This is a genomic window from Neobacillus kokaensis (assembly GCF_014656545.1).
Classification (GTDB): domain Bacteria; phylum Bacillota; class Bacilli; order Bacillales; family Cytobacillaceae; genus Neobacillus; species Neobacillus kokaensis.
Map to the genome: position 1 here is coordinate 97245 of NZ_BNDS01000004.1, position 111997 is coordinate 209241.

A 111997-nucleotide genomic window follows, 5' to 3' on the forward strand; every position below is an offset into this window, starting at 1 on the left:
TCATTCGGGCAATGGAACCCTAGTCCATTGACCGAAACACCAAAAAATCCGCTCACTCGGGCTATGAAACTCTCCCCCATTGACCGAAAACCTAAAAAGTGCGCTCTTTTGGGTAATGGAACCACTCCCCATTGACCGAAACATCAAAAAATCCGCTCATTCGGTCAATGGAACCCTCGTCCATTGACCGAAATACTAAAATATGCGCCCACTCGGGCAATGAAACCCTCCCCCATTGACCGAAAAACTAAAAAGTGCGCTCTTTTGGGCAATGGAACCACTCCCCATTGACCAAAAAACTAAAAAGTGCGCTCACTCGGGCTATCGGGGCTCTATTAAAATCCATATATTTCTTATTTTTCAAATTGAAGCTGAACTTTTTGATTTTTATTCATCGTCAATGAAATAAATCCATCAACAGGTTCTATTTTCCTTTCATCTTTTCCATCTTCCCGCACTACAGCAGTTTTGCTAGATTTTAAAATTATGACGTTTTCTGCATGGCAAATTACTTCCACTAAACTTACCTGCATCCCTTCCCAGGATACACTTAACTCAAACCCGCCGCGTACCTTGACACCGGATAATGTACCTTTTAACCAGGTGGACGGTAGAGCTGGCAAAAGTTCAACAAATCCTTTATGTGACTGAACAATCATCTCCACAACCCCAGCTGTATAACTGAAGTTCCCATCAATTTGGAAAGGCGGGTGAGCACCTAAGAGGTTCGGATACAATCCTCCCCCGACAAAAACTTCCCTTTGTGCTGAAACAATATTAAATAATTGATACAGCAGGGCATTCACTCTCTCCCCATCTTTGAGGCGAGCCCATAGACACATCTTCCAGCCAAGACTCCAGCCCGTTCCGGCATCTCCGCGTCTATTCAAGGTTTGCCGGACAGCCTCCAAAAACGGACCATCGACAATCTGTTCCCCAGGGTAGGCACCATATAAATGGGATACATGGCGGTGATGCGGTTCAACATCCTCAAAATCCATGAGCCATTCTTGTAATTGACCATACTTGCCTATCTGTAAAGGATGAAGCCGCTCTTTTGCTGAACCTACTTGATGAATCCATTCATCCTCAATTTCAAGTACCGCTGCGGCTGCCAAACAGTTTGAAAATAAATCCCAAATAATTTGCAGATCCATCGTTGAACCTTTCGTAACGGATCCTGCCTGTCCATCCGCAAAGTAAAAATGATGTTCCGGTGATGTAGACGGCGATGTAATCAAATAACCATTTTCATCTTCGATTAGCCACTCCAAACAAAATTGCGCTGAACCTTTCATGACCGGAAAAGCTTCTTCTGCAAGAAACACTTTATCCTGTGAATATAGGTAGTGCTCCCATAAATGACGGCACAGCCATGGACCCGACATTGGCCAAAAAGCCCAGCTTGGATCTCCGTGGCGCTCTCCACCAACAGGATCAGCATGTCTCCACAAATCAGTATTATGATGGGCAGTCCAGCCGTTTAACCCATACCGCTTCTTAACCATGTTCCCGCCTGTTACCGAAAGTTCCTTGACTGCCTGTAACAGCGGACGATGACATTCGGATAAATTTGTTACTTCCGCAGGCCAGTAATTCATTTCCGTGTTAATGTTCAGGGTATAATTGGATGACCATGGGGCGCGAGTTAAGTCATTCCATATCCCTTGTAAATTCGCAGGCTGCGCTCCCTCCCTTGAAGAGGCGATTAGCAAATAACGTCCATATTGGAATAATAGTTCGACCATTGCTAAATCATTCGCACCATTTTTTTGGACTCTTTCATCCGTATCAAGCGCCGCTTCAAGGTTTTCACTTCCCAAAGAAAAATCAACCCGGTTATAAAGTGCTTGATAGTCCCGAATATGTGCTTCTTTCAACTGCTCATAGGATATGCTCATTGCCTTTGAAAGAATGGCTGCATTTTTAAACGTTAACTCTTCGAAATCTGTTCCCGGAAGTTGATCAAACCCGTTAAAAGATGTCGCAACAGAAAAATATAAAACGGCTGTTGTTGCATGCTGGATCGTTAGATTCCCTTTTGATGATTCCACTTGCCCATCTTCAACAACAGCAGCCAGCCTTCCCTCAAAATGAATCGCTTTTGTTTCACCAAACTCACCGTAAATAACAGGCTGTTCGTTCTCATGAAAATAAACAGGATCACATCTTTCAGGACAAACCCCTTGTAAAACTAACCCGTCAGATATATCCGAAGTTTTATATTTTAATAAGCTATCCAATGAAATTATCAAGTTTAATTGTTTGGGAACAGAGCTGGTCAGCCGGACAGCTAATACTTCATGCGGATGTGAAATAAACGCTTCCCTTGTGTAGTCAATTTTTCCAATAGTATATTTGACATTGGAGATTGCCTCTTTAATATCAAGTGTCCGATGATAATTCTGTGCTGTGTCACCGTGCTGGTATTGAATGAATAAATTCCCCAAAGGCATATAGCTTTGTGTATACGGACCAAACATATTCTTTGTCTCGTCATTGGCCTCTTCGTATTTCTCTTCATCGAGCAGCTGCCTTACCCTTTTTAAAGATGCTTGATCGTTGTATTCTTTATTGCTTTGCGGCGGGCCAGACCACAATGTGTCCTCATTTAACTGAAATCGTTCTGTCTCCACCCCTCCGAAGTGCATTGCACCAATTCTGCCGTTTCCGAGCGGGAGAGCCTCTGTCCATCCCTTTGCCGCTTTCCTATAGGTTAAAAGATTCATTTAATAAATCTCCCATTTCTACTTTTTTATTAGTGTAAGGTAAATGAATATTGATAAGTATGATCAGAATATAAAGTGAATTCCGGATGGGTCTTTGCAGCCCAAGAATCATCTCCGCCAATCCCCATTTGCTTATGGTTTACGCGTAAATACGTTTTTGTTCTTTCAGGCAGCTGATACGTATGGGCTGCTTCCTGTAATTCTGTTGCCGAATAGGCACCTGCATTAATTTCTAATAATGAATCACTTGAAACACGGAGGATTATTCCACGGCCATCCCCAATTTCAAACGAGCGGACTCCGATTTTATTCCCATTTTCTTGTGGTTTTAGATATGGTGTAAACTCATTTTCCACTGTCGATACATAGCGGCCAATTTTTGCCCCCTTTTCACGGTCCCAATAATTTTCATGAGGACCTTTTCCGTACCAAGAAATAGCCTCAAACGATTTGACTAAAGGCAGGATCATCCCGATTTCAGGAATTTCCGGCAACCCATCACCAGGCTGAAGTTCAAACGCAACATGAATTTCTCCGTCTCCAGTTATTTCATAATCAATACTACAAACTGAAGCAGGTGAAGTTTGTAATTGAAGTACGGTTTTAATATGAACCGTTTTATCCATTTCCTCTACATCCATCTGTTGCAAAACGGCCGTTTTTCCCGCCTGTTCCCAAATTCCTGTACGCTCACCTAATTTATTCCCACGGTCATTATCGGTAAGAGCCCTCCAGAAATTCGGAACAATTGGCTCAGCTAAAATCTCTACACCCTGTTTTACGAAAGAAGTTATGAATCCTGATGTTTTACTTACAATAACGGAGAATGTTTCACCCTCAATTTTCAAATTATCGTTTGTCTTTTCAATACGTTTAATAGACATGCTCGGTACTCTCTGGGCAATGATTCGATTTGTTAGAACAAATTGATCAAAGGCTATTTCATAACCCTTTTGAGCCCAAAGGCTATCTTTAACAGTGTGAAAACTAATAGTTATAATATATTCATGATCATCCATTACATATTTTGACAATACATTTTTAAGATCTATCAATGTAGATGATAGCGGCTTACAGGAAATACTTATGCTTTCACTCGCAATCTCTTCCCCATCTTTAAGTATGGTCCACCTTGCCTCATATTCGTTTACGTCAGTGAATAAGTGCTTATTGATGACGGTAAATACATCATGCTCAATTCGGACATCAATTGGCTGATAGCATTTTTTTACTTCAAAGATTTTAGGTGTTAAAGACCCATCTGCAAATAACAGGCCATTGCCGCAAAAATTACCGTCGTTCGGCGATTCTCCAAAATCTCCCCCATAAGCTAAATACGGTGTTCCGGTTTCAGAGATGGTTTGAATGGCTTGATCTTTATAATCCCAAATAAAACCTCCCTGTAAAATTGGATACTTATTAAATAGATCAGTATATTGATAGAGATTTCCTACAGAATTCCCCATTGCATGTGCATACTCACAAATAATATATGGCTTCAGCGGCACTTCACTGCTTTCTGCACTTAGGGCATAGGCTTCGAGTTTTGAAGGATGTTCGTACATCATACTTTCAATTTCCGAAGCCTCACTTGAAGCACGATAATGGGCTACCCCTTCGTAGTGAACAAGGCGAGTTGGGTCCTCCTTTTTGATATGATCTTTCATTTTAATAAAATTGGTTCCGCCGAAAGATTCATTTCCGAGCGACCAAATTAGAATGCACGGATGATTCTTATCCCGATGCAGCATGGAATGACAGCGATCGATCACATTGGCTGTCCACTCTTCCTTATCTCCCGGAATGGCATTTTGAATTTGATTCTGACCATAAGACCATGTACCATGCGTTTCTAAATTAGTTTCATCGATTACATATAAACCATATTGATCACATAAATCATACCAATAGGGATGGTTTGGATAATGAGAAGTTCTCACAGCATTAATATTATGCTTTTTCATTTCGATGACATCATGAAGCATATCCTCTTTTGTGACAGAGCGACCGCGCAGATGAGAAAACTCATGACGATTTACACCGTTAAACAATATCCTTTTGCCATTAATCAGCATCAGGCCATCCTTTAATTCAAATTTACGAAAGCCCACTTTACAGCTTTGCGCTTCCAATATCGAACCATCTATAGTTTTCACGGTAATAACAAATGTATAAAGCATTGGCTGCTCCGCACTCCACAGGAGGGGAGAAGATATTTTTTTTAAAAAGCATAACTCATTTTCCTCTACTGTTTGTATATGTCGCTCTACCATAACCTCGCTAAATACTTTGTAGCCTGTATGATCAATTAAATGTGCTTCGATAGTAACAGGCTCCTCAAACATACTGCCATAATTCGATACTTTCATATTTACAACTAGTTCTGCATCTTTATAATTTTCATCTAGATCTGTACGTACAAAATAATCCGAAACATGTACTAGCGGTGTGGTATACAGATATACATCCCTGAAAATACCACTTAATCGCCAAAAATCCTGGTCCTCTAACCAACTGGCATCACTCCAGCGATAAACTTCTACCGCCAGTTTATTCGTTCCTTCTACTAAATAAGGAGTTAGATCAAACTCACTAGGAGTAAAACTATCTTCACTGTAACCAACTAAATCGCCATTTATCCACACGTAAAAAGCGGATTCCACCCCTGCAAAATGAATATATACCGGCTGATCTCCCCAATCCTTCGGGATATCAAAATATGTAATGTATTGACCTACGGGATTATATTTTGTCGGTGCAAAGGGAGGCTTTAAAACTTCTTGCTCTTCCCATGGATAACGGACATTCGTATACTGCGGATAATCATAGCCCTGAAATTGCCAATGGGAAGGAACTTGAATCGGTTTCATCTCACATTCATCAAATCCCATTTTAAAAAAATCAGGATTTCGATTTGCCGGATTCTCTGAAAATGAAAATTTCCATTCCCCATTCAAACATTTACAGAACGAAGACTCCAATCGATCTAATGTTATTGCATCTTTCACCGACAAAAACGGCATACTCGTAGCATGTGCAGGCAAACAATTGAGCTGGAAAATTTCCGGATTATTATTCCACTCCGGATACCCGTTTTTAGGTGGTGTATAAACAAATTTTTCTTTCACTTTTAACATATTGGACATCATCCCCCTTTTCAAAAGAAAAAAGAATACACGCCAGAATAAAACTTAAGTGTATTCTTTTTTTGTAATGTTCAAGTATTACTTTCCGACATCATACGCTTTTTGATAGATTTCTAGATAGCGGTCAACCTGTAATGCTTTAAAACCGTCAACGTACTTATCCCAGTCTTTATCGATGTTCTTTGAACCTGTCACGAATTGAACAAGATTTTCTTGGATGTATTTATTAATATTGATTTTTAACAGATTCACTTCGTCTGCTTTTTTAGGATCAACCCATGCCGCTTCAAAATTAAATTGTTCCTTCGGTTCAAATCCCTCATATTTTAGTGTTGCATTATATAATCTTCTTTCATAGCCCTTTGAGGACAGCTCATCTGTTTCTGCAGCAATGGAGTCCCTAAGTGTCCTAGTTAGTGCCAGAGGACCTCTTTCTCCCCAGCCATATTCTACCTTGTCTTCCTCTTTCTCGTTAGGGTCGCTAGGAATGATGGCATATTTTGCTTGTTTGCCAGTTAAATCAATATCATCCGGACCGCCCTTTTTCCAATGAACGCCTTCCTTACCTCTAGCTGTCATCATGGTTCCTTCTTCAGTATATAAGAAATCTGCTAACTTAATTAATGCTTCGGCTTTTTTCCCATTTGCTTTATTCGTAATGGCAAACGTGAAATTATTGATATTACCATAATCAGAAGGTGTAAATTGAGCACCTTCAGGACCTTTTAACGGTGGGACAACATCGAATGCTTTTGATTTGTCAGAAGCTATATCAGATATAATTGCTAAATGACTTGCTGCACCAGCACCAAGGACTTCATCCCCTTTAGGAGTACCTAACTGCTTATACGCCTCCGGGTTTTGGGTGAATGCTCCTTGATCGATTAACCCCTCTTTATAAAGAGAATGAATGTATTTCAACCCATCTTTCCAAGCTGGCTGCATCGGAGCTAACACTAATTTTCCATCCTGTACATTTATATAATCCTTACCATTATCTGGCAAAAATGCATTCATTAGGAAGATCGTTGGATCATCCCCTAACATGGTACTTTCTCCGCTTAATGGGATTTCATCCTTCTTGCCGTTTCCATTTGGATCATTATTTTTAAATGCTTCTAATACTGTTTTAAATTCTTCCGTTGTTTTAGGCATTTCTAAATTTAATTTTTTCAACCAGTCCGTATTTATCCACATCTTCCCATATCTTGAACAATGGAAACATTCATTGATTGGAGGAAGAGCATAAATATTACCATCCGGTGCAGTCATTCCTTTTTCCATATAAGGGACTTCTGTCATTAATTTTTGGAGATTTGGCGCATGTTTTTCTATTAAATTATTTAATGGCAGAAATACACCTTCTTTCCCATACTTTTGGGCTTCCACTTTAGAAATATTATCTAACCATGCAACAAGCAAATATGCATCTGGATAGTCTCCGCTGGCTAGAGACAATTGACGTTTTTCTTTTGCTGCATCCTGGTTTGCAAATTGCCAATTAATTTTGATATTAAATTTCTCTTCAACCATTTTTGTGAATTCATTTTTATCCCTGTCAAAAACTGGATCATACGATATACTCGGGGTGAAAATGGAAACTTCAATTGGTCCGTTTGGATCTGGACTTTCACTTTTTGAACCTTCGGATGAACTTTTCTTAGTAGGAACACATCCGGCGAAAAGCATCGTCATTAAAACTAAAAGCATGAAACTAGTTGATAACTTTTTCATTTGACCCTCTCCTTTGTTTGTTTAACGTTATATTATTTTTTCTAACGTCCTCTGGTATTAGCTGGATTGCTTCTTCTTCATCCTTTTACAGATCCAATTAACATGCCTTTTACAAAATGTTTTTGAACAAATGGATACAGCACCAAAACTGGTAAACTTGAAATAACAATCAATGAGTACTTCATTAATTCTTTCAATCCTTGCATTTTCAATATATCTTCAATATTTGCAGATGGGTCAGTATTCAAAATTAAGATGCTTCGTAAAATGAGCTGTAATGGATATAGCTCTTCGGATTTCAAATAAATCAATGCATCAAAGTACATATTCCATTTCATCACCGCATACATGAGGACAAGAACTGCAATAATCGGTTTGGACAACGGCAGGACAACTTTCAGGATGAATCCAATATCGCTGCAGCCATCCATTTCACTTGCTTCTACTAATTCATCCGGTATCGTAGATTGGAAGAATGTTCTAGCAATAATCACTTGGAAAACCGCTAATGCGGACGGGAGTAAAAGTGCCCATATTGTATCAATTAAATGCAAACTTTTTACAACCAAATACAACGGTATTAATCCCCCATCAAAAATCATCGTAAAAACCAGTAAAATCATGATCAATTTTCGCCCATAAAATGTTTTTCTTGAAAGCGGATAGGCAAGCATAATCGTGATACTTACACTAATAAAGGTTCCAACAACAGTGTAAAACAGCGAATTATAAAACCCTTGAAGAATTTGCGGATTCTTAAACACTGTCGTGTATCCTAATAGTGTTGGTTCTACCGGCCACAGCCAAACACTCCCGGATGTTACCGCAGATGCACTGCTAAATGAAGCGCTCACAATATAGATAAGCGGATATAAAACAGCTATTAAAATGAGAACTAAAAATACATAAATAGCTCCTATAAAAAGGCGATCAATTTTTGATTCTTTAATTCTTGTATTTCCTGTTTTCGTCATATCCTTCCCTCCTACCATAAGCTTGATGATGAGAATCGTTTAGATATTTTGTTAGCAGTAAAGATTAATATGAAGTTAACAATCGAGTTAAATAATCCAACTGCAGATGCAAAGCTAAAGTTTGCTCCAAGCAATCCGACTTTATAAACGTATGTCGAAATTACCTCAGAAGAATTCGTATTTAATGGATTTTGTAATAGATAGATTTTTTCAAACCCCAGCGACATGATGCTTCCTACATTAAGAATTAATAGGACAATGATAATAGGAAATATTCCTGGAAGGTCAACGTTCATAATCTTTTGAAAGCGATTTGCTCCATCAACCTTAGCCGCTTCATACAATTGTGTATCAATGCCAGCCAGAGCCGCTAAATAAATGATTGTCGCATATCCTGTGTTCTGCCACACATCTGACCAAACATAGATGGATTTGAAATAGATTGGATTTCCTAAAAAATTTATCGGCTCTATTCCAAATAAGCCTAAAATATTATTTACAAATCCTGCATTGGGCGATAAAAATAAAATAATGATTGATACCATAATGACAGTTGAGATGAAGTATGGTGCATATGTAACTGTTTGGACGAACTTTTTGAACCGGGCATTTTGGACTTCATTTAACGCTAATGCTAATATAATGGGACAAATAAACCCAACTATTAATCCGTAAATACTCAAGCCTAATGTATTCTTTAATAAGAGAGAAAAGTTCGGACTCTGAAAAAAGTCCTTGAAATACTTTAGTCCCACCCAGTCGCTGCCAAAAATTCCTTTTACCACACTATACTCTTTAAACGCAATGACGATCCCAGCCATCGGAACATACTTAAAGGTAATCAAAAAGGCTAGTGGGATGACAACTAAAAAATATAATTGCCAGTGCTTCTTAATTTTTTTCCATCTGGAATGCTTTGATACAGCTAGGGTTTTAATCCCTGCTTTCTCAATACCTTGCTGATTTATGACTTCTGTTTTCATATAACCCCCCCATTTTATTAAACGCTTACATCACAATAGTAAAATTTGAAACTTTAATGTTATCGCTATCATAAATGAATTTAGAAAAATTAAAAAGGTGCGATTTTATCCCGAAGTACAGCAAAAAAACCCTTTATTATCAAGGGTTTTTTCGGTACAAGTTAGGCAACCGTACACTAAAATAATAGGGTACAATTCATTGTAAGCTTATTTTAATCACGCTTCTTTTAACATTTTTCGAAATTCCGATGGGGATGAGCCGGTATTTCGTTTAAAGGCACGTCGAAAAGAGTGGGCACTGTTATACCCTGAAAGCAAAGCAATTTCCTCAATTGAATCCTGGGAATGAATTAATTTTGATTTGGCAAAGCTTATGCGTACATCCTCAATGAAATCGGATATATTCACTCCAACGTGTTCCTTAAAAATGGATGGAAGCATTTTTTCGGGAAGCCCAACCGCATCAGCAATCTTATACAAAGATAAATCTGGATCTTGGTAATTCTTTTTAATCCACTCTTTTATTCTATGAATGACCTGATGCCTACCTACGGCCTTACTCTCATAAATGGACTGGGAAACTTCTATCAAAATTTCTTTTATTCGCTTCAAATTTTCTCCAAAAGATCCCTTTATCGAATAGAGTTCTTCTAATCGGTTGCGAATTTTTTGGACTAATACTGGGTTCAATTGTGTATTTTTCAAATAAATTCTTATCACTGTTCCTTTCAAGGATGCAAATAATTGTTTACCTGTTTGATAAGATAATGCTCTGTTTTCAATATTTTCTATAAGAACTTTATCAAATATCTCTTTAACTTCATTTATTTCTCCGCTTTTAACAGCGTTAATAAGACGAAGTTCTAACTCTACAGGATAGTAATAATCGACAGTATCTTCCTTATATTTTTGCTTAAATCTATATAAAGAGCCTTTATGATGAATTGCTTGAATAAACGGCAAACTCCCCTTAGCTTCCTCAAAAGATTGATGAATATCCAAAACCTGTTCAAACTGGCTTCCTAGACCAATGTTGACTTTCAGGCTATATTTCTTTTCTAATTGATTAATTAATAAGTTAAGGGTCTCTTCTACATTTTTCGTTTCTTGTGGAGATATTTGTTTCTCAAAAGACAAAAGAAATAGAACTTGGTCTTTCTCAATATTTGAATGTAGAACGTCACCTAAAAATATATCTGTTAATTCATTTTGAATGTATATTTGAGCTACATTCATTTCATCTAACATATCCTTATCCAATTCATTCAAAAGATGAATAATTTGCACGATTCCAACATAACCGTAGTGCCCTTTTAATGGCATATTTGCCTGTTCAATTAATGCTTGGGCTTCTTTTGTAGAAGTTAACTCCCCAATAGCTAGTTTTCGAAGTACCGAATCTTGCATAATAGGAAGTTGGTTTTGAAGCTGCTCCTTGAGCGTATCATTTTTAGCAATGATATCCTCCACGTTGCTATGAATAAAATCATAAGGGTTTGTTACTTTTCTTGCATCTGTAATCTTCATCATTCCAAGAAGCCTGTTTAATGGAATACAATTTTTATATGAAAAAAGCAGTGCCATTAATAATCCGACAATAATGGTAATAATAGCGATAACAATACTAATGGTTTGCATAAAACTAATATCAGCTGATAGTTTCTTTTTGGAGAGGACTGCGACATATGTCCATTTATTATTGTTGGACTTGGTTTCAATATACATAAACTTCTTATCATGATTCTTCAATTTGATTTTACCATTCGATTTATCAAACATAATCATCTTATCATTTATGTTGTCGCCGATAATGAAATCCCCTTTTTCATTAACAATAAATGCTGCACCATCATATTGTGAAGAAATTCTATGTAGCATAGAAGTGATTTCCGCACCATTAATCATGACAACGATATTAGCTTTCGGGTTCCCTTTCTCACTAAACGGAAGTGATTGAACATATGTAATAATCGGTTTTGTTCCTTTTCCAATCTTCACCATTGTGGCTGGCATAAAATATCTTGAGAGATAGGTTTGATGAATGGTCTTTTTCCACTCATCATAACCTAGTCCCTCATAGACATGAGTATTATAAAAGTCTTTCGTTCGAACATATGATGATTTAGGAGATACAATTGTGTCAATTTGATTAAAATAAATATAAAAATTACTAAATAATTTGTTTGTATACAAATATGGTTGTAGGCTATTACGGACCTTGTAAGCCTCGTACCCAAAATTGATATCATTTTTCGATTTCCGATACATTAATTGATTAATATCAGGATTCAACGACATTTGAAATACAAACTTTTCAATCTCCTCATTTTTTTGATCAATAATGTCCTTTGTTTGATTCAATAAGTTTTTACTATTCTCCGTTGCGTAGTCTTTTAATTTATGAATACTTACTTTATAAACAATAACGCTTGCCAAAAGCGGAATGACGAGAATTAATATATATGATAATAAAAACTTTCTAAAAATGTTTATTTTTTCAAGCCTTGCAAACATTATTTCCCCTTCCTTCCGCTTTTGTTAGCATAATCGGTTTCTCAATAGTCTGCAAACAGTAAAGGTGATAATCATTACTGGAAGTTTCTTAAAATACTTTCCTCCATGACCAATTACTATTTGTAATGCTCACTTATTTCAAGGTGTTTTTGGTATTGCCCCTAAAACAGGAGTATCCACAAATGTTACACTCTGATGGTGTTTGTGCAATTCTAATAAAATGATTTCATTTTCACCTTCCTGTAAAAATGGTGCTGGAACATATAATGTTTGTTGCGGCCCAATTTCCCAGTAACGGCCAAGATGGTGTCCGTTTACAAAGACAACACCTTTCGTCCACTCTGACAAATCGATAAAGGTATCTGCCGCTTTATCTACTGTCAAAATTCCCTTGTGAAAATAAGGGAAATTCTCTTTTACTTCGTCTGCTGTAAACTCCAATGAGCTTAAATCCTTTAATGGTAATGGATATACTGTCCAATCGAATAAAAATTGGTTCCCTAATCTAACTCCTTCTGTAATGCCTTTATAATCTACCACGAAGGGGCCGTAATTGATCCTCCCCATATTCTCTACGATAATCTGAAGTTTAGATTCTTCCTCTGTGAGCTCCACCACTAATCGGGAACAGCCGCGATTTCGCTCTACTATTCCAACGTATTCACCATTTACATAAACTTGCCCACGATCATGAATATCCTGAACGGTTAGGGCCTGCTTACCATAAGCCCCTTTAATCGTTGTTTCATAGACAATAAATCCGTATGCCTGTCCATACTTTTCCATTGGTAACGGTGCTTCGCTTTTTTGTGGAGTAGAGATTCGATGTAATGAATCTAGCAACCCCGCATGTTCTGTAAACTTCACTTTTCCGAATAGTCGTTTTGGAATGGGAGCAGGTAAGTTCAGCTCAGGCAGATCAACATATTTTTCAAATACTTTCCGGACAGCATAAAATTTTTCAGTTACGTCCCCAGATTCAGTCAATAATCCATCATAATCATAGCTTGTAATGGTTGGCTGATAGTCTGTTTCATTATGGTTTGCCCCATTATAGAAGCCAAAATTCGTCCCCCCATGAGCCATATAAAAATTAACCGAACCGTTTTGCTTTAATATTTCTTCTAGTGTCTCAACAACACTTTCCGCCGATCTTGTATGGTGCTCTTCACCCCAATGATCAAACCAACCATGCCAAAATTCCATGCACATTAGAGGAGCATTCGGCTGATATTGCTTTAATTGGGCAAATGCCGATTCCGCACGGGAACCAAAATTGACAGTTTCAAAGATCCCTTCAATCATTCCGCCGGATAACATACTTGGTTCTGGCCCATCTGAGGTAAACAGCAGCTCATTACCGACCCGTTTTTTGATGCCATCCCGTAAATACTGCAAATACTTTTGGTCATTTCCAAAACTTCCGTACTCATTCTCAATTTGCAAAGCAATAATAGGACCGCCATTTGAACTTAATAGGGGGCGCAGCCTTTCAAAAAGAACATCAAAATAGGCATCGACTTTTTCTAAATATGGTTGGTTAAAGCAGCGTAATTTAATATTAGGTACAGTTAATAACCAATATGGAAAACCGCCAAATTCCCATTCGGCACAAATAAATGGACCTGGTCTTACAATAACATGCAGTCCCACTTTTTCCGCCGTCTTAATAAATCGAACAATGTCAGCGATGCCCTCGAAAACAAACTGCCCTTCCTCCGGTTCATGCAAATTCCAGGCAACGTAAGTCTCAACTGTATTAAAACCGCATGCTTTTAATTTCAATAGCCGATCTTCCCAATACTCCGGCACAGTTCTGAAATAATGCATCGCCCCGCTCAATAAGCGGATTTCTTTTCCGTCCAATAAAAATGAATCATCATACGTTAATTGTGACATATGTCTATTCCTCCTTAGGTGGGATATCCCGTAAATTATGTGTTATTCAAAATCATGAAAAGCAATTTTTCCCTTTCCAGCTGTTCCCGCCAAATTCAGCTGTCCACTTCCTGTAACTGCTTCATGGGTACCATCTTTTGCCGGGTCCACGTAACGATGAAACCACTGCTCTAACATGGCTTTCATTTCTGTACGCTGCTGATTTGCGGCGGGATCGTTTATGAGATTAATAGTCTCATTTGGGTCATCGACTAAATAATATAATTCGTGTGGACCGTATGGATATCGGTGAATATATTTCCATTCCTTCGTCCGAATCATACGGACAGGACCATATTCATCATAGATAACAATATGTGACTGCCCGCTCGTTTCCCTCCCCAATAATAGCGGTAAAAAGCTTGTCCCAGGGAGCTGATTTGCTTCCGAATAGGTTAAACCGACATAATCAAGAAGGGTCGGCATAAAATCGTAACCGCTAACCAATTCGTCACAAACCTTGCCTTTCGGTATGCTTCCTGGATGCGAGAAGATTGCCGGCACTTTAACGGAGGTATCATACATGTTCTGTGGAAAGGTTCCATTTCCTTTCCCCCATATCCCATGGTGGCCGCAATTAAAGCCATTATCACTTAAAAAGCAGATCAAGGTTTGTTCGCGAATGCCCATCTGTTCCAGCTTATCTATTATTCTTCCAATATTTTGGTCCATTGCTGTAACAGCAGCAAAATAGCCTTTTAAGTTTTCTCTGCTTCCGTCCGGGGCAGCTTTAATCAAATTTGGATGTTTTGGTTCTTGAGGGCAAGTTTCAAACGGACAATTATTATAAGAATCCACAATCTCCTGCGGATGACTGTTAATCCAAGGATCATGTGGTGCTGTATAATGTACGCTTAAGTAAAATGGCTGATTGCTGTCTTGTTTTTCCAAAAATGCTAAGGCATCATCTGTTATAACGTCGGTTAGGTAACCGCTCTCATTTACCAGCTCTCCGTTTCGGACCATCGGCGCATTATAATAATAACCGCCTCCTGATTGATGGACAAACCAATGAGAAAAACCTTTCTGCGGTGCTAGACTATCACCTAAATGCCATTTGCCGCTGATCCCGCACACATAACCACTTTCTGCCAGAATCTCTGTATAGGCAGTCTGCCCGCTTAAATATGCAATTCGATTGCTCCCTACATTTCCTTCGCGAATCCAGTCGTGTACACCATGCTGCGATGGAATTCTGCCAGTTAACAGGGAGGCCCTGGCCGGTGAACAGACAGGGGAGGTACAAAAAAAGTTAGAAAAACGTATCCCTTCAGATGCTAAACGGTCTAGATTAGGTGTACGAATTTCATGATTTCCAGCACATCCAAGTGCCCATGCCCCTTGGTCATCACTTAAGAAAAAAACGATGTTCGGTTTTTTCTGTTTTCGTTGACCCATATTTCATCGTGCCTCCTCATAATTGTTATCGATAACAATGTTAAAGATTTTCAAATAGTCTGTCAAATAATTTAATATATAATTTCATTATAAGATTGCCAACATAGTGTTATCGTTAACATTCTAACTTGATTAATAATATGCCGCTTATTACAATAAAGAAAGAAGTATTACTGCTAGGGGGAGCTCCAATTGGTAACAATTTATGATATCGCCAAAAAGGCCAACGTCTCAGCGATGACCGTTTCAAGGGTTATTAATAATTCCGATAAAATTAGCAAGCAAACACGGGAAAAAGTAGAGGCCATTATTAAAGAGTTGAATTATATCCCGAATAGCTCAGCGAGAAGCTTGATTTCTAAAAAAACGAATATTCTTTCCTTAATGATTACCGATATTGCTAACCCTTTTTTTACAAGCGTTGCCCGCGGTGCAGAAGATAAAGCTTTGCAAATGGGATATCAGCTGCTGCTGTGTAATAGTGATGAAAATATTGAGAAAGAATCTAAATATATCGACATGCTTATATCAACAGGGACTGATGGTGTACTAATTGCACCTGCCAGCGATTTATCTAAGAAGAATATTCATAAACTTACAAAATATAAAATACCTTTTGTTTTGATTGACCGATACATCAGTGATTTAAAATGTGACCAAGTGCTAAGCGATAATGAAACAACTACTCGTAAATTAATTGAGCATCTTATTGAGCTGGGGCATAAACGAATAGCCATCATCAATGGTCCGCTCGATATAGCCACATCAAGAGAGCGTCATCAAGCCTTTTGTGATACTCTTACCTTACATGGATTAGAAGTCAATAAAAATTGGATTCATCAAAGTGAATTATTCAGGGACAGCGATGTTACGGATATCGTTAGCAACCTGCTTGAGCTGCCAGCAGAAAAGCGGCCGACAGCCATTTTCGCTACAAATAATTTTTTAGGCTTAAATACTGTGAAAGCATTAAAAAAACACAAAATAAACATCCCTGAAGATATTGCCGTTGTTTGTTATGATGGGGTGCCTAATTATACAGAAAATGAGCCTTTTTTAACAGCTGCTGAACAGCCATCCTATAATTTCGGATATTTGGGGGCTCAAATGCTTATTGAACGGATTGAAAATACATGTCCGGAGGTACCAAGAAAAATTGTCCTCCCTGCCGAACTTTATATAAGAGAATCCTCTAATTATACGATTAAGGATTTAAAAAGGTAGAACTTTTGAAGTTCTACCTTTTTTCAATTCTTATTTATTCACCGACATGATGGAACGATATGTTTTTAATGGCAGGAGTCCCATTACTTTCGATAATTTCAAGGATCACCCCGCGCACTTTTACAGCTGGAAACCGAACAATTGCCTTATGCCCAATATTTTTACCTTCATAGATGGTCAATAGCTGCTGGGATTTGGCCGTAATAATGCTGATCTTGAATTGTGATACACTCTCTCCCTTAGCCAAATCCTCTTGGATTACCACATGATCAAGGAGTTGCGCTCCCTCAGGTGTGTAAATCCATTTATTACCTTCATTTTTACATTGCTCAAACGTTCCGGTTGGATGATCAAAGCGGCGGCGGATTTCTCTTCCCATGGCCAGAAGCTGCTCTGTATCCATTTGCGGCAGAACACCTTCCCGATTCGGTCCAATATTTAGAAGCAAATTGACACCGCGGCCAACAGAATGATAATAAAGCCCCATTAATTCTTCGATACTTTTTAGTGTATGTTCATCATTGTCACTATAAAACCAATTGGACCGCATCTGAACGTCAGCCTCTGCTGGAAGCCAGCGCGCATCTCCTAATTGATTTTTCTCATCAGTCAGAATCGAAATCGCTGTTGAATCAACTACATTCCAACAAGGAACTGGGGCAATTCCGTCCTCATTGCCAACCCACCTGAAATCTGGATCCCCCATGTTCAGCAGGATATTCGGCTGTAATCGCCTAATTTCTCCGATAATCCTTGGCCAGTCGTATTCATGGCCTTCTGAACCGCAGCCGTCAAGCCATAGAATATCGATTTCCCCGTAATTGGTTAACAGTTCGGTAATTTGATTTACAAAATAATCATCATACGCCTTGGCATCTTGATTGTAGAAATCTACAGATCCGTCATATGGAGAATAATATAACCCTGGTTTAATTCCATACTTCCGGCAGGCATCGGCAAATTCCCGAATGACATCGCCCTTTCCATTCTTCCATGATGACTCAGCAACTGAAAAACTTGTATAGGCTGAAGGCCAATTGGAAAATCCATCATGATGCTTCGCCGTAAGGACAGCATATTTCATTCCGGCTTCTTTAGCGGTTTTAATCCATTGTTCGCAATCCAGATGTTTCGGGTTGAACTCAGCTGGCAACATCGGTCTTTCATCAAAATCAACATATCCCTCATAAAATGTCCTCAAGCCAAAATGTAAAAACAGTCCGAATTCCCATTCTTGAAAGCTAAGCTGTTTTGCGGTAGGAACTATCTTATGTTTTGTTGTCAACGCACGATCCTCCCATTTTTAAATAGATGTTAAGTACTCTACAGCTTTAAACTCCTTGTTAGCCTGAAACAACAATTAAATTAGCATACGGACAGGCATCACCCGTTTTGACTACTCCTTTTGCATGAGCAGTCAATTCCTTCATTTCTTGATGACTTATTTTTTCAAACAGAACATGTGGATAACGTTTCTTTAATTCTTCTAATCTACCAGGACTTATATCTCCCATCTCATGAGTAACAATGATTCGATCAATCGTGATTTCTTCGGCCAATGGTTCCAGCACCTGTAAGATTGTCGGTTGATCATAAGTATACCCAAGGTTAATCCTTGTTACATGGTTGGGAACTGGATAACCTTTATCCGCTAGGACGAGATAATCGGTATGACCGAGACTTGCAGCCAAATGGGAAAGTTCTGGATGTAGGATACCTTTTTTCTTCATAGGTTTCGTCCTGCCTTTACAAATGTTTTTCAAGATTTAGTACTGTTACCAGTTGTGTGCCCAAAATTTTGTTTATAAACTTCACCCTTTTGTTCCTGGGTAAGACGTTCTACTAAATTTCGTTCAGGGCGCTTTAAGTAAAATCTTAAGCCTGCGTCAGACTGGATCACTGTGACAAGCTCCCAGCCTTCTAAACCTAATGCAGGAATTTTCTCTTCCTCATTCGTAAATAAATATTCCCACTTCATCGGAATAGCAGATACTCCTCTCAATTAAAGACTACGCTATTAAATAAACTTATTCGTAAGTCTTCCCAATTTTTCAATCTCAACCGTAACGACATCTCCCGGCTGGATATATACACGCTGGTCGGCAGGCAGTCCGAATACGACTCCTGCAGGTGTACCGGTCAAAATAAGGTCCCCTGGCTCGAGCGTCATATATTGTGAAATATAGCTGACGATTTCTGCACATGAGAAAATCATGTCTGATGTGTTGGAGTTCTGTCTTACTTCATCATTTACATATGTTTTCAAGTTTAGATTGTTTGGATCTTCAACTTCATCGGACGTTACTAGATATGGACCAACAGGGCTAAAGTCATCACATGTTTTGCCGAGCAGCCATTGATGAGTCCTCATTTGCAAATCTCTTGCCGATAAATCATTTACGGTGCAATAGCCAAACACATGGGAAAGCGCTTCTTCCTTAGCCACATGCTTAGTCTTTTTGCCGATGACAATTCCTAATTCCACCTCATAGTCTAATTCATTCGTTTCCGCTGGGATGGCAATATCCTTAAGATGGCCAGTCAATGTATTATCAAACTTATTAAATAGAATCGGAAACTCTGGATATGGGGCATTCGTTTCATCCGCATGCTTTCGATAATTAAGACCAACGCAAATGATTTTATGCGGGTGCGTGACACATGGTCCCCATTCAAGCTCCTCTTTTTCTATCAAAACTGCCGTTTCATTTGCCACAGCCTCTTCAACCTTTTTCTTAAAATCCTCTAATTGAGCAGGGCTGAATTGGATGACCTGCATCACATCGGTAATGATTTCGTCCCACTGATTTTTCTTGGCCGTTTCTTCGATATCGTATAATCGGTTGTCGATTTCCACTGCTACTCTTTGATTCTCATTTTTTATAAAAGTTGCTAATCTCATTTTCTATTCTCCTTTATGCATTCTTTCCAAAAACAACGCCGCCGTCAATATAAAGAGGAGACCCCATCATAAAGGAAGACTCATCTGATGCAAGGAATAGCGCCGCTTTGGCAACGTCCTCTGGTCTTCCGAGATCACCGCTTAATTGGCGTTTCTTAATCCCTTCGATTGCAACTTCCGGATCATCATAGGAAGTTTTTAAATAATTTTCCACAAACGGGGATAAGATTGTACCTGGCAAGAGGGCGTTTACGCGAATATTATACGGCGCATAATCCACCTGCATTGCTTTCGTTAAAGCAAGGACTGCTCCCTTCGTTGCCGAGTAAGCCGCTCGCTTTGCCAGCCCCATTTCCGCTGCACACGACGACATATTAATGATGACTCCGGATTTTTGCTCCATCATGAAAGGAAGTGCGTATTTCGAAGGCAAATAAACACCCTTAACATTCACACTCATGATCCGGTCCCATACATCCGGCTCTACCTCATCCAATCGGCCGACATTGCTGATTCCTGCATTGTTAAATAATATATCAATTTTTTTGTACGACTCGATAATTTGCTTGATTGTCGCTTCCACCGCTTCCGGGTTTGCGACATCGACCTCGAAAAAGGCTGCTTTTCCGCCATCTGCTTTAATTTCAGAGACGGTTTCTTGGCCATTTTCACGGTTAATATCAGTGATAATCACAAAGGCTCCTTCTTTTGCGAATAATTTCGCTGTTGCCTTGCCTATCCCGCTTCCGGCTCCAGTGATTACGGCTATTTTATCAAGCAGTCTCATACAATTGCCCCCCTGTCCATATGGTCTTCAGGCTGAGCTGCTTTGACCGTTAATCCCCCATCTACCATTAAGAGATGGCCATTGATTTGCATGGCTTCATCTGATGCTAAAAAGACAACCGCATCGCCAATTTGCTTTTCTGTACCGAGCCTCTTCATTGGATTCGCTTCAATCTCTTTTGCTAGAATTTCAGGATTCTCCAGGTACTCTTTACACATATCCGTCGCCACTGTGCTCGGCCCTACAGCATTTACATTAATATTATATTTACCTAGTTCAATCGCCAGCGCCTTGGTTAATTGGGCCGCTGCTGCTTTGGATGAAATATAATGCGGAATCACCGGGCTTGTCACAAGCAGGCTTGCAGTAGAGGTAATATTAATGATTTTTCCATATTTGTTGGCAATCATTTTCGGTGCCACTCGCTGCGATGTTAAAAAAATCGATTTAACATTCGTCTGATAGGTTTCATCCCATGTTTCTTCAGACAGACTTAAAAAAGGTTCGAACGGGGCAATCCCCGCATTATTTACTAGGATGTCAACCGGTCCAAGCTCTCGTTCCACTTCATCAATCATATGGTCGACTTCCGCTTTTATTCCCACGTTCGCCTTGATCACCATCGCTCTAACCGAAAACTGTTCTTCTACTTGTTCCTTTAATGCATAAGCTTTTTCATATGAACCAGCCGATGCATAGTTAATCGCTACATTTGCGCCTTCTTCCGCCAACCTTTTCACAATGGCAGCGCCAATTCCCCGGCTGCCGCCTGTAATAAGCGCGGTACGATTTAGAAATTTACTCATTTCCATATACTCCCTCTCTTTGTTTTAGAGACTGATACTGATTCTGCTGATGCTAAATTCCTGATGGCCAAGAATTTCAGCTTTTACCAGCTCGCCCTGTGCTGCTCTAATAACCGTTTCCAAAATTCGCTGACCAGCCTCTTCGATTGTTTCCTTTCCCTTCATCACAGCACTTGTATCAACATCAATGTTATCGCTCATTTTAATCGCCGTATGCTCATTCCCGGTAATTTTGATAACTGGAATAATCGGATTTCCTGTTGGTGTCCCTCTTCCAGTTGTAAAGCAGACCATATGGACACCTGCAGCCGCCATGCCTGACACACATTCAATGTCATTACCAGGGGAATCCATGAAGTAATAACCGTTCCCCGGAATCTCCTCGGCAAATGATAAGACATCTTTTAATGGGGCTGTTCCTGCCTTACTGATGCAGCCTAGGGATTTTTCCTCAATCGTCGACAATCCTCCAGCGATATTCCCTGGACTTGGATTTCCCCCTCGCATATCAGCACCAATCCGCTCTACTTCCTTTTCAAATTTCTCTACACAGGCATATAACTTCCCCGCCACCTCTTCGCTGACAGCACTTTGTGCGACAAGATGTTCCGCACCGATAATTTCTGTTGTTTCTCCCATGACAATGGTTCCGCCTTGAGCAAGAAGAACATCAGCTGCTTTCCCTAATGCCGGATTGCTGCATAAGCCGGATGTAGCGTCTGAACCACCGCATTTTACGCCTAGGATTAATTCAGATAAAGGAACATCAACCTCTTCTATTTTCTGAATGTCATTCGATAATTGCTTCGCGATTTTAATTCCTGTTTGAATGGCATTAATCGTCCCGCCTGTATCTTGAATATCAATCCATTCAACCGGCTTGCCTGTTTGCTGAATTACTTCCTGCAGTTCTTTTGCATTGATCACTTCACAGCCTAGACTGACTAACAGCACTGCACCGACATTTGGATTTTTCCCCATTCCTGCAAGAATGTTAAATGTACGGTCCTTGTCTTCACCAATCTGGCTGCAGCCGTGCTGATGGGGAATGGCCACAGAATCCGGTACCGATTGCTGAATTCGGTTCGCCACATGGTTTGCACAAACAACAGTCGGTATAATTAATAAATGATTGCGGATTCCCACTTTTCCATTAGGCCGTCGATATCCTTTAATCATGGTCATGATTGTTTATCCCCCTTCTTCTTATCTCCTCTGCCTCTAATTCCCTCAATATTATGTACATGCACATGTTCTCCCGGGGAAATCAGGACAACTGCGGCTCCAATTACCTGCCCATACTTCACGACATACTCAGACGGTTGAATGGGTTTGATGGCAATTTTATGTCCAAATGGGATAGGTTGTTTGGCGGTTAATTCAAACTTGTTACCGTTAAGGACGTACTGTAAGCTTTCACCAGCCTGAACTTCCTTTAATAGTGTTGCTACGTTATCAATCTCCGACATGACAATACTTGTTACATCCTGGTCATTTGCCAATTTCATATTTTCATCACCTTTCATTCAGCAAATAAAACGATTGTGCATTCATAGAAAAAATTTGCTCTATTTCCAAACCACTAAGTGAATCTGGCAGGTTATCGGTAACAATACTCAGTGCCTGCTCATAGCTTCCCCCCGCTAAACAGACAGGCCAATCACTGCCAAACATAATACGGGAGGGGCCAAATGCTTGAACAATATATTGAATGTAAGGCTTAAATTCGGCAATTTCCCATGAATCTGCTAACGTCATAAAACCGGATAACTTACACCACACATGAGGAAATTTAGCTAGTTTGTCCATATCCTCTTGCCACTTGGTGAACGCATTTTTGTCAATAACCGGTTTAGCAAGATGATCAATGACTACCCGCAGTGCTGGAAGCGTCTCTAGTAAAACCTCAATATATGGAATGTGTCTTTCCGTAATTAATAAATCAAGCGGCAGATTATAGTTAATAAGCAGCTTTAAATTGTCGATTACCTGCTCCTGTAAAATCCAATCACTTTTTTCGATATCCTGCAGCATTGGACGCAGCCCCACAATTCCTTGCTGCTTCATTAATAAATCTAATTGTTCGGGGAATGCAGGCGATGCTAAATCCAACCAGCCAACTACACCGTAAATCCATTCGAACCTTTCATACAATGACAGGAGATATTGCGTCTCCTCATATGTAGGGGCTGCTTGCACAAGAACAGTTCCAGAAATAAAATGCTTTTCTAAAGAAGGAAGCAAATCCTCCGGTAAATAGTCTTGATAAAGAATGCCCATCTCACTTGTCAGCCAATCATAATCTCCTCTATCAAGCTTCCAAAAATGTTGGTGAGAATCAATGATACGAATACTGAGCCCTCCTGTATTGTTAATAAAATGTTATCGATAACAATAAGTTATCAAATATATTTTGAATTGTCAATCTTTTGTTCAGCTGGAGCGCAAATCAACAGGCAAGTTCTATAAAAAAACAAGCAGAGTCTCCCCTGCTTGTTTGAGTTTATTTTGTTTGCTGTAAAAAAATGATCAAATGCCAGATAGTGCTACATTCTGCAAACGGATTCCTTTCTTTTAGTTTAATACCTTTTCCACTTCAGTTGTAATTATCACGAATATGTTATTTATATCACGCTGTTACTCTGGGATAATATGGAAATTTTCTGTTCCATTTTTATAAACGCCGTTTTTGCCATCCACATGAGTCCAAAGGACAACAGGCTGAAGCTAAAGAAAGGAAATAGTCCTGGTATCAGGATGATCAGTATACAAAAGCAAGCAATCAGTGCTGCCATACTGAGCACTTGAAATGGATGTGCAATGGCAATAATAGCAGCATGCCTAATGACACTGAATAGTTTAATATCAAAATGGACATATACCGGAATGATAAACAGAACCGTCATGATATAAAGAATTCCTGCTATCCAAACGATAATAACTAGAACGGTTTCAGTCAGATTTGCAGGTGCTTTGAACAATTGATAGTAATAATATAGACTAAAACCCGTTGCTGTCATGAGCAAGCCCAACAGGTTTGTCTTGATAAATCCTTCACAGAAGTAAGCCTTGAATTCTCGGAAAATAGAAAACTCCGTTTCCTTATTAAGCCATTTTCGGCAGATTGCAAACATTGAAAAGGTGGCAGGGAATATGCCTCCAACAATTAACCCAGCAAAACTGAATAAGATCCATACCAATTGCAAAACGAAGAATCTCATAATCCATTCCATTATTGTGTTTAACTTGCCCATATAGCCTTGTTGGAACATATTCCCCACCTCTTTTAATCGTAATTAATCTTTCAAGTTTTTATCCTGCTGATCGGCACATATGATTCAATCAGCTGCTGAAACCGAACTGCCATGATTTTGTCGCCTTCCCCATTTGGATGCAGGCCATCAGGCATATACCTTTCAAACTCTTCGCCAAACAGTTCAAGTCCATCGATATAATAAATGTTTTGATCGCCATGCCGCTTTAGCATATCAACGACTTGACGAATTTCTCTTCTTACCTTTTCCAGAGATAATCCGACTTCATTTTCTGCTTTTTCTCTTTCCCGGTGGAAAATTGGAGAAATAATTACCAGCGGTACGTTCTTGTGCACATCCCGAATCGTTTGAATAAATCCAATCAATGCAGGTGTAAATGTTCTATCCGATAATGTCTTTCCTCCCACAATATTGATGCCTGCACATATGGAAATAAAATCTGCAGGCAGATCACGAATCATTCTGGCGACCATCGGCTCTAAATGGCAATTTCCGCTGTACCCAAGGCAGGTTAGATTCAAATCCAGCTTGTGGGCAGCCAGTGCCGGCCACGTTTGTGAAGGACTATCAGAATAATAACAATGAGTAATAGAACTTCCATACGTGATCCAATGTAAACGAGTGTCGTCTACTCGTTCCCATGCTGCTCCTTCATCAATCCAAACCCCTGAAACCTTGACCGGTACTTTCTGAGATAAATAGATTTCAATCAGCTTTGTTTGACCGGTAAGAGCATCAAAGGAAACCATTGTTTCTCCTGCTGGAATGTAAGCTGTTTTAACTAGAGTGCCATCAATTACACAATCCATCTCCATTAATTCAGCCGCTTCCACGATGCCAATTGTAATCGCTTGTGTATTGCTGCGTATTTTAATCCGAACCCCTGCCGGCATCTCCGCCTGACCACTTATACAGTTTGGGTAAAAGAAATCTTTCTTGTTGTAAGGGATTCTCCAAGGCTTCATGAAATCTTTCGCTTTTTCCACTGAAACGGCCCCGTGAAACAACTTTTCAGATAATGGTATCTGTTGCAAGCTCAACCCTCCAAAACTATGTAAATAGTTATGACTTCAACCAATCTAATGAAAATTTCGCAAATTGGATATCCATGTTATTCCAGTCAGAATAATCATATACCCGTTCGTACAGGACACCAATTTCCCCAGTTTTAAGGACAGTTAGGCAGGAATAGCCATAATAGCCTTCTTCAATTACCTTGCTGTACGGCCATGTTTTCCCGCCATCTTCACTTAATCGTACAGTTCCTTTAACTCTTGTATTTTCATCAGCTGGATTCGAGAATAAAACGCGGACTTTCCCATCTCCTAAATCCGGATAAAGCACAACACTTGATTGGCAAATCGGGTCAATTAATGTCATGTCAAAAGTGACTTCGCCCCATGTTTTACCGCCATCCGTACTTGTTGTAACAGCGGTTCTTTTAAGAGTATAATGATTTCGCAAATAGTATTTCAATTCTCCTGTTGGCAATTCAATGACTTGGGACTCTGTCAAATATTGTTTTCCTTCAGAGATTGTTTTGGCAGAGAGAATCTCGCCGTCGAGCTCTCTTCCATCATTCGGGGACTCGCCGCGCTGCCAGGTCACACCGTGGTCATCACTGTAAATACAAGCACAAGACAGGCATCCCGCTTCATTAGAAAAATAGATTGGGAACACTAAACGGCCTTTCTTGTCACCATGTTTTAATTGAATACCACAGCCAGGACCAGAGCCAATAAACCGCATCCATTCTTCTTTAACCGATAAATTCAATTCTCTTGGTTTGGACCAAGTAAGTCCGTCGTCTTCACTTTGAATGATTTGTAAAAAGCAAGTTCTTGCTTCTAGTAAACTTTCATTTGGGTCAATTCCCTTTTTAAAATAAATATTTCCTTCGGCTTGACCAGCATTGAAAACATAACCATTTTCGTCAACAGTATAACTCGTTACATTGTTTTCTATATCATAAACTTTTCCTGATTGGGATAAAAAGTAAACATTTCCTTCGTTATCAAATAATTTTCTGCGTCCATCTGCATCGAAGCCGATTCCCGGTTCACTATTCCATAAGCCAATTCCACCTGGTGAGTGGCAATAGATCATAAAGATGGTTCCTGTTTCTTCATCTTCTAAAAGTGACGTATCAATTGCGGCTGCCCCGTCTAACCCTTCACCTGCAAAGGCAACTAACTTTTGTACAGGTCCCCAAGTTTTTCCGTGATCTTCACTGCGTCTAATAGTTGCATCAATTTGGTTCGGATTATCTGTTTGATCGACAATCCTGGCATCAATTCCTGCAATCACCGTTCCCTTCGATGTCGTAATCATAGACGGGATTCGGTAAGCCTTTGAGCCCGCAAGGTTTGGATAAAAGATAGCTTCTGATTGAATGGTTGGCATTTATTTAGCACCTCTTAATTCTTATTTTTTACAATGAGCTTTATTAATTAAAATAAGGCTTTAATGCGTCGGCAAAATTTTGCCCCATCATTTTATATCCTTCTGCATTTGGATGGAGATGATCCGGTAGTAAATGACTGTGCTCTGCTCCAAGAATGTCAAGACCATTTACGTAGAAAATATAGTCATCCCCATTTTTTCTAAAGATTTTTACTACTTCTTCCACTTCATCGCGCATTTGAACCAACGTAAAACCAACGAGATTTTCCGTAGTTTCCCGGTGCGCACCATATATTGAAGAACTCAATACAATTGGAATATTTTTTTTCTCGTCTCGAATAATCCTAATGAATCCTATTAAGACAGCCTGAAAAGTTCGGTGATTGTACGTTGCTGCATTATAAGAATTGATTGAAGCGTTTAAATGAATAAAATCCACATCAGAATCTCTGATCATTCTGGCAATCATGGGTTCATATTGACATTCACCGCTATATCCTAAGCAAATCAGGTTTAAGTCTAATTCTTTGGCTGTAATCGCCGGCCATGTTTGTGAAGGACTTTCTGCAGCATAACATTGGGTAATAGAGCTGCCATAAGTAATCCACTTTTTCCGAGTATCATTAATTGGACTCCACTCCGCATCCTCGTCAATCCACAAAGCCTTTAATTCAACTTTATAACGTTGAGATAAATAGATATCTAACCTTTTGCTATGGTTTGGAAGATCAGCAGCCTCTAAACAAGTTGTATTTGCATCAACCACAAATGCCCTATACAATTCATTGTCAATTAAAATATCAAACTCCAAACCAAAAGGATTAGGGGCGATTTCCAATTTAATCTTACTCGTATTACTAACTAGAGATATTCTTACACCTGCTGGAACTTCTGCTTGTCCATTTAGTATGTTGGGAGTGTAAAAATCCTTTTCTCTATAATTAATACGCCATGGCTTAATATATTCGCCGATCTTTTCAAGGGAAAATGCCCCTAATATAGTCTGTTCATTCAAGGTAATAGGGTTCATGTTTATCACACCTGTTCTTTTCATCCCAATAAACTCCAAATTACAAAGGTAACAATACCTTTGTAATTTGGACTATTGCAAATTATTTCTTCATTAAATCGGAAACCTTTGGCGCTTTTTCTAACTCAGCAAGAGTTTCTCTTCCGCCGTTATTCATCCAATTTTCAACGTATTTATCCCATTCTTTGTCGATGTCAACTTCACCAACAATTGCTTTCATTCTAAATTCGTCTACAATGGTTGTAAGTTGACCACCATAACGTTTTGAAAGATCTTTTAATTTCGTTTCATTTAAAAGGTCCCATTTATATGGACGAATCAACATTTTTTCTTTTACATCTTCGCGAGCATAGAATTCGTTTTTTACCTTTGACGTATATTCAGATTGGAACCATGATACTCTTTCTTTATCATACGTACGGAAGTTGTATGCCCAGAATCCTGAATTCCCTTCTTGCTCTGCATATTCCGGACGTACTTTAAGAGCTGACTTTTCCGGTGTACCTTCCCAATCAGAATGCACACCAACTTCACCATATAATGTCCATCTTGCATCATTATCAAAGTTAATATAATCAAAGATTTGAAGAATTCTTGCCAACTCTTCATCCGTTACATCCTTCGAAACATAGAATGCATCCGCTAAATTTCCAACAGGGATATAAGCTCCTTCTCCCTGCTGCCCGTCCTTGCCGATCTCTGGTGCTGTTGCAAGCAATTTTGCGGTAGAATTTGGATTTTCGACGATGTTTTGCGGTGCACGGCCTTTTGCCCAGTCATCCATTGCAATATAAGAAGGCTGCGCAATGTAGTAGCCGATTTTTCCTTGTTTATATTTTTCCCAGCTCTTATTATTATCAAGGGTTGTAAATTCCGGATCAATCAGCCCCATTTTGTACCATTTTGCCATTAATTTTAGAAAGTCTTTATATTTTTTTGAAATCTCGGTTGTAACTAATTTCCCATCTTCCATTAAATTATACCCAGGAGCAATTCCAAATGCACCCATTAATGTAGCTGACCAGTGAATTTGATTGTTGTAAGGAGAAAGTCCGTATGTGTCGTTCTTTCCATTTCCATCAGGATCTTTAAAAGTAAATGCTTTTAAAATTTCTTCCACTTCTTCAAGTGTGTAGGCACCCTCAGTATAATAGATTTTTTCACGGCCCCCGCTTGGTCCTACTTGCTTTATTTCACCTGGAGGTTTAATACCCAATTTTTCCAGCCAATCAAGTCGGAATGTTGGACCCCAAGCCAAACCATCGACATGAGCATATTGACCGATTAATTGTAAGTATTCATTGTCTGTTCCTTCCTTTAAGTTCATCTTTATCCCTGGAGGATTTTCAGATAACATTTTCATATAGCGTGGTGCATACTTTTCAAGCATCTCTTTCGGAATAGTTCTTGTTAATCCAGAATCATATAGCTCTTGCGCTGATTTACCACCTGTAGTAAACGCAAACGTATCTGGAAGATCACCAGATGCTACCATTAAGTTAACTTGGTCTGCATTCCATGTATCCGCTTTAGTATTGATAATTTTAACATTAAATTGCTTTTCTAATCTCTTTTGAACATAGTTTCCATCTTCCACCTTACCTCTTGTCACAGAGCCTGATAGATTTAGATCAAGCTTTTTCGAGAAATCTCCTGCTTTAGGCAAGCTTGCGACATCAACCTTTTTTGACTCGTTACTTGCCTCCTTATTCGAACATGCCCCTGTAAAAATCAGTGCACCAGAAACGGCAGCTAATGATAATGCTTTTATATATTTATTCATCAATACTTCCCCCTTTACCCTTTTAATGAACCGATCATGATTCCTTTAATAAAGTATTTCTGTACAAACGGATAGATTAGTACGATTGGACCAATGGAGATAATTACGGTTGCTGCCCGTACATTGCTCAGCATCAATTTTGAACTAGCCATGCCGCCGCCGCCCATTTGAGCATTTTGTGTTAGATCCATTGCCGTCAGCATGTCCCGTACAATAATTTGTAAGACAGTTTTTGAGTCACTTTGGATATAAACTAAGGCGTGGAACCATTCATTCCAATGATACACAGCTGCCCAAAGTGCCACAGTGGCAATAACCGGCTTTGAAATTGGAATAATAATTTTCGTTAGAATTTGAAAATAATTTGCCCCGTCAATAATCGCAGATTCCTCAATCCCTTTATCGATCGTCATAAAATAATTCCGCATGATAATAATAAAGAACACATTCACTGCTGACGGTAAAATCAGTGACAGGCTGTTGTCAAGCAATCCAAGATTTTTGATTAACAAGTAATCGGGAATCATTCCCCCAGAAAAAAACATCGCAATCAAGAAAAAGATAGTAAAAAAGTTGCGGAAAGGCAGGTCTTTTTTTGAAAGCGGATAGGCTGCAAGCACCGTAAACGAGACAATTAAAATCGTGCCGGCAACCGTCCTAATAATCGTATTTACATATGCCTTCATCACGTTCCCGTATGAAAACACAAATTCATACGCATCTGTAATCCAGCGATCTGGCCATAAATGGACCCCAAGGCTTGACGATGCATTGGCATCTGAGAAAGATAAGACAATTGTCTGCCAAAAAGGATACAGCACAAGAAGAGAGAACAAAATGTATCCCGTCATATTAAGAAAATCAAATAACGACAGCTTTTTTCGCGTACGCCCCATTTAATAACCCCCTTCCTACCAAATTCCATGTTCGCTTTTTCTACGGATAATCGCATTCGCAGTGAGGATGAGCACGATTCCGACAACGTTTTTAAATAATCCTACGGCGGTTGCATAGTCAAATTGGAATTGTTCCAAACCGCTCCGATAGACATACGTATCAATGATGTCAGCAACCTCATAGACTAACGGGTTGTACAAGTTAAGAATTTGATCAAAACCAGCGTTTAAAATACTGCCCAGTCTAAGAATAAACATGATGATAACCATCGGCATGATGGAAGGGAGTGTAACGTGAATCATCTTGTGAAATCTGCCTGCACCATCCATTTCCGCTGCTTCATACAATTGCGGATCAATGGAGGCAATCGAAGCTAAATAAATAATCGCTCCCCAGCCAATTTCTTTCCACATATCTGTTAAGATTAGAATAGGGACAAAAGAGGTCTTGTCCGCCATAAAATTGATTGGATCCCCTCCAAAGAGGGTAATAAAAAAGTTAATAATTCCCCTTTGTGGAGAAAACACTTCAATCACCATTGCCGACAAAATAACCCAAGACATGAAATGCGGCAAATAGGATATCGATTGCGTCACCTTTTTAAATTTCTCATTCTTAATTTCATTTAACAAGATGGCAAAAATAATTGGTGCCGGGAACACAATCACAATTTTTAATAAGCTGATCACGATTGTATTTTTCAATGCCCTTAAAAATAAGAAATCACTAAAAAGTCTTTTGAAGTGTTCAAAGTTGTTCCACGGACTATCCCAAATACCCAAGCCAGGCGAAAAGTTTTTAAAGGCAATTAATATCCCGTACATCGGAATGTAGTGGAATATAAATAGCATTACCATTGGAATGAGCATCATGAAATAAAGACCTTTCATCTTCTTCATCTGTACCCAAGTGGCCTTCGTTTTGCGTTCAGGTGTTGTCTCTGCCTTCTGTAATGCTGTTTGCATTTGAATATCCTCCCCTCTATGTTGTATCTTGAAAACGTTTCCTGTTTTTAGAATAATAGAAATTATCCGTTTTTAGTTTCACTTTCTTTAGGAAAAATAACACTATTTTAAGAAGAGTAAAAAAAAATAGAGGTACTCTAAGAGTAACCTCATATTAGGAAACAGCAGGAAGGATAATGGTAACCACTGTTCCCTCCCCCCAAACACTGTCTATATCAAGCCCATATCTGTCTCCGAAATGCAGCCTGATTCTGCCGTTAACATTGTATATTCCGGCTTTATCCAGCGATGCTGAAGCCAGCTGACTTTTTATGACGGCCAGCTGTTCTTCCTTAATTCCAGATGCATTATCTTTAACAATGATATGAATCTGATCCGCCTTTAGTTTGCATGAAATTTGGATTGTGACCATGTTCTTTGTTTTTCTCGCTCCATGGTGAATAGCATTTTCAATCACCGGCTGCAGAATAAGCTTGACTGTTTTATTATTCAAAAGATTGTCATCGACATCCCAGATGCATTCAAAGTTGTCAAAACGATAAGACATAATCTTCACATAGGTTTTCGTGTACACCAGTTCATCGCGGAGACTAATCATAACTTGTTCCCGGTTGGTGATAAAACGAAACAACTTGCTTAAAGAAGCAATCATTTCAATCGCTTTATCCGTTTCATTTGCTTCGACTAGGTAAATCAAATTATCCAGGGTATTATATAAAAAGTGCGGATTAATTTGTGCCTGCAGAGCATTCAACTGCAGTTCGCGCTTTTCGTATTTTAATTGAATTCGTTCTTGATTCGTTAAAAGGGTTTCGTGAATCAATTCTTCCATTCTCTCAACCGTTTTTGTGAATTTTTGCGTAAGTGAATCCACTTCATCAATTCCCGATAATCGTTCAACCACTTTATGATGAGACCCTTTTAGATCAAAAGTATCGAACAGTGCATTTAATTGACCGATAGGACGCAGCATTCGTTTCGAAATCCAATACGCAAATAGCAGAAGCAGCATGATAATGAGAAAAAATAGATAGAAGTCATTGATAAATAATTGGTTAACCTGTTTTTGATTATTAGAATAATTGTATTTCGAAATAAATTTCCAGTCTAGGCCTGTAATTTCCGTACTATATTCATGATAATTTGAACTATCCTTATGCATGCTCTTCCTCGAGTCAAACATCTTGCCAATTTTAAGCGGGTCCTGATGTGATAAAATCCTGTTTCTTTTATCAGCTAAAAGCATTTCAAGGCCTGTTTTTTGCCATTCAGAATAAAGCTTTGCCAATTGAATGCTTTCAATATCGATTGTAATGTAGCCAATATTTGAATAATCTAATGGGGATAAGATAGGCATTCCAATCACTATAATCGCATTATTAAATCGATCACTTTCAAGTTTATAGCTGATTTTCCGGCTCGAACCCTCTAGATTTCTCATAAAACCAGCATCCAATTGCCTCGTTTGAGTTTGTGTATTCGTATAAAGAATCCTTCCTGACAAGTCGTAAATTTTAATATTATTACGTCCTAATTCAAGAAATTGCTTTTTGTCAATTAACTCTTGACCAATGCTTTCGGCATCATGCTCCAGCATGTAATGCTGAATGTTGTTGTTATAAGCAATTCGAGCCATCAGCAGCTCCCGTTGGTTAATTTCATTGTTCATCAATCGTGCCATTTTTTCATGAACGGAATGATAGCTTTCCTGTAAGTCTCCTGAAACAAGCTCGGAAGTTTGTACGTAGATAACAACCATAAATATCAAAAGCGGCAGCAAGACCGTTATGACAAAATAAAAAAAGAAGCGCTCACGCAAACTCATTTTTATGCCATCATTTTTCTTCTCCTGCAGAAGACTGCTATAATTCCGGCTCTCTTCATACTCCTTCATCGAATCGATTAATCGATAAAGCGGTCGCAAAACTTTTCGTCCTACCATTCTAGAAAAAATATAAGCAGCCAAGGCCGAACAAAGAAATGTAAAAATAATCATTTTCCACATAAGGTCCATTTGCTTTTTATAAAAGCCTAATGGTTCTTCATATATGAGCTGGAAATTATAATAGGGGATGCTTGAATAATAGACCCCTGTATCTCCCCTTGATAAAAATAATCCTTTTTCAGCTTGCTTAAATGCAGCCATTTTTTTCGGAATATCCTCGTCAACCCTTTTTCCTTTAAAAAATATTCGACCATTTTGGTCATATATTCCAATTTGGTCAGCATAAAAGATATTATCATCTAAGTTTTTGGGATTGATAAAGACTAAAATAACGCCTTTATTAACCCCGTCCGCAGAAGTGATATTTGTTCCAAACATTAGGCTGTTATTCAAATCTTTGAATTTAGAGGCATCATTCTTATCTCCCTTAGATGCTGTTGGCAGCTCAATACTTCTGTTCGCCTCACCTTTGTTAATAAGATGAAAATTACCTTCTACTTCAGATTTTATCTTCATTCCATTAAACTTGAAATCTATATATTTCCTATCGGAACTAAATTGTGTTTTCGGTGTAATAATAAGGATATTTTCAATCAACTTATTATTTTGCCTGATTGTATACAAGTAGTCTTCGAGACTTCCAAGCTGGTGGTATTTCTCAGAGGGACTCAGTGCTGAACCGCTCAATTCATCTAAATAGCGAATGACAATTTCGTTTGTTTTTAAATTGTCAATCGTATCATATACTTTATTAAACTCTGTTTGCAGCTCATAGGAAATCTGATCTATTCTTAACTGGATAGATGATTCTTTCCTCTCTTCAATAAAGTTTTTTATTTTCATATAATATATACTGCTTAACAGCAACAGCAAAACGAACACAGCTATTATTGAAAAGCGTAATAAAAAGGTATGGAAATACTGTGTCTTATTAAGTATCTTCTGTTTCCTCATGGTGTATCTCCTCTAAGGTTACTGTCTCCTGAACACAACAGGAGTAACACCTGTTTCATTTTTAAATACTTTATTAAAATACGAATGACTTTGGAATCCAACCATATCGGAAATCACCTTAATTTTATAATCCGTTTTTCTTAGCAGCTGTGCTGCTTTTTCAACCCTTACCTTATTGATGTAATCGATAAAATTTTGTCCTGTTTCTTTCTTAAAGATGGCACTAAAATACGCTTGATGTAAAAACAACCGTTGAGAAATATCCTCGAGCGTGATTCTTTCCTGATAATTTTCCTTTACATATTCTTTCGCCATCTGAACATAACGGTTCAAATCCCTCTCATCTTTATTGAGCAAATCAAAAGAAATCGCTTCTAACATTTGTGTCAGCCATCTCTTTAATTCTTTTAAAGAATCAATCTCGTATATTCTCCCTAATACTTGTTGATGATCAATGGAAGATAGAGAAAAACCTTTTTCTTTCATAGTAAACATAAGAATAATCATCAATTCTGAACAGGAACTTCGAATATCGGCAATTTGCAATCGGCCAGATCTTTTTAATTCATCAAAGAAACCATTTACTAGATTGGTTACTATTGCTATCTCCCCTGTCTTCATTGATTCCATTAGCTGCTGCTCCATATTCTTTACATGGTCTAGCATAAAGCTTTGCAGCGGCTTTTGGTTCCCTTTATCATCACTGATCGGTAAGTCCTCATAAAAAATAACCGTCTCATAATCATTGAAATATTTATAACTATAAGCATACACAGCTTCATTATAGGAACGGCAAATTTCCTTGAACGGAGCCGGGTTCCCAACCCCAACGGCAAAGCTTTGTATATCTTTAAATAAACTGCCTAAGTTTTCACCTAATGAATCAATAAACAGCTTGATATCGGGCATTAATGCTTTTTTGGTCAGAAACTTTGGTTCTGAGATTAACAAAATAAGGCTATTTCCATAAAATAAAATAGGAGTTTGATAGCGATTCCAAAAATCTGCAGCATATTCGGTGATTCTTTGCCGCATCGAAAATGTGGAAGCTTCTTTAAATAGTCTTTCAAAAGAAATTATTGCGATTCTAAAGGAATCACTCGTCCATCTATTTGTATAACTGTTCACATTATTCCCTTTGATTAAATCCAGCAGCATTACTTCCTCTGCATTCCATTTCTCGCTTTGCTGGCTGGCTTTTTTTACTTCCTCGTCTTCTCTTATTTGTTCAGCTAGTTTTGTAAAACAATCGTAAAAATCATTTTTCATCAATGGTTTCAACAAGTAACCCTTTACACCATATTGAATAGCATCCTGGGCATATTTAAAATCATCATAAGCACTAAGAATAACCATTTTAATATCGGGAAATGCTTTTCCTGCCTCTTTAGCAAGCTCTAGTCCTGTCATTTCTGGCATCAGAACGTCTGTCAAAACGGCATGTGGACGTTCCTGCTTGATTAACTCCAGAGCTTCTGTCCCGTTTTCCGCAGTACCAGCCACCTTGAAACCCACTTCAGTCCATGGAAAAAATTGAGCCAGTCGATCACGAATATTTTTCTCATCATCAACAATAATAATCTTGTACATTATCACACCCCGCCCTTTTCTTAGAAAATTGCGATTTATCTCTCATAGTATATAGTAACAAATTACTAGCATAATCAAAAAAACAAATTTTGTCAGATTATAGCTACTATTTATACTTTTAGAAAATATTGTCCAAGATGATGCCATTCACAGAGATTTCTAGCAAGAATGAAAAAAAAAACACAACCAGCTGGTTGTGCTTTTCACTCTACCACAGAGCTTTACGAACAGGCAGTGGGTCTTGAGCCTGCATTTGCCGATGAATCATCGTTTCCATCATCTTACATTTAATCTCCTGATATTCTTTATTAAAGAAAAGGTTATTCCGTTCATTAGGATCCTTTTCTAAATCAAACAGCTCTCCATAGCCTTCATCAGCAAAAATTACCAGCTTATATCGATTCGTTCGCAAACATTTTGCATGGATGCCGCGGTCATGTGCATCATATTCCGTCAGCGCCGACACCCGTACACAATCCCTATTTCCTTCAATAACTTCCCGTTGTGAAATTCCATGGATACCTTCGGGAATGGACTCCCAGCCAGTAAGATCAAGAAGCGTCGGAACAATATCAACATGCTCTATAAGTGCATCCGTAATTAATCCTTGCTTGATACCAGGTCCTTTGAAAATCATCGGTATCCGTGTCAATCCCTCATAAAACCAAGGGCCCTTATATAAAAGACCGTGATCGCCCAAAAGCTCCCCATGATCGCTGGTAAAGACAATCACCAATTCATCATTCAGCCCTTTTTCTTCCCAAGCTCTTAAGATCCTTCCAATTTCCTCATCAATAAACGAAATCATCGCGTAGTAATTTCGAACCAGCCTTTGCATTTGTTTTTTGTCCAGGCTGTGGGCTCCTCCACCCCCAGGCCAGTAGCCTCCAAGCTTTTGAATCCTTAAATGCTCGGGACGGCCCAGCCCATCAGAAGCATCGCCCTTCGGCATTGGAACGTCCTTGCCCTCATATAATTTGGCAAAGGCTTCCGGTGCATTAAACGGATGGTGAGGATCAACAAAGCTGCTCCATAAAAACAAAGGCTGCTCACTTGAGTGTTCTTCAATCACCCGGATGCTATGATCGGCGATCCAGCGGGTTTGGTGAAGTTCAAGGGGCAGTTCACTTTCCCAGACGTCACCGTCGGCATTGTCTGACCTGTACCAGTCCCTTTTAAGACGAGAAGCTGCTTCCGGGGCACGGCTTCTGATTTCATCTAGATATTCTCCAATCATATTATCTTCAGAAATATGATGTTCATCAAATCCATAATACGTGCCATCCCTTTCCCTGCCGCGGTCACGAATAGACACTTCCTCCGCTTCATGGCCGAAGCCATTCTTAAGCTGCTGCCTAAAGTGCATTTTTCCTACGCCCGCCGTTCGATAGCCTGCTTGCTTTAGATGATCGCACAATGTCTCTTCATCCTCATTGAGTGATACCCCAATATTCCAGGCTCCATGAACTTGGGGATATCGGCCCGTAAAGATCGACGCCCGCGAAGGTGTACAGACAGGACTTGCACAGTAGGCGCTGCTAAACACCGTCCCTTCGGCAGCAAGCTTATCCAGATTGGGCGTGATTACTGCGGAATTAAGAAATCCCATGGCATCGCCTCTCATCTGGTCTGTTGTAATGAGCCAAATATGTTTTTTCTTGGGCATAGTTCAATTCCCCCTTCAAAAAACTATTATTCTTATACAAATGTGAAAGTAATTATAAAAAAAGCAAATTAATAGAAGCTCGCAAGCAAGGGGAAATTTTTCTAAATAGCAAAGTTAAATTCCCTTGCAGGAGCTTCCTATTAATCATAATGGTTCAATAAATAACCATTCTACACTTTTGAACAAACCCACTTTTTGATTTCGCTATTAACCTGCCTTCTTTTCTGAAGATACCATTCCAAATCAAGAGGATATTCACTAAAAGTAATCTTCTCCTCCAGGTTTTCCTCCAATAGCTCTATCACACGCTCTTTACCAGCATATTCTTCCAGCAGACGCAGCGCTCTTAAATCTTGAAGGCCTTCATACAAAACTTCCAGCCTAATCGACTCAATCGGTCCGCTTTCTCCTGGATAGACAAGGAACGCATCTCCGGACGCAAATGCATAATCTGCATCAGTATTTTTAAAGGGGTCAATCGGCTTCTTTGAATACTGCGCATACCAGAAGTTATATCCCCAGTGCAGAAACCCAGCTATATTAAATTTATACAATTGCATTCCAAGGACACGGTTACGAAACGAAGGCATCGAGAAAAAACGATTAGACACTTTCTTGTATTGCGCACAACAATAATACGTCCAAAGATTATCCACCCCGTTTTCCAAAAAAGGCTCAATATGATTATTAGCCGGTATTGGATTTTTCACATATCCCTTTTCATAAAATGGGTAATCTGATAGGGCATCAATTATCGGAAACTCCTTTAAATACTGCTGAATGGTTTCACTAGCTTTTTGGTAAGAATCTAAATCCCCTAGGCTCGGTTCATCTGATATGTGAAAATAACTTTGCTTCTCTAAATGATGGCTTTGAATAAACGCAACCAGCTCCGGCAAAAATTGTCCAAGAAACTCTTGGTATTCCGCACCAGCCGCATCTGTCTCCCAGCCAAATAAACGTTTATATTCCCCCTGTTCATACCCCATTATTTTCGGAGCATGTTTTGCCCCCCACTGTGTAAATAAGTGAGAGAATTCAAAGTATTGAATGCCATGAGTTCGGCAAAGCTCAATCCATCTTTCAAGCTTATCAAAATTGAATTTGTAATGCTGTCCCAATTTTTCTACCCCGACAAGCTGAACGGTTGGACGTTCACCTCCAATCTCTGTATCCAACGGAGGCGTAAACAGCGGTGTTAAAATCATATTTATACCATGGTCAACGGCCGTTTTAACAAATTGGTCAATCCGCTCCCAATGGGCCTCACTAAAAACCTCCACATCGTAAAGGGTTGCGATACAATCCGTATGAAACCATTGTGTATGAATCAATGTCTGCTCTGGGAGTTTTGCAGGAATAACCTCAAGTTGGAATATTTCTTCTCCAAGAACCTCACCATTATTGGTTTGAAATTCAATCTTTATATCATGGATGCCTGGAACTGTATCTTCATCCACGTTTACTGTGACCCAAATGGAACGCCATTGTCCTGGAAACGCAACGATTCCCTCTTTATCAGCAATCGGATAAAGAGGGTCAGGGTAAAGACCTGGAGTGGACCTCAAAATAATATCATCATGGTCGTGATAACATGGAAGCTCTGATGGAACTAAGCCCACAGTTCGTACAGTTACTTTCTCTTTTATATCCGAGTATACCTTTACGACAATCTGTTTCATTAATTGACACCCTTTATAAGCAACCTGAAAGGAATAGGTTTCATTTAAAAGGGCAGAGCCTGTATTGATAGGTTTCTCCATCAATTCTACATCCGGAAAAACCTTAGTTAAAGAACTTAAACTTCTTGTCGTAAACACCTTACTAACCGTCATTTTATACACTCCCCAACAACTATTTTTAATTGGTTTACCCAAGTGAAGCCATTTTCCCTAAAGAGATAACATCACCCTGCATAATTCTGTGGTCTTACAAAGCAGGGATTTTTCAAACAGTTTAAACTTATTTGAATGTACCAAAATTTACCGAAGATATAAAGCATATTTTCCCTTATTAGGAGAAAAAATCAAAGTTAATTTGGTGTCAGGCACCACTCGTGGACAAATGTACGCCCTGGGTGGACACTCTTTCCAGGATACTAAAAATGTCCTTCATTGTAGAAGGACATTTTTATGAATATAACTTTGTTAGGAGTTTTCCTTCATGCTAGGCGGCTGGTTTTTCTGCACTCCATTGGTCAACTAAATTTCAGCTGGTCCTCAATTACGCACCGGAAATTCTCGGCATCGGCATCTGCTCTTTATGTAATTCCGCCCAAGCATATTTTAACAGGAGCTTGCTTTTCAAGCCTTGATATTCAGGATGATGCCATAGATTATTTAATTCTTTTGGATCTTCCTTCAGGTCAAAAATCTCCCCGTAGGTCTGCTGATAGTAAATTGTTATTTTGTAACGGTCATCTACATAGGTTTTTTGATGAATGGTTGTAGGTTCATGGCGAAATTCACAAAGGATATGATCCCTTGCATTCTCTTGGTTACCGCTCCATACCTCTTTTTGGTCTTCTCCGGACATGACTTTGGGTATCGGGATACCTGCAAACGATAGGAAAGTCGGAGCCAAATCAACAAGCGATTGCAGGGCATCAGACTGTTTCCGAGCTGGAATTCTCCCCGGATAGCGAGTAATAAATGGAAGCTTGATTAAATCTTCATAATGAAACCCGCCTTTATGCTGCAGACCGTGCTGGCCAAAGAAATGCCCATGATCGGTCGTAAACACAACCAGTGTATCATCTGCTATTTCCAATTCATCTAGTTTATCTAGAATTTTACCAATATATTTGTCCATGAAACTAACCATTCCATAATAATTGGCAACGAGTTTTTTGCGGTCCTCCTCAGGCAGAAGATGAGAATGATAGCCATGGATTCCAAAACCCGTTTCCATTAAGTCTGAGAAATCAGGATTGGCTTCCTGTGTCTTTTGGAAATGAGGCGGATTTTTCTCATGCTCCCCTGGCGCAATTTCCGGAATGGTTAACTTATCAGGATCATACATAGAAGCCCAGGGCTCTGGCGCCAAATAAGGCGGGTGCGGGTCAGGAAAGCTTGCCCATAGGAAGAAATTGTCCTCCTGCTCGTGATAATGATCTAAAAGTTCATTCGTTTTTTCCGCAATAAATGTATTGTAATGATACTCTTCAGGAATATCCCAGCGATATTTAATATCGGGATCCATTGATCCGACCGGCGGCATATAATATTGCTTCCAATCGGTATATCCTTTTTCCTCAAGCCATGCCACATAATGCTGTCCAACTAGATATTCATTGGTATGGTTGCGCAGTAATTCGATTTTTTCAAACCCATAGAATGACTGATTGTAAGCTTTCCAGAAATCAATATCCTGCAGAAGCGGCATAGATTCAAGTGACGGATATTCATCCGTTGACCGTGCTGGTTGAAAATGAGCTTTTCCGACTAAGGCTGTTCGGTAACCATTATCCCTTAACACATCGCCAACTGTTACTTTGTCTTCGCCGAGCTTTGTCCCTAATGTCCATGCCCCATGCTGGCTAGGGTATGTACCTGTAATAATGGATGACCTTGAGGGAGTACACGTCGGGTTGGGACAATAAGCACGCTGAAAAATTGTTCCTTCTTTCACCAGACGGTCAAGATTGGGTGTGGAGATTTCTGAATTAAAAGCCCCGATCGTATCAAAATGCTGCTGATCACTGGTAATTAACAATATGTTTGGCTTTTTCATATGAATTCACCTCGGCGGGTTAATTTTCTATAAATATGAAGATTCACTCTTCTTATACAGCTCATTTTACTTCGAACTTGGGTAGAGTTCAATTAAAGTTATTCTTTGCTATAAAGATTCCATCTAAAAAAATAAGAACTTATTCTACCTTCCTCCCTATAGCCACCTACCTTGCCAGCCAGCCTCCATCAACTGCTACTATATGACCGTTCATGTAGTCTGATGCTTTACTTGCTAAAAATACAACCGTTCCCATTAAATCAGAGGGATCTGCCCAGCGTCTGGCTGGAATACGAGAAAGAATTTCAGCATTACGCTTTTCGTCTGCCCGGATTGGTGCTGTATTATCGGTGGCAATATAGCCCGGGGCAATCGCATTAATTTGAATATTATATTCAGCTAATTCATTGGCAAATGCCTTTGTCAAGCCGGCAACGGCATGCTTACTGGCCGTGTACGGCGGTACAAACTTGCCTCCCTGGAACGAAAGCATGGAGGCGATATTAATAATTTTTCCGGATCTTGGTTCAACCATTACTTTGGCAGCTTCCTGGCTTAGTAGATATAACGAATTAAGGTTTACCTCCATGACTTTATCCCAGTCCTCTTCCCTATACTCTACTAGCGGAGAGCGAAGGATTGTACCCGCATTGTTTACTAAAATATCAATTTTTCCAAACACCTCAACACATTTGGCGGCTACTTGTTTTACTTCCTTACGATTACTTAAATCCGCTTGAAAGCATTCTGCCCTCCTGCCAGCTTCCATAATTAATTGTCTTGTTTCCTCACAATCACCGCTTCTAGAAACAATAAAAAGATCTGCTCCTGCTTTTGCAAGGGCAACTGCATAAGCCTGTCCTAACCCTTTATTAGCTCCTGTTACGATGGCTATTTTCCCATTAAGGTTGAAATAATCTAGTGAAAATGAACGTAGATTTGTACTCATTTGTTCATGCCTCCTAATATAGTAAACTTGTTCAAGTGAACAAGCCCCTTCAGCATGATGGTCTAGCTTTCCGGGGCTCTGCTTTAATTTATTAGCGTAAATCTTCCATTTTTACATGGTCCATATCACTATACGTAATATTTTCTCCACACATTCCCCAAATAAAAGTGTAGTTGCTTGTTGCTGTTCCTGTATGAATCGACCAGCTTGGTGAAATCGCTGCCTGCTCGTTTTTCATGACTAGATGTCTTGTTTCATCGGGCTTGCCCATGAAATGGAAAACGCGGGTTTCTGGTTCCATATCAAAATATAAATAGACCTCCATCCGGCGCTCATGCGTATGGCAAGGCATTGTATTCCAGACACTTCCCGGTGCAAGCATCGTTAACCCCATTTGCAGCTGGCAGCTCTCACAAACATTAGGATGCACATATTGATAGATTTTCCGTTCGTTTAATGTTTCTGGCGACCCCATCTGCAGCGGATCAATCTGTTTAATATCAATTTTAACAGTTGGATACGTATGATGTGCCGGTGCAGAATTGATATAGAATTTAGCCGGGTTATTCGCATTCTTCGATCGGAACAGCACTTCCCGTGTTCCTTTTCCAACATAAAGACCATCGCGCTGCTTCATTTCGTATTCTTTCCCGTCTAGAACAACCGAACCTTCTCCACCAATATTGATAACGCCCAGCTCACGGCGTTCTAGAAAATATTCAACGCCAAGTTCTTTATCCAGCTTAATCGTTAATTCCTGTTCAGCAGGCGTTACTCCGCCAAAAATCATCCGATCGACATGTGTATAGGTTAAATGAACCTGCCCAGCTTCAAACAGAGTTTCAACTAGAAATTCCCTTCTCAATTCATCAGTTGTGTACTTTTTCATATCCTCCGGGTGGTGTGCATAACGTGTTTCCATGTTTGTATCTCTCCCTCTAAAATAGTTTATAAATATAGGCTCAGAAAAACTTATCGTGTAATAACGCCCGATTCATTCTCAGCAAACTGGATCACTTCTTCTTTAGAAAAACTATTACAGTCCCCTTGAATCGTATGTTTTAAAGCTGATGCAGCTGTAGCAAAAGAAATGATTTGCCGAGCAGGGAGCTCCTCAAGGATGCCCCGTAAAATTCCTGCTGCATACGAATCACCCCCTCCAATACGTTCCACAATCGGTTCAAGCTGGTAAACCTTTGATTGGTATAGCTGCTCATTCATAAATAAGTTGCCTTGCAGTCTATTACTAGTAGCCGAAATGACGGTTCGAAAGGTAGAACTAAACCATCTAATATTCGGATACAGTTCCTTGATTTTTTGATAATAGTATTTTAATCTTTCTTCCTGCGGTAATGAACCGTCAGCCGGTACTATCCCGAGTAGCTGTACCGCATCCAATTCCCCGCAAAAGCAAATATCCATATACGGCATTAATGGTTTTATAGCGTTAGATGCTTCCTGTTGACTCCAAAGCTTGGCACGATAATTAAAATCAAAGCTGACCAAAACGCCCATTTCTTTCGCTTTTTTAAAGATAAGCAGAATTAACTCTCGCAACGCTGGTGATAAAGCAAGCGTGATCCCTGTAATATGAATTAAAGAGGCCCCTTCTAAAATTGACTCTATATTGATCTCTTCAGCTAGCAGCTGTGAAAAACTTGAGTATTTTCGGTCATACGTTACCTGGCTGCTTCGATTGCCGACACCTGCTTCCACGTAATAAGTTCCCAGCCTTTCTCCTCCCTTTAACAGGAATTCGGTATGGACCCCGTGTGATTTTAGATGCCGTTCAGCTGCAATCCCTAATGGATTAACAGGAACTTTACTGACAAAATAAGCTTGATAGCCAAAGTGAGCTAAGGATACTGCTACATTTGCTTCGGCACCGCCATAATGAACTGAAAGAGCATTTGCCTGATTCAGCAGTTCTCCTGTCTGTGTCGATAAACGCAGCATAATTTCTCCAAGCGTGACAACTTTTTTCATTGTAATCCCTCACGTGCGGTATTGACTCTTTGAACATACTGCCTGGCATTTTCGGTGATTTTCTCATATTCGCCTGTTTTGGCAGGGGCAATCAGGTTCCCTCCTACACCGACAGCGACACAGCCGTTCTTGATCCATTGCTCGACATTATCCAGGTTTACACCGCCAGTCGGCATAACATTTACCTGCGGCAGCGGTGCTTTTACTGCCTTTACAAATCCTGGGCCCAATGTGTCACCAGGAAACAATTTAATGATATCAACCCCATGCTCTAATGCATGCTTCATTTCAGTTATGGTCATGCAGCCCGGCATATAAGGAATTTGATATAAATGGCATAACTTTGCGGTCTGTTTATCGAAACAAGGGCTCACAATAAATTTGGCGCCGGCTAGAATGGCCATTCGGGCTGTTGTATCATCAAGAACCGTTCCCGCTCCGATGACAACTTCCGAATGATTGGCAAAATGGTCAGCTAATTCCTTTATGACCGACTCTGCATCTCGGATTGTAAAGGTAATTTCAATCGCCAATATTCCGCCTTTGACACAGGCATCCGAAATCAATATGGCCTCTTCTTTTGAGTCGGCTCTGACGACAGCAACAACCCCACATTCGGTAACTTTATTTAAAACTTTCAGCTTTTCCATGTCAGCTTTCTCCCTTTAAAAATAATGAATGCTGCACTTTTTTATAAAATGATTTCTTTTTGTCCGTTTCCGCTAATGGTAAGCCTGTGATAGAAGTACTCATCGTTGTGTTTATATATTCTTTCCCCTTTATTGGTTTCATTGGCGACAAAATAAATGTCATATTCAGAAGCATCGGTTTTTAGATTGAAACTTAGAAAATTTTCCTTAGGCGGATACTCCTCCGCTCCACATTGTTTTACTTGATTTGGCGTAACCGTTAATGGCTTCCCTGAAAAGATTGCAAAACCTGCTCCATGATGAACAGATTCCTTTTCATCTACTAACGTTATTCGATTGGCCAGCCTATTATATTGAGCAGATGAAAGGCCTGTTTGGCTTGACGTATTTTTGATGTCATCAAAGTACGCATACGTCACCTGCTTCTTGCCCGTTAACTTCCAGCCGTCTTGTTGTTTCTCAGGCTTTATATCCGGATTTAATTGGAAATATCTTTTCATCGTATGCATTCCTTCACCGTCGACACAATCGATCACTGTGACAATGCTTTCCTCTTTTAAGATGACGACAGTACGTTGAACAAGATAGATATTATAATAGAAGGAACTCTCCATTACGATATAGCGACTAGTTTCCTTTACTCTGTTTCCTGCCACCTTTCCTAGCTGGTGAAATGACCAGGAATCCTTAATTGATGTGAAAGGAAGCTCATCAACAATGACCGTGCTATGGCTATGGACAGATTTTAGATAGTTTCGCAATGGTCCTTCTTGATAGGTAAATCTTCCGGAATCACACAAAACCCTCTCACCATTAAGAATTATATTAAGATGTCCTAGGCTGGCATGCCCGTGTCCGCTGCCATGCCAGCCATTCCATAAACTAACGAAATTCTCTTCCGTTTTGTAAACAAAGTTTCCGCTTTCACTGCCGCTGAACAGTTCAGGCAGTTTTGCCTTACGGAAAGTTTGCAGCTTTTCATATACCGCATCTACATATACATAATCGCTGTCATGCTGCGGAACTAAACAGCCATTTGGATAGATCATATAATAGGCAGCATCTGCCGCCTTTTGAATCACTGTTTCCAAGTCAACTGGCGAAGCAATGCCCAAGATTTGAGCTTTTTTGTACACATCAAATAACGCAAATAATACTTCAAAATGATACAAAGGCGATTGCTCCCAATGAACTCCATCTGCGAAAAACTGAATATCGGATTGACGTTTTAACTCATCCCAAGCCCAATTAATTATTTCTTTTGGAACCAGGTCCTCACATACCATTACTGCCTGCAGAATGCCAGAAATTTGCAGCACTCCCCAATTGCTTAATGTGTATCGTTCGAGATAATGATCCTTCAAAAAAATGATTTGCTCCCTTAAAGAGGAAAAAATCGTTTCTAACTCCTGATCCTGTAATGATTGATGGAGAATCACCAAACTTTTCATCCAGCTTCCACATCTTATTCCCGTATCAATCGTCCGCCATGATGTGTGTATTTTTCCTTCAGCATATGGATTATGCTCCAACCAATCAAATATCAGACGCTTCCATCCATCTAAATATTTTTGATCCTGTGAATCAGCGTAGGCTTCCGCCAAGTCCAGAAGGTACTCATGTCTGTTAAGCATAAAAATCCATTCTTCATCTGCATTCATTGCACAGTTCCAATTTATTTTCTTAAAGGAATAAGGAATATAACATGCCTCCATATCTAAAGGCTTCTTAAATACAAAAATATTTGAGCATAATAAATTAGCATTTAAATATACAGCCTTCCGAACGTTTTCGTTAAGGAAGGACCTTTGAGTGTCGGAGGAATAGCCTTGCATACACGCTGTTAAATTTTCTCTGACTTTCGTTATTTCCACAGCCATCACCTCAAATCCCCCGGCTTTCCACTGCCAGATTGACCATCAAGTCTTTGCACTCGGAAAGCGTTTGTTCAATGATCATTGGCGCTTCCAAGCTTTTGACCTCTTGGTATTGAAACTTCATCGTTAATTCCGTTATGACACTCAGCGGCATCCCAGAAATAAGAAAATGTTCCTGTGATGGTGATTCAAGAATGATTCGAGCTGCAATTTGATGAGGTGCTCCCCCCGTTAGATCTGCAAACACAAGTACCTGCGAATGGTCTTTTAAAAACTTTGCGATTTCTTCCTCAAACTGTATATGCGTCATCCCATCCACTAATTCAAGAACGGATATATTCTGATTTTCCCCCATTAAATAATGAAGGGCAGATTGGACACCGGAAGGAAACTTCCCATGACCTATGAGTAATAACTGGTACATAACCATATCTCCCTTCTATGACCTAACGGCTGATGTATGTATTTTCTTTAGGCTCATCCCAGTTGTTTGTTCATCTGTCTGAGCCTCATTTCCTTGCTGGAACCCCCTGCTTACCAAAGCATTAATCAGAAAAGCACTGGTACTAAAGCTCAGAAGTGTAGCCCCCGGAAAATAAAAGCATAGGAGAACAGCACTAGCCATGATAATGAGTGATAAAATGGTATAATGCAGCTTGGCAATCGATAATAGGAAGGCATTCTTAATTGCACCTTTCCAGGAAACCTGATAATGAGCCATGACAGGGAAAATCGTAATGAAAACAAATAAGTAAAGAATAGTTAAAAGAAAGAAAAATGAAAATAAAATATATTTTAGATTGGAATTCAACTGATTGGTGATAATCAAATCGCCCAACAATAAACCAGTAAATATAAGCCAGACTACCCCAATGAGAAAGCTCTGTTTAAAGTTCTCTTTTAAAAATCGAACATAAGCTGAAAATACTCGAATATCGCGTTGTGTTTTCCACTCTCTTAAAACGGCAAACATGGCTGTCGTCGCAGGAAAAATGGTGACGATTGGAATACACATTAACAGCCAAAGAATATTTAACAAGAATATATTCATCCAGAATTCCATTGTTTTATAAAGTTTGCCATCCATTATTCCCACCACTTTCATTTCCCATTGTTTCCTTAAAGGATCCTTATGAAGCAGGTTTCTTAAGGAGCTTTTTTCTCTACCAATACATCTTCCAATCCTTTATTAGCCTGATTAACGCTTCGAAGTAGTAATAGTCGCCCCAGATACAGCTCTCATCTACGCCGCGGCCGCCGCCTTTGAAATAGACCGCATGCATTAAAATACCGTTCGCAGGTGCTTCAATATCTGTTGTATAGTGATTATATAAAGACTCAATCATCTTAAGAGCGGCATTTTCATAAATTCTCTTTTCCGGGTCAGTTACCGGCATATATTTACTCATTTCAAGCATCCCGCAAATGGTAATGGCAGCTGCGGAGCTGTCTCGTTCTTCGTCACCTTCTGTAAAGATTAAATCCCAATAACAGATTTCGTCTTCCGGCAGCCTATTTAAATAATAGTTTGTCAGCTTCTTAGCAAGTTCGATTAAACTCCAATTGTTTGTATAATGATAGCTTAACGGAAAGCCATAGATCCCCCATGCCTGCCCGCGTGCCCAGCAGGAATCATCAGAATACCCTTGGCGGGTGTTTCCGTATAATGGTTCCCCTGTCTCAGGGTCCATGTAGTAAGTATGGTAGGTAGACGCGTCCGGTCTAACTATATATTTAGCAGCTTGTAATACGTGTGTCTCCGCAATTTCCTTATAGATTGGTTTTCCGGTCACTTCTGATGCCCAGTAAAGTAAAGGGAGATTTAAATTACAATCAATAATCATTCTTCCGCGTTCCTTAGGGTCATTTAAGTTTCCCCATGCCTGGATAATTCCAGCCTTGTCGTAATATCTGGTGATTAATAAATCAGCTGCCTTTAAAGCAATTTCCTTTGCCTCTTCATTTCCGGTTAATTTATAGGCACTAACGCAGGAAAGGGTATACAAAAACCCTAAATCATGATGGTCTACTTCAATCCGTTTTTCGAGCCTTTCCTTAAAGCTCTGAATTTGTTTTTCTGCTACAAGCCGATATTTTTCATGCCCTGTGTATTCGTAGGCCAGCCATAGCATTCCAGTCCAAAAGCTCGTGGTCCATTCCACATTTTTGATAGGTTTATAGACTAGATTTTCACTGTTAGAATCAGGAAACAGGTCTGTGAAAAGGTCAAGACTTTGATCAATCTTTGCTAAAACATGGTGAATCGCTTTTTCTACAAATGACTTGTCAACTGCTGGTGTTTTCTCAAATCGTTCTATATTTTCGATCTTCTCTTTGATTACATTTACTGTATATACCGTCATGTCACATCACCTCGGATTTTATAGTAAAAAAGGATCTTTCATTTCTTTAAGCCATGATCGCAGCTGCCGTTCTAATTCGTTTGCGATTGGATGTACTTGCGGGTTTTCTATATTTTCATGGTGAAGCTGATATTTATCGTTTGTTAAGTCATAGAGTAAACGAATGCATTGTTCTCCTGGAGCATAACCATGGTGGATTACATAGGTAAATTGATGCGTTCGAATCGCTCTCCAGCCATACGCCCGATTATCCAGTCCAGCATCTCTGAATGCCTCAATTGCTTCCTTACGCCCAGGGTAGGCAGCAATAAAGGCTGCTTCCGGTCCACCGCTATTCTGGTCAAGAATATAGTCTGATAAATCGCTCCCCTCTACACTATCCGGTATATCCAGTTGAAGAAATTGAAGCAATGTGGGCATAATGTCAACCGTATTTAGCAAGAGGTCTGTTCTCCTAGGTGCAATCACCTTTGGCCAGCGGATACAGAATGGCACACCAATCGATTCCTCATACCAGACATGCTTCGCCATCAACCCATGAGACCCCATCATTTCCCCGTGATCTGAGGTGAGAACTACTACCGTATTCTCCTCAAACCCGTTCTCTTTGAGGAATTGCAGGATTCGTCCAAATTGATCATCAATTCCAGAAATCGCAGCAAAATAATGGAGTTGTTTCTCTTTTAATTCTTCCATACCGCCTTCAACTGGTTCCCCAGTATGAACCTGGAATATATTTTGAGTTACATTTTCCCTTAGCGTCATTTGATCCAAGCTGTAAAGCTGCTTATATTTATCTGGAACTTGATCAAACGGGCTATGCGGTGGATTCCACGAAACAAATAAAGCAAATGGCTTTGCTCGATTGCGATTTTCCATAAAGTTTAAAGCTTTGTCGGTTTCATGCTCCACTGACCATTTATTGACTTTGATTTTTTTCGGGCTGTTGTTCCAATAATGGGGAGATAGATGCTCATCCCATGCACCGTAGGAATACCAGTATTGAAATCCATGTCGTTTTGGTCCTGGGGGCGTAAAGGCATCCCACTCCTTTGCGCCGGATACAGGCTGATCTGTCACATTAAGTTCCGGCAGGTCAAGATGCCATTTCCCTATATATCCTGTCTGGTAGCCAGCGTCCACGAGAACATCACTGATACAAGTTTCTTCAGGACGCAGCATGACATCAGCGCCTATTTTACAATTTGTATACACCCCCGTGCTCATCGGGTAGCGGCCCGTCAGCAAGGAGGCCCGGTGTGGCGAGCATAACGGAGAGCATGTAACAGCATGTGAAAACACAACGCTCTCATCCGCAAAAGCATCAATATTTGGTGTTTGAACGCAGTCTTCCCCCTCATACCCTACCGCCTGACGACGCCACTGATCTGCAAAAATATAAATTAGGTTGGGACGCTGAGTGCCCTCCATTAAGTTCCTCTCCTTTAAATCGTGTTATCTCATTGAATGTGTACTATTTCCTTTTTTACTAGGAATCATTTTAAGTTTAATGGTGAAACTTTTACCATGGGATTGATCTGTGTTTACCTTTAACTTGATCGATGGCTTTGTTTGTTCAACCATGACATTTTCATCCGCTTCTAGAACATTGAAGGCCTTGCCATCTATTTCAATTTCAATGTATCCCTTGTTTTCCATTGTTGGATCTGATACCGCCATGTGAAGAATGCCATCAATCTCCTGCATCGTAATCGAAGCTTTTTGATAAACAGTTAACGGACCAACAGATTGCTTTTCATCATTCCAAAAATTAGCGCCAATGATGTTTTGCTTTACATCTTGCACAGCTTGAACGGCCGAATCATTTCTCAGGATCTTAATCTCCGGATTGTCAGCGTATTGTTCGGTCTGGGCCATATTGGAACCTGGTAAGAGAACATAGGAATACGTGTCATTTTCGGGTTTAATACCATGGTCAAACCACAACGTTGCATAGGATCTCTTAATTAGCTCAGTTGGACCTCCATAATTAATATCCTTCCATGCGCCTGTTCGTTCCTCTTTTTTCACTTCAAGAGATTTACCTTCCGGGAAGTAGTAGCCTATATCCGAGCCGGCTACGTTTCCTTCAAGATAAGCCCATTTAGCTTCAACAGAAAGGGGGATGCCGCTCTTTAGTTCAGGCTTCTTCCCATTGATGATCAGTTCATTTGAACCATCGTTTCTTATCTTTCTGTTTTCTACAATCGTTTCAATATTGCGCGCCTCAATACTGGTAATACCAGCACCAAGCGCAACAATTTCGTTATCAAACATAAACCAGGACTTTTTAGCGGAAAGGCTGCTGTTCCAAGCCTTATAGGACATCCCCGCTGTGCCAATATTGTTAAGCGTCGAACCTCCTACCCATGACTCTTTGGAGGTATGTTCGCCGCTTCCATCTGCCCTCTTCATTGTATCTACCGTAGTACCAGGCATCCGATAAGGATCGACAGTTGGCCAGAAATTATCGCTGTATTGAGCTAAATCTGCATTATACAAATATGTCATGCCTTCCCCGGTATACCAGCCCTTACGGTTTTCATTATTCATATCCTCATAGTTTTGGATTCTATTAGAATACATGCTAATACCGAAGGCATAACCTGGTTTTCTGTGTACCACACGGTCCATTGCGGCAAAGGTTTTGTGAAAATCAAGATCACCGCGCGGGGTAACCTTCGAGTCTTCTAAAAGCTGCTTAGCTAAAGTAATGTCGGTAAAGTTATTAGCGTTCTGAAAATAATCTAAATACGTGTCTTCCTGAAGCCAATATTTTGCCATACTCTTATATTTATCTGCATAAGGCTGCGGTGCGAACTGGGCCATCCGGATTACACTTTTGAGAATAGTTTGGCCTGCCCGGTGATCTTGAAGGAAATCACGTGAAATGGCTCTTCCTCTAACCATATCCATTAAAGCGCCCTTATACATAAATGGCTCATAAGCATCTTCAATCCAGTTATAGACATTCTTCACCTTCGGGTCAGTTACCTTCCAGGTAGAATCACTTAACAGTGTCAGCATGTCAGTTAAACCTTCAATTAAAACAATTCCATATGACCCGTTATAGGCAATATTCTCATGCTGTACAAACGAGCCATCTTCGTAAAAACCGTCACCCTCTGTCACATTTTCAAAGGTCTGACTTAAAGCATCCCTTGCCGCAGCAATCTTATTGGCATCCTTTACAATCACTCCGCGAATTCCTACTACCTTGCTTACATCAATACGGTTAGCTCCTAAAGCCTCACGATAATTTTCCGGGGTGGTGGCCCCTGACTTTGTTGGATCCGGCTGGAAGTGGTCTACTGCCTTTAAGTAACGCTGAATTGTTTCTTGATCCAGGTAGTCGTATAAAAGAATCATTATGCTGTTTAATTCGTTGGGAACACCAATTTCCCAATGCCACCAATTGCTATACTGTTTAATACTTTCGTTATAGCGGTTATTATACAACCACTCAAGGGCATCCGATATATCCTTGAGCAGCTTTGGATTACGGTAAAGTGTGGAGTATTTATTAGCAAACGCTTTAGCCATGGTTGTTATATTTCGATAGCTGTCCCGAATAGCGGCTGAATCATCCGTACTAGAATAATTAATCCATAAATAGGAACGGTCCTTGTTTTTATTCATCGTTTTCCAAAGTTCTTCCGCTGATTTCGTCTGGCTCTTAATCATTTGATTCATTCGCTCATTAGATTGGTCAAATGAATCAAGACCAGTCATAAGGTTTTCCCATTTAATGCGCAGCTGATCAAATTCATCCTTCACCGAATCTGTCACCATAATTTGGCTCTCACTTTTTAATTGCCCACCCGCTGTTTCAACTGTAATAATAGCGGTTCCTTGTGATTTTGCTTCGATAAGGCCGTTTTGAACGGAAACTACATCATTATTTGAAGACCGCCAAATTAAGTTTTTTGAATCAGCATTTTGCGGAGCAAATTCAGCGTGAAGCAGACGGAGCTGACCTTTTTCAAGGCTTAGCTTTTTAGGGTTTAAGACAAGTTCCGTGAACACGGGCCTTTCTAACGCCTCATTCCTGGCCACTTTTACTAGGACACTGTCCATATGCCCATTGTCGGTTGCAGCATAAATGACCGCTTCACCTTCACTCACCCCAGTTACATTAGCGTTTTGATCCACTAATGCAACGGAATCATCGGTTGAAAACCAGGAAAGCTTTGAACTAGCATTAACTGGAGTCATTTTTGCATGTAATAGAGCTGATTCCTGTTCCTTTAACGTTATCTCCTTCTCATCAAGAACAATAGACGTAGCCGGTTGTGTCAATTGAAAGGCTGTATCATCAAACATTGCAGTGCCTGTGCCTGTTTCAAAAAAGAGCTGGACCCTGATACTTGTGGCATTGGCCGGAGTCTTTACATTCATCTTGATTTCCGACCAATCATGGGTACCGGTTAATCGGGAGGAATATAATAAATCAAGCTGTTGGGTTCCTTCATATAAAACTACCCTCATTCGTGCTCCTTGGCCGCTGACAATATCCTTCGTCTTAATCCAACTGCTTAGCTGATACGTTTTTCCACCTTGTACAGGGACATCCTGGGATACAGCTGTCCTTGCTGTCTGGTCAGCCGAAATTTTCAGTCCAAAATTACCCGTGCGGCTAGCATCTTTAGAAATAGATACAACCGGATTACCAGTTGGTTTCCACACACTCCAATTAGATGCCCCTAATTGATCCCAGCCGCTTTTCGGAGCTTCTGTTTCCTCGAATCCTGTATTCGATAATTGAATCTCTCCTTCAGCAAAGGTTAATGGGACGTTTACGGTGATGGCTAAGATCAATGACAAAATCATGAAAATGGATAAACCCTTTTTTCGCATCAGCTTCATTTTTATTTGTTTCGCTCCTTTATCCTTTTATTCCGGTGTTGGCGACTCCCTTAATAAAATGGTCTTGAGCTAAGAAGTAAACAATGATGGTTGGTACGATGGCGGAAACTGCTGCTGCCATCAACAATGCATATTCTGTATTATATTCAGTAATAAAATGCTGAATGCCAAGCTGTAATGTATATAAGTGGTCAGATGTCAAATAAATTAATGGTCCTAGAAAATCGTTCCATGAATGCATAAAAGAAAAAATGACAAGTGTTGCAATTGCCGGCTTTGACAACGGGAGAATAATCCTCCAGTAGATGCCAAACTCACTTAAACCATCAATCCTCGCTGCTTCGAGCAGTTCATCCGGGATAGATAGGAAGAATTGGCGGAACAAGAACACACCAAATGGATTAAATGCTCCAAGAATAATCAATGCCCAGTGAGAATTGACTAATCCAAGCTGCTTCATCAGCATAAACTGCGGAATCATCATAACCTGGTAAGGAATCATCATGGTTGCCACATAGATAAAAAACAGCCTGTTGCTTTCTGGAAACTTGATCTTGGCAAAAGCATAACCAGCAAGAGAACTATTAATAATAACTAATATGGTGGTGATTACCGCAATCTTTAAGGTGTTTAGGTAATACAAATAAAATGGGACAGTCGTCCAAACTTTTGTATAGTTATCCCAATGGAATGTTTCTGGAATCCATTTAATAGGGAAGCCAAATATTTCTGTTTCTGCTTTCAATGAAGCCGAAACCATCCATACAAATGGCAGCACCATCGTCAATGAAACAAGAATAATGACAAGGTATTTTATTATTTGACTAACAGATATTTTTCGCTTCTTTACTTCAGGTGTATATACTGACGCTTCAGTGGCGATATTCATGAATCTTGCTCCTTTCTTTTGTTGTTTAATAATTCACCCATTTTTTCTGTCCCTTAAATTGGATGACGGAAATGATTAAGATCACTAGGAATAAGACATAAGCCATTGCAGAAGCGTATCCATATTCGAATTGCTTAAAGGCTGTGTTATAAATATCGTACACTAGCACATGAGTAGACCTGCCCGGCCCTCCTCCAGTTAAAACATAGATTAAATCAAATACTTTAAAAGAATTAATCACGCCAATAATTGTGGTAAAGAACAACACCGGAGATAGCATTGGCAGTGTGATATGAAAGAATTTTGAAATCTTCCCTGCTCCATCTAATTCGGCGGCTTCATAAAGGTAATCAGGAATGTTTTGCAGCCCTGCTAAAAATAGAATCATATAATACCCAACCGAATGCCAAATATATACAACGGAAACAGAAAGTAATGCCCAGCTTGGTGACGACAGCCAGCCAGGGGGAGCATCAATCCCGAGCTTCATTAGAGTCCCATTAATCGGTCCCAGTGATGGATTAAAAATCAACTGCCAAACCGCTGCAACAGCAATGGTTGCCGTAACATATGGCAAGAAAACAGCAGTCCTAAAAACCTTCACAAAGCGTACCCCCTGATTTAAAGCCACGGCAATTAATACCGAAATCAATAAGGTAATTGGTACGGAAATTAACATGAAAAGGATGCTATTAATAAACGAGATTCGGAAATTAGCATCATCCAATAGCTTTTTATAGTTTTCCAATCCAATAAACTCTATATTTCCAAAACCATTCCATGAGGTAAAACTCATGATAAAAGACGCGATAACGGGAATAAGAATAAATAAAAGGAAACCGATAATATTCGGAAGAAGAAAGGTATAGCCAACAAGACGATTCCGTCTAATTGTTTTTGACTTCACCTTATTTCGTGGCTTCATTGCGTTCAGTCCTTTCTATTAAAGAGCGGGCACCGCTGTCTTGATATAAAAGCAGTGCCGCACTTACCGAGGTGTCTATTTGTCGTACTTACTTGCCCATTCATCTTTTACACGTTTTGTAATTTCCTTAATCGTGTCATCAACTGATCTTTGCCCAATTAAAGCAAGCTCGCCTTCTTGTTTAAAGATTTGTTCGACAACGATATTTTTTACACCCTGCAGCATTGGATACTCTGGATATTCTTTTGTTTCTAAGAAATAGTGAAGGTTTTTCGGCTTTTGCGTTCCGTCACCCAGATAAGCTGCTTCTACATCCTTGTCCATATAACCCGTCAAGTATCCTTCAGAAGCAAGCAGCTCTGCGCCTTCTTTACCCGTCATATATTTTAAGAATTCAAAAGCTTCTTTTGGATGCTTGGTATTTTTGTTCATCATGATGGAAACCGGTAATGCCAGCGATGTATTCTTTGTTACACCTTCTGGATGTGGAATCGGAACAACATCCCAATCAAATTTTACTGTTCCTTCTTTTTCTCCTTGGCGAAGCTGGGCAACATGCCAGTCACCAATAATGTTCATGGCAATATTTCCTTTCTGGAATGCGGCATTATAATGGGCACCTGTCGATACCTGTTCAGACCATTTCATAATGGAACCATCTTTTTCAAGGTCAACCCTTAATTGCAAGGCATCCTTAAACGGTGAAAGATCTTTATCGATAACGGATGCTCCTTTTTGCACCGCGCTCATATACCAGGTTTGCGGCCATTGTTGTAAGTAAGCGCCGTAAACCTTTTTTTCTCCGTTCCCGCTCGTCATTTTCTTCGCTAATTCGCGAAATTCATTCCAGGTCATATCATCGCTTGGATAAGGTACACCTTTTTCATCAAACAATGTCTTATTGTAATAGAGCATCCAATTTGATTTACGATACGGCAGGCTCAATACTTTGCCATCCGCTTTATAGGTTTCAAACATCGATCCATAGCCTGCAACATCCATTCCGCTGTCTTTTATATAGTCATCAAGCGGTGCGAGGATCCCAGTGTCAATCATATTGTCCATTTGTCCGGTGAATAAGTCATAGCCATCTCCACCAGAAAGCTGCATCCGAATTTTTTCATAATATTGCTGCTGCGGAAAGGTTTCAAAAGTAATATCAATATCTGGATGATCCTTTTTAAAATTTTCATAGCCTTTTTTGAATACTTCCTCATCTGCTGGGAAAACTGCCATTTTTAGACTGACTTTTCCATCCTTACTGTCTTCTGTTGCATTTCCTTTCTCTGTTCCCCCATTCGAACAGCCAACAATCAGTCCGATGCAGAGAAGAATAACAGCCGCTAAACTAAATCTTCTTTTCATCCAATATCTCCCCTTTAAATTTGAGAATATTTTGTTATATACTAAGTGTAAGTGTTTTCATAATCTGCAAAAAGTAGAAAAAAACTTTCCCCCTATTGGACCAGGAGTGACGATCATGATTCTTCTTTGCTTAATTTTTATGGTGTTCCTAATCTTTATTATCTATAAAAACTTAAGCAGCCGATCAATCTTCTTTTTATGTACCTTAACAATAGGGTGGATATTGGCGTATGTTTCTTTCACCCTCTATCTATCAAAATTTAACTATTACTTTAATATTGCGAATCAATTTATAGATTTTGGTTCCGGGGCATGGACAAGCCTTGTCCTCCGCAACTTTGATGCGATTACCATTATTCGCCTGTTTAATCTGGGGATCATCCTGTTTTACGTATCCTTTTTATGCTTTAGCATTTCATTTGCCAGCAGTCTCAGATATAACCCTAAAATGCGCTATGCTTACATTGCACTTGGCATTATGGGAATCATTCAGTTCCTTTTTTATGATCCAAGGGTAAATCTAACCCTGCAGGATTTCGCTTTGGAGGCAGAAGTTCAACAGCTTTACCAGCAATTTAGTTTAGCAGGGGATGTTTTTTTTCAGGTGATCAATTACACCTATATCCTCTCCAGCTTTATATTGTTTCTTTATTATTACGTACGGTACTATCAGCTAAGATCCATTCGTGATCACACGCTTTATACACTTATTTGCTTAATCCCATTAACTTTTGTACACTTATTTATTTTTTCCTGGGCACCATCCAATTTAGTACGAACCACTTTCAGTAAAAGCTTTATCAATTATGTTCAGCCGCCGATGAACTCTTTTTTGGTGGAATATCGCTTCTTTCCAATCATTGCTCTAATGGCGATTGCCATCATGATTTACAATGTATATAAATACAAATCAAATGAAGCTCGTTATTCCAATATTGATATTATGACCAAAAAGAAAATCGATACGGCATCACTTGGAATTCGTGCTTTTACCCATGCTATCAAAAACCATCTGCTAGCCATCCGTTCGGAAGCCGAATATTTACAAGAGAAATTTGCTGATGATGAAGATGCGCTATACAGTTTAAAGCTGATCACTGATTCATGTGAACAGTCTTTTCAAAGCATTAACCAAGCGAATGAAAAGCTTAGACAAATTACCTTAAACATGAAGGCTGCTCCTTTACAGAATCCAATCGAAAGAGTAATTGAGCGGTTTCATTCCAGCAATGTAACCATTCAACTCGAAAAATCCCCGGTAAATGTAGTGGTTTATATCGATGAGGAGCAAATTGCTGAAGTACTCTATAATATTATGAAAAACTCAGTCGAGGCGATGGCACCAGCTGGAGGAAGGATCGGGGTGGCTATCCATCGAGTGGAACAGTGGGGAACAGTGACAATAAAGGATAATGGACCTGGCATAGATGCTGAAAACATGGATGAAATTTTCACTCCATTTTTCTCCACAAAACCCAGTATTACCAATTGGGGAATTGGACTATCATTCTGTCATAAAGTTGTTACCGCCCACAACGGTAAAATTGAAGTGACAAGTGAATTAGGCAAATTCACTCAATTTACGATTCTGTTACCGCTTGTAAAAAGGGTATAAAAATTACCCCCTTTTTTTATATCGAAAGGAGTGAGCCATTTGGAAATGATACAAATTTTAATTGCGGATGACATGGAGGCTCATCGCCGTCGTCTAGATCGAATCATTAGTAGTGACAAAAACCTTTTGTTAGCAGCATCCGCCAAAAGCGGATATGAGGCCGTTGCCTTCGCTGCCATTAAAAAGCCAGACATTGTCTTGATGGATATTGAAATGGAGAGTCCAATGGCGGGAATAAAAGCGGCATCAGAGATTCATAAGATACTGCCGGAGACAAAAATCATTATGCTGACAGTCCATCAAGATAACAATATTGTATTTGCCGCTTTTCAAACAGGAATTGTGGATTATTTAATGAAATCTGCAGCGAAGGAGGAAATCCTGGAGGCAATCTATTCTGCCGCAAATAACCAATCGCCGATTCGCCCGATTATCGCGGAAAAGATTAGGCTTGAATTTGCTAGAATCAAAAAATCAGAGGATCATCTGACCCAATTTTTTAAAATCATAGCCAGTCTAACACCTTCCGAGCTCGAAGTTCTTAAACTCTTATGCAGCGGGTTAAAACGAAAGGATATTGCTGAGACACGTACAGTTGAAATCGAAACCATTAAAAAGCAAATCAGCAGCTTATTAAAGAAATTCGACAAGAACAGTACAAAGGAAATAATCCAAGAAGTAAATGAACTCAAACTATTTGATATTCTAAAAGAGATAAACGGAAAAATAGGGTGACGCCCATAAAGGCTTTGTCACCCTATTTTCCGTTTATTATTTAGGCTGCAGGACAATTTCCATTGGCTCAGCGTCCTTACAATCGAACTCTAAGACGGTACGCCCACTCTCAGATGAAAGGATTCTAATCCGGTCATCTGCTGAAGCTAACTTCCACTCTCCTTCAATCGTTACCTTCATCGGCCGCATAATGCTTTCTGAGTGGCGCCAAGACCTTGAATAAATACTTACCTCTTTTTGCACACCATTCTCATCATATTGATCCTCCTCAGTTCCCTCATATAAGCGGAGGTCCGAATCAACAGCACTTAGTATTAGTTTATCCCCATTGGTACGTGTCATGACCATTGACGGGGTATCTACCGCCTTCACTACACCTTGATTAACCGCATTATTTGCTTCAAATAAGGCGTATCCTGTAATTCCCGTAGCACGGTCATAGACAATATGAGCCGTACGATCCTGTTGTAAAACCTTATATGGAACTGTGTTAAGATCGTTCATCGATGCGGCAAATGCCTTCATTCTTTCATCATCGGTATTTACCAATACGGCATATTGATATGTTCCATCCTTAGGAGCCATACCGTGGTCAATCCATGCCGTTGAAAACTCCCCTAATGTATCTGATCCGTCTTTCTGGCTTTTTGACATTTGTTCTGAGCGAGATAACCCAATCGTTTGGCCAGCAGGAAGATAGTACCCATTTCCTTTATTATCCACAAGCCAAGTATTTTCTGTAAGTTTTTGCTGTTCTTTATACGGGAACACAGTAATTTCCCCTTTAGAAGACGTCCAAACAGGCTCCGTTACCGATTTCATAAAGTTTTGAAATAGCGTTGTTTCAGTAGGATATTCACTATTCTCATTCTCGATATTGGAACCGAGAGCGACAATACGGTTATCAAAGAAAAAATATGATTTTCTTGCACGGTGGGTGCCATCATATTTCGGGTGCTCATGAAGCTTCATGGCAAACATTCCGTTTTGCCCCTGAAGGCTCAGACTTCCTGAATAGGTTTCATCTGACAACAGCATTTCTTCAAACCCGCTGAAACGGTCAACATTACGAACATCAGAACGAAGTTTATCAAATGGCAGATGAATAGTAGTAGTTCCCGGCCAGCGGTTCCAATCCCATCCATCGTGGTTATATCCGCTGTCTTGATTATTATAAGCACTCATTATTTGCATTTGGCCATATGACATATAGCGGCCATACAGGTTTGCATCCCGATAGGTTTCATTCCCCCATAAATAGCGGCTGTATCCTTTAACTCCTATCAGCCATTGATCTCTCCTGTGCAATCCAAGATTTGCATAGTTCATCGACCAAAACCCATTCGGATCCATCTCGGCTTCAATTCCTAACTGTTTAAACTGCCGTGCAGCTGCATCGTCTTTATCAATGAGCCTTAAATAGGCTGCTGCCACATCATGGTCAACCGATTCCTTTCCATCCGGGGAACCAGCTAGAGCCATATAACGGAACGGCGGCAATGCTAATGCACCCTTTCCATCGGGATGACGCCCGGCAACACTGATTAGCCATTGCGTTTTATTAGAATAAAGGCGCATCGCCAACAATGCTTTTTTCAATGTCTCGTGGGCATCTTTCGTAACGTGATATGGAGTGTTTGCTAAAACATATACGATTGGTGTTACTCCTTTAAAAGCATCATTTGCATATGCAGGATAATGATTGTCATGGTGATAGGCTGATCCGTCCTTCTTAAATGCAGGATCTAAGCCATTTGCCGGAAGAAGTCCTTTTGAAAGCCAAGAGGAGAAGCATTCCATATCTCTTATTTTCTCTTTAGAATCCTCTTGTACAAGAATACTAGCAAGCATTCCATTTAAAGTGGTATTTAAAATATCGATATTGGCAACCACGTCTTGTTTTGGCGTATACATTTTTCCAGCACCGCTTAACCAGAACAGCGCCTTCTGAGTCCGCTCCAATAAGCCAGCATCTTTCAGGACATCTCGCATCAGGAAGGCAGATGAATAAAATCCGCGGATATTATAGCCTAAATGATGCAGCGTTCCTTGCGAGCTGCCATCAGCCCACCCTTGATCTGCCAAATGGTCAGTTAGATTTATATACATGGACTTTAATTCATTTTTAATAGCAGGGTTGTCTGTCGATAAGTACGTATTGGCAACTAAATCCATAAAATCAGTGAAAGCTCGAAGGTCTGCAGTTTTGCTTAACTCTTTAAAGGAAGCTTTTAACGGAGCTGGAACCTGATCAAAGTGTGGCATATACAATGAAGCCCCACGAATCCCATCTTGATCACGATTAATCCCAAACGATTGGTAGCTGCTGCGAATATTATCGAGCAAAGCATCCGTTACTTTTTGCTTTTTAAAAACTAATTCTGTAAATTTCGTCTCAATACTGCGGATTCCAGCAAGAGAAGCTTCGGTTACCTCTGTTAAGGCTTCTGGAGGTGTTAGTCTGGAAAAATGTAAGAGGCCAAGCCAATGAGAGTTTGCCGCTTCTATTACATCCGGATTGACAAATGGCAACTGTCGATCTGGTGTATGATGACGCGGGTCAATAGGGGTGGAAAGCATCATGGAGTCAAAATATAATGTCCCTGCATTATCCTTTGGAGCAACTATCGTCATTCGATTCATATCCGGATGCGGCGTACCTTCCATGTCTCGCTCGAATGATACCCATGCAGTTCTCCATCCACTAAAATTTAGATTCATCTTAAACCAGCTATCCACTTTATTACCTCTGCCAAATTGAAAGGTAGCTGTATCGTCGACGGGTTTTTCATTATATACCCAAACGACAAAGGTTCGAATGGATTGGTCCTGGTTATTAGGAACAAAGGGTTTAAACCTAATCTTCTCCTTTACCATGAGTTTCGATCCATTGGTATAATCCCATTTAAGCGATTGCCGGCCATCCTTAAAATGCCGACCAGCTGTTTCCACAGTGCCGCCATTTTCAGCCACAAAAGTTTTAGGCACTCCATTTTCAAACAGAAAAAGTGGAATCCCCAGATTTTGTGCTTCTTTTTCAAGCTCTAAGGCACGAGCTGCAGTATTCTGCTCATCAAGGACCACACTTGTCCACGTTTCTGCAGCAAATGCAGCCGGGGGTACTGCTAGCAGCGGTACAGTCAAGGCAGCTGTTAGTGTTAAAGCAATCAATCGGTTTCCGTAATCTTGGGACCTTTTTGCTGGATAGGACTGCCTTCTGGTATAGTCTTGCTGCTGGTCTTTTAAGTTTTTCATTTTTCCATCCCCTTCTTTAATTAAAAAGTTTGATAGCAAACGCTTTCAATAATTAATTTTAAGTAATAAACGGGAGAAGGTAAGTGTAAAACTTTATACCCCTATTTAGCAGAGCTGACCTGTAAGTATAGATTCGTCTAAAACACAAAAAAGACGCAGCAACAATGATTGCCCGTCTTTTTCATTACATAATCTTTTTATAATTTAGCAAAAGAATTAATATCCCTCCGGATTATTCTTCTGCCATTTCCAAGAATCGCGGCACATCTCTTCGATTCCGCGTTCTGCGGTCCAGCGCAGCTCGTTTTTTGCTTTAGATGGATCTGCAAAACAGACTGCAACATCCCCCGGTCTTCTGTCCACAATTTTATGAGGAATTGTCACTCCGGAAGCTTTTTCAAATGCAGACACGATTTGCAATACACTATAGCCGGTTCCAGTCCCAAGATTGTAGGCCTCCACACCGTTTGCGGAGATGATTTTTTCTAGTGCCTTCAAATGCCCATTTGCCAAATCGACAACATGGATATAGTCTCTGACACCAGTTCCGTCAATAGTTGGGTAATCATTGCCGAATACTTGCAGCTGCTCGAGTTTCCCTACAGCCACCTGAGTAATAAACGGCATAAGATTGTTTGGAATCCCGTTTGGATCTTCTCCTATCCGCCCGCTTTCATGCGCGCCAATTGGATTAAAATAACGAAGTAAAGCGATGCTCCAGTCATTGTCAGCAACATATAAGTCCCGCAAGATTTCCTCAATCATCAGCTTCGTCCGCCCATAAGGATTCGTGGCGCTAAGCGGAAAATCCTCAGAAATTGGCACCCGCTCAGGCATCCCATATACGGTAGCAGAAGAACTGAACACCAGCTTCTTAACTTCGTACTTTTTCATAATTTCACAAAGGATCAATGTACCGGTAATATTATTATGATAATAATGAAGCGGAATGGAAACGGACTCCCCCACTGCCTTTAAACCAGCAAAGTGAATAACGGCTTCAATGGTATTTTGTGCAAATACCTCGTCAAGGCCTTCACGGTCTAGAAGATCTACCTCATAGAAACGTACTTCCTTGCCGGTAATTTCTTTAACCCTTGACAGCGATTCTGGCTTGCTATTTGAGAAATTATCAACAACAATGATGTCATAGCCAGCATTCAGCAGCTCCACACATGTATGACTGCCAATATAACCGGCACCGCCTGTTACTAAAATAGCCATTCAAACTTCTCCTCATCTTTTTTAAAAAATTTACTTTTCTGTATTTTATATTAACACAGCAGAATAAAAAAGTTATTACAAATTTATGAAGACTTCAAATCAATCTTTAGATAACCAGACGGATTCGATTTCCCGATGGGTCACTAGTCAAATAATAATCCGTATCCTTCTGTACCTGTTCACCTAATTGCTTTAGCTTTTCAACTACAGCATCTCTAGCTGCCGCATCCGGGTAAACAATGGTATACCAGCTTAAACCGACACTATTTTCTGCTGGCTGCTTCGCCCCGGCACCCTGCCACGTGTTGATGGCGATGTGATGATGATAACCGCCCGTTGAGAGGAAAACCGCTTGCGGATAGTAACTTACGACATTAAAGTCAAGACCCTTTGTGTAGAAATCCTCCGCTTTTTGCAGATCACCTACATGGAGATGAATATGCCCCATTACGGCCCCCTCAGGAAGCCCTTGCCATTCAGCATTACTTTCCGCAAGAATGCCTTGGCCGTCAAGCTGTTCTGTTGCCATTTCAACTAAGCCATTTTTCCATGTCCATTCGGAAGATGGGCGGTCGCGGTAAACCTCAATTCCATTTCCATCAGGGTCATTTAAGTACAACGCCTCGCTTACATAATGGTCGGCTGCTCCAAGCTGGCACCCAGTTTGAACCAAGTGTCTTAGGAATACGGATAAGTCGGCACGCGTTGGCAATAAGATTGCAAAATGGTATAGCCCGGAAGTGCGCGCTTCTTTGCCAATCACATTGTTGGGCTGCTCCAGTGTTAATAACGGTGTTTTGCCATTTGCCGTTAACACAGCCCGATTATCACTTTTCTCCAAAACCTTCAGCCCGATAATATTTTGATAAAATGTTACAGAGTAATCTAAGTTTTTTACCTTTATCGTAACGTCGCCAACGAAAACAGTTGGTTTTTGGTGGAAATGTTCCATGCTGTTAGGCCCCTTTTCAGTTTTTACTATTATTTATCTATCTCAACAAAGAAATGCATTTATCTCAATTCAATAAAATTTTAGTTCAAGATAAATGCGATGTAAAATAAATAAAGGCGCCGTAACTTCCCATTTTTATATATTTACAGGAGAAAGCCCTAACGAATAGGACTTTTCCCTGTTTCATACCGAAATAATGTTTACCATACAATCCAATGATCTAATCTGTTTTCAAGATCATACTTCCTTAGGAGCCTATCTAATCTCCAGAGTGGCGTTTAAATAGTCGAAAGGATTTCCAACTTCGATCTCAAAACTGCCCTTTTCAAGTTCATACTTATTTTGGCTGCTAAATATTTGTAATTCTTCCGCTCCTAATTCCAATATCACTTCTTTCATTTCTCCAGCAGCAATCCATACCTTTTTAAAGCCCTTTAGTTCCTTCGCTCTTCTCGTTATACTAGATCCCTTTGCTTTTACGTATAGCTGAATAACATCGTAACCATCGTAATTACCTCTATTAGTGACATCCAGTTTTACTTTAAACTTTTGGCCACCTAACAGTTGGTCGTATTGGATTGTTTGGGCAGAGTATCGAAGATTGTCATATTTAAATTCCGTATATGAAAGCCCGAATCCAAATGGAAATAAGGCAGACCCAGACATATCATAATAGTCCTTTTTATATCCCTCAGCCTTATGATTATAGAAAACAGGAAGCTGTTTGGAAGACCTTGGAATCGAAACAGGAAGCCTGCCGCTCGGATTAACCTGTCCATATATCACCTCTGCAATGGCCCGTCCTCCCATTTGGCCGGGATACCAAGCACTTAAGATGGCCGGAGCGTGTTCTGCTATCCATGGAATGGCGTGGGGCCGTCCCTGTATCAAAACAACAACAGTCGGAGTTCCCGTTTTCATGATCTCCTGCAGCAATTGTAGTTGATGACCTCCCAATTCTAAGTCAGCTACATCCACATTTTCTCCGCAATCCATTTCCTCTTCCCCTGTTGTATTGACTATTGCTCCATTCATGTCAAATTGTGCTTCGAAATTCCTGGCACTTGAGCCCCCTAACACCACAATTGCTATATCAGAACAGCGGGCAAGACGAACAGCATTCTCCATTCCCTCTGAATCAAAGGAACGAATGCCGCAGCCTTTTTCATAAGCAACTTCTGCATCACCTGCTATTGCCCTAATCCCCCGGAGAACCGTAATAACTCTGTCTTCTTGTTGGAATGGTGTATAATCGCCAAGCTGATTATAAATTGCATCGGCATTGGGACCAATGACGGCGATTTTCTTATTATCTTTTTTTAATGGGAGGATTCCTTCATTTTTTAGTAAAACAATTGATTGCCTGGCAGATTCCAGATTGATCTTGTCAGCTAGTTCCTTATTATGAGACGATTTGGTATCGACAAAAGGATTACCGAACAATCCCATTTTAAATTTAAGTGTCAGTACCCTTCTTACGGCTTCATTAAGCTTTTCTACACTAACATAACCTTCGTCAACCGCTTTTTCCAGTGTGGTGTATACATTGTCCCATAGGCTTATATCCACTCCACTTTCAAGTGCCAATGCTGCCGCCTTTTCCCGGCTTTGCGTTAAATGGACCAAAAGATCAAGAGCACAACCATCTGCCATTACCGCTCCTTTAAATCCAAACTCTTCCCTAAGGATTTTGTTGAGAAGATAACCATTGGCATGGCATGGTATCCCGTCAATTTCATTATAGGCCGCCATACAGGCAGCCGCTCCTGATTGAATGGCAGCCCTCATCGGCGGCAGATGGATTTCCCTTAGTTCTCTTTCACCTATGGAAGCTGGAGCAGCATTATGACCGCCTGTTCCATTTCCTTGTGCTGCAAAATGTTTTAATACTGCAATCATTTTACCGTTTGGAATAAGGTCGCCTGCATCCCCCTGCATCCCTTTTACAACAGCTTCGGTTAGCCGGGCAGCAAGATAAGGATCTTCACTGAAGCACTCCTCTGATCTCCCCCATCTTGGGTCTCGTAAAATATCTAATGTTGATACGAGTGCCAAATGTGCTCCTTTTGCCCGCACTTGTTCTGCCACAACTGACATTAATTCTTCATGTAACTGCGGGTTCCAAGCTGCCCCTGCGCCTAGGTTAACAGGAGTAATCAGGCTGTCCAGCCCTTGATGACCGTGAGAACACTCTTCCGATAACAAGACTGGAATACCTAATCTCGTATGGTCCCTTATATATTGTTGAATCATATTGGCAACTTCTGCACTTTCGCTTTCAGGAATACCATTTTCATAGCGAATCCCTGACCATGGGTCTGAACGAAAGAGTCCATATAGAACTCCAATCCCATCGCCAAATCGGACATGTTCCTTAAATTTTTCCGTCAATTCATACCCTGTTTCCGTTTTACGAAAAGCTTCCCAGCCATACATCTTTTGGTTTACCTGACCTACCTTTTCCTTTAAGGTCATTTTTGCTAGAAGGGCTTCTACCTCGGGTATTGTTTCTAATTTATTATTGGAATGCAGCATTTTTCCCATCGCTCTCTAGCTCCTACTTTTTTGAATAAACAACAAGTTCCTGCCCCAGGGGAAGACTTAGGTTTCAATTATAAAAATTGCCGGGGCAGTTAAAACATCATAATAATTAGAATGCTGTTAAATGGTTACTAAAATTGTTTTTACTTCAAATGGCTTAAGAGAGGAGGATAGTTTGTTTCCTTGGACTGTGAGAACCGCCTGCTTCTCTTCTAACAGATTCGTTTCATTTGCAGAATGAACCGGCTTAACTAATTTTAGCTGCATTTCTTCTCTGCCTCCGCCCGATTCATACATTCTAAGGGTAATCCCCGTTCCATCTTCTGAGGTTTTCACTGTATCGAGAATGACATGCTTGGACTTGGTCTCGATAAATGAATGAGAACCTGGTAAATTCCCTTTATGAGAAGAAGAGCTGACGACAACGACAGGGTGATTCAATTCATATCCCCGTTTCACCACTTCCGCTTCTCTCCAATCACCTTCATGAGGTAAAAGCGAGTAGGTAAATTCGTGGTCCCCAAGGTCCGCCCCTGGGTCAGGCCATTTAGGTGCCCGCAGTAAAGAAAGGCGGAGTATGTTTTGTTTCACGTCATACCCATACTTGCAGTCGTTCAGCAAGCTGACCCCATAACCTGTTTCCGAAAGATCGGCAAAGCGATGACCACAAACTTCAAACTGGGCCTTTTCCCAGCTGGTATTGGTGTGGGTGGCTCTTTCCACCGATCCGAAAGGAATTTCAAACGTCGCTTTATTGCTAACAACATCAACAGGGAATGCTACTTTTAATAATTTATGCTGCTCTTGCCAATCGACTTTTGTTTGGAAATCAATTCTTTTACTATGATGGGATAGAATCATGTCTTGTTCGATAACGGAAGCTCCCAGCTCCCATTTAAAATGTATTACGTCCTTGGTCTCCCCTTTTTGAATAACCTGCTCCAAAAGAACAACACGCTCAGCAGGCTGCTCTTCAAATCCAGGGTCAATATCCCATGCATCCCAGAGTAGCGGGCGATCATGGAAGAGTTGAAACTGATTGCCAGCTGCTCCATAACTCAACACGTCCCTTTTGGCTTTTTTATCATACAGGCGGGAAATTTCTCCCTTTTCATTCCATTCCAGCAGATAAAATTCCGTTTCCCACTCACGTCTCGAATCAGTTATTTTTTCGCATACTTGTTTCCGTAAGTCCTTTAGCCAAACAATCGTATATCCCATTTCTGGAATACAGGGGACATGCACGCTTAATTCTACTTGACCATTATCAAGTATGTTTATCTCCGAAGAAAGCACTTCACCATCCTGATTAACCGCTCCCATCCCTCTTAATTGATGCCCGCCAATAAAATTGACAGTCTCAGACCTCGTCCAGGATAAACTATTAAAAATAAGGACTGGTAATCCGTCACCTTCAGTATTAATTTGCTTTTCTACTATATTCAAAGCTTTTAGTTTTACCTGTTCACCGTAATTAAAAATTTCCCTATAATCAGATTCAGACTTAACATATACTTCAGGAATCGATGAACCGGGAATTATATCATGAAATTGATTGAGAAGTAGTAGTTTCCATCCCTCTTCCAGTGATGCAGCAGGACTTGCACCGGCAAAATTAGCGGCTATCGTGCTCCAAATTTCTGCCTCCCGATAAAGAACCTCCGCCTTCCGGTTCCATTTTTTATTCCGGGCATGAGTCGTATATGTTCCACGATGCAGTTCTAAATACATATCTCCAACCCATGTTGGTAATTTAGGATTTTCCTTACGAATCCCATCAAAAAATTCGTGAGCAGTACTATTCACTACTGCCGGCAGACCAGGCAGGGAAGCGGATCGATCCACGTAGTCAATCATTTCTTGGGTAACTCCCCCACCGCCATCCCCATGCCCATAAAGCAGCATTTGTTTTGGATATTCCTTCTTTTGTTTAAAACTACTCCAATGATTCTCAATTTCTTTTGGATGTGTATATTCATTCAATCCATGATTTAAATAAGAAAGAATCCGCGTCCCATCGATGCCTTCCCAATAAAATAAATCGTAAGGAAATGGATTGGTATCATTCCAATTCATTTTAGTGGTCATAAAATAGTCTAGCCCGGCTTTCTTTAACAATTGCGGCAAAGAGGCACAATATCCGAATGTATCCGGAAGCCATTCAATTCTTGGTCGCTGCGCGAACTCCTCCTTATAAAATTTCATGCCATATAAGAGCTGGCGTACTAATGATTCGCCTGAGGGCATATTTAAATCAGGCTCTACCCACATACCCCCAACGACCTCCCAGCGCCCGTCTGCAATATGCTTTGTAACCCTCTGATAGATTTCAGGATAATATTCTTTGACAAAAGCATATGCTTGCGGTTGGCTCTGGGCATAGGTGAAATTTGGATTTTCATCAAGCAAAGTGCTCATGGTAGAAAAGGTTCGGCTGCACTTTCGAACTGCTTCCTTCACAGGCCAGAGCCAGGCTAAATCAATGTGGGACTGTCCGACCATTAACATCTGACCTTGTTTAGTTTCAGCTAAGCTGGAGAGCTTTTCCTTTAGGGTCTCTTCGATCTCTGCTACCCAAGAAGCATTCGTTAAGGCTTGCAGTTTTTCAAAATGAATCTCGTGGTACACCTCTGTCAACGCCTCAATGATTTTATATTTTTCCATGCTGTCTCCCGGCAGCAATCTGGCTGCTTCATGGTAACATTTCACCGTTGTCAAAAGGCTTTGTACAGCCGTATTCGGCAAAGCTAAACTCCCTTTAAAAAGTTCAAGGGGTGGCGGATCAAATTCTGCTGGTTCATTCTGATAATTTAACCCATCAAGTGCTTGAGCAGCAGGATTAAACAATTCGATTTTTATGTTTATTTTTTCCTTTGCGCGGATATCTTCCGGAAAAGGTACATAGCTTCTATTCCGGTCTATTCCGTGATAGGCCCGATCATCTAAGAAAACTAACCCCTCATGATTGGTCGGCCGCCCCTTCGCCCCGACCAAAAAGGTAAGACCAAATGGCCGTCTTCGCCATTCTGCCGGCAGGGACACTTCTTTTTCTAAAAACATCGTCTTTCCTGAGTCGATTAACCAGTCCCCTTCATTAATAAGGACGATTTCTTCAGATGTATAGTCATATTTTAATGGCTCTGAATAAAAACAACGGACGGCAGTCCAATCAGTGATCTGAATAGTTTGTAGCATTTGGTGCTGCTGTAAATACTGAATCAATCTCTGTATTTTTTGCAAACTAGGTCTCCCTCCAGGCAATCATTTTCAAACATAAAGGCTTTAAATCTCACTTCTAAAGCAATTCCCTGGCTGCTATTTCAATAAATCGTCAAATGACCTTCCGTTTTCAGGTAAAACATCAACGGGTGCCTAAGCACCCAAACTATCTCTGATGATAGCAATGGTGCCTGACACCCACGAATTAGATTAAGCTGCTTAATTTACGCCTCTTCCCAGAATCTCTTTACATTGTCCATGCCAATTTTGGTTCCAACCTGGCAATCTTCCATTCCCTCAAATTCAATCGTCAAGTATCCATCATATCCTGAGCCTTTTACTAGTTTGACAATTTCACGAATATTAATATCACCGTGACCAACAATGGCGCCGCGCAAATAGTTGTCATTTACGGTTCTAAACCACTCGCCGCCCCCTGGATTCTCAAAGTAAGGGCGAATATAAAAGTCTTTAAAGTGAACAGTTGCAGCGTATGGAATATTTTTCTTAACACCCACAAGCGGCGCCTCATCCGCACAAAGGAAATTCCCTACATCGACCGTGCTCTTAAAATTAGGACGGTTTACTGCATGAATGACACGCTGAACACGGTCGCTCGATTGCACATTGAAACCGTGGTTTTCAATGGTAGTGGTGATGCCGAATTGGGCTGCATAATCAGCAAGCAGCTGGCTTCCCCGCACCATTTCATCAAAATGCTCTTCAAAATAATGAATCGTCTGCTGCTCAGGCGGCAGCGTGAATGCGGTAACGTCATGGCGCATAATTTTAATGCCCATTCTGTTAACGATATCCACATGTGCTTTCAAGCGCTCAACCTCCGCTTCGAAGGCCTCCTCGTCCGGTTGAATGAAATTTGCCGGCAGTGAATAAGCAGATAATTCAATGCCAACTGATTTGGCTTTCTCCCGGATTTGGTCTGCTAATTCCGGCTGGTCGACAACGGTAAAACCATATGGGACAAGTTCGAGATGTTCTCCGCCATTGTCGGCAACCCATTGGACAACATCTAAAATGGTCAGTTTTCCTGCCTTCATATCTTTTAATAAACTGTAAGAACTAATTCCTAGTTTCATTGTTCGGTCTCCTTTAATCTCTTATTTTGGGCATTTCTATTCGTAACAACTAATTTATTATTAATCTATTAATTCCAGCTCAATTACTGTATCCATCTCATCCGGCAGCGCAGCCCCGGCTAAGTGAATAAATGCCCCGCTCTCAATATCGGAATACTGCTCTGCCATCCATGGAACTTCTACCTTCAATTCACTGCTGTCCGCAAGCAAACGTGCTTTCTTAATTTTGCCTTTTAAGCCTTGAAAGTAGATTGGCCCGATGCCGCGGTCAAACACATGTGCATATAAAAAGCGCCCTTTTTGGGTATAACGCCCCCATTCCGGTTTAGCCAGTGATGAGGCAGTACAGCCATAGATGCTGTCGCCGTTTTTATCCAGCCATTTTCCAACCTTAGCCAAAATGGCTAAGGACTGCTCTGGAATAACCCCTCTTGCATCCGGCCCCACATTAAGGAGAAAGTTGCCTCCCTTGCTGACACATTCTACCAGTGTGCGAACCACCTGTTTTGGAGATTTATAGTTTAAATCCCGTGAATGATAGCCCCAATGATCATTTAGTGTAATACACGCCTCCCAGGGAATCGGCTCACCGTTTTCATTCAGGATGCCTCCAACCGGGATAATCTGTTCTGGTGAGTAAAAATCGCCTGCATAGACCTCCGGCTCCGCGAGCTTAATATTGCCGCCAAGCCGATTATCGATTAGAACATCCGGCTGGATGGAACGAATCATTTCTACCAGCTTCGTTGCCTCCCATTTCTCCCCTGTCATATCGTCATAGGAAAAGTCAAACCAAAGAACATCAATCTTCCCGTAATTCGTTAAGAGCTCTTTGACTTGCCCGTGAAAATAACTTACATAGCGTGAAAAATCAGTTACCTCATCCTTAAACTCCTCATTGTCCCGCATTGGATGTTGACGGTCCCCGTATTTAGGAAAGTCCGAATGATACCAGTCAATGATGGAATAATAGAGTCCCACCTTTAATCCCTCTTCGCGGAAAGCCTCCACATATTCCTTAATGAGGTCGCGTCCAGCTGGTGTATTGGTCGCTTTGTAGTCTGTCAGCTTACTGTCAAACAAGCAGAAGCCGTCATGGTGTTTCGCTGTTAGGACAACATATTTTTGTCCTGCAGCCTTGGCCGCTTTTGCCCATTCTCTTGGGTTATATTTATCAGGATTGAATTCCTCAAAAAACGGCTGGTAATCTTCAATACTTAAACGCTCGAAACTACGCACCCATTCACCCCTGGCAGGGATTGAATAAAGCCCCCAATGGATAAATAATCCAAACCGGTCTTCCATAAACCACTTTACTCGTTCTTCTCTTGTCTTCACTTTGTCACTTCCCTTTTTAAATTAATTTCCACTTCATCCTCACGGTAGATTCCAACAATTTCTCCCGCTTTATCCGCGGCAAATAGGACACTGCGTTCTGACTCCAATAGAAATTCATATGTTTTCCCTGTCACTGGATCGGTGATCATAATTGTTGTATCAGCACCAAATTCGGAAACAAAGATAAATAGTTTGCCAGTTTCAAATTCTAATTTACGGCCATAGACTCCCGGCAGGTCACTATCATGCCAGATTAAATGCTCAGAAACGCCTGAGCGGACAAGCGCATGCTTGTATAATTCATATGTAGATGCGTTCCGTTCATTCAGCTCAATTGGAAGCGGCGACCATATAATCGTTCCCTTTCCGTAATCGAATTCCTTCACTGAAGAGATTCCTTTTTCTTCAATGCTGATTTCTTTTACTAACTCTGCAATTCTTGAACCGCCGAACGAAACAGATACAGCCGCCCCGGCAATCTCCAGTATCTCCTCACGCAAAACATTAACGCACTTCGTTGTCCCCGCAAACTCCTCTGCCCGATTGGTTTCATTCCAGTATTCATCGATGCTGAGCGGTCCTGTAAACAACAAAGTAACTTCATTATTTTTTACAAAAGAAAGCAATTCTTCTAAGGCATGCGAGCTAAAGTTATGTGGACTTGGCACCATCACAAGCTTCGGCGGAATCTCCGAAAGTCCTGAGAGATCATACTCGCCAAAGGCACGGAAGGGCTGATTAAGCTCAAATCCCAGTACTCTTGTCAGCTTGGAAGTGGCTTCAAATGCAAATCTTTTGGTTGAAAAATCATTCGAATACGGGAAAACAACGGCAATCTCCTCTAGTTCCCTGCCATGGAACAGATGACCAATCTCTTTCATGAAGCGGCCGAAATCATAGGAAACATTGGTTTCAGGCTTCTCGGTACCATCTGCCCGGAGTGCCCCGATATTGGATTCATTAATATTGTTCATGAAATAATTCGTATTCCATACCCACTGAACCGCACCTGCATTGCCTGCGGCAAAGGCATAAGCATATTTACGTTCAAGAATGTTACGAAGCTCTTCCTCGGAGCGTTTCGCCTGGGTATTCGGCTTTTCCACATACATAATCCCAGTTTCTTGAATCAAATTGGGCTTATCCAATGTCTTGGCAAAAACCCCATCCCATAAAAGCTGGTCCATCATCCACCACGAGTGATTGCTCGTATAATCAACCGACTTGCCATAAAATAACGGTGATGGGCGCTGTCCTGCCAATGCTTCATCCTGCCCGACTGTAACAAGCTGGTTAGGGGCCAGTTTGTTAATCGTTGATGTAAGCTCGTTCGTCCATTGATTAAGCTTATCCATCGTGTATAATGTATAATCCAGCCATTTCAGACCCTTATTCCCAAACGGAGTATTTTGACTCACAAGCGGCGGCCTGACACTTGAAAACGATGGCAGTTCAGACGGCGTCATATTCCAGCGTTCTTGAACGTGGGTAATATCGCCATGCCGGTTTTGCAGCCACTCCTGGTATTGACGAATATCAAAAGGGTCATGAAGTGTTCTCGGTCCAGCAAACGTTTGCTTGGGATGGAACATGGAAGGTTCATTAATCAAATCCCAATGAACATTCTTTGTTGCCTTATGGCGTGAAACAACGGAACCAATAAATCGTTTTTGTGCTGCGACGCTGCGAGGGTCGAGATACGGATTTTTCCCGTCCCATTCCTCAGGTGTAAAGGAGAAAAAGTTAAATGTCAGTTCAATGTCGTGTTTCTTCGCCGTTAAGATAAAGGCATCAATTGCCCTTAAAACACTCTCACTCATATGCCCGTCGACAAACATCATCTGCCGCCAAGCAGTCCATATGCCTGTCCGAACATAATTAATGCCCGCTTTCGCCATCGTGGTGAAATCTTGATCCCACACACTTGGATTGGGCAGGAACAAAAAGTACCTCGCTACGTCGGAAGTCATATAGGTCATGCCGACAATTGGAAACGGTTGATTATTTTTTAAGAAATAGTCCCTGCCGCAGGTAAGGTGTTCGCCGCTCTCAAGTAAGTCCCGGTCCATGAACCAAAAACCCTGATGTAAAACCCGTTCCTCCCCCTCCTGGCTCTCTAACCGGCATGTGAGTTCATACAATCCCGGTTGAAAATCGCGGACATTTAGGGAAAATTCATGATAATCTAATTCAGCTGTTACCGAAACATTCAACCTATGAGCCTCAAGGATGATGTCATCCTTTTTTACAATCAGCTCTGCGCTCCAGTCCGACTCTTCCTTTAATAATGACTGGGCTTGTAAGGTTATCATCGGTTTCTCACCATCGTAGTACGTGGCATAATTTGTTTTCAGCCAAAACTCGGTGACACCGGCGGCTGTATAATCTGCGAGCGTTTTCAAAAGTTGACGGCCTTTTTCACTCCAAAAGCCTGCGGTTAAAGACTGATTAATAAACACCCATCTACCGCCGGTAAATGTACCGCCATAGTTCTCAATTAACACAGCAGGGGCTGCCACTTCCCGCCCGCTCTTGGAAATACCCTTTAATAACGGATAAATCCTTGCATCCATCGGTCCACATGAACCCATTTCCGCTTCAATTGAAGAAGTTTTTGTAGGGTGCATAATAAAATTGGCTGTATCCCCAATGGAAAACAGCTCCTCATATCGATGAAAAACAGGAATATCTGGATTTGCGGCTAATGTTCCAATCGGCTTTTGATCTACCTTTAAAACCTCATGGATATTAAGCTCCATATGGTAGGCAGTTTGCTCGCGTTCAGGGGCCCAGGACCCATTGACTAGGTTACAAGGCTTGCGGAAAGGTGCAGTCCCTGCGAATACAAATCCCTTGCCTGTTTGTAAAAATGAGTAAATCGCACCCCATGCATTTTTTGGAAAATAGGAACCGTGCAAATGAATAAAACATTGCACATCTAAATTCTCTAAAACTGTCCCCAATTCCTCAGCATTTACAACAAACGCCTGCTCCCTAAGTTGTTGTATTATTTCAATCGGCGGTCTTTGTCCCTCAAATGGGAAGGTTTCGTCATAAAAAATGATTGCTTTAGATGTCAAGATTTGGTCTCCTTTCAAGAAAGCTTTTTCATCATCATCCCTAGCAAATAAAGGTTTCTTTACTAATAAAAAAGAAAGACCCGTATCTATTGCAGTCATATTTAGTGACAACTCTCAACACGGGTCTAATCTAAAAAAAAGAACATGCTCTTTTATTCCATCGGTCGTATGCTTTATGGTCAATCTCTACTAAACTATCCGATCATCCACGCCTGATTTTGTTGTTAGAAAATTATAAAATGTTACCAATAACACAAAAATAACATGGAAATTAGTTGCTGTCAATCATAGTTATGCCATATATTTATAGTAATGAATCTTTTTAAAAAGGAGAAATTACATGGTCACTATTTATGACATCGCAAAAAAGGCAAATGTCTCTCCTATGACCGTTTCAAGAGTAGTGAATAATTCAGGGAAAATTAGTGAAAAAACAAGAGAGAAAGTCGAAAAGATTATTAAAGAGCTAAATTATATCCCCAATAATGCTGCCAGGAGCCTAACGCTTAAACAATCAAAAATCTTATCCTTGCTAATTACCGATATAACCAACCCTTTTTATACAAAAGTGGCACGGGGCGCTGAAGATAAAGCAAAGCAGATGGGGTACCGGTTACTTTTAAGCAATAGCGATGAAAGCCTTGAAAAGGAATCAGAGTATGTTGATATGCTTATTTCATCAGGTGTTGATGGTGTACTTATGGCGCCGGCAGGAGATGAATCAAAAAAAAATCTTAAAACCCTGATAAAAAATAAAATACCGTTCGTATTAATCGACCGGCAGGTAAATGGGATTGACTGTGATTTAGTCATTGGTGACAGTTACCATGGGACAAGGCAGCTATTAGAACATTTAATTAAACAAGGCCATTCAAAAATTGCCCTTATCAATGGACCAGCTAATATTTCAACAGCACGCGAAAGGGAAAAGGCGTATTTTGAAATTTTACGCTTAGCTGGTATCGAAGCCAATAAACAACTGACTTCCAATATTTCCTATAGGCAAAATGATTCCCATAAGGTTGTTAAAAATCTTATCTCCCTGCCAGAGTCTAAAAGGCCGACAGCAATTTTTGCTGCAAACAATTTTATTGCGATTAATACGATAAAAAGTCTGCGTCAATTAAATGTTCGAGTGCCGGAAGACATGGCGGTTGTTTGCTTTGATGATCCCGATCCAATTCCGGATTTTAACCCGTTTCTAACACTTGCCGCACAGCCTGCTTACAATTTCGGGTATATGGGTATTCAGTTATTAATTGAACGAGTCGAAGGAAATGGTCCGGCGGAAAAACAAAGAGTTATCCTCCCGCCCGAAATCATTATCCGTAATTCTTCAATGAGAAAATAATGATAAAAGGGTCTGACCTCATAAGCATAATGAGATCAAACCCTTTTTCACACAAATCTCCATTTAGATAGGTTTAAGTCAATTTAAAGACATAGGCAATCGGAGCCATCTCCCCATCTTCCAATCTTGGAACCTTAACCGTAATTCCGGCATCAGTCTGTTCAAATTCAACGAACCCTTTTCCTCCGAGCATTTCCACTTGATTAACCTTTTGGGTATATGGAATCTTCAGAGATTCTTCATAAGAATAATCAGCCTCATTCTTAAATAATCGGAAACAATAAGCAGTGTCTCCTTTAGATGTAAAAGCGAAATCTTCTGTGAAGTAAGGGGCGCAGATACGTGTTCCGTAAATGGCCTCACCATAATCCTTTAACCATTCACCGAGTTCCCTCATCCTTTCAATGGCCACTCTTGGCAGGCGCCCATCAGGCTGTGGCGCCACATTAAGAGCAAGGTTGCCGCCTTTAGCTACAACTTCAACCAATATATTTACAAGTTCCCGTGTGGACTTATAGTCATCTTCATATCTAAAAGAAAAAGCTGTGCCCATCGTGATACAGCTCTCCCAAGGTACATGCAGAGCCCTATCAGGGATGGTCTGTTCAGGTGTAACATAATTTTCAAACGGACCACCAATTGTTCTATCAGCTGTCAACAGCCATGGCTGTAATTTACGGGCTTTTTCCACGACTTCTCCCAGACGGATATCCTGTTTTCCTTTACCTACCCAGCCGGCATCCAGCCACAAAATATCAATCTTTCCGTAATTGGACATCAGCTCCATAATTTGATTATGGGCGAAATTTACAAACTGATCCCACAGCCATGGATATTCTTCAGGGTCATAGGACGGGCCGCGCCACATTTCTCTGCCCCTTTCCATTCCCGGGGCCCAATAATAATCTGTATTCCAATCTGCTTTAGAGAAGTAGGCAGCAATCCCCAGCCCTTTTTGGCGGAAGGCATGGAAAACATGCTTGCAAATATCCGCATATTTATTGGTATGGAACGGGCACTCCGGACCTGTAATTCGATACTCAGTCTCCTTTGTATCCCACATGCTAAAGCCATCATGATGTTTCGTGGTAAAAATTAAATATTTAAAGCCATTTTCAGCAGCCAAATCTGCCCAAACTTCAGGCTGAAACCGCAGGGGGTTAAAGGTTTTGTTTAGCTCGAAGTATTGCCGTTTAAATTCCTCTGCATCATCTATCCAGTCAATATCGTTCCGTGACCATTCTGCGTCCTTATCACTTAATGCCCATGATTCTACTAATCCTAATTGAGAATACGGTCCCCAGTGCATCATTAGTGCAAGCTTTTGGTCCTGAAACCACTCTAAGCGCTCCAATAGAAGCGGATTTTCTGGTTTCACCCAATCTTTTTCAGAACTGTAGTTATGCACACCTTCCGTAACTTCCTTTTCTTTAATTTCATTTGCCACAGAATCATCTCCTTTTACAATTGAACCGGGAACAAAAAAGAGAAGAGCAATCCCTTCCCCTTTTCGTTTAGATCAATGAAAGTGAATTATTTTTTGTATTTTTCATTGTAAGCATTTTGATAGATTTGCAGGTAATCTTTTATGCCAGCACCCTCTAAATTCTTGATATACTCTTTCCATGACTTATCATTCAATTTTGTCTTTCCGGTAATAAACGAAGCTGTCATTTCATCAATATAATTATCGATTGATTGTTCAAGAGTAGCTAATTTGTTTGAGTCCTCCTCACTAAAGAATAGACGCGGAACCGGCTGGATTGTTTTTGAAATGTATGGTACATGTTGTTCTGTTGCCTTCCATAAAAGCTGTTCCTGGTCACCCTCAGGTACTGCCTGTCCAGCACGGAATTCATTTGTTCTTAGAGAAGGTCCCGTTTGGTTCCAACTTATATTATTATTAACATTGTTTGGATCTTGCTCTTTTAGTGTCCATTTAGCTGGTTTGCCATCTAAACCAACTTCCCCATCTTTTGCATCCATGAACTGACCCATTCCAAAAACAGAATTGATTGTAATTTCCTGATCATACATCGCATCTGCCCATCTAAAGGCAACATCAGGATGCTTGGCTTTATTCGTTATGATAAACTCAGCCGGACGGGTAACTGGAGATGGTTCATACAGCGTAATTTGTTGGCCATTTGGACCTTTTAAAGGCGGTACAGCGATATAATCCTTAGCTCTTCCCTTATCTGATACATCTACAAAAAATGAAGGAACCGATGATGCTGCAGCACCTAAAATTGGAATGTCTGGATTTTCACCCAGCTTTTTAAATTGGTCTGGGTCCTGTGTAAAGGAACCAGAATAAATTAAACCTGCCTTGTACATTTTATTTAAATACTTTAAGCCATCTCTCCATTCAGGCTTATCCCAAGGAACGACAATTTTCCCATCTTCAATATATTTATCACTATAGATAAAAGGATTCATCAGAAATCCCGCAATTTCTTCATGCCAATAGCTCTTCATACCTGAAAGCGGAATCTCATCAGCCTTTCCATTGCCATTTGGGTCCTGTGTTTTGAATGCCGTCATCACATTGTAAAATTCTTCTGTGGTAGTTGGGACATCAAGCCCAAGCTTGTCCAACCATGGTTTATAAATCCACATTTTTTGAGACGTAGTACAGTGAAAACATTCATTTACTTGCGGCAAGGCATAAATATGGCCATCTGGAGTTTTTACAGCATCTTCAACTAAAGGCATTTCGTTAAACATTTTCTTCGTTTGAACACCATACTTTTCAATCAAATCATTTAGCTTTAGAAAGACGCCCTTCTCCCCATATACGCGCAATTGCGCCGGTTTAAGCCCCATATCCATAATGACATCCGGATATTCACCGCTGGCCAGCATCAGATTTAACTTTTCCATAGCCCCTTCCTCAGGAAGAACCTCCCACTTAATATGTACACCTGTTTTTTCCTCGTACCATTTTGTAAACTCATTGGTTTTAAAGTCTTTTACTCCAGTGTTCGAATGTGTAAGGACCGTTAGGGTTTCTTTTTTCTTTACAATTGGAAATGTTCCTGCTTCCGTGACAATGTCTTTAGCTGGTTTCGTTTCCTTTTTGGTATTGGAAGCACTATCCGAGCAGCCAACCAATAACATTAACATTGCTGTTACTAATGACAATAGCACATTAAATTTTCTTTTCATGGTTTCATCCCCTTTAGTAGAGTTTTATAGAAATTACCTTTTGCTTTAAGAAATGTTATTGTTTCAATAAACCCTATCCCCCCTCTCATTGGAAACAAAATGAGACCTGCTTAGCTATCCTTTTAGAGACCCAATCATGACGCCTTTTACAAAGTACTTTTGGACGAAAGGATAGGCAATTAAAACCGGAAGGGAAGATACAACAATAAGTGAGTATTTTAACAACTGCTGTAAGCCAATCTTATTGGCCAATTGTGTTGCATCACCAAGCATAGCAGGGTCAACACTGTTTTGAACAAGAATGTCCCTTAAAATGAGCTGCAGCGGGAATAAGCTGGCATCACGCAAGTATATCAATGCACCGAAATAAGAATTCCAATGCCCGACTGCATAAAAAAGAGAAATAACTGCAATGATTGGTGCTGAAAGCGGTAACACAATTTTCAGTAAAAATTTAAAATCATTGCACCCATCAAGTTGAGCTGATTCCAACAATTCATTTGGAATAGTAGCTCTAAAGAAACTCATCGTAATAATGACATTGAACACTGACAAGGCACTCGGAATAATAAGGGCCCAGCGGGTATTCACTAAACCTAAATCGCTTACAAGAAGATAAGTTGGAATCAATCCGCCATTAAACATCATCGTGAAGACAAACAGGAACATAAAGAATCCGCGCCCATAAAAGTCTTTTCGTGACAGCGGGTATGCCGCAAGGATAGTCAAGATAACATTCACTGTTGTTCCAACAATCATATAAAACAAGGAGTTTCCATATCCCAGCCAAATTTTGCTGTATTCAAAGATTGTCTTATAACCTAACAAACTGAAATCTACCGGAAATAACCAAACCTGTCCGCTTGCTACAGCCTTTGTTGAACTTAAGGATGCGCTAACGACATAAATAAGCGGATACAAAACGGAAAGGACAAGGAGTGATAGGAAAATATAATTGCACACTGTAAATATGCGGTCACCTCTTGTCTCGGCAATTTTTATGTTCATAAGAATCCTCCTTTTTTAATAGTTTTACCATAGTCCATCCTGTCCGACCTTCTTTGCCAATTTGTTGGATGCAATAATCAGGATAAAAGCTACCAAGGATTTAAAGAGTCCAATAGCGGCAGCATATGAATATTGCGGCAGCGCCGAGACAAGTCCGACATTGTACACATAGGTATCAATAACTTGAGATGATGAAATATTTAAAGGGTTTTGCATTAATAAGACTTTTTCAAAACCGGTATCAAGAAAGCTTCCCATGTTAAGAATAAGAACCAATACAGCCGTCTGCATAATACCTGGTATATCAATATGCCAGATTCTGCGGATCTTTGAAGCACCGTCCACGATGGCGGCTTCGTGCAATTCAGGACTGATTCCTGTCAATGCCGCCAAGTAGATAATGCAGCCAAAACCAACATTTTGCCAGATTCCGCTAAGAACATATATTGATTTAAAATAACCGGCTTCACCCATAAAGTTAATTTCCTCTTTAACCCCAAACAGAGATAGAATACTATTTAATGGACCCCTTGGATCTAAAATCATAAAAATAATCCCAACCATAACGACAACCGATATAAAGTGGGGAGCATATGTAATTAACTGAGCTGCTTTCTTAAATCTCTTAGAGTAAACATAGTTGAGACTTAATGCTAATAAAATCGGCAGCGGGAATCCTGCAATCAAACTATAGAGACTTAATAATAAGGTGTTTTTCAATACCCTGACAAAATCGTATGACTCAAAGAACTTTTTAAAATGCTCAAACCCTACCCATGGACTTCCACCAATTCCTAATACAGGGTCAAAGTTTTTAAACGCGATAGAAGCCCCATACATTGGATAGTACTGGAAAACCAAAATATACGTCAGCGGCAGAATAAAGAGGACATATAGCTGCCAGCTTTTTTTAATTTTTGTTAAAAAACTTTTCTTGTTTTTCAGCTTGACTTCAGAAATAGTCGTTTTATCCGCAACTACCCTAGTAACATTCAATGACTAACACTCCCTCTTATTTTAAATTTCTAGAAAAATGTTACCGATAACAGACATAAATGCAAATACTCAATTAAATGTCGAATCCATAGACTTATTCATGTTTGTACCAGATTGTAAGTATGCTGTTTGTTTCATTTGAATTTTATTAAAAGTACGCATTCCAATCCACATCACTGGAAAGGCTGCGATGGTTGATCCGGTGAAGAATAATAAAACCGGGAGATAAAGAAAAAGATAATATAAAACTACTAAACTTATTAACATGAAGAGCGCTTCAAAAGGACGGGCGAAGACCATTAATAAGCTTTGTTTCATATAGTTTAGTTTCGACAAGTTGAGATGAACATAAACGGGGAGCAAAAAGAGTCCCATGAGTATGTATAGAAATCCTGCAACGGATGTGAAGACACGAAGAATGGTTACGTCTAATTCGGTATTTAAAATGTGAAGGTCAAAATATAGAAATAAACCTATTAAGAAATAAAAGAGACCTATTAGATTTGTTTCTACAAAATAGGACTTATAGGAGTCTAAAAACGTGCCAAAAATCGAAACATCATTCTCCTTCATAAGCCATTTTCGAATAACGGTAAAAACGGATACTGTGGCTGGCATCACGCCAAATATGATTAAACCGGCAAGGGTAAATACGACCCATAAAAAATGCAGATACATGGCCTTTGCTAGTAAATCACCTACACCATACAATACCTTCCCTAAGGCATTCAAAGAATCACCCCCAAGAATTTAACTGCTTAATTTTAGCATTGGGCATATAGACAAGTATTCACTAATATCGACAGCCACAATATGACTTTAAAATAACGCTTTCATTTAAATGGTATAAAATGTTATCGGTAATTCAATTGTAACAATCAGGAATATATTCGTCAATAATTTTTTGATATTATAAAATTTTTAGAATTTAACAAATAAAAAAAGGCTGATAATTTTCTCAGCCTTTTTTATCACATTTTTGAGCGCTGATCAGCACTGCTATTTATTCAAAAAAAGATTTCTTTGCCGTTTCACTAGATTCATAAATCCCACAAAGAATCTTGATCAATTCACACCATCTTCGATGAGTAAATTTATGTAAAATCTAAAGTAGCAACGATTGGGAAGTGATCACTAGGAAAACGGCCATCCGGACAATCTGCAATGATTCCAACAGAGTCTACTTTGATACTGCCGCGGACAAGAATCCAATCAATTCGATCACTTCCACCATTTGGGTCACAGTAATCATTGAAGGTGCCTTTTTCTTCATTAAGCCTTTTATTTGTCATAAACCAAGTATCTGAAAGTGCCCCTTCTTTTGTAAGGATGGTATAGGGCTTGGACAGGTGCTCGGCATTAAAGTCACCCGTTAAAATAACTGGCAGGTTTTCATCTATCTGCCCGATTGTCTGAAGAAGTAAATGCGCACTTTTTTCCCTTGCCACTGAAGATTCATGATCAAAATGGGTATTGAAATGATAGAATAATTGATTGTTCTTTCTGTCCATAAACTTTACCCACGTGACAATCCTAGTGACCACATGTCCCCAGGTTACGGAAGCGACTCTTTCAGGAGTATCCGACAACCAAAAATGACCTGATTCTAAAACATGGAAACGGTCCTTTTTGTAGAAAATGGCCGCGTATTCGCCTTCACAGCCGCCTTCTCTTCCTAGTCCAACCCAATCGTAATCCGGTAGCATCTCCAGCATATCCGTCACTTGATTATACAAGCACTCCTGGGTCCCAATCAGATCAGGTGAATTTTGTTGAAGTAAGTCCCTTACCATTCCTTTTCGCTCCGCCCAAGAATTGGGTGTTACATCATAAGCATTTTTCAAATTATAAGACATAACCAGTAATTGATCTTTCATTGTCATTCCCCCTTATAGCTAATAGCCTATATTGAGATAAAGGCTCACGTAAATATGTTTTTCATGTCCTAGTAAATCTTACTATGCATACACCCTTTTCGGCCGCCTTTTATCGCTATGTAATTTTTGCTCTAAATATGTTTATGATGACTTAAAGCATAGTACAAATGAGGAAAATTGGCTGAAACCAGGCATCCGTTTAAGCCATAAGATAAAAAAACGCGTTAGAATTCCTATAGGAATTCTAACGCGTTTTTAGTACATTGCTAAAAGCAGCATTCAAAGATACTGCCGCATATTAATACTATGCTTCTGTCAGTGCTTGGTGGGCTAGCAAAAGAGACCCTGTAATTCCTGCATCATCTTTTAGCCCTGGACTTACAATATATTCCGATAACTCTGGCAGGGAAACATAATCATTAAGCATCTCCTGTAAGTACTTATAAACATAAGAGAACACCTGCTTCTGATTCATTACGCCGCCACCAAGAATGATCCGTTTTGGCGAAAGGATTAGAATATACTGCATGAGCGCTTGCGCAATATAGTAGCCTTCTAATTCCCATACATCCTGTCTGTCCACTAAGTTGATCCCTTTTGTCCCCCAGCGTTCTTCGATTGCTGGACCCGCTGCAAGACCCTCTAAACAATCTCCATGATAAGGACATTTACCTTGGTACGGATCATTTGGATGACGCCTAACCAGGATATGGCCCATTTCCGGATGGGATAGTCCCTGTAGAAGCTTACCTTGAACCACAGCTCCTGCGCCAATTCCCGTACCGACAGTTATGTACAAGCAGCTGTCCAAACCTTTTGCAGCGCCGTGGGTTGCCTCCCCTAAAGCCGCTGCATTTACATCAGTATTGAAACCAATCGGTACCGAAAAGGCATCTTTCATTGCTTGAACAAACGGAAAGTTCTTCCATGCCAATTTAGGTGTAGATGTAATCATACCATATGAAGGGCTTTCCAGATTTACATCAACAGGACCAAATGAACCGATTCCTATTGCATCCAGCTCATATTTTTTAAAAAAAGCAATGACCTCTGCCATCGTTTCCTCAGGCACAGTAGTTGGAATCTTAACTCGATCAATAATATTGCCTTTCTCATCTCCAACCGCACAAACAAATTTTGTTCCTCCGGCTTCAATCGCACCTAACATTCTCAGCTTCCTCCATATCGTAATTAGTAACTAATGACATCTCCGCAAGAAATGAAACAAGGCGCCAACTAAGTTTGCATCATTATCAAATTGGCAGGCTTCGACTTCAATATGTAATGTTGAGATATCGTCCTTCAATAAACCTAATTCCTGATTGATTCCCTCAATCACCTCTGGCCGCTTGCTAATTCCTCCGCCAATAAGAATTTTCTCAGGGTCGAGAGCATATTTCAAATTATAAACTCCAATAGCTATTTTTTTATAAAATTGAGCAATACATTCTTGGGCAATGTTATCCCCTGCTTTTGCCATACGGAATACTTCTTCACCATCCAGCGACCCTTGTGCCAATGATTTTTTCACTTCAACCTCTCTCACAAGGGCATTAGTAGAGGCAGACTTACTCCAGGTGGATTGCAATGGGTCTCGAGTTGTTTTTCCAGACCCACCCATAATCATGTAGCCAAACTCTCCGCCGTGAAGGACAGCCCCGCGTAAAATGGTGTGATTCATGACAATGCTTCCGCCTATCCCCGTCCCGATGACAATACAAATGTAGTAATCTGCTCCTTTCGCTGCACCTAACCAGCCTTCTGCCAAAGCGGCGCAGTTGGCATCGTTTTCAATCGATACTTGAAGACCGGTCCTTTCTCTTAGAAGGTCGGTCATAGGAACCCCATGTATATAAGGAATAGCACTGGCCCCGCCAATAAACCCGGTTTTCACATCGACTGCACCAGGTGAACTCAATGCAACGCCTTGAAGATCATAGGAATTCTTAAAATGGTCGACTAATTCGTTAATATTCTCCAAAAAACTGTCTAAACCTTCATGAGGGGTTGGAAATTTCCCGCTCACAAGCTTCTTTGCTGCTTGATCCATAACGGCATACTTTATAAATGTGCCGCCAATATCGAATACCATATAGGCTTTCATCAGAATCCCCTTACTGAAAAAGTTTTAAAAACCGTTGTTGTCAGACAGCTTTTTATACCATCTGCCTGATTTCTTAATCGTTCTTTTGAAATTATTTTTCAAATCCACTTCTACTAAACCATAGCGGTTTTTATAGGCATTTGCCCAAGACCAATTATCCATGAATGTCCAAAGGTGATAACCAAGGCAATTGGCTCCCTCTTTTAGACCTTTATGCACCCATTTCAGATGTTCCTGAATAAATTCAATCCGGTAATCATCCTCAATAAATCCTTCTGTATTTCGGAATTTTTCTTCTCCTTCTACACCCATTCCATTTTCAGAGATAAAGAACGGGATATTGCCATAATGATCACGAATATCAATCATAATGTCATAGATGACTTCCTCACAAATTTCCCAGCCACGGTGTGGATTGATTTTACGGCCCGGCATAATATATGGGTCAAAAAGATGTTCCGGCATAAACGGAGCTCCAGCCGGCACCTGCTCTTCCTTTGCTTTGACACGACGGGGCTGGTAGTAGTTCACCCCTAAAATATCAATTGGATTGTTACGGATGACCTCTAAATCCCCGGGTTCCACTGCTGGAAGCAGTTCTCTTTCTTTTAAAATCTCGACTAGGTCCTTTGGATATTCACCTTTTGTTACAGGGTCTAGGAAGCTGCGGTTAAAGAATAAATCAGCTATATGGGCTGCCTTGACATCCTTTGGCTCCTGACTTCTTGGATAGGATGGTGTTAAGTTCAGGATAATACCGATCTTTCCATCTATATTTAATTTTTTGAAGACCTCTACCGCTTTTGCATGGGCAACAATGGTATTGTGGGCCACCTGCGCCCCGCGCTTGAAATCTACGACTTTAGGATAATGCAAATTATATAGATAACTTGCTTCTACCGGAACAATCGGTTCATTAAACGTAAACCAATATTTTACACGGTCACCAAAAAGTTGAAAGCAGTTTTTCGCAAAGTTCACATAGGCATCGACGACTTCCCGGCATTCCCAGCCGCCTTTTTCCTGCATGCACATCGGCATATCGAAATGATAGAGATTCATAAATGGTTCAATATCATTGGCAATCAGTTCATCAATCACACCATTGTAAAAATCAACTGCCTTCGGATTGACTTCCCCGACACCATCTGGAATCAACCGCGACCATTGAATCGAGGTTCGGAATGAATTATGGCCCGTTTCCTTCATTAACTGGATATCTTGTTTATAGCGATGATAGAAATCAGAGGTATGCTCCGGTCCTACTTGATTATGAAAACTCTCTGGTTCGATGCTGTACCAATAGTCGTAGATGTTTGGTTTTTTTCCATCACAATTTGCGGCACCTTCTGTTTGCGGACCTGATGCTGCACTGCCCCACCAGAAGTTTTTTGGAAATGGATAAGTAAGTTGATCCTCATGCGGTATTTTGTCCATAAATCATCACTGTCTCCCTTTATTATATTTTTCTCCACTCGCTTGGTGTTGCACCAACCGTTTTCTTAAACTGTTTATAAAAGTAAGTCGTATCGGAATAACCAACCTTTTTACCAATTTCCCCTGCACGATAATGGGTTGTTTTTAGCAATTCCTTTGCCTTTTCCAAACGATAGCGATTTAGGTACTCGGAAAAGACAACCCCTAACTCCTTTTGGAACAGTTGACCTAAATAAATGGCATTGACATGGAACTGCTGGCCTAATGTTTTTAACGAAATCCCTTGATCATAATGTGCATGAATATAATCAAGAACGTTCTGGACAATAGGACTGCGCTTATTTGTCTGCTGATGAATAGAAAGCAGTAACTCACGGCAGTATTCCTTCAATATCTCTTTCAGCTGATCGATGTCATGGCTATAAACCATTCTTTCCACAGAAGCTGTATAATAGGAAAGATCGTCCGGCTGAAGTGAATAATGGATATAAGAGATGAAATCAAACGTATATTTTCTGGCAACCTGAGGCGATATATATTTGGAACGTTTCATTAAATCCTCGAAGAACAAATCGATAACGTCCAGCGAATTTTCATCTGCCTGCAAAAGTTTCTTAACAATACTTTCCTTTAACTCTTGCTGCTTCTTTATTTCTTCCTGCTTATCCACCATGAAACGCTCTGAAATAAGAATATTTGGTTGTGAATATAGTTGAAGTAAACTATACTCTCTCGCAATAGAAAAACTCTCTTCAAATTCATCAATTGTCATAACGGGTTTTCCCATCGTTAAATAAAATAAACCCGCACCGCTTCCCTCAGTTTTTAGATAGTCGGCAAGACTTTGGTTGTTTACAAATAATTCCTCTTCACTTGTGGCTCCAAAAATCATCAATAACTCTTGATTTGGAGTATTGAGACAGGCTGCTGAATAATGGTCTTCAATATAGTTCCTAATTTCCTTTGTTATTTCCGCATTGTGGGAATTTTCAAAGCTTAAAATAGAAACATTAAAAAACGGCTTATCAAACTGGACATTGTATAAAGATAACCTTTCAAGACAATCATTTTTATCAATCTCACCATTTAAAAACCGCCAAAGTGTATTATCCTTAAGTGTGGATGGCTCTTGTACCTGATCTTCGCCCATCATGGCATTCAGTTTTTGAGCAACATTTTTGATAGTCGTAATTAATTCATCCTCATCCACAGGCTTCACTAAATAGTTTTCAATTCCTAATAACAACCCTTGTTTAATAAACTCAAACTCTTGGTAGCCAGTTAACACAATACTTTTAACCTTTGGCTGGACTTCTTTCGTTTCTTTAATTAACTCTAAACCAGTCATTTCACCCATTAATAAATCGGTAATAAGCAGGTCAATAGGGTTTTCTTTTAGATAGTGGAGTGCCTCTTCCCCGCTCTCCGCTGTTGCCACAATTTCAAACCCATAGTCTTCCCAATCTAATAATGCCTGGAGACCCATTGTAATTAGTGATTCATCATCGACAAGAAGTACTTTATACATGAGCAGTTCCTCTTACAGGAATCGATAGTGTCACAATCGTTCCTTTTTCCTTTGTACTTTGCAGTGTTAGACCAAACGGATCCCCGTATTTCAGTTTTAATCGTTGATGAATATTTCTTAACCCGATAGATCGCATTTCCTCACCCTCTTCACGATTGATATGCTGGATAATCCTTGCAAGTTCCTCTTCTGTCATTCCCTTGCCATTATCCTCTACACTGATTTCTACTTTGTCTCCGCGGAGAACGGCACAAATAGTTAACTCATTATCAGACCGTTCCTTTTTAAAACCATGCACAAAATAATTTTCAACAATCGGCTGTAAAATGAGCTTCTGCACAAGTGTTTTTTCAACATCACTAGGGATGTCAAAGTGTACATGCAATTTATTCGGATATTTATATTGCATCAATGTCAAATACTGATTCACATACTCCATTTCCGTATATAAAGGGACCGTATCTTTTGCCTCTAACGAATAACGAAATAGTTTAGATAAGTGAAAGATCATTTTACTAGAGGTCTTTGATCCCTCCATAACAGCGACCATTCGAATCGCTTCAAGCGTATTGAATAAAAAATGCGGATCAATTTGTGCTTGAAGTGCTTTTAATTCTGCTTGCTGCTGTTTTAAATTTAACAGGTAAAATTCTTCAATATAACTATTCAATTCATCTAACATCGAATTGATATTCACCGCAATCTTAGATAATTCATCCTCCCGTTTGGATTTTGGAATCCTAGCATCCAAATTCCCCTTCTCAACCTGGCGGATAATTGACACAATCCTGTTAATTCGCTTTGAATAATTGTAGGTAAAAGAATAAGAGATTAGAATCGATATCACAATAAGGAAAATAATGACGGCCCACATTGTTCCCCTGACAATCGTGAGCTTCTGCATCCCCCTATCGGGAATCACACTTACGTACGTATAATCTCCTTTGTTTGCGATCGTATTTATATAAAAATGGTCATTGTTCCACTTTATTTTCGTTTCATTTGTTTCCGGATTGATCTGTTTTACCATTTCTAAAGGAACATCACTCTTGTTTACTGAATAAATGATTTTCCCATCAGCATCCATTAAAAAAAAGGAAGCTGGTGTAGTTTCATGCTTTTTAATGATTTTGTCTAAGCGGTTAGTAGAGTAAAAAATCGTAACTTCGCCCATCTTTTTTAATGTTCCAGGATTATTTAAAATAATCTTTTTAGTAATTGTATCTTTTAGTGTTCTATCATTTTCCTGGCTTACTTCAGGAAGCCTTGGTAATTTTTCTGAGAGAAGTGAGCTTGAACTCGTTGAATTCTCTATGATGCTTTTATCCCATCGTAATTGGTTGTAAATTAGCATATATTCGATAGAGGAGTTTTCTACCGAACGCAAACTAATCGCATTAATATCTTCATCTTGGCCAAAATAGGCAGTGAAGTACGTATCAATATTATTCGGAATAGACGAGTGGCTTTCCGAGAATTTATCTAACCGATATTCTAAGTATTTCTCATATCCGTTATGGAGAGCGAAGGTAACATCATCAATCACATCTCCTTTTGTATAAAACCCTCGTTTTGCCCGATTAATATCTGCATCTTTCGTGGAAAAGTAATCTTCTACTCTTTCCATTGTTCTTGTATTAATATTAACTTCCTTTTGAATGATCACATCGGAGTAATAATTGGTTATGGTAACAATTAAGATAATCACGGTTACGATAATCGTCAGTGAAGAAATAAGAAATAGTTTATTAAAAATGTTTTGTTTAAAACGTTCTTTTCCTCTGATATCCATTTTACCGTCCCTAATGATTCTATTATTTTCTTTATTCTAACAATAAATAAGATGAAATAAAATCAAGCTGAGTGTAATTTGCTCAGCTTGATTTTATTGGCCGATAGGAAAGTAAAACTTTCCTATCAGGCATAAGTGCAACTACGCCTCTGTCTTCGCCCTAACGTGCTCGCCAGTCGCCGAGTTTTCTTTGATTATTATTTTTGTGTCTTTTTCCAATCATCAAATTGCTTTTGAATTTCTTTTAAGACTTTATCAAGGCCAGCTTCTTTTAACTTCTTATTGAATTTTGGAAGATAGCTTTCTGGGTCAACAGAACCGGTTGCTAATGCAGGATAGAATTCTTTTGAGATATTCGTAATCGCTGCAAGCTCAGATCTTACTGGGTCACTATTAAAGTGAAAACCAAGTGTTGGGGCCGCTGTAGCTGACTCGTTAAACTCCTTGAATTTTTCCCACTTATCTTTCGGATCGTTTTTGTATAGATATAGGATAAAGTGGTTTCCTAAAGAATAAGTTGGCAAATTATAGCGGTCGATACGTGCTGGTAAATCTTCAATCGTTCCATCACTATTCTTTTTGTAGTGAACGCCTTCAATCCCTTTATCCACTAGGTTACGGAGATATTCATCCGTGTTAAGCAGGGTTAAAAATTCCATTGCTTTCTTAGGATTCTTGGATGTTGCTGAGATCGCCTGAATAGAGCCTGATACAGAATCATTAATCGTTACTGGCTGTTCAGCAGGAACAGAAACAACATCATACTTCGCTGAGCGAGACCATAATAAATCAGCATATGGCTGAGAATCACCCATGCGGACAAACCAGTTTTCTACGTCCATTGGCCAGCTGTCTTTACTTGTTGCAGCATCTTCTTTAAGATATCCAGCCTTATAATAAGAATGCATTGTTTTATATGTTTGCATAGCTACATCAGTTGCAAATGGGTTCACAACATGGTCTCTATCGCCTTCAAATGGAATGCCAAATGGCATTTCGCCATTAAAGATATAATCAAATGGCAGGTAAGCCTTAAATGTTGCCATTGGGGTAATCTTAGGCTCTTTTTCTTTAATAACCTTCAACATTGGTTCAAGATCTTCTAATGTTTTTACTTTTGTAATATCAAAATGATATTTGTCAACAAGGCGCTTATTGAATGTATAAACACTTTGTCTTGCTGCCTCTTTATTAGTAGGAACACCGTAAGTCTTACCGTCAATCTTAATTCCTTCTAATAACGCTGGGTCAATCGTTTGTTTTAACGCTTTACCTTCATTGTTTAACATGTCATCAATAGCATAGAAAGCACCTTTTTGGGCATTTTGAACATAATCCGTTCCATTTGTGAAAATAATATCAAATGGTTCACCAGAGTTAATCATTACCTGAGATTTTTGTGCCCAATCGCCCCAATCAATTTGGGTCATTTTGACTGTTGCATTGATTTTTTTCTTTAGATACTTGTTAACCTCAGCAAATACTTTGTCTGTATCCTTTTGCGGTGTGCCGACGGTATACCATTTTATTTCATATGGTTGTCCATTTTTACCGCTCTTTTCTGCTGCAGAATCCTCTTTACTGCTGCAGGCAGAAAGAATGGTTCCAATAGACAGGACTAATGCTAGTAAAATACCTAACTTCTTCTTCATTCAACTCTCCTCTTTCTGTTGTCTATTCTTTAACGCCGCCAATAGTCAGTCCGCTAATAAAGTACTTTTGAAAGAACGGATACGAAACTGCTATCGGTAAAGTGGCGATTACAACCATAGCCATTTTGGCAGACTCTTGCGGGATCGTATTAAACAAGCTTGACTGCATGTTTGCTATATCCATATTCTGCCGCATAAATTCAAGATTAGCTTCTATTTTCATCAATAAAGATTGTAATGGTACTAAATTCGGATTATCAATATACAGTAGCGCTGTAAACCAATCATTCCAATAGCCTAGTGTACTAAATAAGGCAATTGTGGCGATTCCCGGTAATGACAGCGGGAAGATGATTTGGAAGAAAATCCGTAATTCACTAGCACCATCAATTCTCGCTGATTCTAAAATCGATTCCGAAACCGATTTCAGGAAAAATGTTCTCATAATGATGATATAAAAAGCGTTCATGGAAAGCGGTAAGATCAACGCCCAAATTGTATCCTTCAAGTGCAGGAACTGGGTAATTACTATATACGTAGGAACTAACCCGCCGCTGAACAGCATTGTAAAGAATGCCAGGAATGTGAAAAATTTACGATATTTAAATTGCGGTCTAGAAATCGCATAAGCGTAAAAGGTAATCATGAACACACTAATAATCGTACCGACAATCGTAATAAAAATTGTCACACCGTAAGAACGAAAGAGCTGTTCCTTCATGCTCCAAAGATAATGATACGCGTCAAGACTCCATTCCTTCGGTATCAATTGAAAACCATTTCTGACAATACTTTCTTCACTCGTAAAGGAAATGATAATGACATAGATAAAAGGAAATATGCACGTGATCGCTAGAATCCCAAGTAATACACTAACAATTGTATTAACGACTGGGGGTAAAGCTTGAGGGTCGCGATACTTTTTCCTGCGCTTCTTTATCCCACCCCCTTTCATTCCTTCCAGTGAACTTGGCATCGTGACAGTTGGTTGATTTTGCTCTAGTTTTGGCATATAGATAGCCGCCGGGCGACTTTTCCTCCCTTCTAAGAAAAGCGCAATTGAAGATTAAAACAATGCGCTCTCCTCATCAATTTTTCTAACAATGTAGTTCGTAATGATGACGAGGATAAATCCTACAGCTGACTGATAAAGACCCGCTGCCGTGCTCATACCAATATCCCCTAGATTCATAAGACCACGGTACACGAATGTGTCAATAACGTTTGTCACCGAATACAATGCCCCTGAATCCCTTGGTACTTGATAAAACAATCCAAAATCCGAGTTGAAGATTCTTCCGATATTCATAATCGTAAGGATAATCATTAACGGTTTTAGCATTGGCAAGGTAACATGCTTAATCTGCTTCCATTTTGATGCACCATCAATCATCGCGGCCTCATAATAGGTTCGATCAATTCCGACGATGGAAGCTAAATAAACAATACTTCCGTAACCAACACCCTTCCACAAACTCATAAACACGAGAATAAATGGCCAATATTTTGATTCGCTATACCACGAAACAGGATCGACGTGGAACCAGGCGAGAACATGATTGAGCAAACCGTTTTCCGTACTTAGGAAAGTGAAGACAAAGTAACTTCCGATAACCCAAGATATAAAATGCGGGAATAAAATGGAAGTCTGATAGACTTTAGATAACCTCTTATTTATTAACTCACTAAGCAGGATTGCGGTTGCTACCGCTGCTATCAGCCCTACTACAATAAAGATAATATTGTAGACGAGCGTATTTCTCGTAATAATCCACGCATCATTCGTACTGAATAAATATTTAAAGTTATCAAAGCCGACCCATTCACTATTCATAACGCTTGCAAAGAAGCCATCCGGATCAATTCGGAATTTTTTAAAGGCCAACACTTGCCCAAACATTGGTAAATAAGAGAACAATAGCAGCCAAATGGTTCCTGGTAAAACCATGAGCAGCCAAATACGATTTTTGTATAAATCACGTGCAAAACTTTTCATGTTATTCCTCCTCTCACATCATGTAAGCACTTCCATAGCTTTATTTTATAGTGAAATAGGCACGATTTATAGTTGACTAATTTAGGATTAACTGAAAAATTCTTAGAAAATTGTCATTTTTGCTGTTAATATTTCATTAGAAACAGCTATGATGGAATCGGATTCATTAAGATTTTTGTAAAAGGAGTGAAAAATACGTGAAAGTGACAGTATGGAATGAGAACCGCCATGAACAACAAAATCCTGTGGTAAGGGATGCCTATCCAAATGGCATTCACGGAACGATTGCGGCGTTTCTTCAGTCAGAAGGCTTTGAGGTACGAACAGCCACGTTAGATGAGCCAGAGCACGGTCTTACAAATGAGGTCCTGAACGATACCGATGTATTAATTTGGTGGGGACATTTGGCCCACAGTGAGGTTAAGGATTACATAGTTGAAAAAGTGAAGCAGCGTGTTCTTGATGGAATGGGACTTATTGTACTGCACTCTGGTCATTTTTCAAAAATATTCAAGGCCTTAATGGGTACAAGCTGTGATCTAAAATGGCGGGAAATTGGTGAAAAAGAGCGCCTTTGGATCGTGAACCCAAGTCACCCTATTACAACCGGAATCTCTGAATATATTGAACTGGAACAAGAAGAAATGTACGGGGAACATTTTGATATTCCACAGCCAGAAGAGCTAATCTTTGTCAGCTGGTTCGAAGGAGGAGAAGTTTTTCGCAGCGGCTGTACCTATACACGTGGAAATGGAAAAGTGTTTTACTTTCGCCCAGGGCACGAAACCTATCCGACCTATCACAACAAGGAAATCCAGCGTGTCCTCATCAATGCAGTCAAATGGGCCGAACCCGTATCTAACCAAAGGCCGGTTTATGGATACGCGAACCCATTAGAAATTTTAAAAGGCGAAAAATCAGAATAAGGCCCATCGGTATCGGGGTATGTAAAAATCAAATTTACCACGTTAAAAGCCAGATGACCGGCGGAAAAAATCCAGCCGGTCATTTTTTAATTACATAATCCTAATTGTCTTAATCTCATAAGGTTTAATTTCAAATGCAATTGGTGATGCGGATGCTTCTGCAAGTGGTTCCTCCATCAAATTCGTCTCAACCCATAATGTGTTGTCTTTCTGAACTGTCAGATTCACCTTGCCTCTGCGTCCCTCATATTCATGCATCCGGACAATGATACCATTACCATCGTAAGCCGGCTTAACCGCATCAATCCAAACATGGTCTGCATCTGCTTCAATAAAGGATGCATCCTTCGTCCATTTCCCTTCAACCGCGAAAATTGGATCATTTAAGTCCCATGCTTTGTCTACTGTCTTTGCCTGACGCCAATCGCCCATATGAGGATAAAGTGAATACGTAAAGCTATGCATGCCTTGATCAGCCTGCGGATCCGGATGGATAGCCGATTTTAATAAGGTTAATCGCATCACGTTTTCCTTGATGTCATACCCATATTTGGAATCATTCAGCAAACTGACCCCGTAATCTGGTTCTGATAAATCAGCCCATTGGTGGCCAACTGTTTCAAACTTTGCCATATCCCAGCTTGTATTCCAATGTGTCGGGCGCTTTACATTGCCATACTGAATATCATAGGTAGCCTCTGTTGCACGGATTTCCACAGGGAATGCGGCCTTAAGCAGTTTTCTTTTTTCATGCCAGTCAACATTTGTTTCAAAATCAATCCGGCGATCATTTTGATAGAAGACAATTCGCTGTGAAATATCAGAATGATGGTACTTCCAAGTAACAAGAATGCTAAAAGAAAGCTCTCCATTTTCCACCACTTCGAATGTGGCGATATCACGAATTTCTTCCATTTTTTCTTGATAGAAAAGATCAATATCCCATGCATCGTGGGCAAGTGGTTTATCTTCAAAGATTTGCAGCACATTGCCTTTTTGACCTTCCGCTAGAACCTGGCGCTGTGCTTCTTTATCATAAATCTTCGTTATCTGCCCGAACTCATTCCACTCAACTAGATAATATGGTGTTTCTAGTTTCCTATCATCATAGGTGAAGCTCGATTCAGATTCCTTATTCATTTCCTGCGCTTCGAAATACAATGTTTTGGCACCGAATGATGGCAGGGCATCCACCTCAACAAACCAGCCATCGGCACGTTTTTGATGGTTTAACACCTTGCCGCTGTCATCCGTCCAAACCCCTGCAGCAAAATCAACAAACTGAGAAATGAACACATTTCTTCTGCCTGTATGATGGGTTGAATTGAATAAAACGACAGAACGTTCCGCCTCATCAATTCCGTTTTGAACAATTTTTGTCTCCACTTGTTGTACGATTTGGAATGCTTCCGCATATTCTTCCTTGGCATCTTCGTAAACTTCATGAATCGAAGAGCCTGGAATAATATCATGAAATTGATTTCTTAAAATAATTTTCCAGCCGTTTTTGAGCTCGTCATCGCCAAGCCACACTCCATTTTCAGAAAGCCATGAAGAGAGGAATTCTGCCCTGCGATATAAGAGCTCCAGTCTGCGATTCATCTTTTTCATAAAGGCCTGGCTTGTATAAGTACCGCGGTGGTATTCCAAATATAGTTCGCCGTCCCACTTATGGATATATCCTTTTGACTTCTCTACATTTTCATGCAGTTTTTCAAAAAATTCACCTGCAGTGGATGTTTTCACATTTGGCATGCCTGGCAATTGATCAAATCGGCGACGCATTTCCAGCATATGGCGATTAACACCGCCGCCGCCGTCACCATACCCATAAGAAAGCAGCAGGTCTTTGGATAAATCCTTGTCACGATAACCTGTCCAAGCACCTTTTACCGTTTTAGCGGTAATGAAGCCGTTATACGTATAGAACCAAGAGTCCGGACCGTTCCATGGTTCCGGTGTGGTGATAAAGTGTGTTAAAATCTCTGATCCGTCAATTCCCTTCCAGTAAAACGTATCATGAGGCATCCGGTTATATTGATTCCAGCTGATCTTTGTGGTCATCATTGTGTCGATCCCTGATTTTTTCAAAATCTGCGGCAACGCCCAGCTGTAGCCGAAAACATCCGGCAGCCAGAGATAGTTACAGTCGACGCCGAACTCTTCTTTGAAAAAGTTTTTCCCGTGCAGGATTTGGCGGACAAGTGACTCGCCGCTTGGGATATTACAGTCGGCTTCCAGCCACATTGCACCGCCTGCTTCCCACTGGCCTTCCGCAATTCTTGCTTTCATCTGTTCATATATTTCCGGATAATCTGTCTTGATGTAATCATAAAGCTGCGGCTGGGTTTGAAGGAATAAATATTCAGGGAACTGCTTCATTAAATGCAGGACCGTTGAAAATGAACGGGCTGATTTTTCCCTTGTATTTCTTAAACGCCAAAGCCAGGCAACATCGATATGTGTGTGACCAACCGTATGAATCGTAATATCCGACGTTTTCTCAACTGCTTGAATCGCTTGTGTTAAGCCTGATTCCGCTTCATAACATGATTCATAAAATTCAGCGCTTCCCGGTTCAGTCCAATTGATTCGCTGCAGTGCATCTTGAATCATTTGTTTCAAAACCGAATAATGGGATTCACCTTCATTACTTTCCTTTAACACTTCGTAAGCAGCTAATAACGTGTAATATAAATTATCTACATGTGTATCCAGCCAGCCGATTTTAGCGATCTGCAGTTTAAATTCATTTTCAACTGGAACACCGCCGCCCTCAAGTCCTGACCAAAGCCTGAAATCTAAACGAATCGGTCCTTTAACTGTTTCTCCATCAAAAAGAACTTCCTCATGATTGGAATCGACTCCTTGGTATGGCTTGCCATTCACAAACAGTAACGATTCAAAACCGGAGTTATTTCCGCCGCCCGTTTTCCCAAATGAGAAAAGTCCCACTACTTGCTGACCGTTATTTGGTAAATGACCATCCACATCGGCATGCAGCCATAGGTATCGGTCGCGTCCCTTCCAATAGTCACCAATATGCATGATGTTTCCTTCATCATATTTAACCGGAGGATGTGCTCCAATTTCACCGTCATCCTCACTGGTGTTGAATTTCTCAATTGCGACACAGTCGCGATAACGATAACCACTTAATTCTCTTATACGCTCTTCAAATTTTCTCTCAGTTAAAAACATATCTTCACCCCACTATAATGAAAAATTACCAGCCGTTACAATTCGATGATAAATATTGCCGCCTACGAGCCCGTCAAAAATTTCCCATGGCCCATCATGACGCAGTCGTTCCTCTTCTAATTCTTCGATATTTGAAATCCTTCCATCCAGCCAGTCGTTAATCCTGTATTTCACGGTATCCATCCTAGTCATCACACCAGCATAACGAATATCAATCACTTCCCAGCCAAACGGTTTATAGGCACTAAACCAAATGCTTCGGTGTTTTTTCCGCAGCAGATCTACATTGGTTTGTAACCAATCCAGCTTAGGGATAAATGTTTTCATTCGCTCAACATCTTTTTCCTCATATGCTTCCTTAAGCTGAAGTCCAATTTCCACCTTCACACTTAACACCCTTGCCAATTGCTCATAAAAATCAAATAGACTTTCCCATTTAGGATTGTTTTGTTTAGCCTTTTCAAGCTTCGGGACTAATTTTTCATAATGCTCTCCCAGGGAAAGCCCGCTGATATTGTCATCATATAATCCTATTAAAATATCCTGATACATGGCCACTTTAGAAGTCATTGAAATATTCATGTTATCCTCTATGACACCCGGTGTTTCATCCAAGCGTTTTAGAATCATAAAATCTTCAAACTGCCCATCACAGCAAAACGCAAACCGTTCGGACACTTGCTTAAGTCCAACTTCCTGATGATAGGAATGTTCAGCGAACAATTGCAGCATCGGATAGGCGGTGGAGAACGGTGTTTCTGCTCCGTTATCACCCCAAAGTGTGACAATGACTTCTTTAATTCCTTCTTTTTTAGAAGCAGCCATTGCCGCTTCTGTGGTTACAATGGCTTTACCATAGTTCGGAGCGATTCCATTCCAGGTCCATGCCCCGCCGGCAAAAATCGGTGTCCGGCCCAGCAGCTTATGATTTTGAAAATCTTTTTCATAGACTTCCTGCTCTTTGCGATAATAATTCCAATAAACTAGCTCAACATCCGGAATGCCAGCCAGAATATCTTCACGAATCTGTCCGTTTTCCTTTCGATAATCACTGGTTTCTGCAAATAACGGGAAGTACATATCACTCCATATCATTGGTTTCAGTCCATACTTTTGCGTAATAGACACTACCTTTTTCAAATGGCGATTCATGATATCAATATGGCTCTCATACCCGTGTTTTTGTAAATACTTCCCTAAACCAAGCTGAAACGTTTCATCCATTCCGATATGGATACGATTGCTCCTAAAAGGCTGTGAGACAGCCCTGATACAATTTTCCAAGAATTCATATGTCTTAGGTTCATCCACCAATATAATATCGTCTGTATCTCTAATATCCGAAGCATAATTCCACTTAAGTGCTTCCCGTAAATGACCCAAGGTTTGAATGCACGGAATCATTTCAATCCCAAGCTTCGAGGCATAATCATCACATGCCTTTAATTCCTCTGCCGTGTATCTTCCTCGCATATAACCGAAATAAGGATGTTCCGGCACCTCATATGTATCCTCTGTATAGAGCATCAACGTGTTAAGCCCCATAACAGCCATATTTTGCAGCAGCTTTTCTACGTCCGCCACAGTTGGGACAGCATTTCTAGAGGCATCCAGCATCACACCGCTCATGTCAAACTGTGGAATCTCCGAAACATTAAATTCACTGCTTTTACGAAAATGTTCAAGCCATAATCCTAATGCCCGAAAAAAATGAACCGGCTGATCGAAGATAATTTCTCCTTGGCCGTTTTTATTAACAACTCTTAACTGACCTTTTTGATGCTTTACTTGAATCGGATAACCGGTAGTAGTAAGTTGAAAATTTAAATGGTTCGATACAATCTTTAGACCATCCACTACAGATGAAAGATCTCCCCTTATATGCAGTTCCATTAAGAAGCCCCCTGTATTCCAAATTCCAGCATCGTTATTACTGCTTAAGCCGTCTTTCTATCGCGTTAAATCGTCCAAGACAAATTTTCATCATCCATAAGGCGGGTGCGACCGCAGAAAAAAATGGTATAAGGCCAGGAAAACGATTAATTACATAGCCAATAAAAATAAAACCAATCCCAATAATTATGGTTGACGGCAGGCTTGTTAAGGTAAGCAGTAACGACTGTTTGATATATTCCTTATTGGACAGCTTGTAATGGACGTAAATGGCAAAAAAATAGCCAACTGAAAGCAAGAGAACAAACACTAAGATGTATAATACAATTAAAACAAAGCTGGCAAAAACGCCTGTCATCAGTTGTTCTGCTATTCTGATATCAACAAAGAGGAAAAGGCCAATGCCATAAAATACAAGGCCGATTCCATTACTTCTTTTCCATTCTTTAAAATAGACCTGATTAAATGTCTTTAAAACAGGTTCATCTGTATCGTTTCTAAGCCATTTTCGGACTAGCGTAAACAGGGCAACTGACGCAGGGAAAAAGCCCAAAACCCCTAATCCCAGGATAGTATAAGCAATCCAGCACATATTGGCCAAGGCAGCTCTCCATATCCATTCACAAACGACTATCATCCATGAACCTTTTTTCATTGCGTCATCCCCTTTTCTAATAGAAGCCCTAAATTTCTTAAGCTTCGCTGCTGTTGTTTTTCAATAATTGCTGCTGCAGCGGACTCCCTTTAACTGCCTTTCCAGCTAAACTTAATACGAATTCACTAAACATGGTATTGGCCCAAGCAAACCAATCTCTTGTGAACTCTTCCGGACAATCGGCGTTAAAGCCTTCGTGCATATACTCTGTTCCGCCATCTGTGTTTTTAAAATATGTTAAAATTTGCTGCCTTTCAGCTTCATCTGTTGTCGTCATTCCTTGGATTGCAAGCGCAATATGCCAAATGTAATGGTCAGGAGTATGCGGGCTTCCGATTCCATTTGCATATTTTCCTTCGTAATAATAAGGATTATCCCTGCTTAACAGAAATTTACGTGTATTGGTATATGTCTCATCGTCATACGGGAGGTATCCTAAATAAGGTGCTGCTAAAAGACTTGGAACATTCGCATCATCCATTAAATTGACGCGGCCCTCGCCGTCAGTTTCATATACAAACATATCACCGTGAATCGGATGATCGAATTTGGCAAATTGCTCAATGCCTTTTTGAATTTCTTCTTGAAGCTTCAGACACTCTTCTTTTAATGATGAATTGTTTAACACTTGATCGCTCATTTCCGCTGCATAACCTAACACAACAACCGCAAACATATTTGCCGGTACGAGGTATCCGTAAGTGCAGGCATCATCACTTGGGCGGAAGGCGCTCCATGTCATCCCAGTTGGTACAACACGCCCTCCTTTTCCGTCGCGGATTAATGTATCAGATTGCCGGCAATCTGAACGCTCAAACCGATAAGGAGAATTGGCCTCATGATCCTGCTCCGTTCTCCACACCTGAAGAATCGTTTCAATTGTTTGCTGGAACATTTCTTTAATAAAAGCCGTCCGTCCTGTTGACTTCCAAAATAGGTAAGCAAGCTGGATCGGATAGCATAATGAATCAATTTCATATTTCCGTTCCCAAATATGTCCTGTCATCTTGGTATTATCGGTTTGGTGCCCTTTTCCATTATCACTTTCATTGAAAGCATTGGCATACGGGTCGTGCAATATAAAATCAAACTGCTGGCGGATCACGCCTTCAAGTAAATCTGCCATTTCCGCGTCCTCTTCAGCAGCCATTAAATATGGTCGTACCTGTGCAGCTGAATCCCGAAGCCACATTGCCGGAATATCGCCGGTAATCACAAAAGTCTTACCGTCTTCCTGTTTTTTCAATGTTGTTGTATACGTATTAACAAAGCATTGCTCAAACATACGATGCAATTTTTCATCCCCTGGGAAGTATTCCTTTACATGGTTGATGAGCTTTTGCATTGATTCGGGAATCATAACCGTCATTTTCCCCACTCCTATCATTATTTATAAAATCCTAGTGTGATAATTTCATATTTTTCTGCTTCATATAAATCTTCTGTTTGATTTGTTCTCTCTTCTAGAATTGTACTTTTATAGGATTGATAGTCCTTGATTGAAGCCTGCAGGCTCGCCTTTTCTTCGGCTGGATTAAACCAGCGGATCATGACATCATCCCGGTCTTCCGCCACTTTCATTGACGACCATGCAAGTCCGTTTGCTTCGGATTGAACGAATTGATGTGTTTTTGGCCATACACCCTTATGGATGCTTGGCTCGACGACAACGAGCGGTACTTTAAATTGATAAGCATCGACAAAGGCTTGTGACTGTATTACATCCTTTTCATGCGGCAGTACTTGCCACTCAGCTGTTTGGATCCCTAAGCATTGTGCCTCTGGTGTTGGGAAGTACCCCCAGTCCCCAAGCTCAGCTGAAGAACGAAGCACTGTTACTGCAATTGTACCGTCTTCTTTTAAAATTTCGTATTCTTGCAGACCATCCGTTGCTACCGTTAAGCCCATTTGACCATCTGATAAACTGCTAAACCGCTGCTGATGATGGCAAAAGCTCGGATTTTCCCATTCTATTTCTGGTGTATTCGGGCGGGTAACAATTTCAAAAATACTGTCGGCTTTATGTGTTTCTGTCTTTAGACCTGTTGGAAACAGCACGCGCAGACGATGATCTGAAGCTTTATTATCAATTGTAAGCTTAAAGACTGGACCTTTCATTCCTTTTGCAAGGGTGACAACAGTATGAAGTTTGATGGTTGTCAATTCACTTGATCTGCCCGCTTCTCGTTCCTTATGCCAAATCAATTGATTCCGTTCGATGGCTAAACGGTCATCAGCGGAAACTGGTATCGATAACGTTTGGGTAAATTCAAGAACAGTTCTGAGCGTACTTCTTTCCAAGAAGGTAAATTCTGCTGCCATGCCTTTTGTTGTTATGGCGGCATGTCCCTTCGCTTCCTTAAACATATACTCGTTTCCAATATCGCCAGTGTCCTCGTAAATTCCCAGGCGATGGAAAGACTCACCGCTTTCCTTATGCATTAAATCATAGCTGCCGTCTTCATGGAACTGTAAATGAACATATTCATTTTCCATTTCAATACTGTCGATTTGTGTTTCCAAATCTTTTTGCTCTACTTGCTGTACCGTAGCCTCTGCCGGCACAAGGTAATAGGTTTTATACCCAAAAGAAGGTATGCCGTCCGCGAAAAATGAAAGCTTGGAGCGCTTAGCAAAAAATGGCTGGCGGAATTTATCATCTGGTAAATCATAGCCAAATTCGATAACAGGTTCGTCTAACTGGTATTCAATTGTCTTACCCTGATCATCGATAAGCTTGTAATTTGATGTTTCTTTCTCCTGAAGATAAACTGGTATTTTTTCGAAATGCATTTCTGAAAAATACACCTTATCAAGGTCGACTACCTCTGTGATCACATCATTTTTTTCCCATCCTGTTGTATTAATCACAACAAGCGGGATACCGCCTTCCGGAGTTTCCGATGTATCAATCATTTCAGCAAGCTCTACGGCCTTTTCCTTAACAAATACATCTCCCATTTGGGACACTGTTTCAAAACGAGTGACCATTTCACGATGGACTTCGTCAACACTGCAGCCGCAAATGCTGTCATGCGGATGATTCTTCATTAGTGACTTCCACATAAAACGGATGTATTCGCGCGGGTAAGTACCGCCTGCTAATAGATTCATGGCCGCCAATGGTTCAGCGGTTTTTTCCAGCAGGGTTTGACAAAGGTTGTTCCACTGCTTCAAGTAAATCCGGCTTGATGCTGTATTGACAAGCGTGGACCAGCCGTCTGTCCGCTGGTTGCGCAATTCCCCTTCAATTACTTGCAGCTTTTCAGGCAGGGAGCTCTTTAATGCCTCTGTATATTCATCAAAGCTTGAATGCTTAAATGTATAATCCGGATAAAGCTCGGCTGCTGTTTCAATCGCCTGCGGTATGTTTTTTTGCAGCGGCTGGTGGTCGCAGCCATTCATAAATAATAATTGATTTGTGGACGCATATTTCTCAGCATCCTGTAGCTTTTTATCCCAAAACGTCTTTGCTTCTTCCTCATCCACCGGAATTTCATTTCCGTTTGAATACCAATTAGCAAATAGAATTCCTAAGACACTGGAGCCGTCAGGCGCTTTCCAAACCATCTCAGAATAAGGAGATTCAAAGTTTGGCGTATCCGACACCGTGTTATTAAAGCCGGTCGGTTTGACGCCGCGTCCAAAGGCAGCTGTATCAATCCCAGCTTGTTTTAAAATTTGCGGCGCCTGACCATAAATGCCGAATGTATCTGGGAAATAGCCGATTTTTGAAGCATGGCCATAGGATTTCGTATCATGCAAGCCAATCTGCAGATTCCGGATATTGGCTTCGGAGCTGGTTAAAAAGGCATCCTGCAGCACATACCAAGGACCAATATAAAGTTTCTTCTCTTCAATTAATTGTTTTACGATTTCGCGATTTTCCGGGTGAACGGCGAAATAATCCTCTAACAGAACAGTTTGTCCATCAAGATGAAAGGATTTAAAGTTATTTCCTTCCTTCTTGAATTGTTCAATCAGGTTATTCATGAGTTTGATAAAGTAATAGCGATGTTTTTCAAAAGGTAAATACCATTCTCTGTCCCAATGAGAATGGGAGATTATATGGGCTGTCTTTTCCATAAGACTTCCCCTCCTTCGATGATTTATATAACGTTCGAAAACGCTGTCATTTTTATAAAAATTAATTCCTACATTTCTTACAATAGAAAAAACTGCCCTAACTAGCAATAGGATTGCGGCAAGTCATTAAGATATTCCAGTGGATATTAAATTAGTCCATTGATTAACGAAACCAAATAGCGGGGGTCAGTCCCCCGCCAATTTACCGCGTTATACTATTATCACAACGGGGGTCTGACTCCATGTCACTTTAATAAGGCACGCTAAATCTAAGACTTTCTCTCTCATCCATAGTTTGAACGGTATAATAGATTCTTCCGGCTTCTGGACTGCCGAAGTCCAGCCGATCAAATGTAATTGCTCCATCTTTTTCAGCCGTCATCTCTGCTAGAACATCCTTTACGTCCAGGGATTTATATAAGCGAACCGTTTGACCTTTCTTAACCCTATCGATGGTAACCTGACCTTGAGCTCCCATATTATTTACTGCTGTCACAAAATGCATCATAATATTTTCTGTTCTAGAAAGGGCAGCATTTTCAAACATCTGCCATTCATAAATCCGAATCGCACCCCATGGTGAAGTTCCGCTATTGTAAATTTGCAGCTTGAATTCCCTTGCGGTCACCGGCTGGTCTAATACAATATCAGTCACTGCTTTCGTGTTATCGGTAATCCTTTTAGCGCTGACCCACTCGCCATTATCATTTTTGTAAAGCAGTTCAAAATCTACGGTATTCATATCGCTTGCTTCTCCGCCATATTCGGCATGCTCCACACGCCAGCGGCGGATGGTTTTCTTCTCGCCAATATCAATCGTCATGTAACCAGTTTTGGCATTGATGGCACACCATTTACTGATGACTGTTCCATCTAAAGCTTTCACAGCAGGCTCCGCATCGTTTTCCGCTGATACATCTGTTACCTTGGCATGAAGGGCAACGTTCGGTGAAGTAGGGTCTTGCTCGATCTCTGTTGCATCTGTTCCCATGCCCCAATCTAAGGTAACTTCAGCCGCCTCCCCGCGCACATAATCGCGATTGACCGGCACGACTTTCAACGTGGTCATGTTATCGTTCGATGCGTTTTCTACAGTCCGGGTAATATTTGGCGTGTAGAAATAATTGTTTGGTGTTACCCCTAACAGCGTATCTGCTCCATCAGCGTTCTCTTGGTAAACCTCATAGTACAAGACGTTTTCTTTGCCAGACCAGCTTAAACGGGCCTCCGCCTCAAATGCTGTTTTAGCCATCTTTTTTAAAATTTCTGCATCAGCAGGTTTTGTGAGCACCGGTGCCTTTGCATCATAGACGGACAGTTGACCTAAATGGATGGAATAGTTGTCCAATTTTTCCGCATTGCTCACTTTAAAACTTAAAGCATAGGCAGTATTTCCAGCATCCTTCCCAAGATCGACTATTGCAGTCTCCCAGCCGTCGCCGGATGTTCGCAAGGAATAATAGTTCATTTTATCCTGTGCATAGTCTTCACCGTATGCCACACCAAGCGACACATCCGCACCGGTTGGATTTTGATAAACAACACGGACCTTTGTAGAATCGGTTACAGCCAGTTTCGTGCTGTAAAGCATCGTGTCATTAACAGAACCAGCATCAAGTGCACCGTTGAATTTCAACGAGGTACCGCCGTTGTAGGCTTTATCAAAATCATAGGATACCTTGATTCGGCTGCCTTCATGGCGGGTCCACCAGCGCCAAGTCGGCATGACATCCTGGATAGAGCGGTTATTCCACTCCAACTCACTGGCAGTTTTTCCATTTACAAAATATTGTTTTCCGTGGCCGCTGTTAAAATTGGTCGTAAATGGCTTCTCCTCAATAACAGACGCATCCGTCACAAAGCGCGCCATTCCTTTCCAATCAGCAGAATCATCAGCAAGTGTCGGATCACCTTGAGGGCCAGTCCACAAAGTTTTCTCTTTTTCATGGAAATCAGCAGGATCTATCGCCAATCCCATGGTCGAGTTTGGTGTATAAAGCGCGATAGAAACCTTTGCCTGCTTGTTCTCATCCAGCAGGACATCCGTATCAATTTTTGTATTATACGAATTTGCCTGCAGCTCAAAACCTGCATAGGCATCAAAAGGACTGCGCTTATGACCATTCATTGTCTCAACAGTCGTATTAATTTTGCTTGTTGTCCAGTTATAGTTTAAAAAAACCTCATCAACCGCATATACCCCATCATCTGCCGGTTTGACATACAAGTCATTCTCGGCAGTCACTGCATCCTGATAGTTAACAGCTCCAGTATTGTCTTGTGCATCATACCAGCTAATTTGTAAATTGGAATTTCGCTTGATATAACGCATCATTTCATTCATCACTATGGCTGTTTCCTCATTAACGCCAAATGTTTCCTGATTATAGAAATAACCGTCAAAGCCAAAATATTCGGCTGCTTCAATCATTTTGTCAGCTACTGGAAAGCTTCCATCAGCATCCTGTTTAATGAACTTTTCTATTTCAACAAGTCCCGCAGCTGATCTGCCCCATGGAAAACCAATTGTGGCATAGACAGGCACGCCATTCCGATGAGCGGCATCCACGATATCTGGTGATGGGATTGCAAAAATCCCCTTTTTCGTTCCTGCCCAATAAATATAGGAATCTATCAATTGCCAGTTATCAAAGGCGTATATATTGAAATCTTTCCCACCGACAGAGCTTGCCTCGTCGTGGTTCCAATTGGTTATTCCAGCAGAGGTAATTCCAGCCTTTGGATTTGCCAACGGATTAACCAGGGACCCTTTAAACCGGTTTTTGTTTAATGGGACGCTTGCTCGATTTAATTCTGCATCTGGATCATTATCGGGCGACCACTTCAGCAATGTTTCCACACTAAAGGCTGGAGCGAGTGGTTTTAGACTAAGATGCTCCGCATATTTCTCGTTTACCATATCTGTTCCATCCCCATTCACTTCAGCGCTTGCCCCAGACGCACCCATTGAACTATGTAACATGCAAGCTGTAGAGGCAGATACAGCAGGACTGTCTAAATTTTCTCCTTTATTTACCATTGTGTTCCTCCTTTTTATGAAATCAGCCTCCAAAATTGGAAACAATTTCAATTATTATAAAATTCTATCCACTTTTAAAATAGTGAACTATTTATAGATTTACCGTCCTAATTAAAGCAATAAAAACAAAGAAGGCGCTGCCATTCAGATGAATGTCGAAAAAAGCTGGATTTTCCCCCCTTGCTCTTTTGTTTCTTTAAATATCCCCGTCCCTTTTGATGTGGATGTTTCGATTTATAAATGGACGGAAAGTTCCTTAAATAGCCTTTAATAAGACTGTTCCCTTACTCGATTTTTCTCCCCTATAAATGCTGAATAACAAAAAACTCCTAAAGGAATCAGAAGGAAACTTGTAAACCAATAAATCCAGTTAATACCCAAAATATCTATGACCAAATAGCCTAAAAATGGCCCTAAAGCTGCACCCAAATCGGAAAATAACGTATAAAGAGCAATTATCGTTACCTGCGACGGACCCGATGCAAGGTCGGCCGCAATCGAATCACTGGTCGTAATTAATAATGTTGCCGTAAGTTGAAACAACAGTAATACCCCCAAAAAAACAGGAATCGGCAGCTTAAGGGGAAGAATCGCCAAACAAACAGCCCCCATGACTAACGCGACCATTAAAACGGGAAATCTCCCCCATTTTTGATCGGAATACTTACCAAGAAAAGGGGCAAGGAAGGGATCCCAGCCAGTCCGAACGGCTTGAATAATACCGGTAATCGTGCCGGCTCCAAGGGTAAAACCTAGAATCATGATATGGTTCAGCTGTAATTCTACTAATTTACTTAATGTTGAAGCAAACACTCCATAAACGACAAAGGCAACACTTAGACCCGTTGCAAAAGAGGATAGAATCTGTTTGTTTTTCCATATCGTAAAAGCTTGCTTATTTATCTTTTTCTGATCTAAATCTGGTTGTTTTGAATTTGGAATAAAGATTAAAATAAACGGAATACTGCAAGCTGCTATTACGGAAAACATCAATGTCACGTTTTGTATTCCCATCTGTTCTGCGAGTAACCCGCCTAATAACATGCCGAATAAGGTGCCAAGACCCCAAAGTCCGTTATATAATCCAACAGACCGGCCTCTCGTTTTAGCATTGCTGGAGGAAAGGATTGTTAAATACCCCCCAAGCCGAAAAAAAGACCAGGCGATCCCCCATAAACAGCGGGCAATCAGCATCAGCCAAAATCCCTTTACCACTCCATAGGCAAACGTAGAGACAGCAGCTAATACAACAGCCATTATTACCCCTGTTCGTTTTCCCACCCTTTGATAGCACCATCCAACAACGGAATTAATAGGGATACGGATCATTCGATTAGCTGATAGTAATACTCCGACCTGCCATAATGCTGTCAGCCCAAAAAACTTCCAATATAACGGCATGACAATAAACAGCATCTCATTTCCCAGCATACACAAGGCCGTTACAACAGCAATGACAACAATTGGCTTACTAGATGAATTTTCCATTTTTTTAACGAGCCTTTCTTAAATAATTTTCCAATATCCCACAGTCCTCTTCATGATCCTATTGAAAGCTTATTTTCACGATATTTCATTTAGAATACCTTCCCATTCAGCTTAAAGTAAATATGTAAAATTTATTAGCATTGTATATTTTTAATCTTGCTCCATACTTTGATAGGTCATCTCGCTATTTGCCAGCCTTTTCTTTAAAATCAGAATACTTTTGTATATAATAGATTAATAATAAATTGCGTACTTGCGAGTATTGATATTTAAGGATGTGAAATCTATGAACATTGATAAAAATAAATCTTGCTGCGGGATTACTAGAGAACCTGCAGGCAAGGAAATGGAAATTGCTATACAAGAAACAATTGAAAATAACTCCGAAAAATCAATATTCATGGATAAAATGATCTATATTCCTGGCGGGGAATTCTTGATGGGGACAAATGAAACAGAAGGATTCGCGGCAGATGGTGAAGGTCCGGTAAGAAAGATAATGCTCGATCCCTATTATATTGATAGTTATACGGTAACAAATGCGGAATTTAAGGAGTTTATTAATAATACAGGATACAAAACCGAGACAGAGCGGTTTGGCTGGTCATTCGTGTATTATGGCTTCGTTTCACCAAAATTAGCCAAACACGTGGAACCGATACGGAACACTCCGTGGTGGCTGGCGGTAAGAGATGCTTACTGGTATCAGCCTGAAGGACCATATTCTACCATTGAGGAGCGGATGGACCATCCCGTTGTCCATGTAACCTGGAATGATGCACTCGCATTTTGCAATTGGGCGGGTAAACGTTTGCCTACGGAGGCAGAGTGGGAAATGGCTGCCCGTGGCGGACTAGTACAAAATAGGTATCCATGGGGGAATGAATTGACCCCAAATGGAGAGCATTACTGTAATATATGGCAAGGAAAATTTCCAGTTGAAAATACAAAGGAAGATGGCTATGCAGGTACAGCCCCTGCAAAGTCCTTCCCGCCTAATGGCCTGGGACTTTACAATACCTCTGGAAACGTATGGGAATGGTGCTCGGATTGGTTTAGCAGAAGCATTCATAAGAGGGGCGGTCGCAATAACCCTAAAGGACCATCATCGGGTGAAACCAAAGTTATGCGGGGCGGTTCTTATATGTGCCATGAATCATATTGCAATCGTTATAGAGTCGCCGCCCGGACCTCGAATACCCCGGATACATCTGGAGGGCATCTAGGCTTCCGATGTGCCGCTGATGTGGCTAAAAAATAACATGAAAGCTATACCTCGTTAATGAGAGAATATAAAAATAGGCTATGCACTTTTGTTAAAGTGCTTAGCCTATTTTTTCGATAAAATTTTTTCACAAAGTTCAGATGGTGCATGGTACGCTTCTCTGCTATTTTGCCTTAAATAAGTCCTCTCTCAAAAAGTCCTCACCCAAAATGGGTCCCCTCTTAATTTGAACTGCTTAATTCTACATCATCTAGGACCTTTTCTACGTAATCC

Annotated in this window: 78 protein-coding genes; 6 read left to right on the top strand and 72 right to left on the bottom strand. The window is 40.3% G+C overall.

Annotated elements, in window-relative coordinates; all coding sequences use genetic code 11:
- Window positions 1–91: 91 nt before the first annotated feature.
- The 9 genes from IE222_RS26685 to IE222_RS06825 form a co-directional block, all read right to left on the bottom strand.
- Window positions 92–220, bottom strand: a complete 129-nt coding sequence (locus tag IE222_RS26685) for a hypothetical protein (protein ID WP_275671444.1) — start codon at window positions 218–220, stop codon at window positions 92–94.
- Between the two features lie 133 nt (window positions 221–353).
- The gene (locus tag IE222_RS06790) at window positions 354–2729 is read right to left on the bottom strand and encodes a glycoside hydrolase family 95 protein (protein ID WP_191271058.1); all 2376 of its coding nucleotides are present in this window, start codon (window positions 2727–2729) and stop codon (window positions 354–356) included.
- Window positions 2730–2758: 29 nt separating this feature from the next.
- Window positions 2759–5866: a beta-galactosidase, LacZ type gene (gene lacZ, locus IE222_RS06795; protein WP_191271060.1), complete on the bottom strand. Its 3108-nt coding sequence runs from the start codon at window positions 5864–5866 to the stop codon at window positions 2759–2761.
- Window positions 5867–5953: 87 nt separating this feature from the next.
- Window positions 5954–7609 carry an extracellular solute-binding protein gene (locus tag IE222_RS06800; RefSeq protein WP_191271062.1) on the bottom strand — a complete coding sequence of 552 codons (1656 nt, stop codon included), beginning with the start codon at window positions 7607–7609 and terminating at the stop codon, window positions 5954–5956.
- Between the two features lie 77 nt (window positions 7610–7686).
- Window positions 7687–8583, bottom strand: coding sequence for a carbohydrate ABC transporter permease (locus tag IE222_RS06805; RefSeq protein ID WP_191271064.1), 897 nt, complete (start codon window positions 8581–8583; stop codon window positions 7687–7689).
- Between the two features lie 11 nt (window positions 8584–8594).
- A complete protein-coding gene (locus IE222_RS06810; protein ID WP_191271066.1) occupies window positions 8595–9566 on the bottom strand; it encodes an ABC transporter permease in 972 nt (323 codons plus the stop codon).
- 216 nt (window positions 9567–9782) lie between these two features.
- The gene (locus IE222_RS06815) at window positions 9783–12080 is read right to left on the bottom strand and encodes an AraC family transcriptional regulator (RefSeq protein ID WP_191271068.1); all 2298 of its coding nucleotides are present in this window, start codon (window positions 12078–12080) and stop codon (window positions 9783–9785) included.
- 138 nt (window positions 12081–12218) lie between these two features.
- A complete protein-coding gene (locus tag IE222_RS06820; protein ID WP_191271070.1) occupies window positions 12219–13979 on the bottom strand; it encodes a glycoside hydrolase family 35 protein in 1761 nt (586 codons plus the stop codon).
- A 42-nt stretch (window positions 13980–14021) separates the two neighbouring features.
- Window positions 14022–15416 carry a sulfatase family protein gene (locus IE222_RS06825; protein ID WP_191271072.1) on the bottom strand — a complete coding sequence of 465 codons (1395 nt, stop codon included), beginning with the start codon at window positions 15414–15416 and terminating at the stop codon, window positions 14022–14024.
- 192 nt (window positions 15417–15608) lie between these two features.
- Here IE222_RS06825 and IE222_RS06830 point away from each other — a divergent pair, with 192 nt between their 5' ends.
- Window positions 15609–16640 (top strand): LacI family DNA-binding transcriptional regulator, encoded by a 1032-nt coding sequence (locus tag IE222_RS06830; protein ID WP_191271074.1) that lies wholly within the window; start codon window positions 15609–15611, stop codon window positions 16638–16640.
- Between the two features lie 34 nt (window positions 16641–16674).
- Here IE222_RS06830 and IE222_RS06835 read toward each other — a convergent pair whose 3' ends face one another.
- The 34 genes from IE222_RS06835 to IE222_RS07000 form a co-directional block, all read right to left on the bottom strand.
- A complete protein-coding gene (locus IE222_RS06835; protein WP_191271077.1) occupies window positions 16675–17925 on the bottom strand; it encodes an alpha-L-fucosidase in 1251 nt (416 codons plus the stop codon).
- Between the two features lie 58 nt (window positions 17926–17983).
- Window positions 17984–18370, bottom strand: a complete 387-nt coding sequence (rbsD, locus tag IE222_RS06840; RefSeq protein ID WP_191271086.1) for a D-ribose pyranase — start codon at window positions 18368–18370, stop codon at window positions 17984–17986.
- 29 nt (window positions 18371–18399) lie between these two features.
- Window positions 18400–18618: a hypothetical protein gene (locus tag IE222_RS06845; RefSeq protein WP_191271088.1), complete on the bottom strand. Its 219-nt coding sequence runs from the start codon at window positions 18616–18618 to the stop codon at window positions 18400–18402.
- Between the two features lie 39 nt (window positions 18619–18657).
- Entirely contained in the window at window positions 18658–19542 is an 885-nt protein-coding gene (locus IE222_RS06850; RefSeq protein WP_191271090.1) for a fumarylacetoacetate hydrolase family protein, read from the bottom strand.
- 13 nt (window positions 19543–19555) lie between these two features.
- Window positions 19556–20329 carry an SDR family NAD(P)-dependent oxidoreductase gene (locus IE222_RS06855; RefSeq protein ID WP_191271092.1) on the bottom strand — a complete coding sequence of 258 codons (774 nt, stop codon included), beginning with the start codon at window positions 20327–20329 and terminating at the stop codon, window positions 19556–19558.
- Window positions 20326–21135 carry an SDR family NAD(P)-dependent oxidoreductase gene (locus IE222_RS06860; RefSeq protein WP_191271094.1) on the bottom strand — a complete coding sequence of 270 codons (810 nt, stop codon included), beginning with the start codon at window positions 21133–21135 and terminating at the stop codon, window positions 20326–20328. Before IE222_RS06860 ends, IE222_RS06855 begins: the two co-directional genes overlap by 4 nt.
- 24 nt (window positions 21136–21159) lie before the next feature.
- Window positions 21160–22320, bottom strand: a complete 1161-nt coding sequence (locus tag IE222_RS06865) for a UxaA family hydrolase (protein ID WP_191271096.1) — start codon at window positions 22318–22320, stop codon at window positions 21160–21162.
- On the bottom strand, window positions 22317–22643 hold the full coding sequence (locus tag IE222_RS06870) for a UxaA family hydrolase (protein ID WP_191271098.1): 327 nt from the start codon (window positions 22641–22643) through the stop codon (window positions 22317–22319). The genes IE222_RS06865 and IE222_RS06870 overlap by 4 nt, the downstream gene beginning before the upstream one ends.
- A gap of 7 nt (window positions 22644–22650) precedes the next feature.
- Window positions 22651–23511 carry an amidohydrolase family protein gene (locus IE222_RS06875; RefSeq protein WP_191271269.1) on the bottom strand — a complete coding sequence of 287 codons (861 nt, stop codon included), beginning with the start codon at window positions 23509–23511 and terminating at the stop codon, window positions 22651–22653.
- A 248-nt stretch (window positions 23512–23759) separates the two neighbouring features.
- Window positions 23760–24407, bottom strand: a complete 648-nt coding sequence (locus IE222_RS06880) for a YesL family protein (protein WP_191271100.1) — start codon at window positions 24405–24407, stop codon at window positions 23760–23762.
- A 32-nt stretch (window positions 24408–24439) separates the two neighbouring features.
- A complete protein-coding gene (locus tag IE222_RS06885) occupies window positions 24440–25444 on the bottom strand; it encodes an SGNH/GDSL hydrolase family protein (RefSeq protein WP_191271102.1) in 1005 nt (334 codons plus the stop codon).
- A gap of 28 nt (window positions 25445–25472) precedes the next feature.
- Window positions 25473–26813 carry a sialidase family protein gene (locus tag IE222_RS06890; protein ID WP_191271104.1) on the bottom strand — a complete coding sequence of 447 codons (1341 nt, stop codon included), beginning with the start codon at window positions 26811–26813 and terminating at the stop codon, window positions 25473–25475.
- Window positions 26814–26856: 43 nt separating this feature from the next.
- The gene (locus IE222_RS06895) at window positions 26857–27867 is read right to left on the bottom strand and encodes an SGNH/GDSL hydrolase family protein (RefSeq protein WP_223282605.1); all 1011 of its coding nucleotides are present in this window, start codon (window positions 27865–27867) and stop codon (window positions 26857–26859) included.
- A 58-nt stretch (window positions 27868–27925) separates the two neighbouring features.
- A complete protein-coding gene (locus IE222_RS06900; RefSeq protein WP_191271106.1) occupies window positions 27926–29626 on the bottom strand; it encodes a type 2 periplasmic-binding domain-containing protein in 1701 nt (566 codons plus the stop codon).
- A gap of 14 nt (window positions 29627–29640) precedes the next feature.
- Complete coding sequence (locus IE222_RS06905; RefSeq protein ID WP_191271108.1) at window positions 29641–30522, bottom strand: carbohydrate ABC transporter permease; 882 nt, start codon at window positions 30520–30522, stop codon at window positions 29641–29643.
- Between the two features lie 15 nt (window positions 30523–30537).
- Window positions 30538–31488 (bottom strand): ABC transporter permease, encoded by a 951-nt coding sequence (locus IE222_RS06910; RefSeq protein WP_191271110.1) that lies wholly within the window; start codon window positions 31486–31488, stop codon window positions 30538–30540.
- 154 nt (window positions 31489–31642) lie between these two features.
- Window positions 31643–34387, bottom strand: coding sequence for a histidine kinase (locus IE222_RS06915; protein ID WP_191271112.1), 2745 nt, complete (start codon window positions 34385–34387; stop codon window positions 31643–31645).
- A gap of 18 nt (window positions 34388–34405) precedes the next feature.
- On the bottom strand, window positions 34406–35977 hold the full coding sequence (locus tag IE222_RS06920) for a response regulator (protein WP_191271114.1): 1572 nt from the start codon (window positions 35975–35977) through the stop codon (window positions 34406–34408).
- 208 nt (window positions 35978–36185) lie between these two features.
- Window positions 36186–37643: a sulfatase family protein gene (locus IE222_RS06925; protein ID WP_191271116.1), complete on the bottom strand. Its 1458-nt coding sequence runs from the start codon at window positions 37641–37643 to the stop codon at window positions 36186–36188.
- A gap of 170 nt (window positions 37644–37813) precedes the next feature.
- A complete protein-coding gene (locus IE222_RS06930; RefSeq protein WP_191271118.1) occupies window positions 37814–39478 on the bottom strand; it encodes a DUF4091 domain-containing protein in 1665 nt (554 codons plus the stop codon).
- Window positions 39479–39866: 388 nt separating this feature from the next.
- Window positions 39867–41375: a sulfatase family protein gene (locus IE222_RS06935; RefSeq protein WP_191271120.1), complete on the bottom strand. Its 1509-nt coding sequence runs from the start codon at window positions 41373–41375 to the stop codon at window positions 39867–39869.
- A gap of 166 nt (window positions 41376–41541) precedes the next feature.
- Entirely contained in the window at window positions 41542–42324 is a 783-nt protein-coding gene (gene kduD / locus IE222_RS06940) for a 2-dehydro-3-deoxy-D-gluconate 5-dehydrogenase KduD (protein ID WP_191271122.1), read from the bottom strand.
- A 91-nt stretch (window positions 42325–42415) separates the two neighbouring features.
- Window positions 42416–43246, bottom strand: coding sequence for a 5-dehydro-4-deoxy-D-glucuronate isomerase (kduI, locus tag IE222_RS06945; RefSeq protein ID WP_191271124.1), 831 nt, complete (start codon window positions 43244–43246; stop codon window positions 42416–42418).
- Window positions 43247–43296: 50 nt separating this feature from the next.
- Window positions 43297–44310 (bottom strand): sugar kinase, encoded by a 1014-nt coding sequence (locus IE222_RS06950; RefSeq protein WP_191271126.1) that lies wholly within the window; start codon window positions 44308–44310, stop codon window positions 43297–43299.
- Entirely contained in the window at window positions 44307–44960 is a 654-nt protein-coding gene (locus IE222_RS06955) for a bifunctional 4-hydroxy-2-oxoglutarate aldolase/2-dehydro-3-deoxy-phosphogluconate aldolase (RefSeq protein WP_191271128.1), read from the bottom strand. The genes IE222_RS06950 and IE222_RS06955 overlap by 4 nt, the downstream gene beginning before the upstream one ends.
- Before the next feature lie 41 nt (window positions 44961–45001).
- On the bottom strand, window positions 45002–46675 hold the full coding sequence (locus IE222_RS06960) for a heparinase II/III family protein (protein WP_191271130.1): 1674 nt from the start codon (window positions 46673–46675) through the stop codon (window positions 45002–45004).
- Window positions 46676–46844: 169 nt separating this feature from the next.
- A complete protein-coding gene (locus IE222_RS06965) occupies window positions 46845–47261 on the bottom strand; it encodes a PTS sugar transporter subunit IIA (protein WP_191271132.1) in 417 nt (138 codons plus the stop codon).
- A gap of 15 nt (window positions 47262–47276) precedes the next feature.
- Entirely contained in the window at window positions 47277–47924 is a 648-nt protein-coding gene (locus IE222_RS06970; RefSeq protein WP_191271134.1) for a YesL family protein, read from the bottom strand.
- A 76-nt stretch (window positions 47925–48000) separates the two neighbouring features.
- Window positions 48001–49200 carry a glycoside hydrolase family 88 protein gene (locus IE222_RS06975; RefSeq protein ID WP_191271136.1) on the bottom strand — a complete coding sequence of 400 codons (1200 nt, stop codon included), beginning with the start codon at window positions 49198–49200 and terminating at the stop codon, window positions 48001–48003.
- A gap of 18 nt (window positions 49201–49218) precedes the next feature.
- Window positions 49219–50631 carry a sulfatase family protein gene (locus IE222_RS06980; protein WP_191271138.1) on the bottom strand — a complete coding sequence of 471 codons (1413 nt, stop codon included), beginning with the start codon at window positions 50629–50631 and terminating at the stop codon, window positions 49219–49221.
- A gap of 24 nt (window positions 50632–50655) precedes the next feature.
- Window positions 50656–54066 (bottom strand): polysaccharide lyase family 8 super-sandwich domain-containing protein, encoded by a 3411-nt coding sequence (locus IE222_RS06985; protein ID WP_191271140.1) that lies wholly within the window; start codon window positions 54064–54066, stop codon window positions 50656–50658.
- Between the two features lie 19 nt (window positions 54067–54085).
- Window positions 54086–54955: a carbohydrate ABC transporter permease gene (locus IE222_RS06990; RefSeq protein ID WP_191271142.1), complete on the bottom strand. Its 870-nt coding sequence runs from the start codon at window positions 54953–54955 to the stop codon at window positions 54086–54088.
- Window positions 54956–54980: 25 nt separating this feature from the next.
- Window positions 54981–55880 (bottom strand): carbohydrate ABC transporter permease, encoded by a 900-nt coding sequence (locus tag IE222_RS06995; protein ID WP_191271143.1) that lies wholly within the window; start codon window positions 55878–55880, stop codon window positions 54981–54983.
- Between the two features lie 75 nt (window positions 55881–55955).
- Entirely contained in the window at window positions 55956–57245 is a 1290-nt protein-coding gene (locus IE222_RS07000) for an ABC transporter substrate-binding protein (protein WP_191271145.1), read from the bottom strand.
- 115 nt (window positions 57246–57360) lie between these two features.
- Here IE222_RS07000 and IE222_RS07005 point away from each other — a divergent pair, with 115 nt between their 5' ends.
- Window positions 57361–58860 carry an ATP-binding protein gene (locus IE222_RS07005; RefSeq protein WP_191271147.1) on the top strand — a complete coding sequence of 500 codons (1500 nt, stop codon included), beginning with the start codon at window positions 57361–57363 and terminating at the stop codon, window positions 58858–58860.
- A 45-nt stretch (window positions 58861–58905) separates the two neighbouring features.
- A complete protein-coding gene (locus IE222_RS07010; protein ID WP_223282616.1) occupies window positions 58906–59595 on the top strand; it encodes a response regulator transcription factor in 690 nt (229 codons plus the stop codon).
- Window positions 59596–59631: 36 nt separating this feature from the next.
- On the opposite strand, the gene IE222_RS07015 is transcribed toward IE222_RS07010, so the two are convergent.
- From IE222_RS07015 to IE222_RS07050, 8 genes are all read right to left on the bottom strand, one after another.
- The gene (locus IE222_RS07015) at window positions 59632–62850 is read right to left on the bottom strand and encodes a chondroitinase family polysaccharide lyase (protein ID WP_191271151.1); all 3219 of its coding nucleotides are present in this window, start codon (window positions 62848–62850) and stop codon (window positions 59632–59634) included.
- A gap of 216 nt (window positions 62851–63066) precedes the next feature.
- Window positions 63067–64074 carry a UDP-glucose 4-epimerase GalE gene (gene galE, locus IE222_RS07020; protein WP_191271153.1) on the bottom strand — a complete coding sequence of 336 codons (1008 nt, stop codon included), beginning with the start codon at window positions 64072–64074 and terminating at the stop codon, window positions 63067–63069.
- 106 nt (window positions 64075–64180) lie between these two features.
- Complete coding sequence (locus IE222_RS07025; RefSeq protein WP_191271155.1) at window positions 64181–65026, bottom strand: VOC family protein; 846 nt, start codon at window positions 65024–65026, stop codon at window positions 64181–64183.
- Between the two features lie 255 nt (window positions 65027–65281).
- Entirely contained in the window at window positions 65282–67561 is a 2280-nt protein-coding gene (locus tag IE222_RS07030; RefSeq protein ID WP_191271273.1) for a glycoside hydrolase family 3 N-terminal domain-containing protein, read from the bottom strand.
- Between the two features lie 126 nt (window positions 67562–67687).
- Window positions 67688–70807, bottom strand: a complete 3120-nt coding sequence (locus tag IE222_RS07035; RefSeq protein ID WP_191271157.1) for an alpha-mannosidase — start codon at window positions 70805–70807, stop codon at window positions 67688–67690.
- A gap of 203 nt (window positions 70808–71010) precedes the next feature.
- Window positions 71011–71883 carry a sugar phosphate isomerase/epimerase family protein gene (locus IE222_RS07040; RefSeq protein ID WP_191271159.1) on the bottom strand — a complete coding sequence of 291 codons (873 nt, stop codon included), beginning with the start codon at window positions 71881–71883 and terminating at the stop codon, window positions 71011–71013.
- A 60-nt stretch (window positions 71884–71943) separates the two neighbouring features.
- Window positions 71944–73221: an alpha-L-fucosidase gene (locus IE222_RS07045; RefSeq protein ID WP_191271161.1), complete on the bottom strand. Its 1278-nt coding sequence runs from the start codon at window positions 73219–73221 to the stop codon at window positions 71944–71946.
- Window positions 73218–76301 (bottom strand): beta-galactosidase, encoded by a 3084-nt coding sequence (locus IE222_RS07050; protein WP_191271163.1) that lies wholly within the window; start codon window positions 76299–76301, stop codon window positions 73218–73220. The genes IE222_RS07045 and IE222_RS07050 overlap by 4 nt, the downstream gene beginning before the upstream one ends.
- Before the next feature lie 340 nt (window positions 76302–76641).
- Here IE222_RS07050 and IE222_RS07055 point away from each other — a divergent pair, with 340 nt between their 5' ends.
- Entirely contained in the window at window positions 76642–77652 is a 1011-nt protein-coding gene (locus tag IE222_RS07055; protein WP_191271165.1) for a LacI family DNA-binding transcriptional regulator, read from the top strand.
- A gap of 73 nt (window positions 77653–77725) precedes the next feature.
- On the opposite strand, the gene IE222_RS07060 is transcribed toward IE222_RS07055, so the two are convergent.
- The 14 genes from IE222_RS07060 to IE222_RS07125 form a co-directional block, all read right to left on the bottom strand.
- Complete coding sequence (locus tag IE222_RS07060) at window positions 77726–79099, bottom strand: alpha-L-fucosidase (protein ID WP_223282606.1); 1374 nt, start codon at window positions 79097–79099, stop codon at window positions 77726–77728.
- Between the two features lie 86 nt (window positions 79100–79185).
- A complete protein-coding gene (locus tag IE222_RS07065) occupies window positions 79186–80820 on the bottom strand; it encodes an extracellular solute-binding protein (protein ID WP_191271167.1) in 1635 nt (544 codons plus the stop codon).
- Window positions 80821–80934: 114 nt separating this feature from the next.
- On the bottom strand, window positions 80935–81828 hold the full coding sequence (locus tag IE222_RS07070; protein ID WP_191271169.1) for a carbohydrate ABC transporter permease: 894 nt from the start codon (window positions 81826–81828) through the stop codon (window positions 80935–80937).
- A 24-nt stretch (window positions 81829–81852) separates the two neighbouring features.
- Window positions 81853–82824 (bottom strand): ABC transporter permease, encoded by a 972-nt coding sequence (locus IE222_RS07075; protein ID WP_223282607.1) that lies wholly within the window; start codon window positions 82822–82824, stop codon window positions 81853–81855.
- 69 nt (window positions 82825–82893) lie between these two features.
- On the bottom strand, window positions 82894–83556 hold the full coding sequence (locus tag IE222_RS07080) for a YesL family protein (protein ID WP_191271171.1): 663 nt from the start codon (window positions 83554–83556) through the stop codon (window positions 82894–82896).
- A 362-nt stretch (window positions 83557–83918) separates the two neighbouring features.
- Complete coding sequence (locus IE222_RS07085; RefSeq protein WP_191271173.1) at window positions 83919–84701, bottom strand: endonuclease/exonuclease/phosphatase family protein; 783 nt, start codon at window positions 84699–84701, stop codon at window positions 83919–83921.
- 304 nt (window positions 84702–85005) lie between these two features.
- Window positions 85006–85869: an ROK family protein gene (locus IE222_RS07090; RefSeq protein ID WP_191271175.1), complete on the bottom strand. Its 864-nt coding sequence runs from the start codon at window positions 85867–85869 to the stop codon at window positions 85006–85008.
- 30 nt (window positions 85870–85899) lie between these two features.
- Window positions 85900–86805: an ROK family protein gene (locus IE222_RS07095; protein ID WP_191271177.1), complete on the bottom strand. Its 906-nt coding sequence runs from the start codon at window positions 86803–86805 to the stop codon at window positions 85900–85902.
- A gap of 24 nt (window positions 86806–86829) precedes the next feature.
- Entirely contained in the window at window positions 86830–88242 is a 1413-nt protein-coding gene (gene gmuD, locus IE222_RS07100) for a glycoside hydrolase family 1 protein (protein WP_223282608.1), read from the bottom strand.
- A 22-nt stretch (window positions 88243–88264) separates the two neighbouring features.
- Window positions 88265–89770 (bottom strand): response regulator transcription factor, encoded by a 1506-nt coding sequence (locus IE222_RS07105; protein ID WP_191271179.1) that lies wholly within the window; start codon window positions 89768–89770, stop codon window positions 88265–88267.
- Window positions 89763–91562, bottom strand: a complete 1800-nt coding sequence (locus IE222_RS07110; RefSeq protein ID WP_191271181.1) for a sensor histidine kinase — start codon at window positions 91560–91562, stop codon at window positions 89763–89765. Before IE222_RS07110 ends, IE222_RS07105 begins: the two co-directional genes overlap by 8 nt.
- 197 nt (window positions 91563–91759) lie before the next feature.
- Window positions 91760–93214 (bottom strand): ABC transporter substrate-binding protein, encoded by a 1455-nt coding sequence (locus IE222_RS07115; protein ID WP_191271183.1) that lies wholly within the window; start codon window positions 93212–93214, stop codon window positions 91760–91762.
- A 22-nt stretch (window positions 93215–93236) separates the two neighbouring features.
- Window positions 93237–94169 (bottom strand): carbohydrate ABC transporter permease, encoded by a 933-nt coding sequence (locus tag IE222_RS07120; protein WP_191271280.1) that lies wholly within the window; start codon window positions 94167–94169, stop codon window positions 93237–93239.
- A 111-nt stretch (window positions 94170–94280) separates the two neighbouring features.
- Window positions 94281–95210: an ABC transporter permease gene (locus tag IE222_RS07125; protein ID WP_191271185.1), complete on the bottom strand. Its 930-nt coding sequence runs from the start codon at window positions 95208–95210 to the stop codon at window positions 94281–94283.
- A gap of 197 nt (window positions 95211–95407) precedes the next feature.
- On the opposite strand from IE222_RS07125, the gene IE222_RS07130 reads away from it, so the two are divergent.
- Entirely contained in the window at window positions 95408–96136 is a 729-nt protein-coding gene (locus IE222_RS07130) for a ThuA domain-containing protein (protein WP_191271187.1), read from the top strand.
- Between the two features lie 90 nt (window positions 96137–96226).
- Here IE222_RS07130 and IE222_RS07135 read toward each other — a convergent pair whose 3' ends face one another.
- From IE222_RS07135 to IE222_RS07165, 7 genes are all read right to left on the bottom strand, one after another.
- Window positions 96227–99337, bottom strand: coding sequence for an alpha-mannosidase (locus IE222_RS07135; RefSeq protein ID WP_191271189.1), 3111 nt, complete (start codon window positions 99335–99337; stop codon window positions 96227–96229).
- A gap of 12 nt (window positions 99338–99349) precedes the next feature.
- The gene (locus IE222_RS07140; protein ID WP_191271191.1) at window positions 99350–101230 is read right to left on the bottom strand and encodes a beta-N-acetylhexosaminidase; all 1881 of its coding nucleotides are present in this window, start codon (window positions 101228–101230) and stop codon (window positions 99350–99352) included.
- Between the two features lie 37 nt (window positions 101231–101267).
- Window positions 101268–101885 carry a YesL family protein gene (locus IE222_RS07145; RefSeq protein ID WP_191271193.1) on the bottom strand — a complete coding sequence of 206 codons (618 nt, stop codon included), beginning with the start codon at window positions 101883–101885 and terminating at the stop codon, window positions 101268–101270.
- Window positions 101886–101922: 37 nt separating this feature from the next.
- Window positions 101923–103254 carry a glycoside hydrolase family 125 protein gene (locus IE222_RS07150; RefSeq protein ID WP_191271195.1) on the bottom strand — a complete coding sequence of 444 codons (1332 nt, stop codon included), beginning with the start codon at window positions 103252–103254 and terminating at the stop codon, window positions 101923–101925.
- Between the two features lie 17 nt (window positions 103255–103271).
- Complete coding sequence (locus IE222_RS07155; RefSeq protein ID WP_191271197.1) at window positions 103272–105971, bottom strand: alpha-mannosidase; 2700 nt, start codon at window positions 105969–105971, stop codon at window positions 103272–103274.
- A 250-nt stretch (window positions 105972–106221) separates the two neighbouring features.
- Complete coding sequence (locus IE222_RS07160) at window positions 106222–109011, bottom strand: endo-beta-N-acetylglucosaminidase (RefSeq protein WP_191271199.1); 2790 nt, start codon at window positions 109009–109011, stop codon at window positions 106222–106224.
- Window positions 109012–109278: 267 nt separating this feature from the next.
- Window positions 109279–110499: an MFS transporter gene (locus IE222_RS07165; RefSeq protein ID WP_191271201.1), complete on the bottom strand. Its 1221-nt coding sequence runs from the start codon at window positions 110497–110499 to the stop codon at window positions 109279–109281.
- A 286-nt stretch (window positions 110500–110785) separates the two neighbouring features.
- On the opposite strand from IE222_RS07165, the gene IE222_RS07170 reads away from it, so the two are divergent.
- Window positions 110786–111760: a formylglycine-generating enzyme family protein gene (locus tag IE222_RS07170; protein WP_191271203.1), complete on the top strand. Its 975-nt coding sequence runs from the start codon at window positions 110786–110788 to the stop codon at window positions 111758–111760.
- Window positions 111761–111997 lie beyond the last annotated feature (237 nt).

Excerpts from the sequence above, each read along its gene's own strand:
- IE222_RS07170 (WP_191271203.1), top strand. The coding sequence starts at position 110,786 with ATGAACATTGATAAAAATAAATCTTGCTGCGGGATTACTAGAGAACCT.
- galE (WP_191271153.1), bottom strand. The coding sequence starts at position 64,074 with ATGGCTATTTTAGTAACAGGCGGTGCCGGTTATATTGGCAGTCATACA.
- IE222_RS07155 (WP_191271197.1), bottom strand. The coding sequence starts at position 105,971 with ATGGAAAAGACAGCCCATATAATCTCCCATTCTCATTGGGACAGAGAA.
- IE222_RS06955 (WP_191271128.1), bottom strand. The coding sequence starts at position 44,960 with ATGGAAAAGCTGAAAGTTTTAAATAAAGTTACCGAATGTGGGGTTGTT.
- kduI (WP_191271124.1), bottom strand. The coding sequence starts at position 43,246 with ATGGAAACACGTTATGCACACCACCCGGAGGATATGAAAAAGTACACA.
- IE222_RS06995 (WP_191271143.1), bottom strand. The coding sequence starts at position 55,880 with ATGAAGCCACGAAATAAGGTGAAGTCAAAAACAATTAGACGGAATCGT.
- IE222_RS07145 (WP_191271193.1), bottom strand. The coding sequence starts at position 101,885 with ATGAAAAAAGGTTCATGGATGATAGTCGTTTGTGAATGGATATGGAGA.
- IE222_RS07055 (WP_191271165.1), top strand. The coding sequence starts at position 76,642 with ATGGTCACTATTTATGACATCGCAAAAAAGGCAAATGTCTCTCCTATG.
- IE222_RS06975 (WP_191271136.1), bottom strand. The coding sequence starts at position 49,200 with ATGACGGTATATACAGTAAATGTAATCAAAGAGAAGATCGAAAATATA.
- IE222_RS06805 (WP_191271064.1), bottom strand. The coding sequence starts at position 8,583 with ATGACGAAAACAGGAAATACAAGAATTAAAGAATCAAAAATTGATCGC.
- IE222_RS06985 (WP_191271140.1), bottom strand. The coding sequence starts at position 54,066 with ATGAAGCTGATGCGAAAAAAGGGTTTATCCATTTTCATGATTTTGTCA.
- IE222_RS07090 (WP_191271175.1), bottom strand. The coding sequence starts at position 85,869 with ATGTTAGGTGCGATTGAAGCCGGAGGAACAAAATTTGTTTGTGCGGTT.
- IE222_RS07095 (WP_191271177.1), bottom strand. The coding sequence starts at position 86,805 with ATGAAAGCCTATATGGTATTCGATATTGGCGGCACATTTATAAAGTAT.
- IE222_RS07005 (WP_191271147.1), top strand. The coding sequence starts at position 57,361 with ATGATTCTTCTTTGCTTAATTTTTATGGTGTTCCTAATCTTTATTATC.
- IE222_RS07110 (WP_191271181.1), bottom strand. The coding sequence starts at position 91,562 with ATGGATATCAGAGGAAAAGAACGTTTTAAACAAAACATTTTTAATAAA.
- IE222_RS06850 (WP_191271090.1), bottom strand. The coding sequence starts at position 19,542 with ATGAGATTAGCAACTTTTATAAAAAATGAGAATCAAAGAGTAGCAGTG.
- IE222_RS07025 (WP_191271155.1), bottom strand. The coding sequence starts at position 65,026 with ATGGAACATTTCCACCAAAAACCAACTGTTTTCGTTGGCGACGTTACG.
- IE222_RS06980 (WP_191271138.1), bottom strand. The coding sequence starts at position 50,631 with ATGGAGGGCACTCAGCGTCCCAACCTAATTTATATTTTTGCAGATCAG.
- IE222_RS06790 (WP_191271058.1), bottom strand. The coding sequence starts at position 2,729 with ATGAATCTTTTAACCTATAGGAAAGCGGCAAAGGGATGGACAGAGGCT.
- IE222_RS06965 (WP_191271132.1), bottom strand. The coding sequence starts at position 47,261 with ATGTACCAGTTATTACTCATAGGTCATGGGAAGTTTCCTTCCGGTGTC.
- rbsD (WP_191271086.1), bottom strand. The coding sequence starts at position 18,370 with ATGAAGAAAAAAGGTATCCTACATCCAGAACTTTCCCATTTGGCTGCA.
- IE222_RS07150 (WP_191271195.1), bottom strand. The coding sequence starts at position 103,254 with ATGACGGTTATGATTCCCGAATCAATGCAAAAGCTCATCAACCATGTA.
- IE222_RS06865 (WP_191271096.1), bottom strand. The coding sequence starts at position 22,320 with ATGACCATGATTAAAGGATATCGACGGCCTAATGGAAAAGTGGGAATC.
- IE222_RS06990 (WP_191271142.1), bottom strand. The coding sequence starts at position 54,955 with ATGAATATCGCCACTGAAGCGTCAGTATATACACCTGAAGTAAAGAAG.
- lacZ (WP_191271060.1), bottom strand. The coding sequence starts at position 5,866 with ATGTTAAAAGTGAAAGAAAAATTTGTTTATACACCACCTAAAAACGGG.
- IE222_RS06920 (WP_191271114.1), bottom strand. The coding sequence starts at position 35,977 with ATGTACAAGATTATTATTGTTGATGATGAGAAAAATATTCGTGATCGA.
- IE222_RS06855 (WP_191271092.1), bottom strand. The coding sequence starts at position 20,329 with ATGAGACTGCTTGATAAAATAGCCGTAATCACTGGAGCCGGAAGCGGG.
- IE222_RS07135 (WP_191271189.1), bottom strand. The coding sequence starts at position 99,337 with ATGTTTTTAACTGAGAGAAAATTTGAAGAGCGTATAAGAGAATTAAGT.
- IE222_RS07065 (WP_191271167.1), bottom strand. The coding sequence starts at position 80,820 with ATGAAAAGAAAATTTAATGTGCTATTGTCATTAGTAACAGCAATGTTA.
- IE222_RS07010 (WP_223282616.1), top strand. The coding sequence starts at position 58,906 with ATGATACAAATTTTAATTGCGGATGACATGGAGGCTCATCGCCGTCGT.
- IE222_RS06950 (WP_191271126.1), bottom strand. The coding sequence starts at position 44,310 with ATGAAAAAAGTTGTCACGCTTGGAGAAATTATGCTGCGTTTATCGACA.
- IE222_RS06900 (WP_191271106.1), bottom strand. The coding sequence starts at position 29,626 with ATGAATAAATATATAAAAGCATTATCATTAGCTGCCGTTTCTGGTGCA.
- IE222_RS06935 (WP_191271120.1), bottom strand. The coding sequence starts at position 41,375 with ATGAAAAAGCCAAACATATTGTTAATTACCAGTGATCAGCAGCATTTT.
- IE222_RS06820 (WP_191271070.1), bottom strand. The coding sequence starts at position 13,979 with ATGTCACAATTAACGTATGATGATTCATTTTTATTGGACGGAAAAGAA.
- IE222_RS07115 (WP_191271183.1), bottom strand. The coding sequence starts at position 93,214 with ATGAAGAAGAAGTTAGGTATTTTACTAGCATTAGTCCTGTCTATTGGA.
- IE222_RS06905 (WP_191271108.1), bottom strand. The coding sequence starts at position 30,522 with ATGGGGCGTACGCGAAAAAAGCTGTCGTTATTTGATTTTCTTAATATG.
- IE222_RS07085 (WP_191271173.1), bottom strand. The coding sequence starts at position 84,701 with ATGAAAGATCAATTACTGGTTATGTCTTATAATTTGAAAAATGCTTAT.
- IE222_RS07030 (WP_191271273.1), bottom strand. The coding sequence starts at position 67,561 with ATGCTGCATTCCAATAATAAATTAGAAACAATACCCGAGGTAGAAGCC.
- IE222_RS06915 (WP_191271112.1), bottom strand. The coding sequence starts at position 34,387 with ATGAGGAAACAGAAGATACTTAATAAGACACAGTATTTCCATACCTTT.
- IE222_RS06845 (WP_191271088.1), bottom strand. The coding sequence starts at position 18,618 with ATGAAGTGGGAATATTTATTTACGAATGAGGAAGAGAAAATTCCTGCA.
- IE222_RS06810 (WP_191271066.1), bottom strand. The coding sequence starts at position 9,566 with ATGAAAACAGAAGTCATAAATCAGCAAGGTATTGAGAAAGCAGGGATT.
- IE222_RS07015 (WP_191271151.1), bottom strand. The coding sequence starts at position 62,850 with ATGAAAAACTTAAAAGACCAGCAGCAAGACTATACCAGAAGGCAGTCC.
- IE222_RS06815 (WP_191271068.1), bottom strand. The coding sequence starts at position 12,080 with ATGTTTGCAAGGCTTGAAAAAATAAACATTTTTAGAAAGTTTTTATTA.
- kduD (WP_191271122.1), bottom strand. The coding sequence starts at position 42,324 with ATGAGTACAAATCTACGTTCATTTTCACTAGATTATTTCAACCTTAAT.
- IE222_RS07120 (WP_191271280.1), bottom strand. The coding sequence starts at position 94,169 with ATGAAAGGGGGTGGGATAAAGAAGCGCAGGAAAAAGTATCGCGACCCT.
- IE222_RS06825 (WP_191271072.1), bottom strand. The coding sequence starts at position 15,416 with ATGGGTCAACGAAAACAGAAAAAACCGAACATCGTTTTTTTCTTAAGT.
- IE222_RS06870 (WP_191271098.1), bottom strand. The coding sequence starts at position 22,643 with ATGAAATTGGCAAATGACCAGGATGTAACAAGTATTGTCATGTCGGAG.
- IE222_RS07125 (WP_191271185.1), bottom strand. The coding sequence starts at position 95,210 with ATGAAAAGTTTTGCACGTGATTTATACAAAAATCGTATTTGGCTGCTC.
- IE222_RS06960 (WP_191271130.1), bottom strand. The coding sequence starts at position 46,675 with ATGGAGGCATGTTATATTCCTTATTCCTTTAAGAAAATAAATTGGAAC.
- IE222_RS06925 (WP_191271116.1), bottom strand. The coding sequence starts at position 37,643 with ATGCCCAAGAAAAAACATATTTGGCTCATTACAACAGACCAGATGAGA.
- IE222_RS06890 (WP_191271104.1), bottom strand. The coding sequence starts at position 26,813 with ATGCCAACCATTCAATCAGAAGCTATCTTTTATCCAAACCTTGCGGGC.
- IE222_RS06930 (WP_191271118.1), bottom strand. The coding sequence starts at position 39,478 with ATGACGGTTAGTAAGGTGTTTACGACAAGAAGTTTAAGTTCTTTAACT.
- gmuD (WP_223282608.1), bottom strand. The coding sequence starts at position 88,242 with ATGGACAAAATACCGCATGAGGATCAACTTACTTATCCATTTCCAAAA.
- IE222_RS06880 (WP_191271100.1), bottom strand. The coding sequence starts at position 24,407 with ATGTTCCAACAAGGCTATATGGGCAAGTTAAACACAATAATGGAATGG.
- IE222_RS07105 (WP_191271179.1), bottom strand. The coding sequence starts at position 89,770 with ATGTATAAAGTACTTCTTGTCGATGATGAATCACTAATTACAATGGGT.
- IE222_RS06910 (WP_191271110.1), bottom strand. The coding sequence starts at position 31,488 with ATGCAAACAGCATTACAGAAGGCAGAGACAACACCTGAACGCAAAACG.
- IE222_RS06800 (WP_191271062.1), bottom strand. The coding sequence starts at position 7,609 with ATGAAAAAGTTATCAACTAGTTTCATGCTTTTAGTTTTAATGACGATG.
- IE222_RS07070 (WP_191271169.1), bottom strand. The coding sequence starts at position 81,828 with ATGAACATAAAAATTGCCGAGACAAGAGGTGACCGCATATTTACAGTG.
- IE222_RS06970 (WP_191271134.1), bottom strand. The coding sequence starts at position 47,924 with ATGGATGGCAAACTTTATAAAACAATGGAATTCTGGATGAATATATTC.
- IE222_RS07160 (WP_191271199.1), bottom strand. The coding sequence starts at position 109,011 with ATGGTAAATAAAGGAGAAAATTTAGACAGTCCTGCTGTATCTGCCTCT.
- IE222_RS06895 (WP_223282605.1), bottom strand. The coding sequence starts at position 27,867 with ATGAAAAGAACAGGTGTGATAAACATGAACCCTATTACCTTGAATGAA.
- IE222_RS07140 (WP_191271191.1), bottom strand. The coding sequence starts at position 101,230 with ATGGAACTGCATATAAGGGGAGATCTTTCATCTGTAGTGGATGGTCTA.
- IE222_RS06860 (WP_191271094.1), bottom strand. The coding sequence starts at position 21,135 with ATGAGTAAATTTCTAAATCGTACCGCGCTTATTACAGGCGGCAGCCGG.
- IE222_RS07165 (WP_191271201.1), bottom strand. The coding sequence starts at position 110,499 with ATGGAAAATTCATCTAGTAAGCCAATTGTTGTCATTGCTGTTGTAACG.
- IE222_RS07040 (WP_191271159.1), bottom strand. The coding sequence starts at position 71,883 with ATGAAACTAGGAATTAGTTCTTACAGTTTATTAAAAGATATGAAGGCA.
- IE222_RS07000 (WP_191271145.1), bottom strand. The coding sequence starts at position 57,245 with ATGAAAAGAAGATTTAGTTTAGCGGCTGTTATTCTTCTCTGCATCGGA.